The organism is Aurantibrevibacter litoralis (genome assembly GCF_034651555.1).
Classification (GTDB): domain Bacteria; phylum Bacteroidota; class Bacteroidia; order Flavobacteriales; family Flavobacteriaceae; genus Aurantibrevibacter; species Aurantibrevibacter litoralis.
The window spans coordinates 266,136-365,067 of record NZ_JAYEEQ010000002.1; the positions used below are offsets into that span (position 1 = coordinate 266,136).

The 98,932-nt window shown below is 39.7% G+C and carries 79 protein-coding genes, 2 tRNA genes and 1 other RNA gene; 46 read left to right on the top strand and 36 right to left on the bottom strand.

Features of this window, described 5'->3' with window-relative positions; translation table 11 throughout:
* Window positions 1-254 precede the first annotated feature (254 nt).
* From U1E44_RS03220 to U1E44_RS03275, 12 genes are all read left to right on the top strand, one after another.
* Window positions 255-1,082: a TrmH family RNA methyltransferase gene (locus tag U1E44_RS03220; protein ID WP_322929605.1), complete on the top strand. Its 828-nt coding sequence runs from the start codon at window positions 255-257 to the stop codon at window positions 1,080-1,082.
* Window positions 1,083-1,164: 82 nt separating this feature from the next.
* Window positions 1,165-2,397, top strand: a complete 1,233-nt coding sequence (locus tag U1E44_RS03225) for a M48 family metallopeptidase (RefSeq protein ID WP_322929606.1) — start codon at window positions 1,165-1,167, stop codon at window positions 2,395-2,397.
* A 49-nt stretch (window positions 2,398-2,446) separates the two neighbouring features.
* Window positions 2,447-4,651: a RelA/SpoT family protein gene (locus U1E44_RS03230; RefSeq protein ID WP_322929607.1), complete on the top strand. Its 2,205-nt coding sequence runs from the start codon at window positions 2,447-2,449 to the stop codon at window positions 4,649-4,651.
* Between the two features lie 41 nt (window positions 4,652-4,692).
* Window positions 4,693-5,157, top strand: coding sequence for a Fur family transcriptional regulator (locus tag U1E44_RS03235; protein ID WP_322929608.1), 465 nt, complete (start codon window positions 4,693-4,695; stop codon window positions 5,155-5,157).
* A gap of 4 nt (window positions 5,158-5,161) precedes the next feature.
* Window positions 5,162-6,433, top strand: coding sequence for an adenylosuccinate synthase (locus tag U1E44_RS03240; RefSeq protein WP_322929609.1), 1,272 nt, complete (start codon window positions 5,162-5,164; stop codon window positions 6,431-6,433).
* 219 nt (window positions 6,434-6,652) lie between these two features.
* Entirely contained in the window at window positions 6,653-8,359 is a 1,707-nt protein-coding gene (locus U1E44_RS03245; RefSeq protein ID WP_416242044.1) for an OstA-like protein, read from the top strand.
* Window positions 8,360-8,361: 2 nt separating this feature from the next.
* The gene (locus U1E44_RS03250) at window positions 8,362-9,546 is read left to right on the top strand and encodes an aspartate aminotransferase family protein (protein WP_322929611.1); all 1,185 of its coding nucleotides are present in this window, start codon (window positions 8,362-8,364) and stop codon (window positions 9,544-9,546) included.
* Between the two features lie 98 nt (window positions 9,547-9,644).
* Window positions 9,645-11,045, top strand: coding sequence for a tetratricopeptide repeat protein (locus U1E44_RS03255; protein WP_322929612.1), 1,401 nt, complete (start codon window positions 9,645-9,647; stop codon window positions 11,043-11,045).
* Window positions 11,046-11,075: 30 nt separating this feature from the next.
* Complete coding sequence (locus tag U1E44_RS03260; RefSeq protein ID WP_322929613.1) at window positions 11,076-11,996, top strand: polyprenyl-phosphate transporter; 921 nt, start codon at window positions 11,076-11,078, stop codon at window positions 11,994-11,996.
* Window positions 11,997-12,008: 12 nt separating this feature from the next.
* Window positions 12,009-13,019 (top strand): DUF368 domain-containing protein, encoded by a 1,011-nt coding sequence (locus U1E44_RS03265; RefSeq protein WP_322929614.1) that lies wholly within the window; start codon window positions 12,009-12,011, stop codon window positions 13,017-13,019.
* Window positions 13,000-13,752, top strand: a complete 753-nt coding sequence (locus tag U1E44_RS03270) for a shikimate dehydrogenase family protein (RefSeq protein ID WP_322929615.1) — start codon at window positions 13,000-13,002, stop codon at window positions 13,750-13,752. The genes U1E44_RS03265 and U1E44_RS03270 overlap by 20 nt, the downstream gene beginning before the upstream one ends.
* Window positions 13,753-13,897: 145 nt before the next feature.
* Window positions 13,898-16,039 (top strand): DUF349 domain-containing protein, encoded by a 2,142-nt coding sequence (locus U1E44_RS03275; protein WP_322929616.1) that lies wholly within the window; start codon window positions 13,898-13,900, stop codon window positions 16,037-16,039.
* A gap of 77 nt (window positions 16,040-16,116) precedes the next feature.
* On the opposite strand, the gene U1E44_RS03280 is transcribed toward U1E44_RS03275, so the two are convergent.
* On the bottom strand, window positions 16,117-16,527 hold the full coding sequence (locus U1E44_RS03280; protein WP_322929617.1) for a DUF4293 domain-containing protein: 411 nt from the start codon (window positions 16,525-16,527) through the stop codon (window positions 16,117-16,119).
* Between the two features lie 189 nt (window positions 16,528-16,716).
* Here U1E44_RS03280 and rho point away from each other — a divergent pair, with 189 nt between their 5' ends.
* Entirely contained in the window at window positions 16,717-18,378 is a 1,662-nt protein-coding gene (rho, locus tag U1E44_RS03285; protein WP_322929618.1) for a transcription termination factor Rho, read from the top strand.
* A gap of 520 nt (window positions 18,379-18,898) precedes the next feature.
* On the opposite strand, the gene rpsT is transcribed toward rho, so the two are convergent.
* From rpsT to proS, 4 genes are all read right to left on the bottom strand, one after another.
* Window positions 18,899-19,150 (bottom strand): 30S ribosomal protein S20, encoded by a 252-nt coding sequence (gene rpsT / locus U1E44_RS03290; protein ID WP_322929619.1) that lies wholly within the window; start codon window positions 19,148-19,150, stop codon window positions 18,899-18,901.
* A gap of 50 nt (window positions 19,151-19,200) precedes the next feature.
* Window positions 19,201-19,272, bottom strand: a tRNA-Glu gene (locus U1E44_RS03295).
* Window positions 19,273-19,355: 83 nt separating this feature from the next.
* Window positions 19,356-19,427 (bottom strand) — tRNA-Glu (locus U1E44_RS03300).
* 79 nt (window positions 19,428-19,506) lie between these two features.
* On the bottom strand, window positions 19,507-20,982 hold the full coding sequence (gene proS, locus U1E44_RS03305) for a proline--tRNA ligase (protein WP_322929620.1): 1,476 nt from the start codon (window positions 20,980-20,982) through the stop codon (window positions 19,507-19,509).
* A 99-nt stretch (window positions 20,983-21,081) separates the two neighbouring features.
* On the opposite strand from proS, the gene U1E44_RS03310 reads away from it, so the two are divergent.
* A complete protein-coding gene (locus tag U1E44_RS03310) occupies window positions 21,082-22,434 on the top strand; it encodes a hypothetical protein (RefSeq protein ID WP_322929621.1) in 1,353 nt (450 codons plus the stop codon).
* Window positions 22,435-22,476: 42 nt separating this feature from the next.
* Window positions 22,477-23,982: an OmpP1/FadL family transporter gene (locus tag U1E44_RS03315; protein ID WP_322929622.1), complete on the top strand. Its 1,506-nt coding sequence runs from the start codon at window positions 22,477-22,479 to the stop codon at window positions 23,980-23,982.
* Between the two features lie 39 nt (window positions 23,983-24,021).
* Here U1E44_RS03315 and U1E44_RS03320 read toward each other — a convergent pair whose 3' ends face one another.
* A complete protein-coding gene (locus U1E44_RS03320; protein ID WP_323673842.1) occupies window positions 24,022-25,413 on the bottom strand; it encodes a T9SS type B sorting domain-containing protein in 1,392 nt (463 codons plus the stop codon).
* A 286-nt stretch (window positions 25,414-25,699) separates the two neighbouring features.
* Between U1E44_RS03320 and folE the strand changes: the two genes are divergently transcribed.
* From folE to U1E44_RS03355, 7 genes are all read left to right on the top strand, one after another.
* On the top strand, window positions 25,700-26,380 hold the full coding sequence (folE, locus tag U1E44_RS03325; RefSeq protein WP_322929624.1) for a GTP cyclohydrolase I FolE: 681 nt from the start codon (window positions 25,700-25,702) through the stop codon (window positions 26,378-26,380).
* Between the two features lie 13 nt (window positions 26,381-26,393).
* On the top strand, window positions 26,394-27,875 hold the full coding sequence (gene cysS / locus U1E44_RS03330) for a cysteine--tRNA ligase (RefSeq protein ID WP_322929625.1): 1,482 nt from the start codon (window positions 26,394-26,396) through the stop codon (window positions 27,873-27,875).
* A 244-nt stretch (window positions 27,876-28,119) separates the two neighbouring features.
* On the top strand, window positions 28,120-28,341 hold the full coding sequence (yidD, locus tag U1E44_RS03335; RefSeq protein WP_322929626.1) for a membrane protein insertion efficiency factor YidD: 222 nt from the start codon (window positions 28,120-28,122) through the stop codon (window positions 28,339-28,341).
* A 111-nt stretch (window positions 28,342-28,452) separates the two neighbouring features.
* On the top strand, window positions 28,453-29,412 hold the full coding sequence (lgt, locus tag U1E44_RS03340; protein ID WP_322929627.1) for a prolipoprotein diacylglyceryl transferase: 960 nt from the start codon (window positions 28,453-28,455) through the stop codon (window positions 29,410-29,412).
* 28 nt (window positions 29,413-29,440) lie between these two features.
* Window positions 29,441-29,935, top strand: a complete 495-nt coding sequence (locus tag U1E44_RS03345; protein WP_322929628.1) for a DUF192 domain-containing protein — start codon at window positions 29,441-29,443, stop codon at window positions 29,933-29,935.
* A gap of 8 nt (window positions 29,936-29,943) precedes the next feature.
* Window positions 29,944-30,462, top strand: coding sequence for a GNAT family N-acetyltransferase (locus tag U1E44_RS03350; protein ID WP_322929629.1), 519 nt, complete (start codon window positions 29,944-29,946; stop codon window positions 30,460-30,462).
* A 71-nt stretch (window positions 30,463-30,533) separates the two neighbouring features.
* A complete protein-coding gene (locus U1E44_RS03355) occupies window positions 30,534-31,799 on the top strand; it encodes an ABC transporter ATP-binding protein (protein ID WP_322929630.1) in 1,266 nt (421 codons plus the stop codon).
* Window positions 31,800-31,833: 34 nt separating this feature from the next.
* Here U1E44_RS03355 and secDF read toward each other — a convergent pair whose 3' ends face one another.
* Both secDF and mdh read right to left on the bottom strand, forming a co-directional pair.
* Window positions 31,834-34,788 (bottom strand): protein translocase subunit SecDF, encoded by a 2,955-nt coding sequence (gene secDF, locus U1E44_RS03360; RefSeq protein ID WP_322929631.1) that lies wholly within the window; start codon window positions 34,786-34,788, stop codon window positions 31,834-31,836.
* A gap of 223 nt (window positions 34,789-35,011) precedes the next feature.
* Window positions 35,012-35,938 carry a malate dehydrogenase gene (gene mdh, locus U1E44_RS03365; protein WP_322929632.1) on the bottom strand — a complete coding sequence of 309 codons (927 nt, stop codon included), beginning with the start codon at window positions 35,936-35,938 and terminating at the stop codon, window positions 35,012-35,014.
* Window positions 35,939-36,207: 269 nt separating this feature from the next.
* Here mdh and U1E44_RS03370 point away from each other — a divergent pair, with 269 nt between their 5' ends.
* On the top strand, window positions 36,208-36,579 hold the full coding sequence (locus U1E44_RS03370; RefSeq protein WP_322929633.1) for a hypothetical protein: 372 nt from the start codon (window positions 36,208-36,210) through the stop codon (window positions 36,577-36,579).
* A gap of 84 nt (window positions 36,580-36,663) precedes the next feature.
* Here U1E44_RS03370 and U1E44_RS03375 read toward each other — a convergent pair whose 3' ends face one another.
* Window positions 36,664-37,182, bottom strand: coding sequence for a hypothetical protein (locus U1E44_RS03375; RefSeq protein ID WP_322929634.1), 519 nt, complete (start codon window positions 37,180-37,182; stop codon window positions 36,664-36,666).
* Between the two features lie 246 nt (window positions 37,183-37,428).
* Window positions 37,429-37,908 carry an Hsp20/alpha crystallin family protein gene (locus tag U1E44_RS03380; protein WP_322929635.1) on the bottom strand — a complete coding sequence of 160 codons (480 nt, stop codon included), beginning with the start codon at window positions 37,906-37,908 and terminating at the stop codon, window positions 37,429-37,431.
* Window positions 37,909-38,205: 297 nt separating this feature from the next.
* On the opposite strand from U1E44_RS03380, the gene U1E44_RS03385 reads away from it, so the two are divergent.
* Entirely contained in the window at window positions 38,206-38,355 is a 150-nt protein-coding gene (locus tag U1E44_RS03385) for a hypothetical protein (protein ID WP_322929636.1), read from the top strand.
* Between the two features lie 254 nt (window positions 38,356-38,609).
* On the opposite strand, the gene U1E44_RS03390 is transcribed toward U1E44_RS03385, so the two are convergent.
* The 3 genes from U1E44_RS03390 to asnB form a co-directional block, all read right to left on the bottom strand.
* A complete protein-coding gene (locus U1E44_RS03390) occupies window positions 38,610-39,626 on the bottom strand; it encodes a DUF6588 family protein (RefSeq protein ID WP_322929637.1) in 1,017 nt (338 codons plus the stop codon).
* Between the two features lie 74 nt (window positions 39,627-39,700).
* A complete protein-coding gene (gyrB, locus tag U1E44_RS03395; RefSeq protein ID WP_322929638.1) occupies window positions 39,701-41,644 on the bottom strand; it encodes a DNA topoisomerase (ATP-hydrolyzing) subunit B in 1,944 nt (647 codons plus the stop codon).
* Between the two features lie 386 nt (window positions 41,645-42,030).
* Window positions 42,031-43,701 (bottom strand): asparagine synthase B, encoded by a 1,671-nt coding sequence (gene asnB, locus U1E44_RS03400; protein ID WP_322929639.1) that lies wholly within the window; start codon window positions 43,699-43,701, stop codon window positions 42,031-42,033.
* A 253-nt stretch (window positions 43,702-43,954) separates the two neighbouring features.
* Here asnB and U1E44_RS03405 point away from each other — a divergent pair, with 253 nt between their 5' ends.
* A complete protein-coding gene (locus U1E44_RS03405) occupies window positions 43,955-44,497 on the top strand; it encodes a DUF2911 domain-containing protein (RefSeq protein ID WP_322929640.1) in 543 nt (180 codons plus the stop codon).
* Window positions 44,498-44,755: 258 nt separating this feature from the next.
* Here the strand turns inward: U1E44_RS03405 and U1E44_RS03410 are convergent, their stop codons facing one another.
* The 6 genes from U1E44_RS03410 to U1E44_RS03435 form a co-directional block, all read right to left on the bottom strand.
* A complete protein-coding gene (locus U1E44_RS03410; protein WP_322929641.1) occupies window positions 44,756-44,977 on the bottom strand; it encodes a hypothetical protein in 222 nt (73 codons plus the stop codon).
* Window positions 44,978-45,008: 31 nt separating this feature from the next.
* The gene (locus U1E44_RS03415) at window positions 45,009-45,428 is read right to left on the bottom strand and encodes a hypothetical protein (protein ID WP_322929642.1); all 420 of its coding nucleotides are present in this window, start codon (window positions 45,426-45,428) and stop codon (window positions 45,009-45,011) included.
* A 72-nt stretch (window positions 45,429-45,500) separates the two neighbouring features.
* Window positions 45,501-47,309 (bottom strand): DUF885 domain-containing protein, encoded by a 1,809-nt coding sequence (locus U1E44_RS03420; RefSeq protein WP_322929643.1) that lies wholly within the window; start codon window positions 47,307-47,309, stop codon window positions 45,501-45,503.
* Window positions 47,310-47,536: 227 nt separating this feature from the next.
* Complete coding sequence (locus tag U1E44_RS03425) at window positions 47,537-48,862, bottom strand: MFS transporter (protein WP_322929644.1); 1,326 nt, start codon at window positions 48,860-48,862, stop codon at window positions 47,537-47,539.
* 198 nt (window positions 48,863-49,060) lie between these two features.
* Window positions 49,061-50,806 carry a TonB-dependent receptor gene (locus U1E44_RS03430; protein ID WP_322929645.1) on the bottom strand — a complete coding sequence of 582 codons (1,746 nt, stop codon included), beginning with the start codon at window positions 50,804-50,806 and terminating at the stop codon, window positions 49,061-49,063.
* A 24-nt stretch (window positions 50,807-50,830) separates the two neighbouring features.
* Window positions 50,831-53,857 carry a tetratricopeptide repeat protein gene (locus U1E44_RS03435; protein ID WP_322929646.1) on the bottom strand — a complete coding sequence of 1,009 codons (3,027 nt, stop codon included), beginning with the start codon at window positions 53,855-53,857 and terminating at the stop codon, window positions 50,831-50,833.
* Window positions 53,858-53,990: 133 nt separating this feature from the next.
* Between U1E44_RS03435 and U1E44_RS03440 the strand changes: the two genes are divergently transcribed.
* Window positions 53,991-54,674: a cell division ATP-binding protein FtsE gene (locus tag U1E44_RS03440; RefSeq protein ID WP_322929647.1), complete on the top strand. Its 684-nt coding sequence runs from the start codon at window positions 53,991-53,993 to the stop codon at window positions 54,672-54,674.
* An 87-nt stretch (window positions 54,675-54,761) separates the two neighbouring features.
* Here U1E44_RS03440 and U1E44_RS03445 read toward each other — a convergent pair whose 3' ends face one another.
* The 11 genes from U1E44_RS03445 to U1E44_RS03495 all read right to left on the bottom strand — a co-directional run bounded on the left by U1E44_RS03445 (window position 54,762) and on the right by U1E44_RS03495 (window position 65,776).
* On the bottom strand, window positions 54,762-55,781 hold the full coding sequence (locus U1E44_RS03445; RefSeq protein WP_322929648.1) for a hypothetical protein: 1,020 nt from the start codon (window positions 55,779-55,781) through the stop codon (window positions 54,762-54,764).
* 10 nt (window positions 55,782-55,791) lie between these two features.
* The gene (locus U1E44_RS03450) at window positions 55,792-56,745 is read right to left on the bottom strand and encodes a DUF6175 family protein (RefSeq protein ID WP_322929649.1); all 954 of its coding nucleotides are present in this window, start codon (window positions 56,743-56,745) and stop codon (window positions 55,792-55,794) included.
* On the bottom strand, window positions 56,742-57,203 hold the full coding sequence (locus tag U1E44_RS03455; RefSeq protein ID WP_322929650.1) for a hypothetical protein: 462 nt from the start codon (window positions 57,201-57,203) through the stop codon (window positions 56,742-56,744). Before U1E44_RS03455 ends, U1E44_RS03450 begins: the two co-directional genes overlap by 4 nt.
* A 1-nt stretch (window position 57,204) precedes the next feature.
* On the bottom strand, window positions 57,205-58,071 hold the full coding sequence (locus tag U1E44_RS03460; protein ID WP_322929651.1) for a CsgG/HfaB family protein: 867 nt from the start codon (window positions 58,069-58,071) through the stop codon (window positions 57,205-57,207).
* 67 nt (window positions 58,072-58,138) lie between these two features.
* On the bottom strand, window positions 58,139-59,074 hold the full coding sequence (locus U1E44_RS03465) for a WG repeat-containing protein (protein ID WP_322929652.1): 936 nt from the start codon (window positions 59,072-59,074) through the stop codon (window positions 58,139-58,141).
* Window positions 59,055-60,044 carry a hypothetical protein gene (locus U1E44_RS03470; RefSeq protein ID WP_322929653.1) on the bottom strand — a complete coding sequence of 330 codons (990 nt, stop codon included), beginning with the start codon at window positions 60,042-60,044 and terminating at the stop codon, window positions 59,055-59,057. Before U1E44_RS03470 ends, U1E44_RS03465 begins: the two co-directional genes overlap by 20 nt.
* Window positions 60,041-61,801 (bottom strand): ABC transporter ATP-binding protein/permease, encoded by a 1,761-nt coding sequence (locus U1E44_RS03475; protein ID WP_322929654.1) that lies wholly within the window; start codon window positions 61,799-61,801, stop codon window positions 60,041-60,043. The genes U1E44_RS03470 and U1E44_RS03475 overlap by 4 nt, the downstream gene beginning before the upstream one ends.
* Window positions 61,802-61,805: 4 nt before the next feature.
* Complete coding sequence (locus tag U1E44_RS03480; protein WP_322929655.1) at window positions 61,806-62,621, bottom strand: M48 family metallopeptidase; 816 nt, start codon at window positions 62,619-62,621, stop codon at window positions 61,806-61,808.
* A gap of 330 nt (window positions 62,622-62,951) precedes the next feature.
* Entirely contained in the window at window positions 62,952-63,620 is a 669-nt protein-coding gene (locus U1E44_RS03485) for a response regulator (protein WP_322929656.1), read from the bottom strand.
* A 10-nt stretch (window positions 63,621-63,630) separates the two neighbouring features.
* Window positions 63,631-65,505 carry an ATP-binding protein gene (locus U1E44_RS03490; RefSeq protein WP_322929657.1) on the bottom strand — a complete coding sequence of 625 codons (1,875 nt, stop codon included), beginning with the start codon at window positions 65,503-65,505 and terminating at the stop codon, window positions 63,631-63,633.
* Between the two features lie 121 nt (window positions 65,506-65,626).
* Window positions 65,627-65,776: a hypothetical protein gene (locus U1E44_RS03495; RefSeq protein WP_322929658.1), complete on the bottom strand. Its 150-nt coding sequence runs from the start codon at window positions 65,774-65,776 to the stop codon at window positions 65,627-65,629.
* A gap of 190 nt (window positions 65,777-65,966) precedes the next feature.
* Between U1E44_RS03495 and U1E44_RS03500 the strand changes: the two genes are divergently transcribed.
* Entirely contained in the window at window positions 65,967-66,830 is an 864-nt protein-coding gene (locus tag U1E44_RS03500; RefSeq protein WP_322929659.1) for a hypothetical protein, read from the top strand.
* Between the two features lie 2 nt (window positions 66,831-66,832).
* Here the strand turns inward: U1E44_RS03500 and U1E44_RS03505 are convergent, their stop codons facing one another.
* A complete protein-coding gene (locus U1E44_RS03505) occupies window positions 66,833-70,342 on the bottom strand; it encodes a glycerophosphodiester phosphodiesterase family protein (RefSeq protein ID WP_322929660.1) in 3,510 nt (1,169 codons plus the stop codon).
* Window positions 70,343-70,633: 291 nt separating this feature from the next.
* Here U1E44_RS03505 and ppgK point away from each other — a divergent pair, with 291 nt between their 5' ends.
* On the top strand, window positions 70,634-71,386 hold the full coding sequence (gene ppgK / locus U1E44_RS03510) for a polyphosphate--glucose phosphotransferase (RefSeq protein ID WP_322929661.1): 753 nt from the start codon (window positions 70,634-70,636) through the stop codon (window positions 71,384-71,386).
* Between the two features lie 56 nt (window positions 71,387-71,442).
* Here ppgK and typA read toward each other — a convergent pair whose 3' ends face one another.
* Window positions 71,443-73,242, bottom strand: coding sequence for a translational GTPase TypA (typA, locus tag U1E44_RS03515; protein WP_322929662.1), 1,800 nt, complete (start codon window positions 73,240-73,242; stop codon window positions 71,443-71,445).
* A gap of 310 nt (window positions 73,243-73,552) precedes the next feature.
* On the opposite strand from typA, the gene kdsA reads away from it, so the two are divergent.
* Together kdsA and U1E44_RS03525 are read left to right on the top strand one after the other, a co-directional pair.
* Window positions 73,553-74,371, top strand: coding sequence for a 3-deoxy-8-phosphooctulonate synthase (gene kdsA / locus U1E44_RS03520; protein ID WP_323673843.1), 819 nt, complete (start codon window positions 73,553-73,555; stop codon window positions 74,369-74,371).
* A 428-nt stretch (window positions 74,372-74,799) separates the two neighbouring features.
* Entirely contained in the window at window positions 74,800-75,915 is a 1,116-nt protein-coding gene (locus U1E44_RS03525) for an Sb-PDE family phosphodiesterase (protein WP_322929664.1), read from the top strand.
* Here U1E44_RS03525 and U1E44_RS03530 read toward each other — a convergent pair.
* Window positions 75,912-77,126: an NAD(P)-dependent oxidoreductase gene (locus U1E44_RS03530; protein ID WP_322929665.1), complete on the bottom strand. Its 1,215-nt coding sequence runs from the start codon at window positions 77,124-77,126 to the stop codon at window positions 75,912-75,914. The genes U1E44_RS03525 and U1E44_RS03530 overlap by 4 nt on opposite strands.
* 347 nt (window positions 77,127-77,473) lie before the next feature.
* Here U1E44_RS03530 and ssrA point away from each other — a divergent pair.
* Window positions 77,474-77,872, top strand: a transfer-messenger RNA (tmRNA) gene (ssrA, locus tag U1E44_RS03535).
* Between the two features lie 653 nt (window positions 77,873-78,525).
* On the opposite strand, the gene U1E44_RS03540 is transcribed toward ssrA, so the two are convergent.
* On the bottom strand, window positions 78,526-79,419 hold the full coding sequence (locus U1E44_RS03540) for an IS982 family transposase (protein ID WP_322929666.1): 894 nt from the start codon (window positions 79,417-79,419) through the stop codon (window positions 78,526-78,528).
* Between the two features lie 425 nt (window positions 79,420-79,844).
* On the opposite strand from U1E44_RS03540, the gene U1E44_RS03545 reads away from it, so the two are divergent.
* The 15 genes from U1E44_RS03545 to U1E44_RS03615 all read left to right on the top strand — a co-directional run bounded on the left by U1E44_RS03545 (window position 79,845) and on the right by U1E44_RS03615 (window position 97,639).
* Window positions 79,845-80,429, top strand: coding sequence for a hypothetical protein (locus U1E44_RS03545; protein WP_322929667.1), 585 nt, complete (start codon window positions 79,845-79,847; stop codon window positions 80,427-80,429).
* Window positions 80,422-81,372 carry a nucleotidyl transferase AbiEii/AbiGii toxin family protein gene (locus U1E44_RS03550; protein WP_322929668.1) on the top strand — a complete coding sequence of 317 codons (951 nt, stop codon included), beginning with the start codon at window positions 80,422-80,424 and terminating at the stop codon, window positions 81,370-81,372. The genes U1E44_RS03545 and U1E44_RS03550 overlap by 8 nt, the downstream gene beginning before the upstream one ends.
* 326 nt (window positions 81,373-81,698) lie before the next feature.
* Window positions 81,699-81,932 carry a helix-turn-helix domain-containing protein gene (locus U1E44_RS03555; protein ID WP_322929669.1) on the top strand — a complete coding sequence of 78 codons (234 nt, stop codon included), beginning with the start codon at window positions 81,699-81,701 and terminating at the stop codon, window positions 81,930-81,932.
* 89 nt (window positions 81,933-82,021) lie between these two features.
* A complete protein-coding gene (locus tag U1E44_RS03560) occupies window positions 82,022-82,315 on the top strand; it encodes a type II toxin-antitoxin system HigB family toxin (protein WP_322929670.1) in 294 nt (97 codons plus the stop codon).
* A gap of 8 nt (window positions 82,316-82,323) precedes the next feature.
* A complete protein-coding gene (locus U1E44_RS03565; RefSeq protein WP_322929671.1) occupies window positions 82,324-82,692 on the top strand; it encodes a helix-turn-helix domain-containing protein in 369 nt (122 codons plus the stop codon).
* A gap of 325 nt (window positions 82,693-83,017) precedes the next feature.
* On the top strand, window positions 83,018-84,052 hold the full coding sequence (locus U1E44_RS03570) for a copper resistance protein NlpE N-terminal domain-containing protein (protein ID WP_322929672.1): 1,035 nt from the start codon (window positions 83,018-83,020) through the stop codon (window positions 84,050-84,052).
* Between the two features lie 395 nt (window positions 84,053-84,447).
* The gene (locus tag U1E44_RS03575) at window positions 84,448-86,931 is read left to right on the top strand and encodes a glycoside hydrolase family 95 protein (protein WP_322929673.1); all 2,484 of its coding nucleotides are present in this window, start codon (window positions 84,448-84,450) and stop codon (window positions 86,929-86,931) included.
* A gap of 2 nt (window positions 86,932-86,933) precedes the next feature.
* Window positions 86,934-88,496 carry a glycoside hydrolase family 43 protein gene (locus tag U1E44_RS03580; RefSeq protein WP_322929674.1) on the top strand — a complete coding sequence of 521 codons (1,563 nt, stop codon included), beginning with the start codon at window positions 86,934-86,936 and terminating at the stop codon, window positions 88,494-88,496.
* Window positions 88,497-88,553: 57 nt separating this feature from the next.
* Window positions 88,554-90,293 (top strand): glycoside hydrolase family 43 protein, encoded by a 1,740-nt coding sequence (locus tag U1E44_RS03585; protein WP_322929675.1) that lies wholly within the window; start codon window positions 88,554-88,556, stop codon window positions 90,291-90,293.
* 60 nt (window positions 90,294-90,353) lie between these two features.
* On the top strand, window positions 90,354-91,505 hold the full coding sequence (locus U1E44_RS03590; RefSeq protein ID WP_322929676.1) for an alpha/beta hydrolase-fold protein: 1,152 nt from the start codon (window positions 90,354-90,356) through the stop codon (window positions 91,503-91,505).
* Window positions 91,506-91,507: 2 nt separating this feature from the next.
* A complete protein-coding gene (locus tag U1E44_RS03595; protein ID WP_322929677.1) occupies window positions 91,508-92,587 on the top strand; it encodes an esterase in 1,080 nt (359 codons plus the stop codon).
* 53 nt (window positions 92,588-92,640) lie between these two features.
* The gene (locus tag U1E44_RS03600; protein WP_322929678.1) at window positions 92,641-93,750 is read left to right on the top strand and encodes an alpha/beta hydrolase-fold protein; all 1,110 of its coding nucleotides are present in this window, start codon (window positions 92,641-92,643) and stop codon (window positions 93,748-93,750) included.
* Window positions 93,751-93,825: 75 nt separating this feature from the next.
* Entirely contained in the window at window positions 93,826-95,754 is a 1,929-nt protein-coding gene (locus U1E44_RS03605) for an alpha/beta hydrolase-fold protein (protein ID WP_322929679.1), read from the top strand.
* 935 nt (window positions 95,755-96,689) lie between these two features.
* Window positions 96,690-97,124 carry a YybH family protein gene (locus U1E44_RS03610; RefSeq protein WP_322929680.1) on the top strand — a complete coding sequence of 145 codons (435 nt, stop codon included), beginning with the start codon at window positions 96,690-96,692 and terminating at the stop codon, window positions 97,122-97,124.
* A gap of 77 nt (window positions 97,125-97,201) precedes the next feature.
* Window positions 97,202-97,639: a VOC family protein gene (locus U1E44_RS03615; RefSeq protein WP_322929681.1), complete on the top strand. Its 438-nt coding sequence runs from the start codon at window positions 97,202-97,204 to the stop codon at window positions 97,637-97,639.
* 263 nt (window positions 97,640-97,902) lie between these two features.
* Here U1E44_RS03615 and U1E44_RS03620 read toward each other — a convergent pair whose 3' ends face one another.
* A complete protein-coding gene (locus U1E44_RS03620; protein ID WP_322929682.1) occupies window positions 97,903-98,253 on the bottom strand; it encodes a type II toxin-antitoxin system RelE/ParE family toxin in 351 nt (116 codons plus the stop codon).
* A complete protein-coding gene (locus U1E44_RS03625; RefSeq protein ID WP_322929683.1) occupies window positions 98,254-98,676 on the bottom strand; it encodes a ribbon-helix-helix domain-containing protein in 423 nt (140 codons plus the stop codon).
* Window positions 98,677-98,932: the final 256 nt, after the last annotated feature.

The window sequence follows — 98,932 nt, forward strand, 5'->3', positions numbered from 1 at the left end:
ATGGTGAAGTGTTCGTGGTTCTCCCTGAATGACAACGCAAGCGTCAAAAATAGAATTAAAAATAGCGCTTTGTAATCCATAATTAATCGTATACAACACAACATTAGAATTAGCCTAATTCCTTTTTGGATTTGACACGTATAATGCTGCGAATAGCGAAATACTCGACACATATTTGTAGCATATTCTATATCAATTCTATTTGTAGTAAAAGAAGCCCATGTACCGCATCTTTTGCTTTATTTTTGTAGCCAATGAATAATGTAAAATACATTAGTAGCGTACAAAACGCTGCAATAAAAAAAACGTTGCTCCTGCAGGAAAAGGCAAGAGAACGCAAAAAAACAGGGCTTTTTGTAGTGGAAGGTGTCCGAGAGGTGCAACTGGCTCTAAAAGGTGGTTACGCCGTGGAGTACGTGTTGTTTCAGAATGAAATTATTTCAGAAGAAGCAGTTTTGTCCTTGTTTCAAAAAGCACATCCTTATACGGAGTGCTTTAGCTTGAGCCGAGACGTCTATCAAAAAATAGCGTACAGAACCACTACAGAAGGGATTATAGCAGTACTTAAAAGTAAAAGCCATACGCTGAGCAGCCTTCAATTAAAAACAGAAAATCCGCTGATTCTAGTTGCGGAAGCACCGGAAAAACCCGGAAATCTGGGCGCACTCCTAAGAACGGCCGATGCCGCAAAACTCGATGCGGTACTGATTGCAAATCCTCGAAGCGATCTTTACAGTCCCAATATTATACGATCTAGCGTGGGCTGCATTTTTACCAATACCATCGCCACAGGAAGTACCGCAGCACTCATTGATTTCCTTATTCAAAAAAACATTTCCATTTTTTGTGCCTCTTTAGACGCTTCAGATATTTACACGGCTACCGATTTTACCAAACCTACGGCAATTGTGGTTGGTACCGAAGCGGATGGATTAACAACCGATTGGCTTACGCATGCTACCCAAAACATTGTGATTCCCATGCAAGGAGAAATAGACTCCATGAATGTTTCGGTGTCCGCAGCAATTCTTATCTTTGAGGCCAAGCGTCAACGAGGATGGCACGGAAAGGATACTGCATAAAGGGAGCCAAAGAATACAATTTGGTTTCTGCTGTTTAGTTTCGTACGTCTACATCGGTAGCCCTTTGAATACCAAAAAATCTATGAGTAGTACCGGCTTATTTTATAGTATCATCGCCATCATAACACTCCAATTTGTGGTAGCATCTATTTTGGATTATCTAAATGCGAAAAAATTTAACGATCCTATTCCGGAAGAGTTAAGGGATGTTTTTGATCCTGAGGAATACAAAAAATCGCAAGCGTATAAGAGTGTTAATTATAAATTTGGACGCCTTACCTCAGGATTCTCCTTTGTCCTTACGCTGGCTTTTTTAATTTTTGGTGGATTTGCTTGGGTAGATACCATGGCTCGTAGTATAACCGATAGCACTATTTTGATTGGACTCATTTTTTTTGGACTCATTTTTTTTGGAAGTGATGTACTTAATACCCCGCTAGCGTACTACCAAACTTTTGTAATTGAAGAACGATTTGGTTTTAACAAAACCACCCGCAAATTATTCTTTATTGATAAACTAAAAAGTTGGTTCATGACCCTACTTGTAGGTGGAGGTCTTTTGGCGGTAATCCTTTGGTTTTTTCAATGGGCAGGTACTCATTTTTGGATCTATGCATGGCTGCTCGTTGCCCTTTTTTCGGTACTTATGAATCTCTTTTACAGCAAGATTATTGTGCCCATGTTTAATAAGCAAACCCCGCTAGAAGAGGGTACTTTAAAGGATAGGATTACCACCTTTGCGCAACAGGTAGGTTTTGAACTTAAAAACATCTTTGTGATTGACGGCTCTAAACGATCTACCAAAGCCAATGCCTATTTTTCAGGATTTGGTCGGGAAAAACGTATCACCCTTTACGACACCTTGATAAACGATTTAGAAGAGGAAGAAATTGTAGCCGTACTTGCCCATGAAGTAGGCCACTATAAACGGCGTCATATTATTTTTAATGTGCTAGCATCTTTAGTCCTTATGGGTTTCACATTCTTTATCTTATCACTTTTTATAAACCATCCTGAAATGTCATTAGCAATTGGTGTAAGCGAGCCTAGTTTTCATGCCGCACTCATTGCCTTTGGCATTTTGTATAGTCCTATTTCTGAAATAACCGGACTGATCATGAACTATTTTTCGCGCAAATTCGAGTATCAGGCAGATAACTTTGCCAAACAAACCTATGGCAGCGAACCCCTCATTGCTTCTCTAAAAAAATTATCCAAAAACAGTTTAAGCAACCTTACCCCCCACCCGGCTTATGTTTTTGCACATTATTCTCACCCACCGCTAAGTGCCAGAATCCGAAATTTAAAGGCATAATTTTTGTTGTTTACCATACCGGAAAGTGCTATTTTAGATGATCATGGAAATGACTGCGACCGACATAGAAAAGGAAAATAAAGCAATTGCCAAGGAATATAAAGAATTGCTTCGGATCAGCTATCAAATGCTCTCGGATGATGATAAAAAACTAATCCGAACCGCCTTTGATATTGCTGTAGATGCCCATAAGAATCAAAGAAGAAAATCGGGCGAAGCATACATTTTTCATCCCATAGGCGTCGCTAAAATTGTGGCCTCCGAAATTGGTCTCGATGCCGTATCTATTGCCGCGGCACTGCTTCATGACGTGGTAGAGGATACCGCATACACACTAGACGATATTGACCGTATTTTTGGGGAAACCATTGCGCGAATTGTTGACGGACTTACCAAAATTGCGCATTTAAACAAGGATATGAACATATCCCAGCAGGCCGAGAATTTTCGGAAAATGCTGCTTACTCTTAATGACGATGTGCGGGTTATTATTATAAAAATAGCAGACCGCTACCACAATATGCTCACCTTAGAGTCCATGCCCGAGCATAAACAAGTTAAGATTGCATCAGAAACCTTATACATATACGCTCCTTTAGCGCACCGAATAGGGTTGTATAACATAAAAACAGAATTAGAAGACCTAAGTCTCAAATATACTGAACCGGAGGTGTATTACGACATTTTAGGCAAAATTGAAGAATCTAAAGAAGAGCAACAGGCCTATATAGAAGCGTTTTCGGGTATTATTAGCAATTCTTTGGATAAGGAAGGGCTTGATTACCTTATAAAGGGACGCATGAAATCTATCTTTTCCATTCGGCGAAAGATGAAGTCACAGAATGTTACTTTTGAAGAAATCTATGACAAATTTGCCATTCGCATCATTTATCGAGCAGACCGCCAAAACGAAAAATTTCTAGCCTGGAAAATTTACTCTATTGTCACCGATCATTTTACCCCAAATCCCGTACGGTTACGAGATTGGATATCCTCTCCAAAATCTACCGGCTATGAAGCCTTGCATATTACCGTTATGGGTCCTAAAGGAAAATGGGTAGAAGTACAGATTCGTAGCGAGCGGATGCACGAAATTGCTGAAAAAGGCTATGCAGCCCATTTTAAATACAAACACGGCGACCAAAAAGAACAAGGTATAGAAGTTTGGCTCAATAGATTACAAGAAGCACTGGAGAATTCCACGGCAAATGCGGTAGATTTTGTAGAAGAGTTTAAACTGAATCTCTATTCCAAGGAGATTTTTGTATTTACGCCAAAAGGCGAACTTAAATCCTTGCCCAAGGGAGCCACGCCGCTCGATTTTGCGTTTAACATCCATACCGAAGTGGGTATCCGTACAAGAGGCGCAAAGGTGAATGGGAAATTAGTCCCCTTAAACACGACCCTAAACAGCGGCGATCAGGTAGAAATTATGACCTCGGAAAGTGCCAAACCTAACCAAAGTTGGTTAGATTATGCCACAACAGCCAGAGCCAGAGCGAAAATTAAATCGTCGCTACGCGAAGAAAAAAAGACAGTAGCCTTAGAAGGCAAAGAGATCCTTCGTAGAAAATTAAAATCTCAAAAAATTACCTTAAACGAGGATAGCATCAATAAAATGGTTGTTTTCTTTAAGCTAAAAACCAGTCTGGATCTTTTTTACCGAGTTGGCATTGGCGCCATAGACAACCAAATGTTAAAGGACTTTACGTCATCGTACAGCAATGCCTTTATCAGTTTCTTCAAAAACAAAATGCGAAGAAATCCTATCCCCGAAGACATCAACAAAGAAGAGATCACCTCTAAATACGATACCCTAGTTTTTGGTAAGGAAGAAGAAAAATTACCCTACAAACCTTCACAATGTTGTAATGCCATTCCCGGCGATGAGGTCTTCGGTTTTGTGAGTATCAATGAAGGAATTAAAATTCATAAAAAAAACTGTCCCAATGCCATTGCATTGCAATCTAACTATGTTTACCGCATTATTTCCGCAAAATGGATCGACTCCAGTCAAGAAGAATTTACGGCAGAAATTCGGCTTAGCGGTATTGATAATTTAGGATTGATAAGCAACGTAACCGAAATAATTTCGGGTCTGATGCATGTAAACATGAGAAACCTTAACTTTAGTACCGATGGCGGCACTTTTACCGGAAAGATTACAGTAGTGGTAAAAAATAACGCTATTCTTAACAAACTTATAGACAACTTAAGGCGTCTTAACGGAATCGACAAAGTCACTAGAATATAAAATTTAGCTGTACCTTTGCCTAGCTATAGTGTATTGTAATTATGAGTACTACCGAAAATCAGGAAATTGTAAAAAATGTATTTACCCAATTTTTGGAGAGTAATGCGCACCGTAAAACGCCGGAACGCTTTGCCATATTACAAGAAATTTATGATAGTGAAGATCATTTTGACATAGAATCGCTCTACATCAAAATGAAAAATAAAAACTACCGAGTAAGTCGCGCAACCCTTTATAATACAGTGGAGTTACTGATGGAATGCAAACTGGTGCGGCGGCATCAATTCGGTAAAAATCAGGCGCAATACGAAAAATCGTATTTCGATCGCCAACACGATCATGTAATTCTTACCGATACAGGTGAAGTCATCGAATTTTGCGACCCCAGAATACAGTCGATAAAAAAAACGATTGAAGAAGTTTTTGATATCAAAATAAATAATCATTCGCTGTACTTTTACGGCACAAAAAATAAAGAAGAAAACCCAACAACAAATCAACCATAATAGAATGACAGTAGATTTACTGCTAGGCCTGCAATGGGGCGACGAAGGAAAAGGAAAAATCGTTGACGTACTTACCAAAAATTTTGATATTATAGCACGCTTTCAAGGCGGTCCCAATGCCGGACATACTTTGGAATTTGATGGCATAAAACATGTGCTGCATACCATCCCTTCCGGTATTTTTCATCCCAATGCCATTAATATTGTAGGAAATGGCGTAGTAATAGACCCCATTGTTTTTAAAAAGGAACTGGACAACCTTCAAAAATTTAATTTAGATCTAAAGTCCAAGCTCTTAATTTCCCGAAAGGCTCATCTTATTCTACCTACCCATCGATTACTCGATGCAGCTTCGGAAGCGGCAAAAGGGAAAGCCAAAATTGGATCTACCTTAAAAGGTATTGGTCCCGCCTATATGGATAAAACAGGGCGTAACGGTATGCGTGTTGGCGATCTTGAGTTTCCCGATTGGGAAGAGCTATACCGGGCACTTGCCGACAAACATGAGGCTATGATTAGTTTCTACAATGTAGACATACAATACGATTTAAAAGAACTGGAAACAGAATTCTATAAGGCTGTGGAAATCTTAAAAAAGCTCACCTTTATAGATAGCGAAGAATACCTCTTTAGGGCACAAGAAGAAGGAAAAAAAATACTGGCAGAAGGCGCCCAAGGGTCTTTATTAGATATTGATTTTGGAACCTATCCGTATGTAACATCATCGAATACTACAGCTGCCGGTGCCTGTACAGGCTTAGGTATTGCCCCCAACAAAATTGGCAAAGTACTTGGTATTTTTAAAGCCTATGCTACCCGTGTGGGTAGTGGTCCATTCCCTACAGAACTCTTTGACGAAGATGGCGCAACAATGGGCAGGGTAGGCAACGAATTTGGATCTACCACCGGAAGACCCCGGCGTTGTGGTTGGCTAGATTTAGTAGCGTTAAAATATGCCGTGCAGATTAATGGCGTTACCGATTTAATAATGATGAAAGCTGACGTACTTAGCGGTTTTGAAAATTTAAAAATATGTACCGCTTACAACTATAAAGGCACAGCCATAACGCATTTACCGTATAATATAGAAGTAGAAAACGTGACCCCTATATACACCGAGATGAAGGGTTGGGCCACAGATCTTACTTCTATGACAACAGCTTCCGAACTCCCCCAAAATTTGCAAAACTATATTCGTTTTTTAGAAACCCATTTAAACGTTCCTATCACTATAGTGTCGGTGGGGCCAGATAGAACCCAAACGATACATAGATAGATTGATAAGGTAGTGCCTGCGAAGGCCATAGGTGAAAAATGTAGCGGTTTTAGCCATATTCATCAACACATAAACCTATAAATTATTGTTTTTAAAGTAGTTACATATTACAGTATGTGTCTATCTTAAAATACCTGTAATGCACTTTGGCAAGAAATCCTAAAACTCTCATAATAGGCAAGGTGCTTCCTTAAAATATGCTATTTTTGGACAAATTTTATATCCTTGAAAAAGATATTCTTATACCTTTCATTTACTTTCTTATCGGGGATTGGCGTTGCGCAAATCGATGTGGGAGGCAAACAAATTAACATTGTATACGGTGCCAATTTTACGAAAGATGAAGCGCAGTATCCCGGTGCATCCATTTTTAGTAAAGACGAAAAACAAGTACAGTTTGAACATCAAGGTGCCGATTTATGGTGCGATATTGCTATTTTCTATCAAAAAGAGAACAAGCTCAGAGCCATAGGAAATATCCGTTTGCAACAAGGAGATTCGGTGCAGATGACCAGTGGAAAAATAGATTATGACGGTAATATAAAATTAGCCAAAGCTTGGGAAAGTGTGGTGCTTCAAAATAAGGACATGACCTTAAAAACAGACACCTTATTTTTTGATCGCGAAAAACAAGAATCATTTTATAACCATTATGGAACCATTGTAGATTCTGCGAACACGCTTACAAGCCGTATTGGGCGCTACTTTATGATCCCGAAAAAATACCAATTTTTAGACAGGGTGCATGTTGAAAATCCGGAATATACCATAGATTCCGAACAATTAGATTATTATCAAACCTCTAAAAACGCCTACATGTACGGCCCTTCTACCATTTTAGGAGAAACTTACAAAATTTATTGTGAACGGGGATTTTACGATACTAAAATTGAACAAGGCTATGGCATAAAAAACACCCGGATTGATTATAATAACCGAATCATTGAGGGCGATAGTGTGTATTTCGATAAAACTACCGAGTTTGCGTCGGCCACCAACAACATCAAAGTAACAGATACGATTAACAAGGGCATCATAAGAGCGCACTACGCTGAAGTGTTCAAGGCCAAAGACTCCGTTTTTGCCACTAAAAGGGCGGTTTCTATAAGTCTGGTCGAAAAAGATTCGCTCTACATGCACGGAGATACTTTAATGATTACAGGCAAACCGGAACAACGTATTCTGCGGGCTTTTCGCAATGCTAAATTTTATAAAACCGATCTAAGCGGCAAGTGCGATTCCATTCACTTCAATCAAAAAACAGGAGTTACCCAACTGATAACAAGGCCCGTGATTTGGAATGGCGAAAATCAAATGACCGGAGACAGCATACATCTATTATCCAATTTAGAAACCGAAAAATTAGATTCCTTAAAAGTGTTGAACAATGCGTTTATCATTTCCTTAGATTCTATCAGCAAAACAGGGTATAATCAGGCCAAAGGCAAAGACTTGTTTGGCAAGTTCATTGAGAATGAATTACAAATCATTCATTTAATTAAAAATACCGAGGTTATTTATTATATGTACAACGATAAAAATGAACTTATTGGTATCGATAAAACGATTTGCAGTGCCATAGAAATGACTCTAGACAAAAACGAAATAGAAACCATAACCTTCATCACGAATCCCGATGGCGATGTGTTTCCCGAAACAGAATTACCGGAAAATAGCCGCAAATTAAAAGGGTTTATTTGGCGAGGTGATGAGCGTATATACACCAAAGACGCTATTTTTGATGACGATGACAACAATATAGTGCTGCCCGTCATCAGAGGCATAGAAAATCCGATAGATATTGATGCCGAGGAGCAAGAACGCTCCAAAAACGAAGGCGATCCCGTAAATGGTATTCCCAAAGCCAATGCGCAAGCAGCACGGCCAAATGAAACGAAAGGCGCTTCTAAAAAAACGCAACCGTAACCATGATAAGCGCAGACTTTTTTACCTATCAAACCCAAACATCGCCCTATCCATTGGGCATGGAGGTTGCTCGTGCCAAAGGCAGTTATGTTTATGACACTGAGGGTAAAGCACACTTAGATTTTGTAGCCGGCGTATCTGTGTGCAGTTTAGGGCATGGGCATCCCAAGGTAAAGAAAGCCATTACAAAACAAGTTTCTAAATACATGCATGTCATGGTTTATGGGGAGTACATACAAAAACCAGCCGTGCAATTTGCAAAACTATTGGCAAGTATGTTACCTGCCCCATTAGAAACCACTTATTTGGTAAATAGTGGCACCGAAGCCATGGAAGGTGCCTTAAAATTAGCCAGAAGATATACCGGACGCACACAATTTATTGCAGCGCACAATGCGTATCATGGCAACACTATGGGGAGCCTAAGCATTATGGGATACGAAGAGCGCAAAGGCGCCTTTAGACCCTTAATACCGGATGTATCATTTATTCGTTTTAATGAAGAACAAGACCTTACTAAAATCACGGAAAGTACCGCTGCCGTAATACTAGAAACCATACAGGGTGGGGCAGGATTTATACTTCCCATAGACGGGTACTTAAAAAAAGTTAGGGCGCGTTGTAATGCAGTGGGTGCCCTTCTTATTTTAGATGAAATTCAACCCGGTTTTGGTCGTACTGGAAAACTTTTTGCTTTTCAGCATTATGATTGTGTCCCCGATATTTTGGTGATGGGAAAGGGTATGGCATCCGGGCTACCGGTGGGTGCATTTACCGCCTCTTACGGACTCATGCAGAGCCTACAAAGCCACCCGAAACTGGGTCATATAACTACTTTTGGAGGAAATCCGGTCATTGCGGCTGCCAGCCTGGCCACACTTAAAGTCCTTTCTAAGAAAAAAATCATAGCCAACACCTTAAAGAAAGAGGCGCTTTTTAGACACACATTGCAACACCCCAGTATTAAGGAAATACGTGGTAAGGGGCTTATGTTGGCACTAATCTTTGAAAATTCTGAAATAGCCAATGAATTGGTGATGCGTTGTACTAAAAAGGGATTAATTCTTTTTTGGTTGTTATTTGAGCCCAAAGCCGTCAGGATATCGCCACCTTTGACGATTTCTAAAGATGAAATTTTAAAAGGATGTGCTTTAATTTTGGAAGCGCTAAACGAAATAGAACAATAATTTGTTGACTACTATGTTAATAATATTGCACAAAACCGACTTTAAGAGTAGCTGTAATAGATTATTTTTAGACACAAAGTTTAACCAAAACCTTGCTTATGGCGTTAGATCCTAACGAAAACCCAACTCCCCCCATAGTAAAGTTTGAATCTATGTTGAAGACCAATGATGTCTATTTCTTTGATGCCGAAGATTTTGAAGATATCATACATTACTATCTGAATAACGGAAAGATTGCCTTAGCTAAAAAAGCCATCAAAATTGCCTTAGAACAACATCCTAATGCCACCGAATTAAAATTATTGGATGTAGAAGTACTGGTCTTTGAAAATAATTTTGAGATCGCAGAACAAATGCTGGATAGTCTAGAATTGGTAGACGGCAACAATGAAGAAATTTATATTCAACGGGCCAATATCTATTCTAAAAAAGATGATCACGATTCGGCAATAGCGCTTCTAAAAAGAGCCTTAGAACTCAGTGATGACGTGTTCGACATCCACTCCTTATTGGGCATGGAGTACCTCTTTCTCGATAATTTTGAAAAAGCCAAAGAACATTTTATACAGTGTGTTTCCTTTGATGAACAAGATTACTCCTCATTGTACAATGTCATCTATTGTTTTGAATTTTTAGAAGATTATGAGGGTGCTATTGCGTATCTCAATGATTACTTGGAACGTAATCCCTATTGCGAGGTGGCTTGGCACCAATTGGGTAAAATGTTCTACTCACAAAAAATGTACACAGAAGCCTTAGCTGCCTTTGATTTTGCCATTATAAGCGATGATACGTTTATTGGAGCTTATTTAGAAAAAGGCAAGGTTTTAGAAAAATTAGGTCGATACAACGAGGCCATAGAGAATTACGAAACCACCATACAACTAGAAGACCCTACCTCTTATGCGTATTTGCGTATGGCCAAATGTCATGAAAAATTGAGAAACGACGACTTAGCCAAACACTTTTACTATCAAACGGTGCATGAAGACCCCTTGTTAGATAAAGGTTGGCTGGCTATAACGGACTTTTATTACCGTAGAGAAAGCTATAAGAAAGCTCTGTACTATATCAACAAAGCCATTAATATTGATGGGGAAAACCCGCTCTATTGGAAAAAATGTGGAAAAATCCATTTTGCGCTCAATAATTTTGATGAAGCAGATTACGCCTACAAACAATGTGTGGAACTTGGCAATTACGATTTAGATGTTTGGTTTTATTGGGCTGATGTAGCCGTACAGAATAAAGATGTGGAAACAGCCATACAAATTTTAAAACAAGGGGGCGAATTTTACCCCGAAAAGGCCGAAATACAATATAAAATGGCAGGATTGTACCTGTACAGTAATGACCTGCCAAGAGGCCAATACAGATTGATTAAGGCGCTGAAGTTAGATTTTGATAAGCACCATATTTTTGAGGATGAATTTCCGCAATTTGCAAAGACTGTTTGGGCTAAAAATTTAATTTCGGATGTTAAAAAGGCTTCGCAATAAAAACGCTACTTTTGCCTTTTTAGCCTATTTATGACCCACAACAGAAATCTTCTAAATTATATTGTCATTGGTCTCAAAGGAATTGCCATGGGCGCGGCAGATGTTGTTCCCGGTGTGTCCGGTGGCACCATTGCCTTTATTTCGGGAATTTACGAGGAACTAATTACCTCCATAAACAACGTCAACCTAAACCTTCTTACCACGTTTCGCAAAAAAGGATTTAAGGCTTTTTGGAACCAACTTAACGGCAGCTTTTTAGTGGCTTTGTTCGGAGGTGTTTTCCTAAGTCTCTTTTCGTTGGCAACCGCGGTAAGCTGGCTTTTAGAGCATCAACCTATTTTATTATGGTCGTTCTTTTTTGGTCTTGTTGTAGCCAGTGTCTTTAGCGTAGCAAAAGCAATAGAAAGGTGGCATATCGCTTCCATAATTGCAGGTGTTCTAGGTGCCATCATAGCCTATTACATAACCACCTTGCCCCCAAATGAAAATAGCAACCATTTGCTATTTCTATTTTTTTCCGGAGCTTTGGCCGTATGTGCTATGATTTTACCCGGAATTTCAGGGGCTTTTATTTTGGTTCTTTTAGGCTCTTATAAAACCATATTGGATGCCGTTCACGAACGCGATTTTAAAATAATAATTACCGTGGCACTAGGTGCCGTATTTGGACTATTGAGTTTTGCCAAACTCCTAAAATGGATGTTTAGCAATTACAAAAATTTAACGCTGGCCCTGCTTACCGGTTTTATAGTAGGATCGCTTGCCAAAATATGGCCTTGGAAAAAAGTGCTAGAAACCAAGATTATTAATACAAAAGTAATACCGCTTAAAGAGGAGAATATTGCACCATGGAGCTATCAAGGGGATAACCAATTGGTATGGGCTATCTTATTAGCTATTATGGGTTTTGCCCTTATTTTCATCTTGGAAAAAGTCGCTTCAAAAAAATAAATTGCCTTACGCATGACTGCTCCCCGAACTTTTACCGACAAAGTATTCCTTTTACTCAAAGGATTAGCTATGGGAGCGGCGAACAAAGTTCCCGGAGTTTCGGGGGGCATTGTTGCTTTTGTGGGCGGATTTTATGAGGAATTTATCTATTCCCTTCAAAAGATTAACCTTAAAGCGCTAAAACTAATCCTCAACGGCAGATTCAAAAGTGCCTCTCGGTATGTGAATGGCCAATTCTTGTCGTTACTAATTACAGGCATGCTTTTAAGCTATTTCAGCGTTTCAAAATTATTAGATTTTTTCCTTGAAAAAAAAGAACTCTTTGTGTGGGCCGCCTTTTTCGGGATGATTTTAGGTTCTATTTACTTTATTGCCAAAGATTTTAACGAGTGGAACAAAAAAACAGTTTTTGCCGGATTGTTAGGCTTACTTGTGGGTGTTTCCATAAGTTTTTTAAGTCCCGCCAAAGAAAATGACAACCTCATTTTTATCTTTTTCTGTGGAATGATTAGTGTTTCGGGCATGACCTTACCCGGATTATCCGGCTCTTTTATCCTTATTTTACTTGGTAATTATGTGTTGCTTTTGGTAGATTCGGTAAATGCACTTTACGAAACGCTAGGGGCTGTTGCCAGAGGCGATTTTGCATTCTTGGAAGATGAAAGACGCATCCAATTTTTAAAGATATTGGCGGTATTTACTGCGGGTTCTGCTGCGGGATTGGTAAGCCTATCGCATGTATTGAGTTACGTCCTAAAAAGGTTTCAGCATACTACTACTGCAGTAATTATCGGATTTATAACAGGTTCTTTAGGGGTGGTATGGCCTTGGAAAAATACGATTTACAAGATAGATGACAAAGGTGGCTTACTTTTAGATTCTAACGGGGATCCTATCATTCAAAATTACGAACGCTATTTACCCAATTTTGCAAGTTTGGAGTCGTGGACTGCTATTTTCTTTATTTTTATCGGCATTAGTATTTTATTAGGACTAGAATGGTATGGCAAAAACAGAAAATGAACCCTTTGTATTTGGTCTTCTAGGAAGGAATATTTCGTATTCCTTTTCTAAAGCGTATTTTACCCAAAAATTTCAAGATATGGGCCTCGCGTCACATTCGTATGTGAATTTTGATCTTCCGAAAATTGAAAGTTTTGCAGACATACTACACCAAGACAAGCATATAAAAGGCCTTAATGTAACTATTCCCTATAAAGAAGCCATTATACCATTCTTAGACGATTTAGATGAAAAAGCGAAAAAAATAGGCGCTGTAAATACCATAAAACTGAAAGACGGTACTCTCATTGGCTACAATACGGATAGTTACGGATTTGAAAAATCGTTGGTGCCTCTGCTAAAACCCCATCATAAAAAAGCACTTATTTTAGGCACCGGTGGCGCCTCGAAAGCCGTGGCCTACGTTTTTGAAACACTAGAGATCCCTTATGTATTTGTGTCTAGAAATGCAAGTACTCAGTGCATAACCTATGATGCTCTTGATAAAAACATCATGGAAACGCACACTATTATTGTAAATTGCACACCATTAGGTACGTATCCTAATATTGAAGACAAACCAGAAATTCCGTACGCCTTTATTTCAGAATCGCACCTGCTTTTCGATCTTATTTACAATCCGGAAAAAACCGCTTTTTTAAACGAAGGAGTGCAACGGGGTGCAGTCATTTGCAATGGTTTAAAAATGCTGCAACTGCAGGCCGAAAAAGCCTGGGATATCTGGAATTCTTAAACAGAGCGTAACGTTTAAAATGTGCCCCTAAAAGGTAGTACGCTTTAGCAAGTCCAAATCCAAAATAAGTTTCCTTATCTTTGTAACGACCACTGTTGCCCTCCCCACTAAAAAATGGGTACGCAACGCACTAAAACATGATACAATGTTGGAAGAAAAAGAAGATAAGCCGCAAGAAAAGGCTGTAACAGAAGAAAGTGTACAAACCAAAGATGCAACACAACCTATAGAAAAAAAGGAGCAAGACCAAGTTGTAGACAATGCGACCTCATCGTCGAAAATAGTCGATGTGGAAAGCGATTCTAACGCCTATTCTAACACTCCTCCTACCGATTCTTCTTTAGAAACGCAGTCAGATAGCGCACACAGTGCCGCTTCCGATACCAATCCTACTTTAGCCGCAACCCCTGAAAATCATGAAAAGGAAATTGAGGAAAACGGATTGAACGAAATTGAGGATTCCAATGCAGAAGATGCAGAAGACGAGGATAATCAGCACCGCCATCGCATTCCGGTGCTAGACTATCATGCCATGCCCATGTGTAATTTAGTCGGTGAACTGCAGCGTTTGGTGAAAAATGAGAAGATTCAAGCCATAAAAAAACATGTAGAAGATATCAAATCTGAATTCGATCTAAAGTTTCAAGATTTTTTAGAGCAAAAAAAAGAAGAGTTTATTGCGAGTGGTGGTAATGAAATCGATTTTAAATACAACTCGGTTGACAAACGACAATTCAATGAAGTATATGCGGAATACAGAGAAAAACGCAACCAGTACCACCGGAATCTGGAGCAATCGCTAAAAAGCAATTTAAGCAACCGTCTGGCACTTATCGAAGAATTAAAAAGCCTTATTAATGTAGAAGAAGATATAAATACCACCTACAAAAGCTTTAAGACCATTCAGGAAAAGTGGCGCAGTGCAGGGCCCATACCCCGAAATAATTACAATGATGTGTGGCGCACGTACCACCATCATGTCGAAATTTTTTACGATTTTCTTCACCTAAACAGAGAACTTCGCGATCTAGATTTTAAACACAATTTAGAGGAAAAAGAAAAAATTGTACTTAGGGCAGAGGCCTTGGCTACCGAAGAAGACCTTTCGAAGGCATTTAGAGAATTGCAGACATTACATAAGATTTGGAAGGAAGATATAGGACCGGTAGATCAAGAACATCGTGAGGCCATTTGGCAACGATTTAGTAAGGCAACTCGCGTTTTGCATTTGAGGAAACAGGAGGAGGTTAAGGAATTGGAAAAGGTTTTTGAGCAAAATCTTGAAAAGAAAAGAGAAATTATTAACGCAATTGAAGCAATTGCGACACATGTTGCAAATGACCATAAAACACTACAGCAACAAATAAAAAAGGTGGAGGCCTTACGCGAGCAGTTTTTTAATGCAGGGAAAGTGCCCCAGAAAGTAAATGAAAAAACATGGAAATCCTTTAAGGAAGCTATACGTGCCTTTAACCACAAAAAAAACGCGTTCTATAAAAACCTCAAAAAAGACCAGCAAGATAATTTAGAACAGAAACAAGCTTTAGTACAACTTGCTTTATCCTTAAAAGACAGCGAAGATTTTAGCAGTGCCACACCAGAAATGAAACGCATACAGGACGAATGGAAAAAGATTGGCCATGTTCCCCGAAAATACTCCGATAAGATTTGGAAAGAGTTTAAATCGGCCTGCAATCATTATTTTAATCGGTTACACGCCACAAAAAATGAGTCTCAAAAGGAAGAATCGGATAATTACGAACGTAAAAATGCCTGTTTGGAAAAGTTAAAGGCATTTGCACCAAGCGGTGATACGAAAAAAGACATAGCCGAATTAAAGACCATCATCAACGCGTGGAAATCTTTAGGTAGAGTTCCTTTTCATCAAAAAAACATTAATTCCAAGTTTGATACCATACTCGATGGCATCTTTAAAAAATTAAAAGTAGGCAAACAAGAAGCCGAGCTTTTAAAATATGGAAATAAAATTCAGCAATTGGCACAAAAAGAAGACGGTAATTCTATTGCCAATGAACGCCATTTTATTCGCAAAAAAATTGATGAAAGTAAGGCCGAAATTCGGCAATTGGAAAACAATCTACAGTTTTTTGCCAACGCCTCTACAGACAGTCCCATTGTGCAGGAAGTGATTAAAAATATCGAAAATCATAAAGAAGCCTTAGATACTTGGAAAGCAAAACTTAAGAAACTAAACATTCTTGAGAACGATTTGATAAGAGCCAGTGATGAGGAGGCCACCACTGAGAAAAACGATGAAACATCCTAAACATTCCATACCAAGCTAAAAAAAAATCCGGGAACAACCCCGGATTTTAACGCACTAATACAACTAAGATGTTAGGTTTAACGCAAGCGATCCGCAGATTTTACGAGATCCTCATCCTGCTTTATAGCCCTATTGGCAAGGACTAAAAAAACGATAGAAACTACAGGAATCAGCATCCCAATACCCTTCTCAGAAACCACAGTCTCTCCAGATAAATTTAGCGATCGGTACACGAAAAATCCTAAAATAAAAAGATTTACAATGAGATTAACACGGTTAATCACAAATTGATTTTTTCTGTTTTTAAATCCTAAAATAGCAACCAATGCCAGCACCGCTGTCGCATAGAACGCAACAGAAATGAGCACCTCTTTTTGGGAAAATATTTCATTTCCGGAAGCATCATACCAAAGATGAAGCCAAAACGGCAAAACGGCACCCAACACTATTACAACTACCAAATATAACGTTTGTATTCTCTGAATCATTGTCCTTTTCACTCTTGAGAATACAAAAATAAGGTCTTTTTAAAATTTCACGATCAAATATTGAAAATATTTTGTAATTTCGCAGCATTATTAGTTTAGCACTTACCTAAAGAGGGAAGCTTTCCCGAATAATACACAAGTAAGAACACCTTCAGATTTACGATACAAGTATAACTTATTCAAGACTTAATGTTTGAGATTTCAGATTTAAAATCAAAAAAGCTACCTGAGCTTCAGGAAATAGCGCAAAAATTAAATGTACCTAAGTACAAAACCATAAAAAAAATGGATTTGGTCTATCAAATTCTCGATCTTCAGGCTGCAAGCCCAAAAATCGTAGAACACAAAATAGCCCCGGAAACTGCGGCCGTAGCAAAGGAAATACATCCGAAACAGGATAACGTTCAGAACAAATCCAAGCGATCTAGAATTGTGACTGAAAAAAAAGATAACAAGCCTAATCCGAATGCCACTAAACAGCCTTCAGCGCAAGTAGATACCAAAGACCCGGAAACAAAAATAGAAAAAACAGCAACGCCATTAGAAAGTGATACCAAAAGGCCGGTGTTTAATACAACCCCTAAGAACCAAAAAGAACATCCTAAACAAACTGCGCCCCAACACAAGAACCCGAACCAAAAAAAGACTTTTCCACATCAAAAAAACAATGTGGACAAGAATAACAGCAATTTCGATAAGGACCTAAAAAATAAATACAAAGAACCGGAATTTGAGTTTGACAGTATTATTGAAAGTGAAGGCGTGCTCGATATTATGCAAGATGGCTACGGTTTTTTACGCTCATCCGATTACAACTACCTTTCCTCTCCAGACGACATTTATGTGTCGCAATCTCAAATAAGACTGTTTGGGCTAAAAACTGGAGACACCGTTCTAGGCAATGTGCGACCGCCAAAGGAAGGTGAAAAATATTTCCCCTTAATAAAGGTGAACAAAATTAACGGATTAAGCCCGCAAGTTGTACGCGATAGGGTCTCTTTTGAGCACTTAACCCCCTTATTCCCTAAGGAAAAATTTAGATTAGCAGAACGGCAAAGCACCATTTCCACGCGTATTATCGATTTGTTTTCGCCTATTGGAAAAGGGCAACGGGGCATGATCGTGGCACAACCCAAAACGGGGAAGACTATGCTTTTAAAGGATATTGCAAACGGCATTGCCGCCAATCATCCAGAAGTGTACCAAATTATTTTATTGATTGATGAACGTCCGGAAGAGGTTACCGACATGCAACGCAATGTGCGTGGTGAAGTGGTAGCATCTACCTTTGACAAAGAAGCTACAGAACATGTTCGGGTGGCGAATATTGTCTTGGAAAAGGCAAAACGTTTGGTAGAATGTGGACACGATGTGGTAATTCTCCTAGATTCTATAACCCGTTTGGCCAGAGCCTACAACACGGTACAACCAGCGTCGGGAAAAGTATTAAGTGGTGGAGTAGATGCCAATGCGCTACACAAACCAAAACGATTTTTTGGGGCGGCTCGAAACATTGAAAATGGCGGTTCCTTATCCATTATAGCCACAGCACTTACAGAAACCGGCTCTAAAATGGATGAAGTTATCTTTGAAGAATTTAAGGGAACCGGAAATATGGAATTGCAGTTAGATCGAAAAATATCGAACCGAAGAATTTTCCCGGCAATCGACCTAACCTCATCCAGCACTCGTAGAGATGATCTTTTATTAGATGAAAACACCTTACAACGCATGTGGATTCTTCGCAAGTATTTGGCCGATATGAACCCGGTTGAAGCCATGGAATTTATTGAACAACGCATAAAACAAACTAAGAATAACGAAGAATTCTTGATGACTATGAATCAATAGACCTATCACGGATAACACCAATTATAGCGAAGCCCCATTTATGCCAATGCATTTTTGGGGCTTTTTGTAGTACTAAACGGAAACAATACGATGCGCTGTCTTCCCAATTTTTAGGAGTACTCCTTATTCCAAGGTGTTGCTCTTTTTTGTAGCACGGTGTTTAAAATTAGTACGCTTACCCATTATTCATTTTGACTAGATTTCTTTAATTTTTACCCTAGCCTAAAGGCTTAATCGAAGCAATCTTCATTACTTCCTTCAGGATGGAGAAAACTAATGAAGATTTTAGTATGGAATAAGTACTCCATAATTAAAATGCACAACGGGTTACTTTTATATGATTTTGGTAACCTACGTACCTGTAATACATTTCACGTTTGCCAATACCTAAAGGCGAATGGTAGCACAACCCAATGAATGTATAGACATCAACGAAAACGACTAGAATCAAAAAAAAATGAATAAAAAAACCGTTCATCATTAGAAGAACGGTTCTATATTATACAAAAGCCTAACGTGCTTATAAAGCAGCTATTTTCTTTGCTAATTTACTTTTAAGGTTAGAGGCCTTATTGGCATGAATAATATTACGTTTAGCCAATTTATCTATCATACTTACCACAGTAGGAAAAAGTGTCTCGGCTGCTTTCTTATCTTCTTCCGATCGCAATCTTTTAATTGCATTACGGGTGGTTTTGTGCTGATATCTATTTCTTAGACGCACTGCTTCGTTTCTACGGATTCTTTTTAATGCCGACTTATGATTTGCCATTTTTACCTGTTTGTTACGTTTATGTGGCGTAATGCCTCCTTATTTTTTTGTAGCCCGTAGGGGAATCGAACCCCTGTTACCAGGATGAAAACCTGGCGTCCTAACCCCTAGACGAACGGGCCTAATTTACTTCGATTTTTAATTAAGATACTGAACTATATTCAATAAAATTAATCCTGAAATTTCAGTAACCCATTAAACCTTGTAGTCCGTAGGGGAATCGAACCCCTGTTACCAGGATGAAAACCTGGCGTCCTAACCCCTAGACGAACGGACCGTAAGCCTGCATAAATGCGGATGCAAAAATACAATTATTTTTAACTATCGCAACACCTATATCTTATTTTTTACTTCTTTTAATAGGCCTTCGCAAAGAGCACTCTGCCCAATGACGGTTTTCCGGTAACCATGCAGTTTCCCATTTCACTTTTACGATCTATAGGAATGCATCGGATGGTGGCCTTGGTTTCGTCCTTTATTCTGAGTTCTGTGGCCGCCGTACCATCCCAATGCGCCGCTATAAAGCCTCCTTTTTGAGCCAATACCTCTTGAAATTCGTCATACGTATTTACTTCAGTAATATGATTTTCCCTATATTCAAAGGCTTTTTTGTACAAATTTTGTTGTATATCTTCCAGTAAAAATTCAATTTTAGCCACCACATCGCTGTTTGCTACCGTTTCCTTTGTAAGGGTATCTCTACGGGCAATTTCAAAAGTGCCATTATCCAAATCTCTTTGGCCAATGGCCAAGCGCACTGGAACACCCTTTAGTTCATACTCGTTAAATTTAAACCCGGGTTTGTGGGTGTCCCGTGTATCATATTTCACAGAAATCCCTTTAGAGCGCAACTCCTTAACCAACGGGTGTACCGTTTCAGAAATTTCATCTAATTGTGATTCTCCCTTATAAATGGGGACAATTACCACTTGTATCGGTGCTAATTTAGGTGGAAGCACTAGGCCATTATCATCGCTATGTGTCATTACCAAAGCGCCCATGAGCCGGGTAGAAACACCCCAAGAAGTAGCCCACACATACTCCTGTATACCTTCTCTGGAAGCAAATTTAACATCAAAGGCTTTGGCAAAGTTTTGTCCTAAAAAATGAGACGTTCCTGCTTGAAGTGCTTTTCCGTCCTGCATCAATGCCTCAATACAATAGGTTTCCAATGCACCCGCAAAACGCTCGCTGGCTGTTTTTGTTCCTTTAATGACGGGTACTCCCATAAATTGTTCTACAAAATCTGCATACACATGCATCATTTGTTCGGCCTCGGCTATAGCCTCCTTTTCTGTTTCATGAGCAGTATGTCCTTCTTGCCATAAAAATTCTGAGGTTCTCAAAAAAAGGCGTGTTCGCATTTCCCAGCGCACTACATTGCACCATTGATTAATAAGCAGTGGCAAGTCTCTATATGATTGTATCCATTTTCTATAGGTATCCCAAATAATGGTTTCTGATGTGGGTCGCACAATAAGTTCTTCTTCCAGTTTTGCCTCCGGATCTACTATAATCCCAGTACCATCTTCGGCGTTCTTTAATCGGTAATGCGTAACCACAGCGCACTCCTTAGCAAAACCCGCTACGTGGCTAGCTTCCTTACTAAAATAAGACTTTGGAATAAACAACGGAAAATATGCATTCTCATGTCCCGTTTCCTTAAACATGGTGTCTAATTGCTGCTGCATTTTCTCCCAAATCGCAAATCCGTAAGGTTTTATAACCATGCACCCCCGAACGCCGGAATTTTCAGCCAAATCGGCTTTTACTACCAATTCATTATACCATTTAGAATAATCTTCGCTTCGCTTCGTTAAATTTTTACTCATGTATTGTTAGTTTGGCATAAAACTTGTAATTTACTAAGTGTGAAATTAGTTGGGCAAAACTAACTATTTTTACAACGTGCAACAATAAAAATGAAGACGATGATACATTCCCTGCCCCTCTTTAAAAGAACCACAATTTTGATGCTATTGATATCGGTTACCTTTCTGGTTTCTTGTGGTTCCTACCAACAAGCATCCTATTATGATAATGATGGCATTTATGCCTCGGAATCCAGACGGGTTGAAGTGAACCGACCTGCAAATACATATGGGCAACGAAAAGCACAGGAGAATAATGCCTATACCGACTATTTCGCCCAAAAAGCTACTGAATTTGAGGGTATTTTAGAAAGTGAAATCTTTACGGATGTAGATGACTATTTTAGTGGTTCAGATCGTGATAGTCTCCAGGTGGCAGAACAAGGTAATTATTTTGAAAATTATAATGATTATAACGGTCAGGCCGGATGGGGAGACAATCCTACCAATGTGTCTATCAATTTTTATGAAAATCCCGGTTTTGGCTTCTACGGCTTTGGAAATCCTTGGTTGTGGGGAGGTTATGGATTTGGATACGGAGGGTTTGGCTTTGCAAATCCATGGCTTTGGGGAGGTTATGGCTTAGGATACGGAGGATTTGGTTATGGATTTAATCGTTTTGGCTTTGGCTACGGAGGGTTTGGTTTTGGCTACGGCGGATATGGTTATGGATTTGGTCGTTTTGGCTTTGGCTATGGAGGGTTTTATCGCCCCTATGGCCGATATGGTTTCGGTGGATTTCACGGACATCATAATTATGCGCTTGCCTCAGGAAGAAGAGGTTACAGCCGTAATGCGATTTCGGGAACAGGATTACGCAGCAACAACACTGCCTTGATCAGAAATGCAGGAAGAAGCAATCTAAATACCAGTAGAACATCGTCTGTAAACACTAGATCTTCTACACGTACTACCTCAAGCATTAATAGAAGTAGTGCCATAAACAACAGAAATGCAACCGCATACAGATCGGGTATTAGTGATAGAAGTCGGGTAAGTGCCGATGCGCTGGATAGAAACAGTACGTACAGAACAAGCCGAAGTACCAGGGCATTGCCTAATTACAACAATAGCAGCAGAAATTATCAATCTTACAGGTCTTCTGCTCCGGGAAGTAGCACCTACCAAAGAGGAAATCAAAATGGCAGTACGTACCGTAGTAGTGTTCCTAGAACCTCAGGGTATGCCAGGCCATCTGCAAGAAGCAGCAATAGTAGCGGCACATACAGGAGCTCCGGAAGCAGCTATTCCAGAGGTTCTAATATGGGTTCTATACGAAGCTCTTCCTCCAGATCTAGTAGCTCCGGAAGTGTGCGTAGCTCTGGCGGTGGTGTTTCCAGATCTTCGGGAGCTTCATCGGGTGGCGGCAGAAGCAGTGGTGGAGGTAGAAGTGGTGGAGGTAGAAGTAACTAATTCTTCACCCTAATAATCAATCCTATTTAAATCCCAAATACAATGAAAAAAAGTATTTCTTTCATCATGGCATTGGCATGCATGATGGTTAGTGCTCAAAATATTAATGATGTCCTTCGGTATAGCTCCGAGAATCTTCAAGGCACGGCACGCTTTCAAGGCATGGGTGGTGCTTTCGGAGCGCTAGGTGGCGACTTATCTGCACTTAATATAAACCCGGCGGGTTCAGCGGTTTTTAATTATGGACAAATTACCGTTTCGGGTACCAATTATAATCGCGACAATGATGCTACCTACTTTGGCACTACTAACAACCGGACGCTAAACTCACTAGAATTAAATCAGTTGGGAGCGGTATTTGTTTTTAAAAATACAGATGACAATTCGGATTGGAAAAAATTCTCCTTAGCCGTGAACTACGATTTAGTTCAAAACTTTGATGATGCGTTTTTTGTGTCGGGAAATAGCACCCAAGGTATAGACAATTATTTTTTAAGTTTTGCCCAAGGCGTTCCTTTTGGGCAGCTTACCTTGCGTGATGGCGAATTTATTGAAGATGCCTATTTGGATATCGGATCTAGCTTGGGTTTTGGTGCGCAACAGGCCTTTTTGGGCTACTTTGGAGGTGTCATAGACCCCGTAGCCCAAACCGACGAAAACACAGCATATATTTCTAATGCCCAGTACAGTACTGTTAATCAGCAATTTTTTCAGAGTACCTCGGGCTATAACAGCAAGATAACCCTAAATATGGCCTCGCAGTTTCAAGATGTGTTATATTTAGGAGCCTCGTTAAATTTTCATACGGTTGAATTTAACAAACTTACGCGCTTAACCGAAAGAGGATTTAATACTGATTCTGAAATTCAATTCATCAATTTTGATAATTTTCTGCATACCGAAGGCAACGGATTTTCTTTTAGTTTAGGTGCCATTGCCAAACTTAATGACGTGGTGCGCCTTGGTGGCAGTTACCAATCGCCCACATGGTACCGACTTGAGGATGACACCTCGCAGCGTATCAATTCTGATTTAGCAGATTCCGATATCAATTTTATCGACTTCAATGTCATCAACCTTTTTGAACGGTACACCATAAAAACACCCGGAAAACTAACCGGTAGCTTAGGTTTGGTTTTTGGCAAGGAAGGTCTTTTGAGTGTAGACTATGGGTATCAAGACATGTCTCAAGCTGAACTGAGACCCACTACCGATCCTGATTTTTCATCAGAAAATGACTTTATAGCCAATACATTGGGAGGTGTTTCATCGGTGCGGGTTGGCGGAGAGTATCGTATAGAACAACTAAGCTTACGGGCGGGCTACCGTTATGAACAAAGTCCGTACAATGACGGTAATACCATTGGGGATCTCAATGCCTATTCGGCCGGAATTGGTTATAGTTTTGGTTCTAACAGAATCGACTTTGCTTACAGCAGAAGTGAACAAGATTTTAATGCGCAGTTGTTTGATGCCGGCCTGCCCATACCCAGCCGTATTGCCAATACGCTTAACAACGTAACCCTAGGCTATAGTTTTAGTTTTTAACTTTCTAGAGAAGTCGCTTCGTAAAAGTGTGGTTTCTTATTACCTTTTTAAGGTAAAATGAGTGCGTAAACTACGTGCAATATTCACATTATCAATAACGATATCACTTTCTATACGGGAGTAGTCCATTCGAAACCAATAATCAGATGAAGGCATAGGTCTTCCGTTGAAGGTGCCGTCCCAGCCAAGCGTATTGGCATCCAATTGTTTCAAGAGTTTCCCGTAGCGATCATAAATAAAAACTAGCGGATTAGTCAGGGTTTCTATGCCCAAAATGTTCCAGAAATCATGAATGCCGTCTCCATTTGGTGTAAAAAATTTTGGATAGCCCACTACCAAAAATGGAATCGGTTCCGTAATGCCGCAACCGTTTTTATCATTAATAATAACCGTGTTAATACCCGGTGGCACATCTCTAAAAACAGCATCATCTTGAAAAAATCCACCATTAATTGCATATTCATAGTCGCTATTACCGGCTACCACAATTTCAATACTATTATTGTCAGACAAATCATCTATAATAATCACCTCTTCTAATAGAGGAACTCCAAAAAATGTAATTAGAATGTCGTCATTAATTATAACTCCCGCAAAGGTTTCAATTTCTATAAAATAGCGGCCGGAATTAGGGCTTGTCACTACCAATTCAGTTTCTCCAGCACCTGTAGCCAATACCGTATCTATGATGCCATCATCTTCCCAATCTACTGACCAAACCACATTTACAATATCTGGTCCTGCTGGAGATCGCAAGGCACTGAGCGTAATATCCGGATCGCCCTCACAGGCTACAATATCCAACCCTAAAAATTCGTCTCGCAATCGGCAATCAAGTGCAGTATTTTGATTTGCATTAACCGAATTCCCGGTAAAGGAGAGTGAAAAGGGTTCAGGGTCGTCATTAAAATTGGTGTTGAAGTTGTTTATAAGGATAAAATAGAGTTCTCCGGCTCTGACATTCAACCATTCATCATAGGTATTTTGGCTTCCTATTAAAAATGGAGCACCTACTTGACCATTTTCAGGGTTAACCCCAATGCCGGTAAAAGCTGTGGTGTTTACTTCATAATTACAGCGTATGGGTTGTGCGGTGCCATTACTAATATCGGCGCAGTCCACATCCGGGCCATATACGGCAAAATCCCATTCGGCCGTAGGCGAAAGGGCTTCAATATCAAACCCTAGCTGCCCATCGGTTCCTGCTCTGAATACATACCATGCGGTATTGTGCTCTATATTTGCAGAACTAATACTTCCTTTTTCCAAACATCCCGTTTGCCGAATTACATCCGGATCAAAATCGTCGATATCACCACTGCCATTAGTTTCGGAAAAAATAGGTGCATCTGCACAAACAGGAATGGCGGTTCTGCAATCCGGAGAATTTTGTGCTTTTATTACACAAATTGATAATAGCAAAAAGCACATTAGAATAAAATGTGTTCGCATAGTGTAAGGAGCTAACGTTAAAAGTTCAACCTTATCTATAACTTGACTAAAAGCTATTTAGTATGTTTAATCGGTAATTTATGTCGTTAATCGATAAACCGGCACCTATTTCTTTTTCCTTGATCAAAATTGGTATTGCGTTAGCCGATAAACGCACAAAGCAGTTTTAAATTCTGATCTGAATAAATTACAACCGGAAACGTTAAGAAAGGCATTAAATGTCATATTATACTTATCTTTGCCGCTTTAAAAAGCGATTCATTAGATGAATATAGATAGCACACTAGAAAAGAAATTTGAGGAGATGGGAGATGGTCATGTATCTTCTTCAGAAGATACCCCTTTGCGAAAAGATGCATTTCATAGTAGCGATACGGAAAAAATCGAGAAAATTGAGCACCACATAAAAGCGATCATGGATACGCTAGGGCTAGATCTCACAGACGATAGTCTTAAAGGCACCCCAAACAGAGTGGCAAAAATGTATGTAAACGAAATTTTTGCCGGATTGCACCCCGATCGAAAACCAAAATCGTCTACGTTCGACAACAAGTACAAATACGGTGAAATGCTGGTAGAAAAAAACATTACGGTGTACTCTACCTGCGAACATCATTTGCTGCCCATTGTAGGAAAAGCTCATATTGCCTATATTTCTAGCGGTAGCGTGGTAGGCTTATCTAAAATGAACAGAGTAGTAGATTACTTTGCGAAAAGACCGCAAGTGCAGGAACGACTCAATATACAAATCGTAAGAGAATTACAAAAGGTATTAAAAACTGAAGATGTAGCTTGCGTTATAGATGCCAAACATCTCTGTGTAAACTCTAGAGGAATCCGAGATATAGACAGCAGTACCGTTACTGCCGAATACGGAGGGAAATTTAAGGATGAAGCAGTGCGTAGAGAGTTTTTAGACTATATTAATTTAGAAACTCGCTTTTAAAGAAGTTTATTCCATGCCAATCTATAAAAATCAACTGCTTAAAGTATACAATTCACTAGCTGGTAAAAAGGAACCTTTTGAGCCGATAAATGAAGGTCACGTAGGGATGTATGTATGTGGCCCTACTGTGTATAGCAATGTTCATTTGGGTAATTGCCGCACCTTTATGTCTTTTGATATGATTTTTAGGTACCTCAGACATCTGGGCTACAAAGTGCGTTATGTACGGAATATAACCGATGCAGGACATCTAGAAAACGATGCCGAAGACGGAGAAGATAAAATTGGAAAAAAGGCACGTTTAGAACAATTAGAACCTATGGAAGTGGTATACCGGTATACCCTAGATTTTCATACTATTTTAGAAAAGTTCAACGTCTTGCCCCCTAGTATTGAACCCACCGCCACCGGACATATTATTGAACAAATAGAGATCATTAAGCAAATCCTTAGCAAAGGGTATGCTTATGAAACCAATGGATCTGTTTATTTTGATGTGGCAAAATTTAACACTACGCATACGTATGGCAAACTAAGTGGTCGCAAGTTAGAAGATATGATTGCCAATACAAGAGAATTGGCGGCTCAAGACGATAAGAAAAGTCCACAAGACTTTGCCCTTTGGAAAAAAGCTGAAATACAACATATTATGAGATGGCCTTCTCCATGGAGCGATGGCTTTCCGGGGTGGCATTTAGAATGTACGGCAATGAGCACCAAATATCTTGGAGAAACCTTTGATATTCACGGTGGTGGTATGGATCTTAAATTTCCGCATCATGAATGTGAAATTGCACAGTCGGAAGCGCTAAACGGTCACGCTCCGGTAAAGTATTGGTTGCATGCGAACATGCTTACATTGAATGGAAAAAAAATGTCCAAGTCCACAGATAATAATATTTTCCCCAATGAAATATTCTCCGGAGAAAACAAAATTCTAAGCAAACCATTTTCGCCTAGCGTCGTTCGTTTTTTTATGATGCAGGCACATTACACCAGTATCTTGGATCTTAGCAACGACGCCCTATTGGCATCAGAAAAAGGCTTTACAAAATTAATGGAGGCCGTAGAAGTACTGGACAGCTTAGAGCCAAATGCCACAACCCATATGGATGTGGCGCGTTGGAAGCAGAAATGCTACGACGCTATGAACGACGATTTTAATACCCCTATACTCATTGCACAACTTTTTGACGCCGTAAAAAACATCAATCTAATCAAAGAAGGGAAACAGTCCATTACCGTTGCTGATAAAAAGGAACTGCAAGAGAGCATGAAGGTATTTGTTTATGATATCTTAGGATTAGAATCCAGTAATTTCGGGGAAAAAGATACTGCCAAATTATCCGGAGTGGTAGAATTATTAATACAATTGCGAAATGAGGCACGCGCCAATAAAGATTTTGCGGTCTCAGACAGAATTAGGGATCAGTTAGCGGCATTGGGCATACAACTTAAAGATGGTAAAGAGGGAACGTCTTTTGTGATGTCGTAATTGCGAGACAACCAAAAAACACCAACCATTGCGCATTGGCATCGACGATTTTCATTTGACTAAACCCCATAACGGATGTTAAAAGAAATTCGGTATCGCATGAGATCTGGACGAATTCGCCACCTAGTAAACTACTTTTTATGTAATTTGTGGAGCTAAATGCTCTTGTAAAAAAGTGACACGCAGGAGTATGATTATCATAAGGCGTTCCATATGACGGCATAAAAGCAATAAAAATAGACACATGCAAAAAGTGCTAATAGCTCCTTTTATAATTTTGGTAAAATTGTACCAATACCTTATTTCTCCCTTAACTCCGGCTACATGCCGGTACGCACCCACCTGCTCCCACTACACTTTGGAGGCTCTAAAAAAACATGGGATTTTTAAAGGCGGTTGGCTTTCATTACGACGTATTTTCAGTTGTCATCCATGGGGCGGAAAAGGATATGATCCGGTACCGTAACACCTGAAATAGGGCGTAAAAGGTATTTTTTTAGAAGTTTCTATTTTGACCCATACAAGTTGTTACAACTTGGGTTATTTACTTATCTTAGTCGCTCAAAAAATATTACCTATGTACTTTTTAGGCTTTACGTGGAATCCCAATGAAACTTTGTTTAAACTTGGAGCCATACAAATTAAATACTACAATCTGCTTTGGATCATTGCCTTTGCTTTAGGCTGGTTTCTTATGAAAAAGATTTTCATGAAAGAAAAAAAGACACTAGAGCAATTAGACTCCTTGTTTATCTATACCGTACTTTCTACAATGCTCGGTGCTCGTTTAGGACACGTCTTCTTTTATGACTGGGCGTACTACAGCAATCATCTTTTAGAGATACTTTTACCTATTCGGGAAAGTCAAGGTAGTGCCTTGTTTGGTTTTATTAATGGATATGAATTTACGGGGTTCACCGGACTCGCAAGCCATGGTGCCGCCATAGGTATCATTATTGGTATGTACTTATACACCCGAAAATACCCTGAGTTTAAAATTCTTTGGATCTTAGATCGTATCGTAATCCCTGTAGCCATTGGAGCTTTCTTGGTTCGCTTGGGAAATTTCTTTAATTCTGAAATTAATGGAAAAATCGTAGATAAATCCTTTGCCTTTGCCACCCGATTTATACGAGACTCCGATGACCTCCCGGCCTATAAGGCTATGGGAGTTACTCAAGCAAAAACCGTAAACGAGGCCTATGACCTTATAGAAAAAGATTCCAGATTTTCATCGTATTTAGAAGCCATTCCGTATCGGCATCCGGCACAGTTATACGAAGGTTTTTGCTACATTTTTGTATTTTTAATCCTCTATTATTTCTATTGGAAAACAGACAAAAAAGACAAACCGGGATTTTTATTTGGCACCTTTTTGGTGCTATTATGGACTATTCGCTTTTTTGTTGAGTTTGTAAAAGAAAGGCAAAATGATTTCGATGCCTCCATGGAACTTTTATCTATAGGTCAATGGTTAAGCATCCCGTTTATTTTGGTTGGTTTCTACTTTATGTTCCGACCAAAAACAAATCGGTAAAAAGTGGATTTCCTATCACGAATAACCCATGAATCGTTTTAAATTTCTTTCTGGTTTTTTTCTTATTCTAAGCTTTGTAGTGCCCTATACTGCCTGTAAGGAAGCTAAAAACAGCACCATTGAAACTGTAAAACCCGTATTCGTAAAAGAAGGACAGTTATCCATTTTTACCCCAACCACAGATTCGTTGGTGGTTGAATTGGCTATTGAATTCGCTGAAACCGAGTACGAAACCCAAACCGGACTCATGTATAGAGACGCTCTAAAAGAATATGAAGGCATGCTCTTTGTTTTTTCGGAATCCGCTCTTCATTCTTTCTACATGAAAAATACCCAAATTCCGTTGGACATTCTATTTATCGATGAAAATTTTGAAATTGTCAGCATACATGAAAATGCAGAACCTTTTAATGAAACTGGTATTTCTTCTAAAGTACCCGTACGTTATGTCTTAGAAATAAATGCAGGACTTACCCAAAAATGGGGGATTTCTGTAGGAGACCGCATCGCCATTCAAAAATAAACTATCACATGAACTATCTTATGGAGGGCGCGGAAACAGATCGTTTAAAGTTTCGAAAACTAACTGAGGCCGATATGGCCGTTTGGCAGGCCTTTTATGAAGACCCAACAAGCACCGCGTATTGGAACGAACCAAATTCCAATCCTAAAATCGCGTGCTGCAAATGGTTTGAAGCTACATTTCAGCGTTATGACAACCGTCTTGGGGGAATGAATGCGCTTATCCATAAACAATCCGGAATGGTTATTGGACAATGTGGATTGCTTCTACAAACCATGGACGACCGTAAAGAACTCGAAATTGGATACGCCATGTTGCCCGAATTTCGAAACCAAGGATATGCCAGTGAGGCAGCAGAATGCTGCAAAAATTATGCCTTCACCCAGCATTGGGCAACCTCTTTAATTTCAATTATCCATATTGCCAATCTACCCTCTCAGAACGTTGCAAAAAAATTGGGAATGTTCTTAGATAAAACAACCACATACAAAGATAATCCCGTGCATATTTTCAGGGTTTTAGCCTAAAGCCTATATTCGTAAATTTGGCATATCTGCCAACTTTGGTGGTTTATTCTCATTAAAAACCTAGAAATAGCATGACCGATTCATCTCCAGGACATTGTGCCGTTTATGTAAAAAACAATGCCGATACCGCTTCACTAATCTCGGAATTGAAAAGGGGCACCGGCTTTAACGGTCTTTCGGAGCAAAAAGTGGCCTTGTTTTCCAAAGCCGTACTAGAACAGTATGTGGTGGAAGAGGATCGTCACGACCAAAAAATCATCACCAGAAATACCTCACAGTCATTGCTATCCATGTCGAGCGGGGAACAAAAAAAAGCGCTACTACATCATCTTTTAGAAACTTCTCCTGATGTTATCATTGTAGAGAACGCCTTCGATAATTTGGATGTGGATGCTCAAAAATTCCTTCGCGAGAAACTCTATTCCATTTCAAAAGAGGTTCGTATTATTCAGATCATGAGTAGAAAGGAAGATCGGCTAGACTTTATCACCAGCATGGTCGCTTGGGATAACAACCGCATACGCAAACTCGAAGTACGCGAGGCCACCACGTGGAACAGTAATACTAAAGCGTCTCCGTTTCAGGGATCTATTCCAGAACCCCTAAGACCGCATGCGTCCGAACAAAAAACACTGATCCTCTTCAAAAAGGTTTCTGTATCCTACGGAAGCAAATCCGTGTTACGAGATATAGATTGGGAGGTAAAATCCGGTGAGTTTTGGCAGCTTAGTGGCAAAAATGGCAGCGGAAAAACTACGATACTAACAATGATTATAGGAGACAACCCTAAAGCCTACGGCCAGAAAATCTATATATTTGGGAAAAAAAAAGGAAGTGGAGAAAGTGTGTGGGATATTAAAAACCGTATAGGCTATTTTACCCCTTCCATGACGGACAAATTTACGGGATACCACACGGTTGAATTTATGCTGTTATCGGGTTTTTTTGATTCTATAGGCCTGTACTGCACCCCCACCGAACGCCAATATCGCCTAGCTAAGGAATGGCTAAATTTAATTGGGCTATGGCCTTTAAAAGATATGCAATTTCATTCCCTTTCAGCCGGACAACAGCGATTAATTATGGTAACCCGAGCCATGATTAAACATCCTGAACTCTTAATATTAGATGAACCCACCGCAGGCTTAGACGATGAGAGTGCGGCTCTTTTTGTTACGCTTATCAACAAAATTTCAAAAGAGAGTACAATGACGATTATCTTTGTATCGCACCGATTTGAAGCCGGACTACATCCACAATTTAGTTATGAACTAATCCCCACAAACAAAGGATCTACGGGTAGGGTGATAAAAAATAACAAAGACGATCTTTACTAGATCGCCTTTGATTTTTGAGATAACGATATTGCCGTTAGCTATCTTTACCTTCTTGCGTTTTTTTGCCCAATGTATCATACATTATGGGGGTTGCAATAAATAAGGAAGAATAGGTTCCTACAATAATACCCACTATCATAGCGAACATAAAGCCTCTTAACGATTCACCACCAAAAACAAAAATAGCCAACAAAACCACTAAGGTAGTTAAGGACGTATTAAGGGTTCTGCTCAAGGTACTGTTTAGCGCTAAATTGGTATTCTCTCCCGATTTCCAACCTTTTTCTGCAATAATTTCGCGAATACGATCAAAAACAACTACCGTATCGTTAAGAGAGTAGCCAATAACCGTAAGAATAGCAGCAATAAATGCCTGATCTATTTCCATATTAAATGGCATAATTTTACCTACCAAAGAAAAGATTCCCAACACTATAAGCACATCATGAAAAACCGCTGCTACCGCTCCAAGAGAAAACTGCCATTTTCTAAACCGGAATAAAATATACAAAAACACCACGACTAAAGACCCTAAGATCGCCAAAAACGCATTCTTTTTAATGTCGTCTGCAATCGTTGGACCCACCTTTACCGATTGCAATATGCCAATAGATTTCTCCCCACTTCCAATAACAAAATCATCGTAGGTACTCCCATCCGGTAAATACTTCTGAAGGGATGAAAACAACTTATCTTGTATTTCATTATCTACTTCCACACCCTCTACATCTACCTTATAAGGTGTCGTAATTTTGATTTGATTGGCGTTGCCAAAGGTTTTTACATTGGTACCACTTCCAAAAACAGCATTGAGTTCCGAAGCAATTTCTGAAGGGTTCACGGCTTTTTCAAAACGCACCTGATAAGAACGACCTCCAATAAAATCGACACCTTGTTGTAAACCTTGGGTAAGTAAAGAAAATAATCCTATGCTGACCAATATCGCTGAGAAGATATAGCTGAACTTACGTTTCGACAGAAAATCGATATTGATATTCTTAAACAAGTTCTTCGTAAGCCTGGTAGAGAAATCCAAAGACCTTTCCTTTCCGCTACTATACCAATCTACTAATAATCGGGTAATAAAAATAGCGGTGAATAACGAGGTTATTATACCAATAATAAGGGTGGTTGCAAATCCTTTTATAGGACCGGATCCAAAAATAAATAAAATAATAGCTGTAAGACCTGTGGTAATATTCGCATCTAAAATAGAAGATAAGGCATTGCCAAAACCATCGGCAATGGCTTGAGATTTTCCCTTTCCCTTTGCCAACTCTTCTTTAATACGTTCAAAAATAAGTACGTTGGCATCTACAGACATACCGATAGTTAAAACGATACCTGCTATACCCGGTAAGGTAAGTACCGCATTAAGACTCACTAAAACTCCAAAGATGAGAAGGATATTTAACAACAGGGCGATGTCCGCAAACACTCCAGCTTTTCCATAATAAAAAATCATCCAAACCAATACAAACAACATGGCAATTAAAAAAGACGAAAAACCACTGTTAATAGCCTCCTGCCCTAAAGAAGGACCCACAATCTCGGATTGAATAATTTCGGCGGAGGCTGGTAATTTACCCGCCCGTAAGACATTAGATATATCTTTTGTTTCGTTGATGGTAAAACTTCCAGTAATCTCGGATCTCCCGCCCGAAATAGGACCTGAAGATACCCCCGGTGCGGTATAGACCTTATTATCTAATACAATGGCTATCCCCGTCTGATTATTAAACGCATCCCCTGTAAGTTGTTCCCACTCCTTGGCGCCACGGGTATTCATAGTCATCGAAACCGCAGGTCTTCCGAATTGGTCAAAATCATCTCTAGCATCACTAACCACATCGCCACTAATTCTAGGAAGGCCTTCCCTGTTTGATTTTAAGGCGTATAAATCTACGAGTTCCGAACCTTGCGTTGGTCTTTCCCAAGCAAATTTTACATATTGTAAATCAGAAGGAATAAGACGACGAATTTCTCGCATACGCAGGTATTCGCCTACCTTAGCCGTATCGGCAATAGCAAATTTTGCAATGCCGTAACCACTGGCAGGACCTCTAATAAGTGAAAGCAAAGGATTGGCCTCACTCGTTAAGTCTAAGGAATCCTGAGCGATATCGGAAAGTAAGGAATCTATTTCAGATTCTGGTTTAGGTTGCGCGGCCTCCGGTGCTACCAAAGCCCGTAGTTGCTCATTGGCCGCAACCAAAAAATTGGAAATACTGGGATTGCCCGGTTGGTAGGTTTCCCAAAATTCCAATTGGGCTGTACTGGAAAGTAGATCTTGTGCACGGGCAATGTCCTTTGCGCCCGGTAATTCTACTAAAATACGACCCGAGTTGCCTTCCCGTTGAATATTAGGTTGGGTAACGCCGAAACCATCTATACGTTCTCTTAGTACTTCAAATGCAGAAACTATAGATTCATCAATTTTGGTTCTTAATATACCCTTAACCTCATTATCATTCATTTGAAAATTGATCACCTCGCTCAATCCTTTATTGGCAAAGATATCGGGAGAGGCCAATTTGGTATCGCCTTTTATTTTGTCAAAGGCATCAAAAAATAAATTTAGGTAGGTATCATCGCTGCTTTTGGAAGCGGCATCCGCATCGGCCAACGCCTTATTAAAAATCGGATTTTTGGTATTGTTGGCTAGACCTTTAAGGATGTCCTTAATGGAAATCTGAAGTGTTACATTAATACCGCCTTTTAAATCTAATCCTTTATTGAGTTCCTTTTTTTTGGCATCTTCATAAGAAGTGTATCCAAAAATTGGATTGCTCCCCACAGAATCTAAATAGCGAGCTTCTAAGGCTTCTCTTTTAACAACATACTCATTTTCAGATTCGGGAACTTTGTTGACCGCAAAGGCTTTTGCATCATTTTCAACTTTGTTGGCGATAAAAGTATAGGATAGTTGGTATATGCTCACAATCCCAAACAGAAAAGCGAAAAGCTTTATAAGTCCTTTATTTTGCATGGATTAAATTATTTAGTGTTGGCTTTTTTTAAACAGCGTGCAAATATATCATTTCCAATAGGAATTGACAATATATTTACAGGTTTTATAAAACCTATAAAAAAGTCTTTCCTGAAGTGAATAACACCACAAAAAAGACTCTTATTTTAAAAACTGAATGCACAAAGACTATAAAGCCTTTCGGAAAAAGGCACTCGTGTTGCATATTTTCCTTTTTCCGAAGCTAGAGCTTTAATAGCCCATTCACATTACGAACACCCGCCTCGCTTTCGGCAAGCTTGGCTTTCTCTGTGGCATCTAAGTCAATTTCTACGATACGTTCTATACCGTTTTTCCCAATAATGGTGGGCACCCCAATACAAATATCCTGCAATCCGTATTCCCCTTCTAAAAAGGCAGAACATGGAAACATTTTCTTTTGATCGCAGGCAATGGCCTGTGCCATGGCAGAAACTGCAGCTCCTGGGGCATACCATGCACTGGTGCCCAAAAGTGCGGTAAGGGTAGCTCCTCCTACTTTGGTTTCTTCCGACACTTTCTCCAAACGATCTGGGGTTAAAAACTCGGACACTTTAATACTATTTCTTGTCGCATGCCGCGTAAGGGGTATCATTCCGGTATCGCTGTGCCCACCGATAACCATACCATCCACATCCGAAATAGGCGCACCCAACGCTTCGGCCAAACGATACTTAAAACGAGCACTGTCCAATGCGCCTCCCATACCGATGATTCTGTTCTTGGGCAAATCGGTACTCTTGTGCGCCAAATACGTCATGGTATCCATAGGATTGCTTACCACAATAAGGATTACATTAGGCGAATGTTCAATGATACTAGTGGCTACCGATTTTACAATACCGGCATTAATCCCTATAAGTTCTTCTCTTGTCATTCCGGGTTTTCTAGGAATTCCGGAGGTAATTATGGCAATATCGCTATGAGCGGTTTGAGAATAATCATTGGTTATCCCTACAATTTTGGTATCGAAACCGTTCAAGGAAGCGCATTGCATAAGATCCATCGCTTTTCCTTCTGCAACCCCTTCTTTAATATCTAACAAGGCTACTTCTGAAGCAAAATTTTTAATTGCGATGTACTCTGCACAACTTGCCCCTACGGCACCGGCACCTATGATTGTTATTTTCATTGTTTTGATTTTTTAAAAATTGAATTAAAGTCAAAATTACTGAAATAAAACAGAAAACAGGAAGCCTTTTACGACTTTATGCACGACCAACTCTAGGGATATCATTTTTAGCATAAGGTATTCCCCTAGCATTCATTTGTTAAAGAAAAAAGCACTTCAACGAAATAAGTGGGCAGCAGTATGCAACACATCGGATTTTGACAATATCGCGGGTAGGTTCCTCGTTCTTTTTCTAATTAGATCCCAAGTCTATACTAAAACCTATACTCTTGAAAAAAATATGCTCCTTTTTGGCCATAGTCTGTATTATTCTGGTTAGTAACTGTTCTAAAATACCAGAAAATAATGATCCTGTAATCGGAATTTGGATTGATCCGCTATCTGGCACAAGCTTACAAGCCGGGAAAAACACTTCCCGACAGGAATGGATTTTTAACGATGCATATTTGGGTCGTTTTCACAGGTATACCAACAAAGAGCTAAGCCTAAAAACCGACTTTAAATGGACTAAGGAAAAGGATGTGTATCTCATTTCCTATCCTGGTACAGATTTACCGGATCAGCAAGTCATTCTTGAAGACTTAGAAGACGGTACTATCCTTAAAGATCACGATGGCACCGTGGTGGCAGTAAGGCAATAGGCAACTACTTTCAAAAAATTATAAAACTCGCTCCTCTTTTGTAAAGTGCAAATTACCATATAGGTTCCTGTATTTGGCTAGTATCTACTCCTTAATTTTCCTATCTTCTTCCTTTTGAGGTAATGTTTCAGAAAATCCATAGCGCTTCAAAAATTGTTTCTGTAAGGCTTCCATCCGTTCTTGAATTTTATGAATATCCATTACGTCTTGTCCAAAATCACTTTTAAAAAAATTTTCATCAAAAAATCGATTTGAAAAAAGGGAATCTTGATGGAAAAAATCGCCAAATCCTTCCCCTTCAAAATCAAATTGCGAAAAATTTCTTCGCAACTTAGATTGAATAGATTTTAAAATACTATCCCGATCCATAGAGGCCAAATGATCTAAATCTGTTCCTGTTGACCAAGAATATACAGAATCGTATCGCACCATATTTCCGGCTTCATCGTATTCCTTATTTACCTTCCAAGCACCCTTGGGTGCGGCGGAAACAGTACGCTTATGCTCCTTCTCATCAGCTTGGTTCTGCTTTTCTTGGCTGTTACATCCCGTACTTAATAGCAGTGCTGCTAGGTATATTCCAATATTTTTTATCTGTGTCATCGTAATTTAGTTTATCTGTTGAACTAAACCGTTTTTATTTTTTGCGCTAATCGAGTTCACAAATGTATTCCTGTATGGTAATCCGATTGCGCAAATTTGCACCATAAATCCGCACCATCAGAATGATATCTATTGATACTTAATTCATGGTTGTATATCGTTTTACATTTGTAATGCTTCACAACTTAAACAGAAGAAGGCCAGCAAAACCAGCCTTCATACATACCACAATCGCTATACATCCTTTTACGAAATGGTGATGGTTCTGGCAGGTTTTTGAATTGCCTCCTCTTTTTTGGGTAAATGAATACTAAGAATTCCTTGATTGTAAGACGCCTTTATATGCTCTTCCTTTACTGTCTCGGGCAAGGTAAATGACCTTCTAAAAGAGTCGTATCCAAACTCCCTACGAGTGTAGTGATCGTCTTGTTGGTGAGACTGATCTTCCAATTCCCTAGCTATTGAAAGTAGCTGATTATCGATACTAATTTGAAAATCGGATTTCTTACCTCCCGGCACGGCCATATCTACCACATAGGCATCTTTGGTTTCCCTTATATTAACCTTAGGGAGCGTTGGTCCCGAATTAAAATTAGATGTAAATACGGATGGTAAATCCCTATTAAACATTTCATCGATCCAAGAGGACCATGTGGGGAAGCTTAGGCCATTCGAATTGCTGTTTGCCATACTTCCATTTTTTTTGGTTGTTACCAAGGTACTCATAACTAAAAGATTTAAAGGTTAAACAATAATTCAAACATTTAATAGATTGCAGACAAATAAAATACTAAACAGGGCACTTCATGGTTCAGGCCAAAAAATTAAAAATTCGTTAAGAAATAACCGCTTTCAAACTTTAAAATAATGCTAAAAAAAATGTCAAGTTGACATATTTATGGGATAAAAATGACATCTTATCAGCGTTAAAAGCAACATCATATGGGCAGTATTCATAACCATCCACAATGGCGCAAAATTTGTTTTAGAAGATTAGAGTAGTAATGTATTAAACTAAATAGTATGGAAAAATTAGCGATTGCCATAGCTATTTTGACCGTTTTTTATATTGTGTTTTTGTATCTAACTACAAAAACCCTTATTAAGGACGGCATACATGCAAATCAAAAAAGGAATAAAACGGAGGTAGGGTCGTCCGAAAATCGAGGGTAGCTTTGAGTGCGGTTATAAATCGCTTCTAAAAGCCTATAAAAAATGTAATAAATCGATAATAAGGCACTGCCTAGTTGTTTTTATTCCTAGTATTACTCGTCGTGCATTTTGATTCTTTAGTGCTTATTTGATCCTAAAACCATCATTAGTTACTTCGATCCTGAAGGAAGTACTAAAGATTTCTTCGATGTACCTTTTAGGGCAGGGCACAAATTGGAGAAATCAAGCGAAAATAAACAACGGGTGAGTAGTACTTATCGGAATCCAAAATTAAGTCCTACGGAAAGATTATTGAATTCTGCCAAGCTGTAATCGGCATGCAATCGGAAAAAACCAAGTTTCAGTTTTGCCCCTAGGGTTGCCATTACCCCGTTTGCGCTTTCCTCCACGGAAAAAGGATCTTCGTACGTTGTTTCCCGGAAGGGGCCGTCCTGTACTACATAGGTACCCAAAACATCGGTCTTAGAAGTACCGGTCATATATCCTAGTCCACCATAAAAATTAATAATCGGCAATTTGGTAGAAACTACGGCCTGAAAAGTCCATGAGTTCATTGTGGCATCTAATCTTTGGTTTTGACCTACAATAAAATTAGAATTACTAAGGTCGTAGGTGCCGTCTAAACGCGTATATCCTATAAGCCCAGAAATAGCGACCGGAAAGATCCGATTTGCCGGCAGGTGTTTGGTGAATTCGTGCTGTAGGCCTATGCCGAACAGACCTATATCGACCTCATCGGTTTTTATTTTTGGTAAAAATCGCACTTTTACCTCTGTGCCTTTAATAAGACCCACTGAGGCTTGTAAAAATCCGGAAGGGATAAAATTTAAATCCTCGGATGCCAATCCAGTAGGTAATGAAAATTCTTGCCGCGCCGTGAGTCCCGGTGCCACATCACCTTCTACAAACATGCGAATTCCTTCTAAATCTCCCAACGCGGTAGACACGAATTTTGAAGTACTGCCATCGACGAACTGAAGGTTTTGATATTCGGCTGTGTTTAAGAGAAAAACCTTTTTATCTTCTTTATTGTTAAAAGGTGTTATATTTCCTATTATAGCTATTTCAAAGCCTCCCAAAGGCTTGGCTTCTCCGGAATTGTACCATGCGTTCGCCAAATTATACAAGGCACCCTCGGAAATTGGTGCCAAATAATCGTTGGTAAAGCGCTCGGCATCATCCAAGCCTGCCGCTAATAGCTCATTAATATTCGTTTGACCCTGAAGATACCCTCCAAGAAGTAAGAACATGCCAAAAAATACATTTTTCATGGTATACAAAGTTTTTTATAAAACTAAAAAACTCGCAGGGTTAGTGCGAGTTTTTGTTGTGAAAGTCCTATTTCTTATGCATCAATATTGGCATACACCGCATTTTTCTCTATAAAATCGCGCCTTGGTGGCACTTCATCTCCCATTAACATAGAGAAAACCCGATCTGTTTCAACGGCATTTTCAATTTTAATTTGCCGTAAGGTTCTAAATTCCGGATTCATGGTGGTATCCCACAATTGTTCGGCATTCATTTCACCCAAACCTTTGTAGCGCTGAATACCGACCCCACCGCTAAAACTCTCGGCGATTTCATCCCGTTCTTTATCGCTCCACGCATAGCGTTTTTTGGTGCCTTTTTTTACCAAATAAAGCGGTGGCGTGGCAATGTACACGTGTCCTGCCTCTATTAACTCTTTCATAAACCGGAAAAAGAACGTGAGTATTAGGGTTTCAATATGACTGCCATCTACGTCGGCATCACACATAATAACCACCTTGTGATAGCGCAATTTATCCAAATTTAGGGCTTTACTGTCGTCTTCTGTACCAATTGTAACCCCTAATGCGGTATAAATATTCCGAATTTCTTCATTTTCAAAAACCTTGTGCTGCATTGCTTTTTCAACATTAAGGATTTTTCCTCTTAGCGGAAGAATTGCCTGAAAATTACGATCTCGACCCATTTTGGCTGTACCCCCAGCGGAATCGCCCTCTACAAGAAATATCTCACATTTTTGTGGGTCTTGATCCGAGCAATCGGAAAGTTTACCAGGCAATCCGCCGCCACCCATAGGGTTTTTGCGCTGTACCATTTCCCGGGCTTTCGCCGCTGCGTGTCTGGCTTGCGCCGCCAAAATCACTTTTTGCACAATGATTTTTGCATCCTCCGGATTTTCCTCTAAATAATTAGTTAACATCTCGGAAACAGCCTGAGAAACAGCTGCCGAAACTTCTCTGTTGCCCAATTTTGTTTTGGTTTGCCCTTCAAATTGAGGTTCGGCCACTTTAACAGATACTATGGCTGTAAGTCCTTCTCTAAAATCATCTCCGGCCACCTCAAACTTTAGCTTATCGAGCATTCCGGAGGCATCGGCATATTTTTTAAGCGTGGTTGTTAATCCACGACGAAAGCCGGACAAGTGCGTTCCTCCTTCATGAGTATTAATATTGTTTACATAAGAATGAAGATTTTCTGCGTACGAGGTATTGTAGATCATGGCTACTTCTACCGGAATGTCGTTTTTTTCGCCCTCCATAGCAATTACTCCGGCTATAAGCGATTCTCTATTTCCATCTAAAAAGCGTACAAATTCTTTTAACCCTTCTTCAGAATGAAAAGTTTCCGACAGAAAATTTCCTTCCTTATCTACCACCCTTTTGTCGGTTAGTGAGATGGTAATACCTTTGTTCAAAAAGGAGAGCTCGCGCATTCTGTTGGCTAGCGTTTCGTAACTATATTCTACCGTTTGTGTAAAAATAGTTTCGTCCGGAACAAATGTCACTACGGTTCCCCTTTCGGTGGATTCACCAACGCTTTTCACAGGATAACTGGCTTTCCCTCTTTCATATTCCTGTTCCCATATTTTGCCATCTCTATACACGGTAGCCTTTAAATGCTTTGATAACGCATTCACCACCGATACACCCACACCATGAAGTCCGCCCGAAACTTTATAGGAATCCTTATCAAATTTACCCCCTGCACCAATTTTGGTCATAACCACCTCCAATGCAGAAACGCCTTCTTTTTTATGAAGATCTACCGGAATACCCCTTCCGTTATCTTTGGTGGTAATAGAGTTATCTTCATTTATGATCACACTAATGGTATCACAATGACCGCCCATGGCTTCATCGATAGAATTATCCACAACTTCGTAAACCAAATGATGCAGTCCTCGTGTACCTATATCACCAATATACATAGAAGGACGCATCCTCACATGTTCCATTCCTTCTAACGCCTGAATACTGTCTGCGGAGTAATTATTTTTATTTATCGCTTCTTCGCTCATAAGACTATTACATTTTTATTTAATGGTTCTTCGTACGAAAATTGGAGCCATTTAAACTTGAGATTCCCAAAAAAAAGCACTCAAATTTTGTCTGAACACTTTTTTTTGGGAACGACCCAAGAGCTCTTTTTTTGTAATCCTACAAATATAAGCAATCCCCATGATATAAGGGTTTAATGGCTTTTGAATCCGATGAAGTTATCAACAAAAAATGTGGAAAATTAGGGTTGTTGGTCACGACTTGCAAAGGGCTACAAATGTCATACCCTACAACCTTCACATCTTGGTTATTACAAAAAAACCGCCTCAAATTACTGAGACGGCTTCTTTGGTGTACTATCCAAACTAATATACATACACATCGAGGCAAATCAATGGGTATAAAATTACTTCACATAGGCATCGGTATGGACCTTAGACACAGCCCTACCCGATGGATCGTTCATGTTTTTAAACGCTTCATCCCACTCTAACGCAATTTTGGTGCTACAGGCTACGGACGCCTCCTGAGGCACGCAAAGCGCTGCCGCATCGGAGGGAAAGTGAGATTCAAAAATAGAGCGATAATAAAATTCTTCTTTACTTGTTGGCGTTTGTAGCGGAAAACGGAATTTAGCATTGGCCAGTTGTTCGTCTGTAACTTCGGCTTTAACCACTTCTTTTAAGGTATCAATCCAACTGTAGCCTACTCCATCAGAAAACTGTTCTTTCTGACGCCAGGCCACACTAGCAGGTAACAAATCTTCAAAGGCCTTGCGCACCACCCATTTCTCCATACGTTCGCCGTTGATCATTTTATCTTGCGGATTAATGCGCATAGCGACATCCATAAATTCTTTATCCAAAAACGGCACACGCCCTTCGATACCCCAAGCCGCCAAGGATTTGTTAGCGCGCAAACAATCGTACATGTGCAATTTGCTTAGTTTCCGAACGGTTTCTTCATGAAATTCTCTGGCATTGGGAGCCTTATGAAAATACAAATATCCTCCAAAAAGTTCATCGGCTCCTTCGCCTGATAAAACCATTTTGATTCCCATAGATTTAATTACCCGAGCCATTAAATACATGGGTGTTGAGGCTCTTATGGTGGTAATGTCATAGGTTTCTAAATTATAAACTACATCCTTTATAGCATCAAGCCCTTCCTGAATGGTAAATTTAATTTCATGGTGTATGGTGCCAATGTGCGCCGCCACCTTTTGTGCGGCTGCCAAATCGGGCGAACCTTCTAAGCCCACAGAAAAGGAATGCAATTGAGGCCACCACGCATCGGTGGTATCATCGGATTCAATTCGTTTCTGTGCATATTTTTTAGCAATGGCCGAAGTCACCGAAGAATCGAGGCCTCCCGACAGTAGCACACCGTAAGGCACATCGGACATTAACTGCCGATGTACGGCTGCTTCTAATGCTTCCTTTATGGCTGCAATACTGGTTTCATTATCTTTTACGGCATCGTATTCCATCCAATCGCGGGAGTACCATTTTTTTAACTGCCCCTCCTTACTATCTAAATAATGTCCGGGAGGAAAAAGCTCTATTTTAGTACAGGTTCCTTCCAAGGCTTTTAATTCTGAAGCTACATAAAAAGTGCCATTTTTGTCCCATCCCATGTAGAGTGGTATAATGCCCATATGATCACGTGCCACAAAATAAGTGTCCTGCGCTACATCATAGATCGCAAAACCAAAAATGCCGTTCATGTCATCCAAAAAGGCAGCACCTTTTTTCTGATACAAGGCTAAAATAACCTCGCAATCCGATTCGGTCTGAAAATGATATGTTCCTTCAAATTGCTTACGCAGCTCTCTATGGTTGTATATTTCACCATTGGCCGCAAGTACCAAGTTTTTATCGGCACTAAACAATGGTTGCTTTCCCGAAGCAGGGTCAACAATAGCCAACCGTTCGTGGGCTAAGATGGCCTTGTCATTTGCAAATATACCACTCCAATCCGGACCACGATGTCTTACTTTTTTAGACATCTCTAAGAGTTGAGGTCGCAAAACTTCCGTACTTTCTTTTACCTCAAAGGCACACACTATTCCACACATGATTTCTGAATTAATTTCATATTTGCAGCAAAAGTCTAATTAATATTTCTATTATAAAACATAAAACGACAATTAACTACATATTAATATAAAAAAGGAGTATATAATTATAATATGAAACTTAATTTTTTGTTTCTATGACAAAAGAAGTCATTTTGTAAGTTATGTTAATTTTAACGTCTTTTTATGTATGCAAAGCTTAAATCCTTAGTAGCTTTGAAAAAATATACTTAAAACCTGAAAAAAAAGTAAAATGAAAAAATTAGTAGCACTTTGTACTTTGGTTGTTGCACTCGTATGCACTACCGCCGTTTCGGCACAATTTAGTGGATTGGATAATAGCCCGGCAGACATTGCTGCTTATCCCGCAAGCGGACAAGTTCCGAATAAGTTGGTGAAAGTTATTTACAGCAGACCGCAATTAAAAGGACGTTCCTTATCCGAACTGGCACCAAATGGTCAAGTCTGGCGAACCGGAGCCAACGAGGCTTCTGAAATTACCTTTTATAAGGATGTAACCTTTGGAGGAAAATCAATTAAAGCGGGGTCTTATTCCTTGTTTACCATTCCCTCAGAGAAAGAATGGACTGTTATTTTGAACAAAAAACTGAACCAATGGGGTGCCTACTCCTACGATCCTTCTGCGGACGTGGTTCGCGTAACTGCTTCTGTGAGTAAAAACGAAACTCCTATAGAAGCTTTCAGTATCGGATACCAAGAAGTAGACAGTGCCATACATTTGCTTATGGGATGGAGCGATGTTAAAGTTGCCGTACCCATTGTAGCTGCGCTATAATAAAAAAATAAGTATTAATTTATTTTGAAAGCCGAAACGACATAATCCTGTTGTTTCGGCTTTCTTATTTAGGTTTCGTTTTCAAAAACACCTTTTATTCTGTCTATATTGTCATCCATTCTTTTTATTGGCGAAAAGAGATGTTATACTAGGGTTAAATAAGTTCCCATAAACGTATTTTACCCCTTTTTCTGTCCGGATAGATATACCGCAGTTGCTGTTACTTTTGGGATTTCTGCCTCCTCAATTTGCATAATATTAGTGGGCATCTAGCCTATTTTTTGCGTCATACGTTGCCAAAATATCGGCGTTGTTACCCACTGTAACAAATTTACCGTCCTTCACCGCAAAGGCCTCTGCTTTGGAAAAAATGGAATCTACTGTGTAAATATTGGCATTATAAACCACCAAATCTGCCATTAGTTTTGGTTGTTTACAGCCAAAAAGTATAAGTGCAACGGGTAGTAGCAGTTTTTTCATTGGGATACGATACTTTGAGTCTCTTTTGTACCTATTCCGGCATTACAGCACGAACACCTTTAATAGTCATAGTACCCTCAGAAGAAACGCTTTGTCCGGAAAGCGTATCCTTATCTGCTGTTAAGGTCACCGTAACTGTGGTGCCTTCTACAATCACTTTAAAGCTTATTTCGTTATCTTTCACTTGTACATCTTCTCCTTGAATGCTACCCTGATTTAATTGGACCACTACACTGTAACGTCCATCAGATTTATCTATAACCATAACACCCCTACTGTATTCATAAGGAGCGTTGTCTACCGTGTAATTCCAATACCCGATAAGCTCATTTTCATTCGCAACAAAATGCATAGTACTGGTATTATACTGCATGAGATTTGTTGATTTTCGTGCGTTTGCAGCAATGTTTAGCAGCAAAGCAGCACAGATAAAAGTTACGACTGTTTTCATATGTTTGTTTTTATTGTTTTATGGTTTTTATTTGAAAATATCCTTTTTACAGCTATTATTTTTAAAAAACAGCTACTTTAATTTTTGAGAATGAATCCATTGGTCTATTTTCTCTTCCAGAAGGATCAATGGCAAACTTCCGGAATTTAAAACTTGACTATGAAAATCCCGAACATCGAATGCCGTTCCCAATTCCCTTTCTGCCTTGGTTCGAAGTCCTCTGATTTTTAATTGGCCAATTTTATAAGACAATGCCTGACCCGGAGTAGCCATATAACGCTCTATTTCGGCAATAATGCCTTCTTCCGATTCGGCCTCATGATCTAAGGAATATTGGATCGCCTCTTCCCTAGTCCATCCCTTGGCATGCATACCGGTATCGACCACTAAACGTATAGCTCGGTGCATTTCCATGCTCAGCATACCAAAATACTGATAAGGATCCTCATAAAGACCAAGTTCTTTCCCTAAAGATTCGGCATACAAGGCCCATCCTTCTACAAAAACACCCATGCTCTCCGGATGCAAAAATTCGGGTAGTTCTTTATTTTCTTGTTGTAAGGACAATTGGTAATGATGTCCGGGTACAGCTTCGTGAAGAAAAAGTGCCTCATCTTGAAACGTATTGTAGGCGCGCACATTAGGAATTGGCACATAAAAAATACCGGAACGGGAGGCATCTTTAGCACCTGGCACATATTCTGCACTTGCAGAAGCTTCTCGAAACGCCTCCGTACGACGCACCTCGTAATCTGTTTTTGGACGCATCCTAAATACCTCATCCAAGTGTATATCAACACGCCGTCTGATCGTATTAAAATTTTCAATAACTTCCTCCGCTTTGGTATAAGGCATCTGTTCGGGACTGGATCGGATATGGTCAAAAAAGGCTTTAAGCGTGCCGTTAAATCCCAATTGCTGCTTTACCTCTTCCATTTCTTTTGAAATTCGGGCTACTTCCTTTTGGCCTAATTCGTGAATTTCATCCGCCGACAGCGTACTGGTGGTATGTAATCGGATGAGATACTCATAGGTTTTTGTTCCGCCGGGCAATGCGCCTATGCCAGATGTTTCTCGAGAGACGGGAAGATAGGTATGGATCAAAAAATCATTTAATTTAGCATAAGTCGGTATCAATTTATTCGTAATAAAATTACCGTACGCCATGCGCAAACGATCTCGCTCTTCCAAGCTAAAATAGTCGGGCATTACCGTTACCGGTTTATAGAACAAGTGCTCCATAGTAGGCATATGAATAAACTCTTGTAACTGCGGAATCATTTTAAGCACCAGCACTTTAGGCAACACTACCTTCCTATCTATACCTAACTTCATTTTCACAATGCAGGTGTCTAAAAAAATGAGATAATCCTCAAGGCGCTCTAACCAATTATCGTAATCCTGTACTGTGGCAAATGGCTGTATGCTTGTACCTCCAGCCAACTGAGCAACAAATAGATGCAGGGATTGTATCTGTATGAGTGGCATAAGTTCAAAACTGGGTAAATCGTACATGGGAGATGCTATAGTGACCAGCTCGTTGGACAAACCTTCCAACTTAACCTGGCAGTCCCACTGCATAACCCTAAGACTCAACCGTTGCGCCGAAGTGAGCTCCACGGCATCAAAATGAGATAGCTGTTCCAAAAAATAGGTGTACTTTTTTTGAAGAAATTGCTGATAGTCATCTGATATATAATTGGCAATGGTGTCATTATAGGTCGTAAAACCCGCTTTGGTAGCTTCTATGGGATTAATTCCTTTTTTGAAATCATAATATTCCGCAAAAACCCTTTCAATATTCGTAACAGGGGATGAGGTCTGGTCTTTGCAGGATAAAAATCCGAATAGTACCAACGCTATGAGTATTGCTTTCTTCATCTAATGTTTCACGACCTTAGAAAATATAAGATTTATATTGATCATTTCAACCCGTTTCAAGGCATTGACACCTACGTTTTACATCCAAAAGACATATTCATAAGGGCTTCATTGGCCAATGGCATTCTAAATTATAAAATTAAAATGGAATTCAAGAATTCTAGGATACTAAAGTCTCCCCTGAGACGATTTAGCAGCTGTGTTTTGATGTAATGTACACCACATCCCTATTGCGGATTGTTCGCCTTACCTCCACTTATAGCTAGAAACAAAAGAAATACCAGTCCCAGATAGCCAATAAAATGGTAGGTTCCAAAGGTACTGAAACAATAACTAAATAGGGAAGGCGCCAAAGCACTAGACAAAATAAGAAATGACATCACCCTACCTGTTATGGCTCCTAAATGGGTACGACCGTAAAATCGTGGCCATACTATAGCGTTTAGCACAGCAAAAAATCCGCCCATAATACCAAAACCGCCGATAACCATATACATACCAACGGGCACGGAAAGAAATAGGAGACCTAGAGAGGCCATTACACCTCCAAATAGCATTAAATAGAGATATAATTTTAAGGACATATAATCACTAAGGTAATTAAAAATAGACGATATAGTGACCGCAACTACAGAGAATGGCAAGAATACAGAAATCGCATCTGTTTCCGGAAATCCTTCACTACCAAAAATAGAAATGACATGGAAGGTAAAGCCGGTAATAAAAAAACTGTTGAATGAAAGCATAAGGGCATACACCCAAAAAGCTCTTGTGGTTTTGGCCTCCTTCAGGGAGTACTGTTTGGATATCGCTTTAAAATAATTTTTATCTTCCTTGGTGGCGCCATGCGTGATACCATCAGGCAACAAACCATATAGTTCGGGTGCATTTTTATAAAATTGAAAAATAACAACACTGAGAATCACAAGGCCTAGGCCTAAAAATTGCCATGCCCCTTGCCAACTGTATCGTTCTACCAGAAAATATAACCAAAGGGGAGCGGACGAAAATCCGAAAGAAAGTGCCACACTGCTAAACATATTGGCCTTACCCCTATTCTTGTCGAACCAAATCATAATAATGTTTCTGGAAGCCATGGTAAGTACACCTTGACCTGCAAACCGCATCAAAAAAAACAAAAGGGTCAATACCGCAAAGGGCACCACCCATGTTTCCTGCTCTAACCAAATCTGAAAAGTGGCGCTTAATTGCACAGACCACGAACTCAGGTACAATGTAAACGCCAGCACTAAAGTGGCGGCAAAGGCTACATAGCGCGCACCGTATCGATCGAACCACACCCCTGCTCTGCCAATGAACAACGAACTTAAAATAGTACCGATCATGTAGGCGTTGCTAAATTGGTTTCGAGTTAGCCCTAAGGCATCTTTTACGGGATCTGTAAACACAGAAACCCCAATCGTTTGCCCCGGTATGCTTCCCCAAATACCCAAAGTGGCTACCCCTAAAATAACGTAACCATAAAAAAAAGGAAATTTAGCTGGATTTATAAACGAAAATCGATTGAGGTAGGTCATCATTTGAAAACGCAAAAGTACCAATAGCTTTGCTAAATTGCCTCTATAATCTGATTAAATTTTTATGGCCATTCCGATTATGATGGTCCGTGTAGGTTAAGGCTTCCACACGCATTGGTACTCTTTTAATAGCTACTTATACCGACATCAAAAGCCACATCCGCAACGATCCTTCTAAAGCAAACGCTGTTTAAAAGAACGACGATGCACTCGTTAAAAATCGAATTTATGAGTTACCCCACCTAGAATTTGAAAGCCTTGTACCGGATAATTGGCAAAGCGCTCGTAGTTGGTATTGCCTATATTATTGGCCTTGACAAACACCGACCATTGTTCGGTAAGTCTATACCCTGCGTGGGCGTTTGCATCAAAATAGCTATCGAGTGTCACTAAGGTGGCGGGAAAGTCGGATGGAGCCACGTTTTGTATGACCACTGAAGCTAGATCATCTCGTTCACCCACAAAAAATAGATTGGCACCCACAAACCAATTCGCATCAATTTGGTAATCCATAAAAAGAGAAGCCGTCAAATTGGGTAAATTCCATGCCGGATTATCCGTTTCTGTATCGTAATCATACACTTCGGCATTCATTCCCAAAGAGAAATTACGGTTTATAGCTACCGTAAGTTCCCCGAAAATACCTAAGGTTTTTACATCGTCGTAAAACACTTCAAAGGAATTTCCAAAAAAATAACCCTTGGCATCGTTTCGAAATAAATTCTGTGGATTTAGCTTAAACAAAGGTCTCCTATTTTCTGCAGTATAGGATCCTTTGAGGTTATAACTTACGTTGGCGCCCAATTTGCCCTTTACACCAACGTAAGCATTATATTGTGCATCGGTAGGTTGTATCTCTAGGGTTGGCGACACAAACGGATTTTTACCCACAAAATCGTAGTACGAATTTTGACGTAATTCGCCTTGAACTCCACCGTAACCAATGATCGTTTCATCAACCAACCTGTATGAGGCGGTTACCTCCGGATAGATAAAAAAATCGCCATCGCTATTTTCCGCGTCTAAACCGTACACCAAGCCAACGCCCAAATTCAGTGTAAGGTCGTCTTGTAAAATAGTGAAATTAGGATTGATTCCAAACTGTATATGACTGTAATTGATACCGGAAGCATTATCAAAGTTTAGGTTACCATAAGTGAAATCGCCCCCCACATAATCTAATTTGGCTTTCAAAGTGATCATCTCCTGATTTATGGGAAATTCAAAGGTAGTTTTTAGTACCGCTCTGTTTTCTCCCGAATCTGCAGCATCCCAAAACCGCCGTCCAACAATTTCTGCATTTTTAAAAAAAGAATCTTCCAAAACCACGTGCCCCCCGGCTTCTACATTATAATAGTTTTGCCGTTCGTCTATACCGTTTATGATATCATCGCTAAACGCCCCATCCGGAATACCGTACCAATTGTACAGGCGATGCTGAAAACCCAGATGGGCACCCCAATGAAGATCCCTGCTTTTTTTAGCGTATGTCGCATTTAATTTGGTATTATAATATACATTGTCCAGCGCCGTGCCATCGATATCGCCACTGGAAGAATTATGATTTAGACCAATATCTAACGTTTCCTCTCTGCTCAAGGCCCTACTGGTATAAAAATCGGCTAGGGCATTGTTAAAATTTCCCAAGCCCAAGGAAGCATAGGAATTAAACAATTTTTCGGGTGCCGCCTTCTTTACGCCAGTTGCCTTACCCTTGGCCGGGGTAAACGTGGAAGCGACAGGTACGGAGAAAATACTGTAATTAATTTCTTTTTTTTGAAGAACTATAGAATCGTTGAGATTGGGTAGTGAATTAATTTTAAAAGCATCGGAAATTGTGGGAGTATAGGCCTTAGTGACGGTAACGGTCTCGGTTCCCAAATCGTTCTTTTCTTGAGCCGTAGTCCACAGTGCTGCACCAAAAAAAAGTATTATAAATATATAAATATGTTTGTACATAGGTGTTCTTTTGTCGCTTTTATTTTAGTTTTGTTCGGGAGTAACCGACGAATTGCTTTGTGCCTCTTTCGCTTTTATTCGGGCAAGTTCTGCTGAAGCATCATCTACAATCTCCGGATATTGAGTAAAATTGGTCATCACACTTTCTAGGATATACGTGGCCTGAAAAGCATCTCCCAAGGCATAAAAATTCTTAGCCATCAGTACCAAACCTTTTCCACCCCACTCTTTGTAGCCCGCAAAATCCTTGGCTAACTTTTGTACCGAAGTATTGGAAGCTTCATGATTTCCTGCTTTGTTCTTAAAAAAAGCATCGTAGTACCAAGCCTCTGCTGCCAGCGCACCGGAAGCTATTTTAAGCACCTCACTGTAGGCTGTTTTGGCGCGCTGTTCGTTGTTTGTTTTTATAGCCGATCTGGCAATCATGGTATGGGCATCGCTTTTAATCCTGTCGTCTATCTTTGCGGTAGCCAATACTTTTTCGGCATAGGCTATGGTTTGGGTGTAATTCTTTTGCTCGTAAAACCCTTTCATAAGATTGGACTGCGCAAAGGTTATATTTTGCGTAATTTCCGCCCTAGCTTCCAATTCCTTCAAGTACGGTAGGGCTGGGGCATAGTTATTCTGATGGATATAAATTTCACAAATTCGGGTTAGGGCTTGTTCGCTGTGTTCGTTAATACCCCTATCAGCTACCGCTTTGTATAACGGAAGTGCCTTTTCACGCTCACCGGCACCAAAATGCAATTGTGCCAAATTAAAATTTGCCTGTAATACGTGCAAACCATTGGGAAACTGTTTTAGGTAGTCTTCATATCCACGGATAGCCGCAGCCGTCTTTCCTTCTATAAATTGTTTATCGGCAGATTCGAAGGTGGCATTGTCCAGTTCGGCATCAGACACTTCTACAAAATCTAAATTTCGCACCCACTCCGCATACTCGCTTACCCGACCTAAATCCACATAAATTAATTTGGCCGTAGCCACGCCCTGTTTTGCTTCTTGTGAGTTGGGATAATCGCGCACCACCGTTTTAAATTTTGAAAGTGCCTGTTCGCTTCTATTGGCGTTGTAATGCACCAGCCCTTGCCGTAGCATGGCTTGGGGTACCAATGAACTCCCTTTGTAGTTGTTAATCAGCTTCTCGTAGGTCTGCAAGCCTTGGTCTATCGCATTGGTTCTAATCTGCGTATTTCCAAGCTCGAACAAGGCGTCGTCATTTAAAGAAGAATTAGGGTATTTGGCCACAAAAGCGCTTAACTCTTCAATCTTTGTAGCATTCCGATCTACAAAACCGTAACTCAATGCTTTTTGAAAAGTGGCATAATCTTTTTCCGGTCCTTCCAAAGCTAACGCTTTGTTATAGGCTTCCATAGCCGGCCAGTATGCACTTGTCACAAAATAACTATCGCCCAACCGCAGGTAGGCATCGTGTAATTTATCGGTATCCCTGGATGCTGAAGAAGAAAATGCATTAAAATTAGTAATGGCATTATTGTAATCCTTTAATTTGAAGTACGTATAGGCCAAATTGTAATGCAGATCCATGTATTCGGTAGTTGCTTTGGCCGTTAGATTTTGTTGAAATTGAAGATAATCTGCTAATGCATCATTATAGTACCCCATTCGATAGTGTGCTTCCGCCTTCCAATAGCTGGCACGTGCCTTAAAGTGGAGATCCTCTCCGCCACTGTCAATTGATTTTTTGAACAAGCTCACTGCCGCATCATAATTGGTGTCCAAAAATAATTCTACACCCCGGTAAAAGGTCACCTTCTGATAGGTGGTTTTACTGGCAAAATTTCTGTTTTTCTCCAGCAAGGTTATGGCACCCTCAAAATTCTTTGACGTAATATAAGAATCTACCAAAAGCTCCTGAATTTCTGTAGTATACGTGGTATTCGGGTATTTCTGAAGATACGTGGATAACACCTGAGGAACGGGTTCGTAAGCATTGCCTATTTCATAACTCAACCGAGCGTAATTAAGATAGGCATCGGATTGTATTTCCGGAGTAAAATCCATTTGAGAGGCATTGCGAAAGGCATTTAAGGCTTCCTGCTTTTTATCTAGTTTTAAATAACATTCCGCCAAATGGTAATACGCATTTTGAGATACACTGTTGGTGCCTCCAATAATTTTGTTAAACTGCTGAATGGCATTGGCATAATCGCCTTGTTGGTAATAACAGTAGCCTAACAAATAATAATCTGTATTGCTCCATTTTCCCTTTTTACCCTTATATTCTTCTAAGTATGGAATGGCGTTGGCGTATTGCTTTAGATTGAAATAACTTTCGCCTATAATCTTATTTAGTTCAGAAACCTCTTGCCGGTCTGCTTTGGGCAATTGCCTTTTTGCTAAGCTTATGGCTTCTTCAAAATTGCCTAATTTAAAGTTCATATCGGCCTGATAGTACGACAGTTTTTCATTGAGTAAATCCGGATCCGTGATTTGATCGAAGCGTTGGTTGGCCCCCTCATAATCGTCTTGTTGGTAGGCTATATAGCCCAGATAATACTTGGCCTGTGACCCATAGGTTGTAGAATTTGAAACCTGATTAAGGTAGCGTTCTGCTTCTTTTGGCTTGTTTGCCGTGTAAAGTGCATACCCATTATTAAAATTAAAACGCTCTTTCTCCGGACGCGACATCGCACTTTGATCTACCTTGGCATACCACTTTAAGGCATAAGGATACTTTCCGGTATCAAAATAATAATCGGCTACATCTAAAAATGCCGAATTTCTTTTGGTAGATGTGGGGTATTGCGCCACAAAATCTTCCATGGCCTTGTCTGCTCCTAATTGATTAAGTCGTATAGCCGCATTAGCTGCATAATAGGCACTACTAGCTTGGGTCTCCATGTCGAGCGCAGAGGCTTTAACCCTGTTAAAAATAGTTTGCGCTGCCTGGTACTGTTTGTTATGGTACAGTGCCAATGCTTCCTGATATTCTTTTTGATCGTGTGTGTAGATTTTGGATTCTTGCGAAATGCTCATCCAAATCACCCCAAGTAGCAAGGGGAGTACTGTGCTTACTTTTTTAACCATAGTGTTCTAAAACTATTTTCAGTGGTATAACGGTCAATATTACCTCTAAGTATATGACAAAGAAAAAAGATTTTAAGAACCGGAGGGGTATTATTCGGTAGGACTTATTACTTTTATATCAACAACAAAAATCATGAACGAAAGCATTTTGCAATTAAAGGATGTCGCCGTTTTCCAAACGGATAATATGGTACTTAACGAGGTAACGCTCGAGATTAAAAAAGGCGAATTTGTGTACCTTATTGGGCGCACCGGCAGCGGCAAGAGTAGCTTAATGAAGTTGCTCTACGGGGATCTTCCCCTGCGAGAAGGATCGGGAAAAGTGGTGGACTTTAACCTGAAAACACTTCAAGAAAAAGATATTCCGTTTTTACGGCGTAAATTGGGCATTGTATTTCAGGATTTTAATCTTTTACCCGATAGAAACGTAAACAACAACCTCCTTTTTGTATTAAAGGCTACCGGCTGGAAAGATCACAACAAAATGGCCACTAAAATTGAAGAAGTGCTAAACAAGGTAGGTATGAGCACCAAAGGCTTTAAATTTCCGCATGAACTTTCCGGTGGCGAGCAACAACGCATTGCCATTGCTCGGGCTTTGCTAAACGATCCGGAACTGATTTTGGCCGATGAGCCCACCGGAAATCTGGATCCACAGACCAGTGTGGAAGTGATGAAGGTGCTGCAGGAAATAAACAAAACCGGGCGCACCATTCTTATGGCCACCCACGATTATGCCCTTATTTTAAAATACCCGTCCAAAACCTTGAAGTGCGACGGCAGCAAGGTTTTTGAAGTAATACAGAAAGCGGTGTAACCAAGTGGATTTTGATTGTTGTAGTAAACTTCTCAGTGTGTTGTGCTTTACCTTAAAGAATAAACGTGAGGCAACGAGTTAACTAAATCAACCCTCTTCCATAGCTCTCTCAATTTCCATTTGATGTCGTGATCGTTTAAACTCTGTTTGGGCTATCGATTTCATTTTCGTTCTTTTTTGAGCTGTCGATGTTTCCTTCGTTTCTACTACCTCTGCCTTTTGTGTATCTTCTATTTCTTCCGTTTTGTCATTCTCGGTAGAAGCAGAAATTTCACTCTGGGAGCTTTCGTTCTCTCCGGCATCTTCATTGTTTTTAGTCTTGGCTACTATTTTGGCCTTTAACTGTTGGGCTGATGTATGGCAGTTGGACTCGGTCTCTATTGAAGCCAATATTTCCAGGGCGGTTTCATTATTGTTCTTGGATATTTCGGCCTTTGCCATCACCAGATTTTTTTCGCAGGTTTTGTTAAGATATCCCTTGTATGCTTCATCCAGTTTTCTTTGGATCTTTTCATAGCAATCGCCGCCAACTTCCTTGGGTACCGGATATAAAAGAGCAATGGCTTCGCTATATCTTTTTTGGCTGATCATCGTATCTGCCTCGCTGTACAACCTGTCGCAATTGGAACGATAGTAGTCCAAAATCTTGGTTTTTGCGCTTTGCAAAAAGTTTTCTATGGCATCTCCTTTCGTTTTTATTTGGGATATGCTTTGATCGATTGCTTCGTTCTTGGAATACCCATCGCCGGTGATTTCCTGACTGTATACACTATAGACCTTTCCGGTTTTTACTTCTTTAACGATCAGGCTCAGTTCTACCTCTATCAAATGAACGTTTCGAAGACCTTCCACCACTTTATGGTCATATATTTCGTACTTGGGGTACATAATGAATTTTTCGGTATACCCTTCTCCCGAAATACCGTAATTGCTTACCATTCTGAGCATTCTGGAATGAAGCTTGGAAGTTTGGCCACTTGTAAGGCCATTCATTTGTACCGGAACAACTACGGAGATGTTTAGATCGTCTTCATTTTCATTTTGGGCTTGGAGACCAAAAACTCCTGTTACGAGAAGTAGTGTGAATAGGCATATTTTATTTGTCATGATTACGTATTTATTGGATTGTGATGTAAATGGTGCCGCGGCTATTATCAAACTTAACAGGGACATTTATTTTGTCGAAAAATCGATCCAGCTCGCGTTCCACTTTCCGAGCCGTCATGTTGGAACAGTTCTTGGGGTCGCGCACCGGATAGCGATAGTCTTCTACCATCAATTTGGTTTCGGTAACAAAAGTGACCACATAATAATTGTTCAGTGCTGTATCTTCTAGCCAGTCCTCAATGACGTACTTTAACTTTTCTCCCTGTTTTGGCACATCATCATCCATGGTGATCCCTGCGTTTTCTGCTAGGCTAAACTCCATTTTTACCGACTTGCCCTTTTCTCTCATTTCGCTCCATTTACCGTTCATAGTTGCCATAAAAACATCTATGAGCTTTGGCTCTTTGGCATTCCTATTCACATAAATTGAATTTGTGGGTTTATTATCACTTTCGGTTTCCTTACGCATGGTTGCGGTAAGCAACATGATCTTGTCCGTTGCCCGGTTTAGGTTTCCGACCATGCTAACACTGGCCATAGACTGGCCATTATCGGTTATATTGGCTTCCAATATAATTGTTGCGTTATTCCCATTTGGAGAAAAATTAAAAATGGGGTCTATTTCCACGATAATGTCAGAAGGAATATTCCTAAATAGTCTGTTCTTGAATTCGGTCTGATTGTCCTTTGTGACAGCCTCATCTCTCATCGTGGCTTTTAGCGTTGTTTCGAAGTCCAAGGTGGTATACCCGCGTTCATCAAAGGCCTGCTTCATTTTTGAAATGGCTACTCTAACTTCGGGTTGGTCATCCATTATGGTGCGTAAATCCTCGCCTTCATTAGTCCTAGGCAAAACCATAACGCTAGGTTGAACAGTTAAGACATCACAATCTTTCTGCCCAAACGATTTTTGAAAGCAACACAGTACAAATGCACTTGCGAATACTACATATTTTAATTTCATAGTCCGAATTTTCTAATTACTTTTTTATCCTCGAGATCTTTTCTCAATGCCCTAAGATTTATGGTAAGGGTTACATTGGCCTGCCGGGAACCCCCTTTTACTTTTTCGACACTTTCGTTGGAGCGTATAATAAAAGATTCCATTCTGTTTTCATAAAAATCGGTTAGGTATTCTTTATGGGTTTTATACGCTGCTTGTTCGTCTATGCCAATTAATGGGTCATTAAAGGGGGAACTTGCCACCCCACGAAAGAAAATATTCTGGAACGAAAGTTTTTTCGCATTGTATATTGCCTCTACTTCATTGTTGCCAAAATCCATGCTGCGCAACGTTACTGTGTTTCTAGCTTCACTACTTAGGTAAATTACCCTTGCCGAGGCTACTTGTGCATTTTTGTTGGTGCCTTTGCAGGATGCTAAGACCATTGCCAAAATAAAAATTCTTACTAGCTGCTTCATTTTACTTGGGTTTACAGATTAGTGTGGCTTGGTTGTTATATTTTTCCAAAAGCTCCTTACCCCCTTTGGTTACCGATGCGGTGGACAATTCGGCACCTTCCACGGCATCAATTTTTACATCTGCGATCCATTTTTCCCTAATGGTTTCCCTATCGCCAATGCTCACCGAGGAAATTTCGTAAACGCTGATGGCATTGTTCTTTTTGGCTCCATGGGCCTCCCCTACATTGATCAATATTTTTTTTGCCTCTCCCCCTTTTTCCTCCTCAATGGACAGAATGGCAATGGCTTTGGCCACAAAACGGTTTAGGAATTTCTCCATGCTTTTGGCCAAGGAATTCAAAGCACTTCTAAAAGCTTCCTGCTCGGTTAAGCCCCCAGAAATATTAGGGTTTAGCATTCCAACTTTAAAAATCTGGGTTTCCAAGGTTTGTGACGTTTCGGTATCAAGAATGTCCAGTGAAAAACTAAAAACAGCACGCAACACTTCTTGGTCAGCGATTTTTGATTTTTGAAGTAGCCCTATTGCCTTCTTATACTCTACACTGATCAATTTTCCGGCAATGATGTTTTCTGCTCCGGCAATGAGTCCCTGCTCTACCACTTTTGCGTTAATGGATGTAATATCCTTTTGAATTTCTTGTTCCGTACGAACGATACCCAGACTTTCTCTGTCCAAAACCTCAAAGTTTCGCGAGTTTACCAAAATTTCTTTTACTTTTTGGAAAATATACTCGGCCTCCATAAAGCCATTTTCAACGCTTGGAGCTTTTATAGATTGCAAGCCTATGGTGGGCTGTTGCCCACATAAAGCCCCTGTAACACAAAGTGCACATAAAAAAATAGATACTCGATTTCTCATTTTCATGGTTTCAATTTTAGTATTCTGTATTGATTAAAAGATTATATTTCTAAGTTTCATCTATTTCAGGCTATTATTCGATATCGTAAAAGGCATCGACATAATCATAGCCGAACTTTATGATTATCTCTTGTTTTTTGTTTATAAATCCTTGCTGCCCACCTACTTTTACCGGGGCAAGACCATTTAAAAAAACAAATGCGTCTTCGTATTGTGGTGCAATTACTTCCTCTCCTTTTCTATTGATAAATCCCCATCTTCCCTCCATTTTAACAGGTGCCAAATCTTCTGAAAAACCCCAAGTATGTTCGTATTTTGGTTCTATAATCACTTTTCCGTTTTTTGCTATGAATCCCCATTTTCCGTCTATGTTTACCGGTGCCAAACCTTCCGCAAAAGGCAAAGCGTAATCAAAACTAGGTGGAACAACCATAACATTCTGTTTGTTTATAAACCCTTCTTTGCCATTGATGCCCACCGGAGCCAATTTTTCAGAAAACAAATACGCACTGGAATATGTAAAGGGAACAACAACTTCGCCCGTTTTGTTTATATAGCCCCATTTACCATCCTTTTTTACAGGAGCCAATTCCTCTGAAAAAGAAATTGCCTCATCGTATTCGGCTGCAATGACCGTGTTGGCGTAGTGGTCTATAAATCCCCATTTGCCATATATTTTAATTGCGGCAAGGCTATCTGAAAATGGTAATGCATCTTCATAGAACATGGGTATCTTTATATTGTCATTCTTATCTATAAAACCCCATTTGCCATTATTTTGCACGAGTGCCAGACCTTCGGCCATTTTCCATGCCATCTCATATTTAAAGGGAATCACCGCTTTACCCTCCTTGTCTATAAATCCCCATTTCTGGCCCTCGCGTGCCAAGGCCAGTGCTTGGACACTATTGGCCATGGCAGAATAGAAATAACCACCTACAAGAATTAATAAAACCACAAACAATATAAGAATGGGGATTCTCCTTTTTTTACTTCTTTTGGTCTTCATTATACAAGTATAAATTGGTCTGTAGTTCCACCCACGGGAAACTTTTGTTGGCTTGTGATCTACTTATAAAACATAAATTAGTTGTGTTGCTAACAGCATCTAGGTTCCCAAAAGGGTTGCCCTCAATTTCAAACTCTTTACTGAAAGGGATTTGAAAATCGTAATTTTCTATACGCACTACCACAAAGCCGGAACCTATAAATTTATTTGCATCCTTCGTAAAGAAAGAACTTCCAAAATTTTGAAGAACATTCAAATTATCGGACTCCATATCTAATGGCACCTTAATTTTCTGGAAGCTTGGTGCATGGATCAATGAATCTAAAACACCTTCCAAAAAAACCTTATCGGATTGTTTTGACTTTAATGAAATCTCTATTTTTTCAATTTTAAAATCAAAAGATTGCGAATTGTAGAAGTGTACATTAAGACGGAAATAGGATCGTAATGGATTGAGATTTGCAAATGGATTTAGCTTTTCAATTTCAATTTCATTAAGCACCAAATCGCTACTTAGTACGTTGTCTGTTATAAAGCTTTTTGCATCATAAGGAACGCTTACTTCGAAGGATTTTCGTATTTTTTTTAATGGGTGTACAGCAAATGCTTTACCTGTAAAATAAAAGTTTACCTTATCCTGCGCCAATATCTGCTTGTGCTTTTTATGCAACTGCGACAGACTTAGGTTACCGGTGATGGCAAGTGCAACGGTGTCCTTGACTTTTATGAACTGCGGATTAATTAAACTTCCGCTACCCATTTTCGCATCATCATAATTAACATCAAAAAGCAGTTCCCGTAACTCATAATTGTAATTTGTTGGATTATATACATTGGCATCAACGGTAAAATAAAATATAGAATCCTTTAACCCCTTAAAAGCCATATTGTCATTGGAAATGAAGACGGGTTCGGCCACCGTACATGAGCCTAAAAAAAGGGTTATTGCGACAACATTAAGAATTTTCATATACTGTCTTTTTTATTAAGTGAAATAAAAATTAACAGGTACATGATTATGCTCAATACCAATATGGCCAAAATATTGGCATGTATCGTGTTAAAGGTATTGCCGATTAATACACCATCGTTTATTAAATCGGTATCGTATAGCCCAAGTTGGTCCAATGCGCTTGCTGCTTCGCATTTACAATCATTTTTATGGTAACCATCCGGATTAAACTCAGGAACAAGTACACTTTCTTGCTCCAAGGAATTATTTTTAAAATAACCGTCCTGTAGTCTTGAAAATCCTTCCGTACCCCAACGCCCAAGAGTAAAAAAACTCAAAACTTCTATGAAGCGTGTATCCAATTTTGTCATTACCCCAGCCAACATAATTTGTGGCATTAGAGTTATGGGCACTACAGTCATCACTTTTTCCGTAGTGTTGAAATACGATGACAAGAACAAGCCTATTAGGGTGGCCGAACATGAAACCAAAAAAAGATAACCAACGCTTTCCCAAAAAGGTCTTAAATAAGTTTCCGGAAATTCCTGGATTGCATTAATTTTAAAATTTAGATAGATGATGGACACAAAGACTATGACTTGTACCATTGCTATCAACGCAAGTATCAACAATTTAGACACAATGTAGGTGTTGATATTAAGATTGAACATGCGCTCCCTTTTGTAAATGGGCAACTCACTGACAATTTCCTTGGCCGAGTTACTTACCCCGAACCAAATGGCGGAAATAGAAGTTAAAAAAATTACCCCAATGCGAAACTCACTGAAAACGAGACTTACCAAGCCTCCAATAATAATAGGTTGTAATAGCAATAATAGTAGGTTACTATAATCGTTCAATTTTATTTTTAAATACCGAGCCGCCAACCAGTAGAGCTGTCGGAAACTTGAATCTGGTTTACTTTTGTTAAATTTTGCATTTGTTTTCAAAGAAAGAACATCTTGTTTTGGTGCGATATACTGTTTTTTAACACCCTCCAAATCACTCATTCTACTGTAAACTTCTATAATACTATCTACTTTAAAATAGGTTGTTATTTTTGTTGGTGGCCCTTTATAGACCAAGTGACCATTTACGCCCAAGAAAACGACCTCATCCACATAATTGAGATCTTCTGGTTTATGGGTTACCATGATTATGGACGTTCCCTCTTCGGTTAAAGCCCTTAAACTCTTAAGAAAACTGTCTATGGTTTCTGGGTCTAAAGGAGAAGTAGGTTCGTCTAAAAATAGAATAGTGGGTTCAGTCAGTAACTCAACCGCAATTGAGATTCTTTTTCGTTGCCCGCCAGATAATTCCTTTACTTTTTTTTGTTTGATGTCCTTTTGCCCTTTTGGATTGCCTTGGTCATGTTGATCCAATTTTAAGCTTTTAAGAACCTTATTGATACGGACATCGATTTCTTCTTGAGATGTACCGTCCGGTAGCCGAAGTTTTGCAGCATAAAAAAGGGTCTTATACACGCTCAATTCTCTATGAATGATGTCTTCTTGAGGCACGTAACCTATGCTTTTTTTTACCAGATCATAATGGTCTATCAAAGAAAGTCCATTAATAAATACCTCGCCCGAAGTGGCAGGATTGTCACCGTTCAGACATTTAAGTAAGGTAGATTTACCACAACCCGAAGGTCCCATTAAGGCCACAAAACTCTTGCTTTCAATATCTAACGATAAAGGGTGTAGCCCTATTTTATCATTGGGGTATATTTTGGTGATGCCCTTGGCTTGTATGGCTAATTTGTGCGGTTCCATAGGGCTACCGAGCAAGATGGTTTTCCAAGCATTCCCTTCTATCACGTGAAAAGGGATGTGTTGAAGTTAATTTTTGAAATAAAGACCTCTTCTCACTTTTTTCTAATTTTTTAAAAAAATCGGCGAACTTGCTAGTGTCATAACCGCCTTTCCGAGCAATTTCCAATCCGTATTTGTCCGCTTCATACTCATCAATTTGATCAAAAGGGGCAGATATCTTGTGGTTTATGTCTATGGCTACTTTAGAGAAGGCATCTGCTCCGACTACATTCATCGCCTTAGATGTTGCCATTACTTTCTTTATTTTCCTTTCCACATGAAGCTTTTCATTATGTCCTATTTCATGACCTAGAATAAAGGCGAGCTCATCCATAGAATCTACATAGGAAAGTAGGCCGGTAGTAAGATATACATATCCCCCCAACATAGTAAAGGCATTTACTTCGTCAGACTCAAGGACGTATAATTTTAATTGAATCGGATTGTTTGATTGCTTTTCAAGATTCTCAAAAGTTTCAAAAACCGCCTTTTTATTTGGGAATTCCGTAGCCAGTTTATATTTCTTAAGCACCAATTCATTATTTTTTTTACCTATTTCCTTTTTCTGTCTTTGAGAAACCGTGAACATATTGTCTAAGGATTTATTCTCTAATTGTTTAAAATAGAAAGAAGGACCGTCCAGCACATGCCCGCAATTGACCCCTACCGCCTTATATATCGATTGTGATTGATCCACATCGCCCTGCATTTGCGCATAGGAAAGAAGGATACCACCGACGAGAAAAAATAACATTTTTACATGTACTATGTACTTGTTCATATTTGCCTTGTTGGATTTTAAAAACGAACGCACTTTCTGCAAATCGGTATTATTTTAAAAATTTTCTAAAGACCCGATTGCCCCATTGCTTACCGAACAAACATAACGCCCAATAGGGACAAACCCTTACGGAAAACCGTAAAGAGGTAATTATAAAATGATATTTCGACCAAGGGCTGATAAATTGGTTAAACAACGTGGACATGTTGTTTTTTTCAAGAAACCGGAACCCTTCTAACCGGTTTACTTATATAAGTTTTGCGCAAGAGAAATCGGAGAGATTTGCTTGAATAAAGAATAACAAACATTGGGTTTGTTGCAAATATTTAACTAAATAAGTCCTATATCCTTTGCGTTAGCTACCAAGTGGATGGCATTATTCGCTTTTAGCTCTATCTTAAGCCGGTTCAAGCGTTTCTCTATAGCGCTAATGCTGCTGGGCACCACCTCATTTTTTGTAAAATAGTGCGAAATTTCGGCTTGGGTTAACCCCTTAGATAATTGCTTTAAAAGTTCGATGTCGTAGTCTTCAATTTCAAAAACTTCCTTTTTGTGCATAATGCTCAATAACTCAGGGGACATATAGGTTTTGCCTAAACTGAGTTCCAGAATGGCCTGAGTAAGATTCTTCAAACCTGCCCTTCCTTTTATGACGTAGCCGTCTACCGCATGGTCGTTAAAAAAAGTCCTTATTTTTGTGGGTCTATCTTCTACCGAATATAGGATTGTTTTTACCCCTGGTTGGTGCGCCTTAAGACTATTGAGCAACCCATAGCCATCACTTATGGTACTTTCCCTGTGGTCCTTTTTAAAAGATAGGTCGCTAATGACCAAATCAAAAGGAGCGTTGTCTTTTAGGGCTTTTAAAAATTTTAGGTAAGCGTCATCGCAATAGGGCGATTGTACGACATTTTCAATTTTGATATCCTTTGTAAGCATTTGGCCTATGCCAAACCCGATGACATCAATATCTTCTACAACCAGTACTTTTTTAAACATTAGGTTTGGATTATACCGGTAAAAGCAACGTTATTCTAGTTCCTTTCTCCTGTTTGGAATCAAAAATAAGCGTTCCTCCAATGCTGCGAATACGGTTTTCCGCATTCTGTAATCCTATTCCCATTTTTTTATCCTTGCCTATACCTATTCCATTATCTATGTAACGCATTCTTAATTTTCCATTTTTCCGTTCAAAAGAAATGGAAACTAAAGTAGCTCCGCTATGCTTTTTCATGTTCACCAAAAGCTCGGTCAATACTCTATACATAGTAACCTTCTGATGGGCTTTTATTTTTTCCCATACCGATTCTTCCAGACCTTTTACTGCAATGGTAGTACCGGGAGATTGGTATTGCGCTAAAAGCCTTTTCAATTCCAGCGAGAACTGTTCCGTGCGCACATCACCAGTTTCATGCGAAATATCCCTTGTTTTACCATAAATATCCTCCAAGGTATCTATAATTATTTTTGTGTCTAGGGTTGGCGCATGCTGCACATGGGTCATAACGCCATATACCTCATTGGCCAACTCATCATGAAGCCGTTGGCTTATGCGCTTCTCGGTTAGGTACACCTCTTGTAATTTTTCCTTGGAATGCTTTTGCTTTATATATAGGAAAAGCGCAATACCGATAATGAGCAGTAGGCTGCCCATGGCCAAAAAAATGATTTTCTGGTTCTTATATTCGGCAATTTTGGTCTCTCCCCATGCCGTTTCAGCTTGAAGTTGCAGAATTTGGGATTTTTCCAACAGGTTTTGATATCTAAAAAAAGCAAACTGATTCTTCACCTTGAGCTCGTTAGCGGCAAGGCTATCGCTGAGGAAAATATAACGATTTTTATGACTTACACTGTTTGGTTGCAATGCCATTAGAAATTTTAACGCTTCTTTTTCAGAATTAGGTGTATTGAGCCTTTTTGACAGGTTTATAATAGAATCCGCATATTTAGAGGCTTCTGATCCGTTCGTTTTGGAATGATATTGCAGCAGGCTGGTGTAGCTCGATAACATGCCCCATTGATCGTTCTGATCTTTGCGGATCGCCAGAGCCGCTTGAAAATCATGGAGCACATCCTTGCCCTGTAATTTCCATTCTGCCACTGCCAAATTATGCCTTAAACGCGCATTCTCTACAATACTAAAATCAGGAGGAAGATTTTTTAGTACGTCCTGTAGTATGCCTATGGCAATTTCATGGTTGTTGTTTTCCGTATGCAAAACGGCCAAATTGTTTTTGTACAAAATCTTATTTATCTGTGCCGGCTCCGAAGCTATGGCATCTTCAAAGCAATTTTTTGCTTTGTTGAAGTCCTTTAAAGCGGAGTAGTTATTGCCTAGTTCGTTCAGGGCGATGGCTACATAAGCGGAATCGTTATAACGGTCCAAATATTCCAAGGCTTCTGTTATGGATTCTTTGGAGCCGTAATAATCCGCTTGCCGGTACTGTAATTTTCCCATCTCTATGAGTTTCCTGCCTACCTGAGTGCTGTCTTTGAGCAGTTTAAATGAATTTTTGGCACTATTGTAATAATAAAATGCACTATCAAACTGTTCTTTTTCCCTATAATCATAGGCTAAATAGGATTCTCCTTTTGCTCGATAGTTTAGTATCTGGGCTTTGGTTGCCAAATCCTTTAACAACAAATCATATTTTAAAACAGAGTCTTTATTGCCCTTTTCTTCGTGAAACTTCGATTTTTTAAGGACACTTTCCAGTAGACCCGTATCTATTGTTTTTGACCTATGCATAGCGGAAATACCATCTATGGATGGATCTCCCCCTTTCTTTTGTAACTTTCGCGTTGGGTCTTGCGAACTGTTGGAATTACACGAGCTTAAAACAACAATACCCAGCAGTATTGCATACAATTGTTTGCTGTTCATTTTCTTTTTTTAAGAACATTTCCTAGGAAAACAACTTTCGGTTTTAGAGCCTAAATATAACATAACTTATCTAGTTATGAATGTAAATGGGGCCGTCCATAAATGGACGACCCACAATTCTTTAATCTTTTTTGTCCTTCGGGCTCGTATTGGTTCCGTCGGTTGCCAGGGTCGTAACAAGACTGTCTTGTTCTTCAACACTCTCAACCTCACAGGAAGCTAGGATCAAAAGAGCCAAAAGTCCAACCAAACCTAATAATCTCTTGTTCATGACATGGAGTTTAAAAGGGTTCAAAAAAAATCGGTGGTGTTCGGGTCGCCCCCACCGCTCTGGGCAACCCTTCTAATAGCTAGTTCAATTATATTGCTCAAATATCCAACTGTTGAATTGTGTACTGAAGTGCAGTACCGTAGGTTCCATCAGTTCCGTTTTTTTAACAATAATTTTGTACATTTCGCCTATGAGCACACTAGAAGATGATTATATAAAGGCCGTCATGGAGGCCTTCTTTAAAGGGCGGGGCGGCGACGATCTTTTCCCGTTTCTGGCACATCCCAGCCCTGATAACCTTAAGCGTGCCACATTACTGCTTTTGGAACAGAAAAGATTGTCCGATGCCGATATAAGCAGGATCAACAATTTTCTGGACTATGGCAAGCAGGATGTGGCGTACACCCCCAGAAACCATGAAAGCTTGGTAAAGGGTATCAGGGATTACGACAAGTTTAAAAGGGTAACTCAGTTCATTAGCAGGTATAAGGCAGGCACTACAACCAACACAAGTATTACGAACGTGGAGTTTATTGCTTGTATCATTGATTTTAAGCCGAGACCTTTTCAGCAATATCGCAATCTTGTTTCACAGTCGGGCACATTCGCCGATTCCAAACCAAATTGGGCTTATGGTTTGTACGGAAGAGAAAAGGGTAGTACACCAAAAGCCATAGCAGACCTAGAGCAAAAAAAAGAAGAACTTGAGAGCCTATTGGCAGATTTTGATTTGGAAAAATTTGAGAACATGTTGAACGTGCTGGCAAAACAACAGTTAAAACTGCTGTTAGAGGAGTGGAAAAACAACGAATTGAAACCTTTTTTTGAAAATCTGATCGAAGAACGTTTGCTAAAATTGAATATGAAAATCCAGAAGTCGAGAAAAACGTATCGACGCTTTGGTTTTTTTGGCCTCTTGCTGCTCTCCGGGGATAAAGAAGTGCTTTTTGAAGAAGACCTGTTGCTGGCACTTAAAGAGTATCAATTAAGTTATATGGATCATGGGGATGTCCGTGACTTGTTTTTGGAAAAAATATCCGACCTTGGAAATTGATTTCAATGACCCAACAAGATTTTGAGTTCCTCGGGGTTATCCGTGATTATGCCAGTAATATTTTTATCGGTAAGTTGTTGCATCGAGCTTCTGGAATTAACGTTCCAAGCATAGACCTTGCTATAGTTGTCCCGCAATTTTTTTAGCCAAGACCCAAACAACAGCAAGCTGTGATACTCTACCCCTATGGCGTCCACTTTGGGTAGTTTTTTAATCGGGGAGGGTCCAAAGACAAACACGCCCACGGTTAGCTCAGGAAAACGTTCTTTTAGTTCCTTGCAAAAAGATTTGTCGAAAGAAAAGATCATTACCCTTTCTTCCATGTTTTTTTCCTTAACGCTTTGAACCAATTTTTTCACTATTTGAGACTGATCGTTATGGGTTTTTACTTCAATCAATAATTGCGCACTAGTACTAGAAACTACTTCCAAAACTTCATCTAAGGTGGGCACAGGCTCTTTTGAGTCACTTTTGATTAAATGCAGTTCTTGTATTTCCTCAAGGCGTAAGTTACAGATCAAGCCTTTCCCGTTTGTAGTTCGGTCAACACTTCTATCGTGCATGAGCACTAAATGCCCGTCTTTTGACATTCGTATATCAATTTCCACTATGTCCACCCCCAATGTCAAGGATTTTTTTATGGCCTCTATTGAGTTTTCGGCGGCAGTGGCCGCTCCACCTCTGTGCGCCACAATTTTTGGTGGTTTTATCATTTTAATTGTGTTTTCAAAAGTAACATTAAACTTACCTGAATTATTTTCCCATTCTTTGTCGTTTATTACGGTTTCGATAAGGTCACCGTTTTTAACAGTAAAGGTTAAATGGAACGTGGAATTTCCAAGATTGATAAGGTCATTTTCTGGAAAACCAATCCAATTTCCATTGTTTTTTCTAAATACAAGTGCTCCATGATTTAATTTTTCCAACCCTGTCTTATTCCAAGTTTCTCCAATACTCATCCCCAAAAAACCGGATTTAGTCCCGGCCGGCGACACAAACCCCAAAAAGGATCCCAATTTTACCTTACCGGTGGCGGTGATTTTTAGTATCATTTCCGATCCATTCCCCAAACCACTTATTACAAATTTATTTTTAGAACCGTTAACAGGGTGCACAAAATTACTCGTATTCTTTATAGTATAGCCATACTCATTTTGCCAATGCGATTCGTTCCGAAATCTATCGACCAATTTAAGTAATATTGGTACAGAAAGTAACACTATGAGGGCAATAGGTATTAGGTACATGTTTTTTTTTGATTTTACGGGTACGGGTGCACTCTTGTAATAATCACGTAATGAAGGGTGTATGAATTCATAACCCGAGCCAACGGGCCGCACAAAACCTATCTCGGAAAGTCGAAGTAAAAAAGAACGGATATGGATAGGGAAACCCTCCTCAAAAGCCAGTATAAACCGAAGCAGCCAATGGCATACAGCATCCAAACCACCAAACCAAGCAAATGCCAAAACACCGAAACCCACTGCTGCTTTAAAAGCTTTGAATACGGCAGTGACCTCCATTTCGGTAAGACCAATATAAGCTCCCAAAAGAGCAGCTGTGACCAAAGTAGCAACCAATGCGGACTTAAGTGCGTTCACAAAAGATTTTGTAATGGGAGCCCTTTTAGAGAACCGCAGTTTTTCCTTATGTTCCAAGATAACCTTATTACCCTGTAAAAAGCCAAAAAGTCCAAAAAAAAGATACCCTAAAAGAAACCCGGCAAACCCGGTAAACAAATATTTATTCCCTATGTATAGTTCTTGATTTAGCCATGCATTGATGGATGAAACATCATTAGTTAACAAATTAAAAAAATAAAAAATGAGGACTACTATAATTGCCAATAATAGGCCACCTGTAAATCCGGAAATAAAATAATTTTTTAGGCTTCCAATTATTCGTTCAACTGGTTTTATATCAAAATGATGTTGTTGCCAGTTGCTTCGTGCGCCAAAAAATATGGATAATAAAATCCCTATAATGATTCCCACCACAGCCTCCGTAGATGAAAAGAGGCCGTCCATCAACATTTCACCTCCATAATGTGGAGATCTAGGTGTGGTAAAGCCATAGTAAATTCCTAAAACCGATATCAACGGGATTATCTTTTTTAGGATATTCGACGCGGGCGGTATTAGCTTGTGGTCGTTGGCTTTAAAAAGGGATTTTTTCATGGTATAGGTTGAAATAAAATACACCTTTATGAGATCAATAAGTGCAACTGTCATTCCACCTAGAACTGCGGAATCCCAAAAATCAAAAGGACCTGCCAGAAATAGACCCGCTGCCACTGCCACCAATGTCGCACCAAATAGTCGAGAACCAAGATAATACGTAACAACGGCCCATTTGGAATCCAGATAAGATGGTTGCAGCTCCTCCGGAAAGAACAATCCTGAATTTATCGCTATTTTTCGTAACCATTTTTTGAGTTTTACCTTTTTTGGATTTAGGGTAAAATTGGAGCTGTCAAGCATTTTCTGTTCGTACCATCTCCATACCTGGTTAAAAAATTGGTCATGGGAAAGTGGCTCCGTTCCCAATTGTTCTTTTATGAATCTGGATTCCATACCTATGAGCAGGTTTAAAAAAAGAGGATATCTGCAAAGAAATTTAAATTTTGAATTGGAGCGGAAGATTTCCAATTTTCGAGGGTCTCCATTGCTTTTCAGCAAAGTTTCGACAAGTTTGGGATTTAAGGTTTTTAGCTCGATTACATTGAAAGGCAACTTCCAAAATCCATCTATTTCGGAATACTTGGTGCTGAGCTTTTCATAGGCCTCTGTTTTCATTACTACGGCCAGGGACATTTTGGATGCCATTTCCATCAATTTACCAAATAAAAGCAGTATATTTTCGTCCTTCACCCTGTCCAGTCCGTCATATATTGGAAATATAAGGCCTCTTTTCAAGGCTGTTTCCAAAGAAATTCTGTCCAGATGATAAATTTTGGCAGCTTTACCTATTGTCCATTGAAGAAACGGCTTAGTAGTATCCCAGTCCGATAGCGATAAAAAAATAGGGGTGAAATTTGGATCTGCCACAATCCGTTTTTCTATGTAGTCAAAAACCGCAAACGTTTTGCCAACCCCAGATTCTCCAAAAATGATGAAATTGCCTTTTTGCTTGGACTTTATTTTTTCGAAAAGGTCATAAAGAGAGCCATTGTATCTTTCAAATGACCTTCCATCCTCATGTAAACGCCAATTAAGGGTCTCAATATATTCCAGATTATTATTTGCAGAAACCCTTAGTGTGCTTTTACTATGTGCGGCGGCCTGACTTCTTAGGGAATCCCTAATAAATTTCCTTTTAACCTCGGATAAGATTAGGCCATCAATATCGGTTTCTCCTTTTGGATTAAAATATTTTTTTCTCAGGAACTCTACCAATAGCATACTGAGAATCCATAACAGTACGGAAATGAATTCCTCTCCCAATAACGAGTACTTTATAAGAATCAATGAAATGGCCACTACAACGAAAAGTAATATTTGTCTTGTTTTCATTTATATCTTTCTGGTTTTAACCCTTGCCTAAATTAATTTTCATGATCTTTAAAGGGCTAAAAGTTTAAAAATAAGCTATTCAAATTTTCAAATAACAATATGAGCCACTATTTATAATACAAGATGCACGGAAATTAGGTAGTAGGTATCTATCTCGCATGCAATTGCAAACCGTCGGAAAGATCAATTTTTTCGTTTCAAAAGGTAAGAAAATAGAATCCGAGCCGTATTCGTGTCCGGGCATACCAAAAAGTTTTTGTTTCTTTGTGCCGAAAAAATTTGTAGTAGTTCATGGAAATTCTTGGAATAGATGTGGGTGGCTCCGGAATTAAAGGAGCTTTGGTAAATATAGAAACCGGAGAAATGAGTACCGAGCGTTTTAGAATTCCGACACCGGAATCCCGAAAACCCGATGACATGGCTGAAGTGATTGCGCAGATTGTGAGTCATTTTAAGTATAATGGCCCGGTTGGCGTGGGCTTTCCCACCGTGATAAAACACGGGGTTTGCAAATCGTATGGCAACTTGCACAAAAGCTGGAACGGACTAAAGGTAGATGACCTTTTTAGTGCCGCGACGGGACTTCCGGTTACCGTAATCAACGATGCCGATGCTGCCGGTTATGCCGCGATGAATTACGGCGTTGGGAAAAACGTAGGCGGCTTTGTCGTTATGATCACCTTGGGCACCGGATTGGGTAGTGGTGCCTTTCTGGACGGGCATCTTATTCCGAATTTTGAATTAGGACAAATTCCCTATAAAAAATATGACAAGATAGAATCCTGGGCTGCACCTTCTATAAAAGAAATAAAGGGACATAGTTATAAAAAATGGGGGAAGCGACTCAACAAATTTCTAACCTTAGTAGAACTTATTGTTGCTCCGGATCTCATAATTCTTGGCGGTGGGGTATCTAAAGACTGGGACGAATATAAAAATTACATCACCATTGAAACCCGAGTCATTGCAGCCGCATTAGAAAATACCGCTGGTATTATTGGTGCAGCCGTAGCCTGTACCCGGGTAGAAATAGATCATTTATAAAAAAGAAAACCTCTGAATATAGATTCAGAGGCTTACTTTTTAGAGTGAACTACGCCCTATGCTATCTTATGACGCTTGCGATCATTTTCGGTAAGGTATATTTTACGCAACCGTAAATGCTTAGGCGTAACCTCAACATATTCATCCTTTTGAATATATTCTAAAGCCTCTTCCAAAGAAAATTTTATAGCCGGAACAATCCGTGCTTTATCATCTGCACCTGATGAGCGCACGTTAGAAAGTTTCTTTGTTTTTGTGATATTTATGGTCATATCATCTCCTCTGGAGTTTTCCCCAATGACCTGTCCTTCGTAGATATCTTCTCCCGGATCTACAAAAAACTTACCTCTATCTTGCAACTTATCAATAGAATAAGGAATGGCCTTCCCATTTTCCATAGAAACTAGCGATCCGTTTTGGCGTTGGGGAATATCGCCTTTCATGGGTTGATATTCTTTAAAGCGATGTGCCATAATGGCCTCACCTGCCGTTGCGGTTAACAATTGATTACGCAGTCCGATAATACCTCTAGACGGAATCATAAATTCGCACAGCATACGGTCGCCCTTGGCTTCCATACTAATCATTTCTCCTTTTCGGATCGAAACCATTTCCACAGCACGTCCGGAAACTTCTTCGGGAAGGTCTATGGTTAAATGCTCAATAGGCTCGCATTTTACGCCATCTATTTCTTTTATAATCACCTGCGGCTGCCCTATTTGCAACTCATACCCTTCGCGACGCATGGTTTCAATTAATACGGAAAGGTGTAGCACGCCACGACCAAAAACCAAAAATTTATCGGCACTATCGGTAGGCATTAAGCGCAAGGCCAAGTTCTTTTCCAGTTCCCGCTCCAAGCGATCTTTAATATGTCGTGAAGTAACAAACTTACCGTCTTTCCCAAAAAACGGACTGTCGTTAATGGTAAACAACATGCTCATGGTGGGTTCGTCTATGGCTATGGTTTTTAGCCCTTCAGGATTTTCTATGTCGGCAATGGTATCGCCAATTTCAAATCCCTCTAAACCTACAATGGCACATATATCACCTGTAACTACTTGAGGCACTTTTAACCTGCCCAAACCTTCAAACGTAAATAATTCTTTTATTTTTGATTTCACAATAGTGCCGTTGCGCTTTACCAGCGAAATTTGCTGTCCTTCTTTTAGCGTACCGCGCTGCAATCTTCCTATTGCGATCCGGCCTGTAAACGAGGAGAAATCTAAGGATGTAATTAACATCTGCGTATTTCCCTCCTCCGCTTTAAAAGTGGGTATATGTGCGATAACCATATCCAATAAAGGCTCAATATTGGTGGTTTCATTTTTCCAATCATCGCTCATCCAATTGTTTTTTGCAGAACCGTACACCGTTGGAAAATCTAATTGCCATTCTTCGGCACCCAACTCAAACATCAAATCAAAAACCTTTTCATGAACTTCTTCCGGAGTGCAATTTTCCTTATCTACCTTGTTAATCACAACGCAGGGTTTTAAACCCAGATCGATGGCTTTCTGCAACACAAATCGAGTTTGCGGCATGGGGCCTTCAAAGGCATCTACCAATAGCAACACCCCGTCTGCCATATTTAGAACACGCTCTACTTCCCCACCAAAATCGGCGTGGCCTGGCGTATCTATAATATTAATTTTAACCCCTTTGTAAACTACAGATACGTTTTTAGAAGTAATGGTTATACCCCTTTCACGCTCCAAATCATTGTTATCCAAAATCAATTCTCCGGTGTTTTGATTGTCTCGAAACAATTGACAATGGTGCAAAATTTTATCTACTAAAGTTGTTTTCCCATGATCTACGTGGGCAATAATTGCAATATTTTTTGTTGTGGACATACCCTTTTACATTAGCTTCCTATGCTAATTTCGGGCGCAAAGGTACTGCTATTTTTTGGAGTGCCGATAAAAACAGTATTAATTTTATCTTATTGATTTTGAGCCTATTTAATCCCATTCAACCTTCAGCGCCATCGCCAAAAACCCCATGTACCAACCTTAACAACGCATTTTAAGTCCGTAAAACGGAATGTACACTTCAATAATTTCCTATTTTTTTAACTTTTATGCCACAACACAACACCCAACTTTACGTGGTAACAATCGGCACAGCTATTTCAAAAACGTATATTTGCGAAAACTAATAGCCATGGAAATTCATAAAATACCACAAATAAAACACATTCATAGCAATCAATTTTTTTTGCTTTCCGGCCCTTGCGCCATTGAAGGTGAAGCAATGGCGTTGCGTATTGCAGAAAAAATAGTTTCGGTGACCGATAAACTACAAATTCCCTATATCTTTAAAGGAAGTTTTAAGAAGGCAAACCGTAGCAGAGTGGATTCGTTTATGGGAATTGGTGACGAAAAAGCACTTAAAATTTTACGCAAAGTTTCGGAAACCTTTCATGTGCCTACGGTGACTGATATTCATGAAATTTCTGATGCCAGTATGGCCGCCGAATATGTAGATGTGCTTCAAATTCCTGCTTTTTTGGTGCGTCAAACCGATTTGGTCGTGGCAGCCGCAAAGACCGGAAAAGTAATAAACCTTAAAAAAGGCCAGTTTATGAGTCCGGAAAGTATGAAACATGCGGTACAGAAAGTATTGGATAGCCAAAATGGACAAGTGATGATCACCGATCGGGGAACGATGTTTGGCTACCAAGATATGATCGTAGATTTTAGGGGTATCCCCACCATGAAAAACTATGCCCCGGTAGTGTTAGATGTTACCCACTCCCTCCAACAACCTAATCAGTCTTCCGGTGTCACTGGAGGTCGCCCGGATTTAATTGAAACCATAGCACGTGCGGGCATTGCCGCAGGAGTTGATGGTATTTTCATGGAAACGCATTTTGATCCGGCTAACGCCAAAAGTGATGGTGCCAATATGCTACTTTTAGATCATTTAGAAAAACTCTTAACCCATTTGGTCGCCTTGCGAAAAACCGTAAACCAATTCTAAGTCGGTTTTACATAGCAGCATCGTAAAAAATGTCGGCTATTTGTTACCCAAGTCCTTTGCAGGATAAAGGCAAACTTTAGTGGTTTTACCTTTTCTTAACCTAAACAACACCTTTTTTTAGTGTGTAGATTTCATCATTACACTTATATTTGATGTAGCCATCTTTTCTGAACACCTGCTAAGGGATGTATAAGCGCTACGACCCTATATGCTAGTACAGAAATTGGCATCCATTTTGGTGTTTTTGATACTAGCGATCCTATGCTTCCTATGGTAAACTATATAAAATAAAATGTGTATTAGAAATTTAACCTCATGAAACGAGCCTTGCTAAAAGTGTAACACACAAGCGATTGATTATTGGTGCGTTACATTCTTGTGCTGATCGCAGTCGAAGCATGACCGGTTTGTAAAATAAATAGAAAAACATGAAAAAAATAGTGCTTATTCTAAGTGTTTTTGTTGGATGTTGTAGCCTAGTTGCCCAACAGCATTATCATGCGCAAATGAACAAATTAAGCTATCCGGATATTGAAGGTTATCTTACCTTGAAAACCGATTTGCACATGCACAGTGTATTTTCTGATGGAAATGTGTGGCCTACCATTCGCGTTATGGAAGCACTAAGAGAAGGTTTGGATGCTATTTCACTTACAGAACATTTAGAATACCAACCTCATCTTAAAGACATCCCGCATCCGGATCGTAACCGTGCCTATGCATTGGCCTTGGAAGAAGCCAAAGATCACGATTTGCTCATTGTGCCCGGCACAGAGATTACGCGTAAAGAACCCATTGGGCATAGCAATGCTGTGTTTATTACCGATGCGAATAGCATGTTACTAAAAGAAGCTAAAGCGGCTTTTGCTACGGCAAAAAAGCAAAATGCCTTTGTGTTTTGGAATCATCCCGCATGGTATGCCCAAAGTCCTACCGGAAATCCGATTTTAAGTAATTTTCAAGAAGCACTTATAAAGGAAAATGAGTTACACGGTATCGAAGTCATAAATTCTCAGGATTATGCCGAAGAATCACTCGCTATAGCCCTAGAACACAATCTTGCTATTATGGGCACCAGCGACGTACATGGGCTTATAGATTGGGATTATACGGAAAAAGGCAATCACCGACCTATAACCTTGGTTTTCGCCAAAGAGCGGAATTTAGCGAGTTTAAAAGAAGCCTTATTTGCCAGACGCACGGTAGCCGTGTTTAATTCCTTATTTGTAGGCAGACCGGAATTTCTAAATCCCTTACTTACCTCTTGTATCCAAGTAGAAAGTGCCGAATACATTAAAAATACAACTATTCTAAAGGTGGCATTACGAAATACGAGTAGCAGTGATCTCCTTTTTGAAAATGCCATGCCTTTTACCTTTTACAGCAAAGCTCCCATTTTTGAAATTAAAGCCGGTGAAACCATTACCCTAGAAATAAAAACTTTGCAATCCTTAGATCGCTTAGAATTGAGGCTTACTGCCCTTGGAGCCTATACGGCACCGAAGACGCATCCCACGCTTTCGTGGTTAATACCTATAGACTAAAGCGACTGCTCAGTACCATCGACATACTCCTGTAAATACGAATACCTTTCGGTGAGCTTTCCCTCCTTCGTCATGAGGGCACGCGCCAACACGCCATCGGCATCATTGTTAAAGAAAGCCGGGATAACATGCGCCAAAAAAGCCTCACCAAAACCAATACTGGCATCTTTGGGCAGTTCGCAGGGCAGGTTATCCACAGCCATAACAGCAATGGCATCGGGGTTCATAAAATCTGTTTCCATACCCGACTGCCGATCGTAGCCGAATATAGGATCGGCAATTGTTGAAGGACGAATGGTGGTGGCCACCGGACCATTGATATCGCAACTGATGTCGGCAACTACTTTTATTTTGAAATGCGGATGCTGTGCATCTTCTTTAGTGAATAAATATGGGGCACCATCGCCATAAAAATGACCCGCAATATACAGGTCTGTACTTTTGGCAAAACGAAAAAAGTCCGATTTGTATTCGTGGGGATTTGTAAAAAAGTCCTCTATAGAGCCTTTATTTCCGTCTTTACGCACGTTATAATCGGAAGCATCGATCTGGCAATAGACCGGTTCATCGAAATTTTGTGTGAGATAGTGCGATACACTTACTTTTCGCAAACCCATCCCGTTTAACATTTCTGTGACTCCTTGCCCTACTCTACCCTTTCCCGTGAGCAGGATTTTAAGGTTTGGAAGGCGTATGGCCTGCAACTGTTCTAGCAAATCTTGTTGATCTATTAAATTTTCCGCTTTTGGCAGCACAAATTGGTTGTATTTTAGTCCGTAGGCACGTATCCCGTTATAGGCGCCTACAATACCTGCGTAACGACCAAATGCTACCAACCGTTGGCCTTGGGTATTGGTGATGAGCTCATGATCGTACAATTGAATTCGCTTATGGAGCACCGCTTGCAAAAGAGGGCGGTTGTACGGTTGTTTTTTGATGGTGTGCGAAAAGAAAAAATATTTTTTATTGGGGATTAATGCCTCGACAGGGACTTCCTTTACGCCCAAAAGCACATCGCAATCTTCCATTTTTGTGGTCACTTGGATGCCTAAGGCCTCGTATTCGTTATCTTTAAAAACCCGAATGGGTGAAGGCTCTACGTACACCTCTGCCTTTGGGTAGGTTGTTTTAATAGATGCACAAGCCTGCGGAGAAAGTACGACACGCCTATCGGGTGGATTTTTACGTTCTCTGATGATGCCAAACTTCATAGTCTAAATTTTATAACTTTTATCACTATTATAGTTGTAAATGTAACGCATGACCTATTGATCGCAAAACTTTTTTTGGAATACTTTTTGGAGTACCTTTGTTGCCCGAGTTTGGGTTTTCTCATTAGGAGCAACTATTTTCGGACAGGGATAGAAGCGGTTACCCCGGTGCTGCCGCAAGGCGCAACGGCGTAAGAGCGGATAGCCCGGTGCTTGGCTCTCATTTTTCTCAGAGCCAAGCAGTACGCCCAAAAAGGGTCGTTAAAAAATGGTGAGTGTAAAGATCCTGACCTAACGGCAGACAGGTTCGATAACGCAAATTGGAGATTTGCTATCTCATTGAATATGGGGCCGACTGGTTTTGACAGCGAGACCAATTGGAATGTAAGCATGCCGAGCGCTGGGATACAGCTCGTAAATCTCATTTTCCACACTTTTAATTGGCGAAAATAATTACGCTCTTGCCGCTTAATCCGAATTACAGTAGGATTTAGCCTCGTCTCTACCAGGTAGGGAAGCGAGATGTCTCTGGGAAGCCCTTGTTGACGGCGTCCCTTTTAGAGGCACCATCAAAGTCAATATAAGGATGTTGTTGCTTTGGCAGCATCTCTAAAATCTAAAGAAGCTAAGTGTTGGGTGGGCGGTTTCCGGTCAGCCCTGCATCGAAAACCAAACGGAAACTACGCATGAAGAAAGCATTGTAATTGCTTGTTTGGACGAGGGTTCGAATCCCTCCGGCTCCACTGGAACACTACCAAATTTCATCAAAAACCCTGTAATCGTATGATTTACAGGGTTTTTCATTTTTTAGCATATCAAATAAAACCAAATAATACTTAAGGGGAGTTCTATAATTTAAAATTTTGATATTCAGATATTTATGTGTATATTTAGGTGTGAAAAAGCCTCACCGATAGATTGGTTTTGTTGTTTTATTGAGAAATTAAGCTACCCAAAATTTTGTATTAAAACAAAAAAATTAGTGCTTTATGCCTAGCTAGGATTTTAACTTTACAATTATATTTATAAAGAATATAGTATTCAGATCAAAAACAAAACTATATGTAATTGCATATAATTTGGTTCTATTCATATAGAATTATATTTAAAAGCATATAATAAAGGATATATCCGCTTTTGTAAAGCATCGAAAAAAGAATTGAATCTTACCGAAAAAGAGCTTACCTAATGAACTGGTGTTGCCCTTACCGTGGTTCGTAAAATAGAACAAGGCAAGACTAACTTAACATGGACATGGTTAATACTGTTTACTCATGTTCGGTCATATTGGATGCCGAAGAATACCCAAAGAACCTCTGTCTTCTTGGTACCTTAATCTTTTTCGGGTGATAATTCTCTATTGCTGTTCCAAGGCTACCTTCTAACCTGAGTTCGATTATTAAAACAGGCAAATTTGGTTTGTTTTTACAGTTTGAAATTTGATTGCCGGTTTCTTTGGCAAGAAGCTGTATGCAATTAGTCCTGCCAAAAGGTTGGTAAGAAAATTTCCGAAACTTCTATGCCTTGAATGCTCCACCTGACAGATGTTTTTGAGTTCGTCGTTGACCGTTTCAATTACCGAACGTTTTCTCAACAATATTTTGTCACTAATGGTCATTAAGCAATTCTTCATATTGTCCCTTATTTGGGTGATGAGCTGTACCCCATCAAGAAATAGGAGATGGGCGATGTCTTTTCCGATATAGCCTTTATCTGCAAAGAGTTTTCCAAAGATCCTGTCCAAGAATCGCTCGTTTTTTAATGGTGCTCTATCATCTTCACTGGCTTGGGTAATTGTAAAATTAAGTATTTCCCCCCTATCATTTATGATGATGTGCAGCTTGAAGCCATGGAACCATCCCATGGTCGATTTCCCTGTATTGGCAATGCCCTTGAACACCTTGTTACGACCGATACGCTTGTTCTTGCAGACCCGTATAGGCGTGGAATCTATAAAGGAAATCCCGGAACATTTGCCCAAACAACAGGTTTTCAGAAACAGCGCCATGGGCATTAGGTTTTGCTGCATCAGTTCTGTAAATCGGTTATAAGAAACCGTGTTTGGGAACTCACTACACATGTGCTTTTTAACATAGAATAGGTAGAAGTGCTTGAAGGTTCTGAAACCGCTCAACTGGAAAGCGACCATTATCGTCATTATTTCACTTTTGGTCATTACCGGTGGGCGTTTGGCAAGGTTTCCTATCAAGTGATTGTCAACCACCTGCTCATATTCCTTGCAGAATTCGTCAATAATACAGAAAATTTCAGTAATTTTAGAATAGAGTATCATAGATAGATTTTTAGATCAATAAATTGAATTTCAGTACTTTAATTTACTAAAAATCTATCTTTTTTCCTATAAAAACCGTATCAATTATTAATCGAACTCAGGTTTCTAGTCAACTAGCCCTTTCTTTGGTGATAGCATATCACTTCATAAGGCAATTTTTAGAACTTCAAAAGAGCTAAAAAAACATTTACCTAAACCTTTTTAAAGTAATTTTAAGTCATTCCATATTAAACCGAAGCCTTTGCATTGGCGGGGCATACCTATACAACATTTGCTATTGCCACTTGTTTTATTAGCCATCCAAGTGATTCATCAATATATCTTGTCCATATAAATGGATCAACTTATACTTGAAATCAATAATACTTTTGCATGAATTTTAAATAAAATAACATTCAAATTAAAATAATTATTATCTTTGTTTCATGGCAAAGCTACAGGAACTCAAAAAACATCTTAGAAGGGGGCGAGTGTATCGCCGGGCTGACCTATCCAAATGGACATCATCCGTTGATCGCCATCTGGATGAACTTGTTAGTGAAGGCACACTGGAAAAACTTTCTCAGGGACTTTACTATTATCCTGAATTATCATCTTTTGGTAAAACACCTCCTCGTGATGAAGTCATGCTAAAAAGTTTTCTGAAGGATGATCGTTTTCTGCTTACTTCTTTAAACGTATATAATTCTTTGGGTGTCGGAACCACACAGCTCTATAACAAACAGACGGTCTACAATCACAAGCGACACGGTGATTTCACTCTAGGGAACAAAACGTTCTCTTTCCGTGTAAAGCCACACTTTCCACGAAAAGCCACACCTGAATTTCTATTAGTTGATCTGGTCAATAACCTGGACCAGCTGGCAGAAGATCCACAAGAAGTTTTACAAAAAGTCAAAAACAAGGCACAAGCAATGAATTCTCAAAAACTTCAACGCACATTGCGTGACTACGGCACCGCTAAGACAAAAAAAATACTAGAAAAAACCTTTGTCGCACGCCATGCCTGACTATCTACATGACCATCCCGACTTCCCTGCCCTTTTGCGGATTGTCGCGGATGAAAGAAAGATTATCCCCATCCTTGTGGAAAAAGATTACTGGATCATGCACACATTGTACGGTCTTCAACTTGGCGGCTACGAGTTCCAATTAAAAGGTGGCACTTCGCTATCTAAAGGATATGGCATTATCCACCGGTTTTCGGAAGATATCGATATTCACATTAGGCCTCCTGATGCGATGAATATCAATGTAAATCCGAACAATAGCAAGGCTGCCACAATTGCAGGGCGAAAAGCATATTACGATTGGCTTGCCCAAAACATTAGCATGCCCGGAATTACTAATGCCGTTCGCGATACGGATTTTGACAACCCCCGAACATACCTGAGTGGTGGCATTCGCCTTTATTACAAGACGTTCACAGAGTTTGCTCAAGGGGTTAAAGAAGGAATTCTTTTAGAAGCCGGATTTGATAGGGTAAGTCCCAACAATAAGTTAGACATCAGTTCATGGGCATACGAAAAGGCCATTCAAAGCAAAGTGACAGTGATAGATAACCGTGCCCTTGGTATTGCATGTTACTCTCCGGGATATACTTTCGTAGAAAAACTTCAAACCATAGCTACCGAATTCCGCAGTGAACGGGAGGACAAAACGGAACGACCAAATCTTATGCGACAATACTACGATGTGTGCAGCCTGCTGCAAGATAAAAATGTTCAGACCTTTATAGGAACACCGGAATATTGGCAGCATAAAATAGAACGTTTCCCAAAAAAGGATTATGAAATTCCTATGTGCCAAAACCAGGCTTTCTTACTGACAGAGGACGGACTTCTCGATAATTTCAAAGCTAGATTTGTGAAAACTGCTGCATTGTATTATAATGGTCAACCATCGTTTGAAGATATAATATTCACAATCCGCAAATGGGTTAATAAATTATAGTACGGCTAGCTTAATGATAAATTCAAATAAGTATACATTTAACTGAGTGGCATCCATAACTAATCATGCTCTTAAAGAACACAAATATTACCTCTTATTATGTTAAAGTATAAGTTCAAAATCACCATAAATCACAGGTGACCTATTCGGTGAGCATGAAAATTACAAAGTTGTAACCCCCCTGAAAACAGGGCTTTTGCAAGGTAGGTTCTGGTCCCTCCGGCTCCACGATTAAGCGCAAAGCCACATTGAAAGATGTGGTTTTGTTATTTTAATGGAATAAATTGGCTGGAATTCTGCATATAAATTATATCCAAAAGCATATAATGAAAGATGTATCAGCCTTTGTAAAAGTTCGTCGTAAAGCCGTTAATCTCACCCAAAAAGAGTTTGCTGATCGAGCGGGAATTGCTTTGACAGTAATACGAAAAATAGAGCAGGGCAAAACTAATTTGAATATGGACAAAGTCAATATTGTTTTACTTATGTTTGGTCACATACTAAAACCAGTAAAATTGACAATGGAGGATCGACAGCGCCTGTTTCCAGATTTTTCATAAGTATAGAACTAACTTTCAAATTTCCCCATTTGGGAAACTTTAACACTAAGATATTTTCCCGTAATGGGAAATAACACTACATTTGTATAGTGCGGATATATTCAAAAGGGACATTACGTGATTTTTGGGAAAAGTATCCCGATTCGGAACAGCAGTTAAAATCCTGGCACCATACTTTTCAAAATGGTGAATTCAAAAATCCCAATGAAATAAAATCTCTTTTTGGATCTGCCGATATTGTAAATGATGGTAAGATAATCTTTAACATATGTGGAAATCATTATCGGCTCATTGCCAAATTTAATTACAGTAAACATCTGGTTTTTGTTCTTTTTATAGGTACTCATAAAGAATACGACAAGATAGACGTTAAGAATTTATAATAAATACTATGGAAATCTCAATCATCAAAAACGAAGAACAATACAAAAAATACCTTAGCCGTATGAATGCTATTTTTCATGCTGAAGAAGGTTCTCCTGAAAGCGAAGAGCTTGATTTGTTGGCTTTGGTTTTAGAAAAATATGAAGAGGAGCATTACCCAATCGATGCCCCAAATCCTATTGATGCCATCCGCTTTATTATGGAACAAATGGGATTGGATGATAATGATTTAGGCAAAATTTTGAACAGCCGAAGTAGAGCTTCAGAAATACTTAACAAAAAAAGGAAATTGAGTATTGCACATATTAGAAAACTAACAGAGCATCTTAAAATTCCTGCTGATGTTTTAATCAAGGATTATGATTTAGCGTCTTGAACATAAATAGTATTTGAAGTTAAGTTAAAACGCAACTTTAAAGGCGCTTAATATCCTAGAAAACCTATTCGGTGCGCATGAAAATTGGAAGGGATAATCTGGAATATGATTGTGAAAAAACAACCCTACCAACCACCAATAGAATATCTGTTCCTTGACCAAAAAAACTCGCATTTGTTAAAAAATTAACAAACAAATTATTAAGTTTGAAATTATAGCTAATGAACTTTATTATTCAACTGATTGATTACTAATATTATGCTATAATACTCGTCAGAATATTAAACGACAATCCAAAAAAATTAAACTTTAAAATCAATGTGATATGAGACAAATTCATTTCTTAATTGTTAGCATTGTGGTAGTATTGCTTTCATCTTGCAATTTCTCTTCAAAATCCAATGAAAAAACAATTTATATTGGATCGAATGTCCAGCCTTGTATGGCGGGCACAATGGAAACGGAATGCTTACAAATAAAATGGACAAAAGACCAACCAGAATTTGAGCACTTTTACGGACAAATTGAAGGTTTTAACTTTGAAAAAGGATTTGATTACGAGCTTATTGTTAGTGAAGCGAAAGTAAAAAATGAACCTTCAGACACCTCATCTTTAAGGTATTCACTCGTTAAAACTGTTTCAAAAAACAAAGTGGATTTACCGGTGTCCACATACAGCGATAACAGTAACAATGCCCTAGATTGGGATGGAATCTACGAAGGAATATTGCCATGCGCTGACTGCGAAGGTATTAAAACAAGGATCACTTTAAATTCAGATGGCACTTTCAATAGAACACAAGAATATTTGGGGAAAAATAGAAATCCGTTTTTGAGCAATGGTAAATTTGAATGGAATAATAAAGGAAGCATCATTACATTAAGTGATAACATTGGCAATCAACAATATCAGGTTGGTGAAAATCAATTATTTCATTTGGACAACACCGGAAATCGAATTAAAGGTAGTTTGTCTGAAAAATACATTCTTATAAAATTAAATAATGTAACAGATGTAAATGATTTGGGATTTGAAGATAAAAAATGGCTGCTTGTAAGTTTTATGGGTAAAGAGGTAAAAGAGAATGAAGCAGATTATTATATTATCTTTAGTTCGAAAGATAAAAGGTTGAACACAAAAGTAGGTTGTAATGTTATGAATGCAGATTATGAACTCACGAATGAACTTATTTTGGAAATTAAACCCTTAATGTCTACACTGATGGCTTGCCCGGAAAACAGTATAGAGGATGAATATAAAAGTAATTTAGAGTCCGTAAATAACATCACAACTAATGGTGAACTTTTACATTTAAATAGAGCTAGAATGACCATAGCAACCTACAAACTTCTTAATTAAATACGACCTACAATAACCGTAACACTGGCCTACCCCTGGCAAAGACTTAATTTTCAAAATAATTGAAGCGGTTTCGTTTATTTCGATTTTTCCGAATTCTTAGGGAGGTTTGTTTTTAGTTCACTTTGGTATTTCCAAAAATAAGAAAGCTTAAAATATCTCTTTTAGGTGAAAGGGAAATGTATTTAAAAAAGGCACAGCCTTCCCTTTTTCCATGAACACCACTTGGGATTTGACTTTTAGTTATTTGGAGATAAACTTGCAATATTTCTTCGGAGTATGGAAAAGATGGAATATAAAAAGCCATCGAAAATTTAATGCAAATTGTTCCATTAAAAAAATAACATTATATTTAGGGTGTATAAATAACACTTATCATTAATTCTACACCTGTTGTGATAAAGAGTAACCTAAGAGTACCTATCCTTTTCCCTATTATCGGGTTCGCCTTCCTTTGTCAATTATTCGGACAAGATGCCGATCCTTTAAAATTATGGTATACCATACCCTCCGGTGCTGTCTGGGAGAATGCGTTACCTATTGGCAACGGGTTTCAAGCGGCTATGGTCAATGGCAACGTGGAAAAAGAAGTCTTTCAACTTAATGAGCATACCGTCTGGAGTGGTAGCCCAAATAGAAACGATAATCCTGATGCTCTGGAAGCCCTTCCGGAAATAAGAAAACTCATTTTTAATGGAGCGTACAAAGCCGCTGAAGATATGGCGAATGCCAAAGTCATCACCAAAAAGTCGCATGGTCAAATGTTTCAACCCGTGGGGAATTTGGAACTGGTTTTCAACAGCCATGAAACCTATACCGAATATTACCGAGAACTGGACATCGAAAAAGCGATCGCTACAACCACCTATAAGGTACATGGTGTTACCTATACGCGTGAAACCTTTACATCCTTTCCCGATCGCGTCTTAGTTATTCAGCTTTCGGCTGATAAGCCCCATAGTTTATCCTTTGTTGCTTCCATGTCTTCTCCCCACCAAAAACAGGAACTAAAAATCAACAATGCCAATGAACTATCGCTTTGGGGTATAACCGGCGACCATGAAGGGGTCGAAGGCAAAATAGCCTTTAACGCTTTGTCAAGAATAAAAATAGAAGGTGGGGAAATGAAAACTTCCAATGATTCGATAGTCGTCAAAAACGCCAATTCAGCGGTGATTTTTGTTTCTATTGCTACGAACTTTAATTCTTATAAAGACCTCAGCGGTAATGAGTACCAGCGCGCCAAAACACACTTAGAGCAAGCATACCCACAATCTTTTGACAAAATGAAGGTTGCCCATATAGCAGCCTATCAAAATTATTTTAACCGGGTACAACTTCATTTAGGAAGTACAGAGGCAAGCAAACTCCCGACGGATAAAAGACTGGAAAATTTTAGAAATACAGCCGATCCTTCTTTTGTTACCTTATATTATCAATACGGACGTTACCTCTTAATTTCTTCCTCACAGCCCGGTGGACAACCGGCAAACTTACAAGGCATTTGGAATCATCGCATGAAGCCTGCTTGGGATAGTAAGTACACCATAAATATCAATGCCGAAATGAACTACTGGCCGGCAGAGAAAACCAATCTTTCTGAATTGCATGAACCTTTTTTAAGGATGATTATGGAGCTATCGGAATCCGGAAAGGAAACTGCAAAAGTGATGTATGGCACAGAAGGTTGGATGGCACATCACAATACTGATATCTGGCGGGTTACCGGAGCCATAGATGGTTCGTTTTGGGGTATTTGGAATGGCGGTGGAGGCTGGTTAAGTCAACACCTGTGGGAACATTATCTCTATACCGGCGATACCGAATATTTGGAATCTGTTTATCCTGCCCTAAAAGGAGCGGCTACCTTTTATGCCGATTTTTTAGTAGAACATCCCCAATACAAATGGTTGGTGGTAACTCTCGGGAATTCGCCGGAAAATGCACCAAAAGAACATCAGGGCGCCTCAATTTCTGCAGGGTCTACAATGGATAATCAACTGGTGTTCGATGTATTTACAACCACCATTCAAGCAGCTGAAATACTGGGAAAAGACAAGGCATTTGCGACAAAATTAGAAGGGTTGAAGAAAAGACTGCCTCCTATGCAAATCGGGAAACACAATCAATTGCAGGAGTGGTTGGACGATGTAGACGATCCTAAAGACAACCACCGTCACATCTCTCATTTATATGGCTTATATCCTTCCAATCAAATTTCAGCCTATAGCAACCCAAAACTTTTTGCTGCAGCGAGAAACACACTGATACAACGAGGTGATGTTTCCACCGGATGGAGTATGGGATGGAAAGTAAATTGGTGGGCAAAAATGCAGGACGGGAATCATGCCTACGCCCTTATTCAAAATCAATTGACACCTCTGGGCGTAAATCCGGATGGAGGGGGCACCTATACTAACTTATTCGATGCACATCCTCCGTTTCAAATTGATGGTAATTTTGGCTGTACCTCCGGCATTACCGAAATGCTCATGCAAAGCTCAGACGGGGCAATTCATCTCCTTCCTGCCCTACCCGATGCGTTGAATAATGGTAAAGTTAGTGGCTTAAAGGCACGAGGTGGTTTTACAATAAGTGAATTGGAATGGAAAGAAGGTAAGTTGATACGAATGCGTATTCATTCTGAATTGGGAGGTAATTTACGCCTGCGTACTCCGAATGAAATACAATTAGGAACATCAAAAGGACTGAAAAAAGCCAAAGGCAGCAACCCCAACCCCTTTTATTTCATTCCGGAAATAGCCACTCCAATCATCTCTCATGAAGCGAATATTGAAGAGATTTTACTAGCTCCTACCTGGCTTTATGATTTGGCAACAGAAAAAAACCAATCATACACCTTTAAAATAAAAGCGTAAAAGTGACGTATAAACTTTACATCCCCACTTTTCTTCTTGTTCTCATCTTCCCTTTTTCGGTGGAAGCGCAAAATGAAAAAGCACACAATCCGATACTTTTCGCCGATGTTCCTGATCTTTCCATGATTCGGGTAGCAGACACCTATTATATGAGCAGTACTACCATGCATATGAGTCCGGGTCTTCCGATAATGAAATCGAAAGATTTGGTGAATTGGGAACTGATTAGCTATGCCTATGATACCCTAGGCAGCAGTGATGAATTGGATTTGAATAATGGAAAAAGCATGTATGGGAGAGGTTCTTGGGCCAGCTCTCTGCGATACCATAAAGACACCTTTTATGTCAGTACGTTTTCATCTACCACAGGAAAAACCTATATCTTTTCAACCAAAAATCCTGAAAAAGAGCCTTGGCAAAAAATAGAATTTTCACCGTCCTACCACGACAATACCATATTCTTTGATGATGATGGGAAAGTGTATATGATTTGGGCAGCAGGTAAGCTACATATCGCAGAACTAAAAGAAGATTTGTCCGGTATTAAAGAGGATACAGATAAGGTTCTTATAGAAAACGCAAGTGCTCCAGCAGGTGATACTATTATGTTGGGTGCGGAAGGCTCTCAACTTTTTAAAGTAAATGGTACATACTACCTCTTTAATATCACTTGGCCCCAAGGTGGCATGCGTACCGTACTCATTCATCGCGCAGATAGTATCATGGGACCCTGGGAGGGAAAAATTGGGTTACAGGATTTAGGTGTCGCTCAGGGAGGGCTTATTGATACTCCGGATGGTCGGTGGTTTTCCTATCTTTTCCGAGACTATGGCGGCGTGGGTCGCATTCCGTATGTAGTGCCTGTAGAGTGGGAAGACGGCTGGCCTGTTTTGGGCAAAAATGGAAAAGTTCCGCAATACCTGGACCTCCCAGCTAATAAAAGTGTTCTCACCGGCATTGCAGCTTCCGACGATTTTAAACGAAAGAAAAATGACAAAGATTTACCCCTTGTCTGGCAATGGAATCATAATCCGAATAATGCGCTTTGGTCTGTACGGGAACGAAAAGGCTATTTAAGATTACGGACAGGAAGAATAGATACCAGTCTAGTCGCTGCACGAAATACCTTAACACAACGTACTCTTGGTCCCGTCAGCATGGCCGCTACCCTATTGGATCTGTCCGCAATGAAAGAAGGAGACGTCGCCGGATTAACCCTACTGCAAAAAGAATATGGCTTTGTGGGTGTTCACTATGAAAATGGGGTTAAGAACATTGTAATGATTAACGCCCCAGGAGGCAAACCTAACGTACTAGAGCGTACTCCTCTGACTCAAAATAAAATCTACCTAAAAGCGGAATGTAATTTTAAAGACAAAACCGATATCGGTCGATTTTACTATAGCTTGAACGGCACCACTTGGGTTCCTATTGGCGAACCCATTAAACTTCCTTATACGCTTCCTCATTTTATGGGGTATCGCTTTGGATTATTTAACTATGCGACGAAAAATTTCGGGGGTTATGTAGATTTTGATTATTTCCATATTTCAGACAAAATATAAACCGAAAAAGCACGACATAAAAACCAAAAGTAAACTATCAAATTACAAATATTAGCAATGAAAAACAAACAACTACTCCTTTTGGCTCTCTTGGCCATGTTAACTTCCTTTAGTGGTATTAGTCAAAAGAATAAGAAGATAGCAAAAAATGCACCACTATTTTCCAATGTCATCTACCAAGGAAATGATCAGATTTATATCGACAATCCGCTTAAGCCCGATGAATTCTATACTCCCATACTACAGGGATGCTACCCGGATCCTGCCATTACCCGAAAGGGGGATGACTACTATCTAGTATGCTCTTCCTTTGCCATGTTTCCCGGTGTACCCATTTTTCATTCCAACGATTTGGTGAACTGGAAACAAATTGGTCACGTGCTGGACCGCACTTCACAACTGGATGTGCACGACACCGGAATCAGTCACGGCGTATATGCACCGGGCATCACTTACAATCCTAAAAACGAAACGTTCTATATGATTGTAACCGCATTTGCCGGAGGATTGGGCAATATTGTGGTGAAAACAAAAGATCCCTTACAAGGTTGGAGCGAGCCCATTAAGCTGGATTTCGGCGGAATTGACCCTGCTATTTTCTTTGATGATGATGGGAAAGGGTACGTTATTCACAACGACGCTCCAGATAAGGATAAAGAACAGTATAATGGCCACAGGGTTATTAAAATTTGGGAATATGATATTGAAAATGATAAAGTGATACCGGGTACAGATAAAATTATTGTTGATGGTGGCGTAGACCTTACCAAAAAACCCATTTGGATTGAAGCTCCTCATATTTACAAAAAAGAAGGTAAATACTATTTAATGTGTGCCGAAGGGGGTACGGGCGACTGGCATAGTGAAGTAATTTTTGTTAGTGATAGCCCAAAAGGCCCCTACATTCCGGCTAGCAATAATCCCATTCTTACCCAAAGACACTTTGCCAAGGATAGGGAAAATAAGGTAGACTGGGCCGGACATGCCGATTTAGTGGAAGGACCCGATGGCAATTATTACGGTGTGTTCTTAGCGGTACGGCCAAACGATAAATTTAGAGTAAATACGGGGCGCGAAACTTTTATCTTACCCGTGGATTGGTCCGGGGAGTTTCCCGTTTTTGAAAATGGACTTATCCCACTAGAGCCCAAATTAAAAATGCCGAAAGGGGTAACCAACCAAACCGGACAAAATGGGTTCCTTCCTAATGGAAATTTTACATTTTCAGAGAATTTCACTTCCGAAAAACTAGACTACCGTTGGATTGGATTAAGAGGGCCTCGGGAAGATTTTATTTCAACTACGAAGAAAGGCCTGCACATCAATCCGTTTGACACCCATATAAAAGAGCTTAAACCCACCTCTACCCTCTTCCATCGTCAAATGCACAACAGCTTTTCATTTACCACGACTTTAGAGTACAAGCCAAACTCTGAAAAGGATTTAGCCGGTGTAGTAGCCTATCAAAATGAAAGTTCCAACTATGTATTTGGAATCACAAAAAAAGGAAATGACTATGTGCTTTTATTAGAGAAAAATAGCCGACCGGACAGTCGCAGTATTGTTATTTCCGAAGTACTGGCCAGCACAAAGCTCGATTTGAAAAATCCCGTTTCTTTAAAAATAGCTGCCAAAGGAGATGCCTATGAATTCTCTTATTCCCTTGATGGACGTACTTTTGAAACTCTGGGAGGAACCGTTTCCGGAGATATACTTTCTACCGATGTAGCCGGCGGATTTACCGGATGCCTGTTAGGTCTGTATGCCACATCTAACAATGACACTCAAGTAAAATAAATGCCTTTAACAACAATGTTTGAAAACCTAATTTATCCGACATAAAAAATCTTTATTTCAATGAAAAATCAATTCTTATTTGTATTGTTCCTATTCCTTTCTATTGGAAAGGCTTTAGCACAACCTCCAAGAGGACCTTTTGTTCGTTCCCCTCAGGTACATGAAGACAAAACGGTAACCTTTGAATATTTAGCTCCTAATGCTGAAAAGGTATTGCTCAGCGGACAATTTCTAAAGGAACCCATTCCCATGTCCAAGCAAGAAGAAGGAATTTGGAAGGTAACCACAAACGTTATACCTCCGGATATCTATCCGTATAGTTTTGTGGTGGATGGGAAAACGGTCATGGATCCGGCCAATGTGGATTACTTCCCAAATGAACGATTTAAAGCAAGTCTTTTAGAAGTTCCCGGTGACGTACCTCGGATGTACGAAATGAAAGATGTGCCTCATGGAGCACTTCATTATGAATACTATCCCTCCATAGAAGGGTCCACCGGCAGTTTGGTCGTTTATACCCCGCCCGGCTACGACGCTTCTCCCGACAAAAAGTATCCTGTTTTTTATCTTATCAGCGGTACTACAGACACAGAGGAGACCTTTTATAAGGTTGGGAAAGTAAACTGGATTCTGGACAATCTCATTGCTGAAAAAATGGCGGTACCCATGATTGTGGTGATGCCCTACGGGAATCCCACTGCCAGGATTGCCGAACAAAACGGAGCTCCAAAGCCCGATGATCCCTTTGGAAGGGATAATCCGGATGCTATGGTGCGCATGAAACAATTTGAAACAGATTTAGTTCAGTTTGTGATGCCTTATATTGATCAAAACTATAGAACCAAAAATGATAGAGAAAGTCGTGCTATAGGAGGTTTCTCCCGTGGTGGGGGCCAAACCCTTCGGACCGCTTACGGAAATACAGACAAATTTGCCTGGATCTGTGCCTACAGTGCCTATTTAATGCCGGAGGAAATGGATACCGCCTTTGCCGCTATTGCCGGAAATTCTGGGAAAACCAATACGCAATTAAAATTAAATTGGGTCAGCGTAGGCAATACCGACTTTTTATACCAACAAACCTTCGACTACATGGCCTATCTGAATTCAAAAGGCATACAATTCCAAAGCATGGTTACCGCCGGTGGACATACCTGGATGAATGTTAAAAAATTTGTCACCGAATCTGTTCAATTACTCTTTAAAGAATAAACATGATGATTAAAAATAGTATACTATCTCTTCTACTTTGTCTGAGCCTATATGTTGCTCAATCCCAAAGAGCTCCCAGATTGAGCTCCCCTGAAGTGGATAAAAACAATACGGTTACTTTTAGACATTATGCCCCCGATGCCAAAGAGGTTTTGGTAAATACCGAAATCCGAAAAGAACCCCTGGTTATGACCAAAAATGACCAAGGAGTTTGGACAGCAACCATAACCAAGGTAAAACCGGATATCTATCCCTATAGTTTTAGGGTAGATGGTGTCGATATGGCGGATCCCAACAACACCTATGTTTTTGAAAATGAACGCTTTAAAAGAAGTATTGTCGATATCCCCGGAAAAAAGCCGCTGGCACATGCCCTTCGAAATGTACCCCACGGTAAAATAAGCTACCGATACTATGATTCTAAAACGCTGGGAACAACAAGGAGATTATTAGTTTATACTCCCCCCGGTTTTAAGAGTCAAGACAGCAAAAAATATCCCGTATTGTACCTCGTACATGGAGGTTCTGATACCGAAGAAACCTGGACCAAAGTGGGGAAGGCGAATTTAATTGCCGATAATTTAATTGCTGATGGAAAAGCGACTCCTATGATCATTGTTATGCCGTATGGGAATGTGCGACCAGCCCCTATGGCCGACTTTACAAAGGACGTAATTAATGATATCATTCCCTTTATAGAAACTAATTATCCTGTCTATTCCGATGCCGCATATAGAGCCATCGCCGGTTTTTCTGTGGGTGGCGGGCAGACGCTAAACATTGGTTTGACCAACACCGACACCTTTGCGTATATCTGTTCCTATGCCCCATATACAGCAACTGAAGAGTTTGCCAAAAATTTCACCGATTGGCAGCCGGATGCAGACAAAATTAATAAGAACTTAAAACACTTTAGCATAAGTGTGGGTAAAGACGATTTTCTGTATGAAAGTGTAAAAGGAAACCTCGCCATGTTCAAACAAAAAAACATAAAAGTAACGCCCATAATTGTTTCAGGGGGACATACTTGGATGAACTGCAAGCTGTTTCTTGCGAATTCTTTGGAACAAATTTTTAAATAGTTTGGTAAAAATGTAGTAAGAGATAATAAACAAACCCATATAAATTAAGAATTATGAGACACATCATTTTAGTAGTAACGATTTTCGGATCACTGTCATTTCTTAAGGCACAGGAAACGGCCATTAAAGAAGATTTTAAACCCTCAACCAAAAATCAGCCCGGACAGGAATATCCCCAAGTAAACTCCCAAGGATATGCCCGTTTTCGAATAGAAGCTCCCGCTGCTGATAGCGTTAGGGTGAGTCTGGGCTTGGGCGGACAAGGCGGAACCAAATTGGAGAAAATAGCAGATGGCTTTTGGATGGGCACAACCGCAGGTCCTATGGACGAAGGATTTCACTATTACAATATCAACATAGACGGAGGTAAATTCAATGATCCGGGAGCCCTCAATTACTACGGCTCCATTCGCTGGGAAAGCGGTATTGAAATTCCTGCACACGATCAGGATTTTTATGCCCTAAAAGACGTCCCACATGGTCATGTACAACAAGTGCTTTTTCCATCGCCCAGTACGCAAACCTCAAGACGTGCTTTTGTATATACTCCCCCGGGATATGAAAAAAATACCACGCAACGCTACCCTGTACTTTACTTACAACACGGCTGGGGCGAAGATGAAACCGCTTGGAGCAACCAAGGCCACGCCAATCTCATTATGGATAACCTGATTGCAGAAGGAAAAACAAAACCATTTATCATTGTCATGACTTATGGGATGACCAACGAAACCAAATTTGGTGGTTTGCGTACCTTCGATATCAAACCCTTCCAAACCGTTCTTGTAGAGGAATTGATTCCTTATGTGGATACCCATTTCCGAACCTTGGCGGAAAGGGATCAGCGGGCCATGGCAGGACTCTCTATGGGCGGCTTTGAAACCCGCCTGATTACCATGAACAAACCTGAGGTATTCTCGCACTACGGGCTGCTAAGTGGTGGAACGTATTCCCCGGAAGACCTAAAAGATACACCATCAAAAATAAAATTGATATTTTTAAGCTGTGGCAGTAAAGAACGGCCGGATGCCGTAAAGGCCGCAGCAACTGCACTAAAAGACGGAGGATTTAATGCGGTATCCTATATTTCTGAAGGTACAGCGCACGAATTTCAAACCTGGAGGCGCAGTTTAAAAGAAATGGCACCCTTACTGTTTAAATAAAACATTTATAAATCCAACAAGCCCCGAAGCAGAGCCGGCGCAGCATTTGAATTAAATTAGAAACAACCCAATACAATGAAAAAACATATCTTCTTAGTCCTAGGTTTTGCAACCTTGAGTACTTGCCTTATCGCTCAAACTCTTGAAAAGAGAGCTCCGACCGGATTCGACCAAGTACAGGCCAATATAGCCAAAGGGAAAATCGACAGTATTTTGTATCCGTCCAAAACCGTGGGCACCAACAGGACTGCGGTTATTTACACCCCACCCGGTTATAAAAAAGGAACCCGTTATCCTGTTCTTTACCTATTGCACGGCATTGGGGGTGACCAAAATGAATGGTTAAGACATGGCACGCCGCAGGTCATTTTTGACAATCTATATGCGCAAGGTAAAATGGAACCTATGATTGTGGTAATGCCGAACGGACGGGCCATGAAAGACGACCGCGCCATAGGCAATATGTTCGATCCGGAACGGGTGGAGGCCTTTGCCACCTTTGAAAAAGATTTGTTAACTGACCTTATTCCCTATATACAAAAGAATTTTAAAGTGTATACGGACAGAGAACACAGAGCTCTTGCAGGGTTATCTATGGGAGGGGGACAATCCCTGAATTTCGGACTTGGTAATCTGGATACCTTTGCCTGGGTAGGCGGTTTTTCCTCAGCGCCCAATACCAAAACGCCGGAAGTACTGGTTCCGGATCCGGATAAGGCTACAGCCCTACTTAAATTACTCTGGATTTCCTGTGGAGATGCAGATGGTTTAATGCCATTTAGCAAACGTACAAGTGACTATTTACGAAAGAACGATGTACCCCATATTTTTTATGTAGAACCTGGCGGACATGACTTTGACGTTTGGAAGAATGACTTGTACCTATTCTCACAACTACTTTTTAAACCGGTGAACAAAAAACTGTTCAATAAATACAGCGTATTGGGTTCACCTGCCGCCACCAACATTCGCAATGCCCCCTATCCTCAAGTGCTACCGGACAGTCGGGTTATTTTTAAAACAAAGGCTCCTGAGGCGCAAAAATTACAAATCGATTTGGGAAAAAAATACGATATGGTAAAGGATGAAGAAGGCTACTGGACAGTAACTACCGACTCCATTACTGAAGGTATCCACTACTATTCCTTGATTATCGATGGGGTTGCTGTGGCAGATCCGGCAAGCGAGGCCTATTACGGGATGGGACGCTTTGCAAGTGCCATTGAAATTCCTTTTAAAGGCGATGACTACTACGCAGTAAAAGATGTGCCTCATGGGGATATCCGTATGAAACGCTACTTTTCTAAGGTAACCAATGACTGGAGACGGATGTATGTGTATACGCCACCGGCGTATGATGAAAATGTTAGCTCTAAATACCCGGTGTTATATATTTTACATGGCGGCGGGGAAGACGAACGTGGCTGGGCAAACCAGGGGAAAACCGATTTGATACTGGATAACCTCATAGCAGCCCAAAAGGCAACGCCCATGTTGGTAGTCATGATAGATGGCAATATGCCCGGACGGGGTGGGCTTGCCGGTTTTAATGAAAATGTGCTAAAACTATTTGAAAATGAATTAAAGAATGAAGTGATTCCTGTTGTAGAAAAAAACTATAGGGTATTAACCGACGCCAATCACAGGGCACTGGCAGGTTTATCTATGGGTGGCCTGCAAACGCTCCATACCGGAGTAAAAAATACAGATCTGTTTTCCTATTTGGGCGTGTTTAGCTCCGGGTGGTTTGCCAATAACACAGAACTCTCCGAACCGCAATATGCCTTTATGAAAGAACATACGGCTACCATAAACGCCAACCTAAAAAAGTTCTATATTACCATGGGTGGCAAGGAAGATATCGCCTATGAAAATTGCAAGGCAATGATGGCTAAATTTGATGAGATGGGCATAAAATATGAATATAGCGAATATCCCGGCGGGCATGCATGGCCTGTTTGGCGGCACGATTTGTTTATGTTTGCCCAACAGCTTTTTAAATAGCGAATGCTGTTTTTACAAAGTTATAGGATGTGGTGTTTCTAATATAGCATGGGGATGATATGTTTACAGTTAAATAGATCACTCTTGTCGGCACTCGTCACTGAGGAGTACTAGCGGGGGGTAGATGCAGATAAGCCACAAGAAAGGATTCGTACGGTAGCGGGGATAGAGTTGCAGAAGAATTAACACGAACTGTTTTGGATAGAACAGCTGAGTCAACGAAGCAACTTGTAACCGAGGATGATGAGAAAAACAGTATTAAATCTACTTTTAGTTATGAATTATTTATGGTTGATTATTGGTATTGTTTGCTGCATAGTTGGAATAGTTATTCATCCTATGGCAAAAAAAAGGATACAAAATGATGAAGTCAACCATCTTACCTTAAAAGGATATATTCTGTCTTTTCTTTTGGTAATTTCAGGTTTTTTACTGGTTGCAAGGGAACTTGCAAAAATTGTTTGATGTGCAGGAAAACGTAACATAATCCGATAGCGCGGATTTGCAATCCGTGCTATCGAAACTAAGAAAGTCGGTTCTACCAATTACAAAAAACCCCGATAGCGCGGATTTGCAATCCGTGCCCATGAAACAAAGAAAGTCGGTTATCAAATCCCCGATGGCGCGGAAATGCTTTCCGTGCCCATGAACAAAAAATCCCGATAGCGCGGATTTGCAATCCGTGCTATCGAAACTAAGAAAGTCAGTTCTACCAATTACAAAAAGTCGTAGATTTATTATTTTAAACCTACTGAAATTATTAAATATAAAGGGGTTATCAGAAGGGGAAATAGCCATTCCTTATAAAATAGAGCGGTATGCGCTACTTTATCTCATGCCGGTTTGGACGAAACCCTTTTAAACCGAAATACATCCATAGAAGCTGAAATTTTATTAAAAACTACAATAAAAAATAATACCTATAATTTTATACGATGTTGGAACAAGAAAACCTAAGACTACTGAAAGAGAACCTAAGCCAGGCTATTCGGGAAAAGAATGTGGTAAAAGCAAATGAGCCCTACGCAAAAGATGCAGTGCTATTTTTACTCGCTCCAGCGTTACGAGCTAATTTCGATACTGGCATTGAGGACCTAAATAATATGGAAAATTGGTTTTCAACGTTTAAAAATGGTATCGGATTGGAATCAGAAGCATTGGAAATTACCTGCAACAATGATCTTGCTTACTTAAGCAGCCTGGAACATTTAACCGGAAAACGAACAGATGGAAGTGAAACCAATGTATGGTTTAGAGAAACCTTATGTCTTAAAAAAATAAATGGCGATTGGAAAATTACACATCAACACCAATCCCTTCATATGTATATGGATGGCACGGACAAAGCAGCTACTGATTTAGAACCATGAACATGATACATACCTATCGACTTACGATAAAGTAAACCATAAAATTTAATAAAATAACAACCTAAAAAACATACAAAATGGCATTTATTAACCCTTACATTAACTTCAATGGAAATGCAGAAGAAGCCTTCAACTTTTACAAGTCAGTATTTGGTGGGCAGTTCGTAAAAATTATGCGTTTCAAAGACCTTGCAAATGATGAATTCCCTGTAGCCGATCATGAAGCAAATAAAATAATGCATATTGCGCTGCCAATTGGCAAAAACATATTAATGGCCAACGATGTTCCCGAAAGTATGGGGCAAACTAACGAAAATGAAAACAGAAGTAAAATTTCAATCAGTGCAGAAAGCAAAGAAGAAGCCGACAAATTATTTAACGGCCTTTCAGTTGGAGGACAAATTGAAATGCCTATTTCCGAAAGTCCTTGGGGTTCCTACTTTGGTATGTTTAGAGACAAATACGGTATTGAATGGATGGTAGATTTTGATCCACATTATAAGGGTCAAATTTAAATAAACCCAAATCCCGATAGCGCGGATTTGCAATCCGTGCCCATTAAACAAAGAAAGTCGGTTATCAAACTAAAATTTAAAAAATCGTAGATTTACTATTTTTTGATGAATATCTACAAAGTATAAAGCAACAACTCCGCTGCCACACGAATACTTTCGTGTGACCCGCGCTATCGGGAAGATACCATTTAATTGTCCTCATTGATAACAGAACATTCAGATACGCTATACCTCCATATTTGAAACACCAGAGAAGATAGCGACTAATTTATTGATTTTTTGTACAGAGCCTTGGCTTCTTCATCCAATGTAGGTTCTAGCTTTTTTAAACGCTCTAGTAGGTTCATAGAGGTGTGCCGAACGGTAAGAATGCAGATGGCATCTTTAATGATATCACATACCAGATAATGTTTCTGAACCGGATAAACCACAAATCTAGATGAAATGTTTTTATTGGGTTTTAAAAGCCCCTCATTCTCCTGCAAAAGCTTAAAACAATCCTCTATGCAAGGCATATATTTTAAAGCCGTTTGTTCTCCCCATTCAGCAGCGGAATACTCATAAATCTCTTGGAGATCATCCAGCGTTCTTGAGGTAAGAAGTAGCTTTTTCATTTACGATTGACTTTTCCGGTGCGCCTTCAGATCGGCCATAAGATTACCAGAAAACTCTCGAGTTCTTCCATGTATAATATCCTGATAGCCTTCTATAATCGTAGCGCGAAGAGACATGGCTTCCTGACGATCACGTTCATGGCGGATAAGGTCACGAACATATTCACTGGGTGTTGCATAAAGTGTTCCATTTCCAGATTGACTGGAAACAAATTTCTTCATTTCATCTGTTAAAGCAATATTTAAAGATTCAGTTTTGGCCATAAAATCATCCTTTTTGATTAACAATACAAATAAAGCAAATATAGCAAATTCTTCATATAATATCAATATTTGAAGGGAATAACCTCTCCCCGGCTCCGCACGATTCCTTTCGTATGGCATATCCACAATCACTCGGACATCACCAAACGTAGATAGCACGGATCTGCTTCCCGTTTATACCAAACGAAGAAAGTTGGTGATAACCAACTACAAAAAGCCGTAGATATCTGCCTATTGCATAATGAGCCACCACCTATATTTGTTTTGTAAGACAACAGGGGGTATTATACTATCGGATGTTTTCAGGGATTTTAAAAAGTTCATGTCAAAAAGAATTATTGACTTAGGCATTTAATTACTAATATTTTTGATATAACAAGGTTGTGCCTGCACCATCCTCTGCATTAGGTTGTCA

Coding starts and splice junctions, on each gene's coding strand:
- U1E44_RS03225 (WP_322929606.1), top strand. CDS start 1,165: ATGAGTAGTACCGGCTTATTTTATAGTATCATCGCCATCATAACACTC.
- U1E44_RS03460 (WP_322929651.1), bottom strand. CDS start 58,071: ATGAAAATGAGAAATCGAGTATCTATTTTTTTATGTGCACTTTGTGTT.
- U1E44_RS03545 (WP_322929667.1), top strand. CDS start 79,845: ATGGCAAAGCTACAGGAACTCAAAAAACATCTTAGAAGGGGGCGAGTG.
- U1E44_RS03270 (WP_322929615.1), top strand. CDS start 13,000: ATGGCAAAAACAGAAAATGAACCCTTTGTATTTGGTCTTCTAGGAAGG.
- U1E44_RS03525 (WP_322929664.1), top strand. CDS start 74,800: ATGAAAAAAATAGTGCTTATTCTAAGTGTTTTTGTTGGATGTTGTAGC.
- U1E44_RS03250 (WP_322929611.1), top strand. CDS start 8,362: ATGATAAGCGCAGACTTTTTTACCTATCAAACCCAAACATCGCCCTAT.
- U1E44_RS03410 (WP_322929641.1), bottom strand. CDS start 44,977: ATGAAAAAACTGCTACTACCCGTTGCACTTATACTTTTTGGCTGTAAA.
- U1E44_RS03385 (WP_322929636.1), top strand. CDS start 38,206: ATGGAAAAATTAGCGATTGCCATAGCTATTTTGACCGTTTTTTATATT.
- asnB (WP_322929639.1), bottom strand. CDS start 43,701: ATGTGTGGAATAGTGTGTGCCTTTGAGGTAAAAGAAAGTACGGAAGTT.
- U1E44_RS03390 (WP_322929637.1), bottom strand. CDS start 39,626: ATGAAAAATGTATTTTTTGGCATGTTCTTACTTCTTGGAGGGTATCTT.
- U1E44_RS03310 (WP_322929621.1), top strand. CDS start 21,082: ATGATACATTCCCTGCCCCTCTTTAAAAGAACCACAATTTTGATGCTA.
- U1E44_RS03445 (WP_322929648.1), bottom strand. CDS start 55,781: ATGACAAATAAAATATGCCTATTCACACTACTTCTCGTAACAGGAGTT.
- U1E44_RS03275 (WP_322929616.1), top strand. CDS start 13,898: ATGTTGGAAGAAAAAGAAGATAAGCCGCAAGAAAAGGCTGTAACAGAA.
- U1E44_RS03440 (WP_322929647.1), top strand. CDS start 53,991: ATGAACGAAAGCATTTTGCAATTAAAGGATGTCGCCGTTTTCCAAACG.
- U1E44_RS03490 (WP_322929657.1), bottom strand. CDS start 65,505: ATGAACAGCAAACAATTGTATGCAATACTGCTGGGTATTGTTGTTTTA.
- U1E44_RS03320 (WP_323673842.1), bottom strand. CDS start 25,413: ATGTGCTTTTTGCTATTATCAATTTGTGTAATAAAAGCACAAAATTCT.
- mdh (WP_322929632.1), bottom strand. CDS start 35,938: ATGAAAATAACAATCATAGGTGCCGGTGCCGTAGGGGCAAGTTGTGCA.
- yidD (WP_322929626.1), top strand. CDS start 28,120: ATGCAAAAAGTGCTAATAGCTCCTTTTATAATTTTGGTAAAATTGTAC.
- U1E44_RS03595 (WP_322929677.1), top strand. CDS start 91,508: ATGATGATTAAAAATAGTATACTATCTCTTCTACTTTGTCTGAGCCTA.
- U1E44_RS03550 (WP_322929668.1), top strand. CDS start 80,422: ATGCCTGACTATCTACATGACCATCCCGACTTCCCTGCCCTTTTGCGG.
- folE (WP_322929624.1), top strand. CDS start 25,700: ATGAATATAGATAGCACACTAGAAAAGAAATTTGAGGAGATGGGAGAT.
- U1E44_RS03350 (WP_322929629.1), top strand. CDS start 29,944: ATGAACTATCTTATGGAGGGCGCGGAAACAGATCGTTTAAAGTTTCGA.
- U1E44_RS03415 (WP_322929642.1), bottom strand. CDS start 45,428: ATGAAAACAGTCGTAACTTTTATCTGTGCTGCTTTGCTGCTAAACATT.
- U1E44_RS03420 (WP_322929643.1), bottom strand. CDS start 47,309: ATGAAGAAAGCAATACTCATAGCGTTGGTACTATTCGGATTTTTATCC.
- U1E44_RS03485 (WP_322929656.1), bottom strand. CDS start 63,620: ATGTTTAAAAAAGTACTGGTTGTAGAAGATATTGATGTCATCGGGTTT.
- U1E44_RS03375 (WP_322929634.1), bottom strand. CDS start 37,182: ATGACACAGATAAAAAATATTGGAATATACCTAGCAGCACTGCTATTA.
- U1E44_RS03555 (WP_322929669.1), top strand. CDS start 81,699: ATGAAAGATGTATCAGCCTTTGTAAAAGTTCGTCGTAAAGCCGTTAAT.
- gyrB (WP_322929638.1), bottom strand. CDS start 41,644: ATGAGCGAAGAAGCGATAAATAAAAATAATTACTCCGCAGACAGTATT.
- U1E44_RS03570 (WP_322929672.1), top strand. CDS start 83,018: ATGAGACAAATTCATTTCTTAATTGTTAGCATTGTGGTAGTATTGCTT.
- U1E44_RS03255 (WP_322929612.1), top strand. CDS start 9,645: ATGGCGTTAGATCCTAACGAAAACCCAACTCCCCCCATAGTAAAGTTT.
- U1E44_RS03240 (WP_322929609.1), top strand. CDS start 5,162: ATGACAGTAGATTTACTGCTAGGCCTGCAATGGGGCGACGAAGGAAAA.
- U1E44_RS03230 (WP_322929607.1), top strand. CDS start 2,447: ATGACTGCGACCGACATAGAAAAGGAAAATAAAGCAATTGCCAAGGAA.
- U1E44_RS03265 (WP_322929614.1), top strand. CDS start 12,009: ATGACTGCTCCCCGAACTTTTACCGACAAAGTATTCCTTTTACTCAAA.
- lgt (WP_322929627.1), top strand. CDS start 28,453: ATGTACTTTTTAGGCTTTACGTGGAATCCCAATGAAACTTTGTTTAAA.
- U1E44_RS03500 (WP_322929659.1), top strand. CDS start 65,967: ATGAGCACACTAGAAGATGATTATATAAAGGCCGTCATGGAGGCCTTC.
- U1E44_RS03615 (WP_322929681.1), top strand. CDS start 97,202: ATGGCATTTATTAACCCTTACATTAACTTCAATGGAAATGCAGAAGAA.
- U1E44_RS03220 (WP_322929605.1), top strand. CDS start 255: ATGAATAATGTAAAATACATTAGTAGCGTACAAAACGCTGCAATAAAA.
- U1E44_RS03430 (WP_322929645.1), bottom strand. CDS start 50,806: ATGTACAAACATATTTATATATTTATAATACTTTTTTTTGGTGCAGCA.
- kdsA (WP_323673843.1), top strand. CDS start 73,553: ATGGAAATTCATAAAATACCACAAATAAAACACATTCATAGCAATCAA.
- U1E44_RS03620 (WP_322929682.1), bottom strand. CDS start 98,253: ATGAAAAAGCTACTTCTTACCTCAAGAACGCTGGATGATCTCCAAGAG.
- rpsT (WP_322929619.1), bottom strand. CDS start 19,150: ATGGCAAATCATAAGTCGGCATTAAAAAGAATCCGTAGAAACGAAGCA.
- U1E44_RS03235 (WP_322929608.1), top strand. CDS start 4,693: ATGAGTACTACCGAAAATCAGGAAATTGTAAAAAATGTATTTACCCAA.
- U1E44_RS03590 (WP_322929676.1), top strand. CDS start 90,354: ATGAAAAATCAATTCTTATTTGTATTGTTCCTATTCCTTTCTATTGGA.
- U1E44_RS03480 (WP_322929655.1), bottom strand. CDS start 62,621: ATGAACAAGTACATAGTACATGTAAAAATGTTATTTTTTCTCGTCGGT.
- U1E44_RS03455 (WP_322929650.1), bottom strand. CDS start 57,203: ATGAAGCAGCTAGTAAGAATTTTTATTTTGGCAATGGTCTTAGCATCC.
- U1E44_RS03280 (WP_322929617.1), bottom strand. CDS start 16,527: ATGATTCAGAGAATACAAACGTTATATTTGGTAGTTGTAATAGTGTTG.
- U1E44_RS03355 (WP_322929630.1), top strand. CDS start 30,534: ATGACCGATTCATCTCCAGGACATTGTGCCGTTTATGTAAAAAACAAT.
- typA (WP_322929662.1), bottom strand. CDS start 73,242: ATGTCCACAACAAAAAATATTGCAATTATTGCCCACGTAGATCATGGG.
- U1E44_RS03435 (WP_322929646.1), bottom strand. CDS start 53,857: ATGGTTAAAAAAGTAAGCACAGTACTCCCCTTGCTACTTGGGGTGATT.
- U1E44_RS03470 (WP_322929653.1), bottom strand. CDS start 60,044: ATGAAAATTCTTAATGTTGTCGCAATAACCCTTTTTTTAGGCTCATGT.
- U1E44_RS03465 (WP_322929652.1), bottom strand. CDS start 59,074: ATGAAGACCAAAAGAAGTAAAAAAAGGAGAATCCCCATTCTTATATTG.
- U1E44_RS03610 (WP_322929680.1), top strand. CDS start 96,690: ATGTTGGAACAAGAAAACCTAAGACTACTGAAAGAGAACCTAAGCCAG.
- U1E44_RS03260 (WP_322929613.1), top strand. CDS start 11,076: ATGACCCACAACAGAAATCTTCTAAATTATATTGTCATTGGTCTCAAA.
- U1E44_RS03605 (WP_322929679.1), top strand. CDS start 93,826: ATGAAAAAACATATCTTCTTAGTCCTAGGTTTTGCAACCTTGAGTACT.
- U1E44_RS03495 (WP_322929658.1), bottom strand. CDS start 65,776: ATGAACAAGAGATTATTAGGTTTGGTTGGACTTTTGGCTCTTTTGATC.
- U1E44_RS03600 (WP_322929678.1), top strand. CDS start 92,641: ATGAGACACATCATTTTAGTAGTAACGATTTTCGGATCACTGTCATTT.
- U1E44_RS03505 (WP_322929660.1), bottom strand. CDS start 70,342: ATGAAAACAAGACAAATATTACTTTTCGTTGTAGTGGCCATTTCATTG.
- U1E44_RS03315 (WP_322929622.1), top strand. CDS start 22,477: ATGAAAAAAAGTATTTCTTTCATCATGGCATTGGCATGCATGATGGTT.
- U1E44_RS03450 (WP_322929649.1), bottom strand. CDS start 56,745: ATGAAATTAAAATATGTAGTATTCGCAAGTGCATTTGTACTGTGTTGC.
- ppgK (WP_322929661.1), top strand. CDS start 70,634: ATGGAAATTCTTGGAATAGATGTGGGTGGCTCCGGAATTAAAGGAGCT.
- cysS (WP_322929625.1), top strand. CDS start 26,394: ATGCCAATCTATAAAAATCAACTGCTTAAAGTATACAATTCACTAGCT.
- rho (WP_322929618.1), top strand. CDS start 16,717: ATGTTTGAGATTTCAGATTTAAAATCAAAAAAGCTACCTGAGCTTCAG.
- U1E44_RS03475 (WP_322929654.1), bottom strand. CDS start 61,801: ATGGAACCGCACAAATTAGCCATACAAGCCAAGGGCATCACCAAAATA.
- U1E44_RS03380 (WP_322929635.1), bottom strand. CDS start 37,908: ATGAGTACCTTGGTAACAACCAAAAAAAATGGAAGTATGGCAAACAGC.
- U1E44_RS03405 (WP_322929640.1), top strand. CDS start 43,955: ATGAAAAAATTAGTAGCACTTTGTACTTTGGTTGTTGCACTCGTATGC.
- U1E44_RS03540 (WP_322929666.1), bottom strand. CDS start 79,419: ATGATACTCTATTCTAAAATTACTGAAATTTTCTGTATTATTGACGAA.
- proS (WP_322929620.1), bottom strand. CDS start 20,982: ATGAGTAAAAATTTAACGAAGCGAAGCGAAGATTATTCTAAATGGTAT.
- U1E44_RS03345 (WP_322929628.1), top strand. CDS start 29,441: ATGAATCGTTTTAAATTTCTTTCTGGTTTTTTTCTTATTCTAAGCTTT.
- U1E44_RS03530 (WP_322929665.1), bottom strand. CDS start 77,126: ATGAAGTTTGGCATCATCAGAGAACGTAAAAATCCACCCGATAGGCGT.
- U1E44_RS03585 (WP_322929675.1), top strand. CDS start 88,554: ATGAAAAACAAACAACTACTCCTTTTGGCTCTCTTGGCCATGTTAACT.
- U1E44_RS03565 (WP_322929671.1), top strand. CDS start 82,324: ATGGAAATCTCAATCATCAAAAACGAAGAACAATACAAAAAATACCTT.
- secDF (WP_322929631.1), bottom strand. CDS start 34,788: ATGCAAAATAAAGGACTTATAAAGCTTTTCGCTTTTCTGTTTGGGATT.